This window comes from Pseudomonas persica, assembly GCF_900291015.1.
Lineage (GTDB): Bacteria > Pseudomonadota > Gammaproteobacteria > Pseudomonadales > Pseudomonadaceae > Aquipseudomonas.
This window is the reverse complement of record NZ_OLKL01000018.1, coordinates 1-115343: the sequence shown is the minus strand read 5'-3', so window position 1 is coordinate 115343 and position 115343 is coordinate 1. Positions and strand designations below refer to the sequence as shown.

Sequence of the window (115343 nt, the reverse complement as noted above, 5' to 3'; positions counted from 1 at the left end):
CGCCAAGGGCTGCAGAGGCTGTCCAGCATGATCCTGGACGTGATCGGCCTGCGTATTCAGCATCGACAAGTCAACGCATTGTTCTATCAATCCCAGCCTCTTATCGAGCTTCGACCACAAAGTAACGGCCTGGAATACATTCTGGATGCCGAGAACAGGGAAAGGTGGGTCAAGGCACTGCTTGATAAACTAGGCCTGGAAGCAGCCGACGGCTACAAGATGCATTGGCACCAGGTCGGCTTTGCCGATATTTACGCGTTCACCCTGCAACTGGAACAGCAGGACGACACCGGTACACTGCTGGTCAAGGTGTTTGGCAGCAACATTTCGTCTTCCGCCTTGCAGGAACGCACGCTGCTGACTACGCAACCTGGCCTGCCAGACCTGCCATTTGTTGGTCACTACCGAGTGAGCGACATTGATTGCCATGTCTACAAGTTTGACGGCGCTGAAAAGCTGATCGGCGGCCGGAAGATTGGCGAAGGCATTCTGGCGATTGCACAAAAACTGCTGCTGCTCGAGCCCTCCGCAGCGCTGATCGCGCAGTTCACGCGCACACGCCTGTACCTTGAGCAGCGTCTGGATGAAACGACAATCAACGCGTTGCGCCTGGCTTGCATCAACGAGGATGATACAACTAACGTAGATAATATCATCGACAACTTGCCTGCCATTAACGGCTATCTCGCCACGCTTCCCCGCCAGATCGTGCCGCTGGACATCACCAACAACACGCTTCTGGCTTCGCCTGCTTCCGGCTTTGTGCTCAGCCACTGGAGCAATTGGCGAATCGAAGCCATTGGCTGCAGCTGGCCTGTTGCCCAGAAGGACGCACTGTTTGAAACACTGCGTAGTGCAGATCAACGCCAGGCACTGGCGTCGATCGACCCTCATAAAGTGTGGTTGGCCGCACTGATGTACATGTTGGAAAGACATATCGTGCGAAAAGACTATTCGGCGGCCCTTGCATTGACACCCGACATCGTTAATTGCATTGAAATTTTTGATACACCTGCAACTGCAGAGGTGGCGACGCAATGACAAAAGTTTCGATGATCGTCTGGAATGAGTTCCTGAATGACGCGCGCGTAATGAAGGAAGCGCAAACGCTGCAACGTGCAGGCTACAAGGTGAGGGTGTTTGCGCTGCATACGCCAGGCGTTACCCAGGAGCACACTGTACTGCAGGATGGCATTGAAGTCGTGCGGGTAGCCCGGTCTCCCCTGTGGAAACTGCGAAAGAAAAATGTACCGGCTACCACCAAGGCAGCTGTCGAAGCGGCCAAACCCACCTCAATCAAACCCAGCCTTAAGACGCTGGTATTCAGAGCCATCGCGCGCGGCTGGACCCACTTTGCCCTGCTGGTCAAGATGCTTGAGTACCGGGCTCCGGTGGTTCATTCACATGATGTAAATACCCTGCCAACTGCCTGGTTGGCTGCAAAACTGTCGCGAGCCAAGCTGGTATATGACGCACATGAAATAAGTACCAGCCGCGAAGGTTACAAGAGCTTGAGAAAAGTGGTGGGGTTCGTCGAGAAGCGGCTGATGCCGGCTGCCAATGGCACCATCACCACCACCGACGCACGCGCCAAATACTTCGCCAGAGCCTATGGCGTGGAGCGCCCACTGGTACTGCAAAACCGTCCAAGACTTGTCGAGAGCCCGCGCTCCAACAAGATCAGGGATGAACTGGGACTGCTTGAGCCATGGCCGATCGTGGTGTACCAGGGCGGCTTGCAACAAGGACGCGGCCTGGAAAAGCTGATCCGCTGCGCACAGCATGTGCCTGATTGCTTCTTCGTGTTGATAGGCGGGGGCAGGCTGGCTCAGCCGCTCATGGCATTGGCACATGAATTGAATATTCAACATAAAGTCCACTTCATCCCGACAGTGGCATTGGCAGAATTGCCGGCCTATACAGCATCCGCCGACATTGGTGTACAGCCAATCGAGAACACATGCCTCAATCATTACACGACGGATTCAAACAAACTCTTCGAGTATGTGATCGCCGGGTTGCCGGTGGTGGCCACTGATTTTCCAGAGATCCGCAAAATTGTCAGAGCCAACGAAATCGGCTTGCTGGTGCCAGGAAATGACGAGCAGGCGTTAAGCAACACCATTGTGAAGTTGCTTGGCGATCGCGAGCTTCGCGAACGCTTTGCCCACAATGCGAGAAATACCGCACGGAATCTGAACTGGGAAGCACAGGAAAAGAGCCTAGTCGATCTATATGAACGGGTGTTGTTTGCCCCGGCTCAAGCCAGGTAACCGACCGTGAAAACTCGCATTCTCTTTTTGAGCTTTTACTACCCACCGGACTTGTCGGCAGGGTCTTTCCGTGCGGAAGCTCTGGTAAACGCGCTTCTGGATAATGTCAGCGACCACGTGGAAATCGATGTCATCACCACCCAGCCCAATCGGTATCATACCTTCAAGGCCACCGCGCCCAGCTATGAGCGGTTTTCCAATCTCACTGTACGGCGTCTTGCCGTGCCTTCACACAAAAGTGGTTTTGTTGACCAGGCTTTTTCTTTCGGTAGTTTTGCCATGCAAGTGTGCAAGGCAGCCAGAAACAAGCAATACGATTTGATCTTCGCCACCTCGTCACGCCTGATGACCGCTTCCCTAGGGGCCTATATCTCCAAAAGAACTGGGACCAAGCTATACTTGGACATCAGGGACATTTTTGTCGATACCTTGCAAGGGGTGCTGCCTCCGGCACTTGGAAGAATAACGTCTGCAATCTTTTCATCGGTAGAGGCTACCACCATCCGGCAAGCCGCCAAAGTGAATCTTATTTCACCAGGATTCACCTCATATTTTAAAAAGCGCTATCCGGAAAAAGCCTTTACCTTCTATACGAACGGAATCGATGAGCTGTTCCTGACGCCACTCCCGGCAACAGTTGCAGTGCAAAGCCTCCCTGCACTACCACGCAAACTAAAAATTGTATATGCAGGGAACATAGGTGCAGGCCAAGGTTTACATCTGATTGTGCCGCAACTGGCCAAACGCTTGGAAAAGGAAGTGGAATTCCACATCATTGGATCTGGTGGTGCTGCTGACCGGCTTAAAAAAGCGCTTGAAAGTGAAAAGGTGAGCAACGTTTACCTGACTCCGCCAATGAAGCGTGATGCCCTACTTAAACTCTATCGTGAAGCTGATGTTCTGTTTTTGCACCTGAATGACATGAAGGCTTTCCGTCGCGTGCTGCCATCAAAGCTGTTCGAGTACGCAGCCACTGAGAAACCGATACTAGCCGGCCTATCGGGCTACCCAGGCCGTTTTGCCAGCAACCGAATTCAGAATGCAGCCGTTTTCAATCCATGCGATATTGAGGGCGCAATAAGATCCTTCAGAAGCCTGGAATTTCGCCAGACTGCTCGAAATGAGTTTATACAAAAATATTCACGAAAAGCTATCAAAAGGAGGATGGCCTTCGACTTGCTCAAAACCTCACCCAAGCATGCGGAGTTCAAGCAAACGGAATAGCAACCCGCTGCCAAGCTTGGTAAAATCCGAAATTACGTCTCAACACTAACAACCCTAGGTTTACAGTTCAAAATGAAAAAAATCACCTGCGTTGCCGTTTTGTCCTGCCTGCTCGCTTTGGGCGGCTGCAATGAGGAAAAAGGCGTTGATATTCAACTCCCCTCGGGCGAGAAACTGACCCTTGAGGGCAGCATCACCAAGAACACCAGCAAACCTATTGAAAACGGTACATTCAAGAGCTATGAGGTTCAGTACACGCTCGCACAAGATGCTACAAAAGCAAAATTTGACGAGCACTTCCGCACCTTGGGTTATGCTGTTTCCGAACAGACAAACGTAGCGTCGACAACGCTGAAGGTTCATTACGTCAAGAAAAACTCGCCAACCATTGGCGTTCTGATTAATGACAAGAATCCAGCCGTAGTCAGCATTTACTGGCAAGAAAAACAGCAATAACCAGCATCCTCTGAGCGATTCTGGACCACCTTGCAATCTTGATACTCCCACCACGAACAGTTTCGTTGTGGGGGTATATTTTTCCAGCCACCTGACGTTTCCGCAGACCGGATAACACTACGACCCGAACCTACATCGCGGATATGTAAGGACACCAGAATTTCACTGGCCGTTACACATTGGGTGAAGGATAGAGACCCATGAAGATTCATTACGAAGCATTGACAAACGACTGGTTCGACAGGGCGATGAGCACCGGCCCAAACAGAACCGACTGGCAGCCCAAGCATCATCTTGATCTATTCAGGTCATGGCCGGAAAAATACGTCACCGACTACCACCAGCCATTCAATCCATTCGCTTTCGCCATCAATGCATGCGCGCTAGATGCTTCATCTAGGAAACACGGCTTATCAAAGGCCATGCGCGATCAAATCGATTATCTTGATCTGGCGGCTAGCATCTATACCGAAACAATAGAGGATCATGCCTACATAAGAAATGATTTTGCATTCCCCATGTACTGGGCAACAATGAAGAAACCTTTCTATGGCGCCTTCATGAACGCCTATACAGCGTATGGATACATGCGACTTTACGAGACAACCAAAGATGAAAAGTACCTAAGCAAGGCCTTCAGACTAATCCGTACAATCACATCCAAAGATATAACAATTAAACTATCGGAAGAGGACTCACAAGGCGATCTTTGGCTTTATGAATATGTTTTCACGCCTCAAGAAAACGAAATTGAGTACCTGAAAAGACTTGGCACCGAAATGCAGGAAAATGGAAACATGCGTTTTCGTGTCTACAATGGCCACATAGGCGCAATCATTGCACTCATGAAATACCGTAAGCTTACAAGCCTGAGCTTTGTCGACAAAACCATCGAGCAATCTTTACTTACGATGTCGAAGAACTTGAGGAAGCAGATATTTGAAAACAAGTATTTCTCCTATTCCATTGAAGCCGTAGCACTTCCAGATTATGGCCAAACGAGAGCAGTGCACTTGGCAAAACAGATTGCCGAAGCGACCGACGACGAAGCACTGAAGGCAACCGCCAAAATCTTTGAGGAGTTCTATATAACATCCATCAAAGACTGCGAGGGGGATACCTACCTGACGGGAAGAAAGGCTGCCCTCGAATTCTATAGCCCGTTAAAGAAAGCGTAGCATTGACTGTAGCGCATTAGCGCCTGCCATGAGTCTCTCGATAGCTGCAATACTGAAACTTCCGCTTAAGCCCTTTCATTCCGCCTAAGCAAGGTGTGCAGGCGCGGAGCTTGCCCAAGCTCCATTTATGTGACGAAGATCACAAAACGCCTCTCATTTTGAGCACACCCTGTCTTGCAATGGTCCTGCGCACATGATCGCTCAGCGACACCTTCAAGCCAAAAAAGTTCATATATCTAGCGATTCTTATTGGATCCATTTCGGCGCATATTCATGGTAATCCCTGAACGAAGGGGCCAAGAAATCCGCACGTTGCATTCCTGAATCCGTCTATGGATAATGGTTCTTCAGTTACACCTAGCACCCAAGGCTTCCTTTGCAGCCGGGACGCTTGGTGACTGGATCCAAGGAGCGGCCTGGCGGAGCGGGATGCATACCCACTTATATAAATCAAAAGTATAGAAGGCTGAAGTAAACTGTGCTCAAGAACTTAATGATTTACGGTAGCTGTGTATCTAGAGATATATTCAACCTAGAGGAAAACCGGAACTTTAAGTTAACGGCTTACTTCGCACGCTCCTCAATGGCCTCGCTGTGTAGCGGCCCTTACGAAAATGAAGAAGCGCTCAATCGCATACCTTCAGCGTTTCGGCGACGCATGGTTGCGTACGATTTTTCCAAGCAAATACTCACTGAGACGGAAAACCTAAGCAGTGCCGATGTGATATTGATAGATCTGATCGATGAAAGATTCGATTTGGTCGCCCTACCAACGGGGCATATTATCACTAACTCAAGCGAACTTGCCGAGAGTGGTTTGCTGGCGGACAGTTCCGTCAGTGGATACCGACTGATCAAGCACGCTTCGAAAGAGCGTCGTGAACTATGGCTTCAAGGAATGCAAAAATTCCTGGACCTGTTGGAATCGCATGGCAAGCTAAACTCCGTAGTCATCAATAAAGTCTACTGGGCTAGCCAGTTTGAACACTCGAGTGATACAGAGTTCCCGGTAACCCTTGCAGCCACCGAGAAAGCCAACCAAGAACTAGATTGGATGTACAATGAGCTCGAGAAAAAGCTCGGAAAACACCAGTTCCTGCAGTTCTCACCCGATATTTTGACTGCGGACGAAACGCACCGCTGGGGTATATCCCCCTTCCATTATAGCGAGCGCTATTATAAAGAAGCTTTGGCTTTACTGAGCACAGAAACAGCCCCCGACAACCACACAAAACCGACAAGCAAAGAGTCATTGGCAAACGCTTCGCCACTCGTTTCCGACGGTGCTAAGGTCATTGTTGCCGCTTACAAAACCAAGAGCGATGTCTTCGCGCACTGCTCACTTGTCGTTGATGGAAAAATACACGAAAGTGGCAAATTTGCATTTTACCTACTCATTGACGGCAATCGACATGCTGCACGCTGGTATGAAACTTCACAGTCCGCACGCTTCCCGATTCCCGAGACTTCAGGGGAAGTAACCGTTGTGGCTTTCTATCAAGATCCAAAAGAAGAAAAAGTCTCCGCTCAATGCATCGCAAAAGATCTAGAACGCCCTGAATAATAGCCAAGAGTCAGGCCGATCATATCACGGTATTTGGTCGGCTTAAGCCTTGACATAGGCAACCGCCCCCGATCAATTCGCCAAAAATTCTGCCTAACAGGATTTCAGGCGAGCAGCACCGCAACCGCGATCTCCCAAGGGACGCGGAGGTACAAGCCTCGGTATGGTGTTCAAAACACCAAATCCCCACCTAGGTGTGAGCGCGTCTTAGCGGTCCCCAGATCCTGTAGGCGTGCCGTTTCGACTACGCGTTGATCAATGCGTAGCAACAAGCATTACATCGGCTGGCCACCTGACACAGCTACGTGGCAACTGGCTGTGCTGACCACTACGCCTCGCGTTGCAACCGAGGTTGTAATGGCTGGCGGGCATAGCCCGTGCACTGTGCTATGTGTGCATAGGTCAAGAAGCACAGCCAAACCATCGAAGAAGGCAAGCAGATTCAGCCTAATATTTAGATTTACGGCGACTCCGCCTTAGCTAGCATTTTAAAAATGCCCCGCATCCGGCTTGGTAATGGCATGGGTTATGGATATAATTTGCACCTTTCGCAAAAATCCAAATCGGGAATGAGATGTCTACAATCAGGGTTGATATTCAGGTCTTACGCGGGCTTGCTGTCTTATTCGTCGTTCTTGAACACTTGGCTATTCCTGGCTTCCAATATGGATATCTAGGGGTCGACATATTCTTTGTAATTTCTGGATTCTTGATTACATCGATCGTTTCAAAGGGACTTGAACGCGACAGCTTTTCCTTCAAGCAGTTCTATCTTCGGCGAGCAAAGCGTTTGCTGCCCGCTTCTTTCGTAACAATTTTTGCGACCATCATCGCTGCGAAGTTCTTCCTGCCACCCATGCAGATAGAATCTCTAAAACAGCAGATTATCGGCGCACTCACCTTTTCCACTAACTTTGTACTGATGAGCCAAGCCGGCTACTTCGACCTTGAGTCGGCGACCAAACCATTACTGCATATGTGGTCGCTCGCGGTTGAAGAGCAGTTCTACTTCTTCGTCCCTGCGCTCTTGGCCTTCACCCCAGCCAAGCACTGGCGCAAGCTTCTGATAGCGCTTGCCATTGTCAGCTTCGTTGGCTGCTTGTACCTGTCAGCGAGCAATCAGTCGGCTGCATTTTATCTTCTCCCCACCCGCGCCTGGGAACTTCTGATTGGTAGCATCGCGTCGATGCTCGTGCACAGCACCGTCGTCAAGAGCGTCACATCAAAGCTGGCTATTCCTGCCTTCGCCGTACTGCTGGTTTCACCGTTCGTTAACTCTGGCCTGTCGCATCCTGGCCTGGACGCCGTGGTGGTGTGCTTTGCAACGGCCATCGTCCTGCTGGCGAACCACCGACAACTCAACGGCCAAACGTGGACACTTCCCATCAAGAAGGCCGGCGATATTTCCTACTCGCTGTACCTGGTCCACTGGCCAATTATCGCGATCGCAAACGCCACCATCAGTACTGAAAGCATGACGGTGAAAGCGACCCTGCTGGCCGCATCGTTGGCGTCGGCCCTCGCGCTGTACCACCTGGTGGAAGAGCCGTTCCGGAAGATGCAGTACGGCTTCAAGCCTTCGTTGGTCGTGTTCCCTGCCCTGACCCTGGCACTGTTCGGCCTCTCGCACGCGTTCCTGAAGGTCCAATCGGCTGAAAAGATCGAGAAGTTGTTCGCTCCAAACTACGGCCTTGACCGTTCCTGTGGCGCCAACATCTATAAAGACACCGAGAAGTGCCGGACCTCGCAAGACCCGAAGATCATCGTGTGGGGGGACTCCTACGCGATGCACAACATCCCAGGGATGGCTCAATCACAGAAAATCGACATCCGCCAGGCCACCCGCAGTTCATGCGCACCCTTCCTGAACACAGCGCCGAACACCAAACGGAGCAACTTCGAAGAGCAGGCACGCCAATGTGTCGGTTTTAACGACAGCGCCTTCAAATTCATCAGCGAAACCCCGACGATCAAGACCGTTATCCTGGCGGGCTCGTATGGACAGTACATGCAGGACTCCTATGAGTCGATTTCCTTCGACGCCAAAGGAGCAATGCAAATTGCGAAGTCGACCCCAGAGCGCGCCATGAAAGATATGCAAGTGGTCGTTGAGAAGCTGAAGGCACTGGGCAAGCAGGTGGTAATCATTGCTCCGCCACCGCCACTCAACAACACCATTGTGAGCTGCATTCAGGGCGAGATGGCCAACCCATCGCTCAATCAGTCCAACAAATGTCTGCTCGACAGAAAGCTGTTCGAGCGATCCCACAAGAACGTGCTCAACCTCATGAAGTACGCAGAGACCACTTTGGGTGCCAGAGTGATCTACCTGTCCGACGTGCTCTGCGATGCCAATTCGTGCAAGACGATCATCGATGGCGTACCGATCTATCGAGACCCTGGGCACCTGAGCACAACGGGATCGCTTAAGTTGTACGAGAAAATGCCAAATATTATGAGCACTGTAGCTGGCACACACCAGTCATAAAGCTTAGCGCCCCCTCGCAAGAGGGGGTTTTGTTCTGACAGACGCCTGCCAGTTCACAACTTTAAAAACCGACCTAGACGGTCCCCATTGCATTCTTAAGCGCTCTGTCCATCACTAACTTGAAGCGATAAACGGAGCGCTTCTATACTCAGGCATCTACATATAACTCAATAAACCCTATCCCCCACCAACCGCTTCAAATACTGCCCATACCCATTCTTGGCCAACGGCTCAGCCAGCTTCAGCAACTGCTCCGCCCCAATCCACCCCTGCCTGTACGCCACCTCTTCCGGGCAAGCCACCTTCAACCCCTGCCGCCGTTCGATGGTTGCGATATACCCACTAGCCTCCAGCAACGAATCATGCGTCCCGGTATCCAGCCAGGCATACCCGCGCCCCATGATCTCCACCGACAAGCGGTTCTGCTCCAGGTAGACCCGGTTCAAATCGGTAATCTCCAACTCGCCCCGCGCAGACGGCTTGATGCCTTTGGCAATCTCGACCACGTCCCTGTCGTAGAAGTACAACCCGGTCACGGCATAGCTGGATTTCGGCTTGGCAGGCTTTTCTTCCAGGCTGATCGCCTTGCCCTGCGCGTCGAACTCCACCACGCCGTAACGCTCGGGGTCGTGCACATGGTAGGCGAACACGCTGGCGCCTTCGCCGCGCTCCATGGCATTACGCAGCAATTGCTGGAAGTCGTGGCCGTAATAGATGTTGTCGCCCAGCACCAGCGCCGACAGGTCGTTGCCGATGAACGCTTCACCAATCAGGAAGGCCTGTGCCAGGCCGTCTGGCGAGGCCTGCACGGCGTAGTTGATATTGATGCCCCACTGGTGGCCGTCGCCCAGCAGTTGCTCGAACCGCGGGGTGTCTTGCGGGGTGGAGATGATCAGGATGTCCTGGATACCCGCCAGCATCAGGGTGGTCAGCGGGTAATAGATCATCGGTTTGTCGTACACCGGCAGCAGTTGCTTGGAAATTGCCAGGGTCGCGGGGTGCAGGCGGGTACCCGACCCGCCTGCCAGAATGATGCCTTTACGCTTCATAGTGGTCATTTCTCGTGTATTTCCGTAAGCATGCGAGCCACACCCAGGCGCCAGTCTGGCAAGGTCAGGGCAAAGGCTTTCTGCAGTTTATGGGTGTCCAGGCGCGAGTTGGCCGGCCGCTTGGCCGGGGTCGGGTAGGCATCGGTGGTCAACGGGTTGACCTGTTCGGCATGGGCTTTCAATGGCACGCCCAGGGCCACTGCCTGCTCCAGCACGTAACGGGCGTAGCCGCACCAGGTGGTTTCGCCGGCCGCCGCCAGGTGGTACAGGCCGGCCAGGGCCGGCTCGCGACGGGTGGCGGTGATGGCGTGGGCGGTGATGTCGGCGATCAGTTCGGCACCGGTCGGGGCACCGTGCTGGTCGTCGATGACACCCAGGCTGTCGCGTTCCGCAGCCAGGCGCAGCATGGTCCTGGCGAAGTTGTTGCCGCGTGCGGCATACACCCAGCAGGTGCGGAAGATCAGGTGCTGGCAACCGGCAGCCTGGATGGCCTGTTCGCCGGCCAGCTTGCTTTCGCCATAGGCATTCAGCGGGCCGACGGCATCGTCTTCGCGCCAGGCCTGGGTGCCCTGCCCCGGGAACACGTAGTCGGTGGAGTAATGCACCAGCAGTGCGCCGCAGTCGGCGGCAGCACGGGCCAGCACGCCGACGGCTTCGGCGTTTACCTTGAAGGCTTGCTCGCGGTCGCTTTCCGCCTTGTCCACGGCGGTGTAGGCGGCGGCGTTGACGATGACATCGGGAGCGTAGGCGCGTACGGTTTCGGCCAGGCCCGACAGGTTGGCCAGGTCGCCGCAGTGTGCCTGGCTGCGGGAATTGAGCGCCAGCACCTGGCCCAGCGGGGCCAGACTGCGTTGCAGTTCCCAGCCTACCTGGCCGTCCTTGCCCAGTAGCAGAATCTTCATGCCGAGCGCCCTGCGTAATTTTTCTCGACCCAGTCACGGTAGCTGCCGGACTGTACGTTCTGCACCCACTCCTGGTTGTCGAGGTACCAGGCCACGGTTTTGCGAATGCCGGTTTCGAAGGTTTCGGCAGGCTTCCAGCCCAGTTCGCGCTCGAGCTTGCGGGCGTCGATGGCGTAACGGCGGTCATGGCCGGGGCGGTCGGTCACGTAGGTGATCTGTTCGGCGTAGGGCTTGCCGTCGGCGCGGGGGCGCAGTTCGTCCAGCAGGGCGCACACGCGGTTGACGATTTCCAGGTTGGGCTTTTCGTTCCAGCCGCCGACGTTGTACACCTCGCCAGTGGTGCCGGCTTCCAGTACGCGGCGGATAGCGCTGCAGTGGTCCTTGACGTATAGCCAGTCGCGAATCTGCTGGCCGTCGCCGTACACCGGCAGCGGCTTGCCGGCCAAGGCGTTGACGATCATCAGCGGAATGAGCTTTTCCGGGAAGTGGTACGGGCCGTAGTTGTTCGAGCAGTTGGTGGTCAGCACCGGCAGGCCGTAGGTATGGTGATACGAGCGCACCAGGTGGTCGCTGGCGGCCTTGCTGGCCGAGTACGGGCTGTTGGGTTGGTACTGGTGGGTCTCGGTAAAGGCCGGGTCGCCGGCGCCCAGAGAACCGTACACTTCGTCGGTGGACACATGCAGGAAGCGGAACGCTTGGCGCGCCTGTTCATCCAGGCCGCCCCAGTAGGCGCGTACGGCTTCCAGCAGGCGGAAGGTGCCGACGATGTTGGTTTCGATGAAGTCTTCCGGGCCGTGGATCGAGCGGTCGACGTGCGACTCGGCGGCAAAGTTGACGATGGCGCGCGGCTGATGGGTTTTCAGCAACTGTTCAACCAGCGCGGAATCACCAATGTCGCCATGCACGAAAATGTGCCGCGCGTCACCCTGTAGGCTGCTCAGGGTCTGCAGGTTGCCTGCGTAGGTGAGTTTGTCGAGGTTGACCACGGGCTCGTCATTGCCGGCCAGCCAGTCCAACACGAAGTTCGCGCCAATGAAGCCCGCACCGCCAGTTACCAGAATAGTCATCGTTCAGTTCTTCCCAATTCCCGCGTTCAAACTTCACAACGTTTGAAGTTCATGTGGGCGTTGCACCGCCGGCAACGCCCGTTCTTATAGGTGCAGCGTCAGGGCTCCATGCGCCGGCGCTGGTACAGCCAATCGACAATTTCCCCACCTGGCACGTAACCGCTGACGGTGTCGCGCAGCAGCTGGCGCACGGTGGCAAAGTCATCCTCCGCAGTCGCCGCGCGCAGGGCGTCAAGGCGCTGTTTCAGCACATCCCAGGGCAGGTAGTCCTCGTGCGCGCTCATGATCATGGGGTGGCGCGTGGCAATCACGTTGTCGCCGATCAGCAGCTCTTCGTACAACTTCTCGCCCGGGCGCAGGCCGGTGAAGTTGATGGCAATGTCGCCCAGCGGGTTGCGCTCGGAGCGGATGCTGAAGCCGGACAGGTGAATCATCTTTTCCGCCAACTCCACTATCTTCACCGGCTCGCCCATGTCCAGCACGAACACATCACCGCCCTGCCCCATGGAGCCGGCCTGGATCACCAGCTGCGCGGCCTCGGGGATGGTCATGAAGTAGCGGGTGATTTTCGGATGGGTCACGGTCAGCGGCCCACCGGCCTTGATCTGCTTGTGGAACAGCGGAATGACCGAGCCCGATGAGCCCAGCACATTGCCGAAACGCACCATGGTGAAGCGGGTCTTGTTCACCTGCGAAACGTTGCCGGTTTCCCCCATCAGTACCGGCGCCACCTCGCGGCTAAGGGCCTGCAGCACCATTTCGGCCAGGCGCTTGGTACTGCCCATCACGTTGGTCGGGCGCACGGCCTTGTCGGTGGAAATCAGCACGAAGTTGGCAACGCCGGCCTGCAGCGCCGCCTGGGCGGTGTACAGGGTGCCGAACACATTGTTCGACAGGCCTTCGGCAATATTGTGCTCGACAATCGGCACGTGCTTGTAGGCTGCGGCGTGGTACACGGTATCCACCTGCCAGGCGCGCATCACATCGAGCATCTTGGCCTGGTCGCGTACCGAACCGAGGATGGGGATCAACTGCACGGCCAGGCCTTCGCGGATAATGCGCTGCTCCAGTTCGCCGGCAATGGTGTACAGGTTGAATTCGCTGTGCTCGAACAACAGCAGGGTGCGCGGCGTCTGCCCGAGGATCTGGCGGCACAGTTCGGAGCCGATCGAGCCGCCGGCACCGGTCACCATCACCGTCTGGTCGATGATGCAGTGCTGCAGCAGGTCGCCTTGCGCCGGCACCGCGTCGCGGCCCAGCAGGTCGGCAATGTCCACTTCCTGGATGTCGTCCACCTTGACCCGGCCGCTGGCCAGGTCCATGAAGCCGGGCACACTGCGCACGTGCAGCGGGTAGCCTTCCAGCAGGTTGAGGATTTCACGGCGGCGGCTGCGGCTGACCGAGGGCAACGCCAGCAGAATTTCTTCAGCGCCGGTATCGTCAATCATGCGTTGCAGCTGTTCCGGCTGGTACACCTGCAGGCCGGCGATCACCCGGTCGGTAATGCTGGCATCGTCGTCGATGAAGGAGACCGGGCGCATGGCCTTGCCCATGCGCAGCGCCGCCACCAGCTGGTTACCGGCCGAACCGGCGCCGTAGATGGCCACCCGTGGCAGGCCGTCGTCGCGGTTGGTAAAGGGCACGTGCTGCACGGCGGTGGCAAACCAGTCACCGAGGAAGTACTGGCGCATGGCCAGGCGCAGGCCGCCGACCATGATCAGGCTCAACCACCAGTAGTTGAAGGTGATCGAGCGCGGCACCACGTTCTGGTGGTTGCTGGCCCAGTAGATGATGAAACCGAGGATCAGCGCCGACAGGGTCACCGCCTTGATGATGGCGATCAGTGCGTCATTGCCGAAATAGCGCATCACCGCCCGGTACAGGCCGAAGCGGATGAACAGCGGGATCGAGATGATCGGTGCTGTGATGAACAGCCAGGTGTGGTCACGGACTGGGTTGGCCAGGTCATCGATGCCCAGGCGCACGACAAACGCCAGCCACAGCGCGAACCAGACCAGAATGACATCAGTCGCTACCTGGATCAGCCGTTTATGGCGTCGAGGTAGTCCCAACAGTCTTGACCGCAGCTTATCCATAGAACCTCTGAGAGCTTGCCAAAGTGACATGTCTACTGCCTTCTTCCTATCACTTTAGCTAGTGTTCGAGTTCACCGGCGCGCCAGCGCACGGCCAGAAACGCCAATGGCAGGTAGGCGATGATCACGCCCCACACGCCGTCCAGGCCCAACAACAGTACACACAGGGCTATCGGCAGCAGCCAGAACAGGTTGAGCGCGGCCACCGCCAGGGTCACCGGCAGGTGCTTGCCGTAGTGGCGCGCGGCGAACTGGTAGGCGTGACTGCGGTGCGCTTCGTACACCTTGTCACCGCGCAACAGGCGGCGGATCAGGGTGAAGGTGGCGTCGACCACGAACACGCCGAGCAGAATCAGCCAGCACCAGAACAGCTGCGGCGCGGCCCAGGCCGCCTGCAGCGACAGGCCAGCCAGCACGATGCCGAGAAAGCCGCTGCCGGCGTCCCCCATGAAGATCCTGGCCGGCGGAAAGTTCCAGCACAGGAAGCCGAACGTGGCCGCGGCCAGCAACAGCGGCAGCGCCATCAGCTGCGGTGCACCGGCCAGGACCGAGAGCAGCACCATGCCCAGACAGGCGGTCACCGCTTCGACGCTGGCGATGCCGTCGATGCCGTCCATGAAGTTATACAGGTTGAGCATCCACACACAGTAGAGCGCGGCCAGGATGTAGCCGAACCACTGCAGGTCCAGGGTAAAACCGAACACCTGCAGCGGCGCCAGGCCGCCCAGCCAGTACAGCATCCAGGCGGCTGCGGCGAAGTGGCCGAGCAGGCGCCAGCGGGCGGCGATGTGGCCATGGTCGTCCATGAAGCCGATTACCGCGATCAGTGCCCCTGCCCCGCCGATGGCGACCAGCGCCGACAGCGGCACTGCACCGGCCAGGCCCAGCAGCGGCAGGCAGCCCAGAAAGCTCAGCACAATGGCCACACCGCCGCCCCGTGGAGTGGGCACGGTGTGCGAACTGCGCGCATTGGGCACGTCGATGATCTGCTTGTTCAGGGCGTAGCGCCGCAGCGCTGCGGTCAAAAGCAGGGATACCCCCGCGACCAAGGGAATAAGCCACCATGCCGTCATTTGTCTTGCTCTTTCAAAAAGTTGAGGGCCGTGGCCCGCAGTGCCTGGTCGACATCCAGCGGCGGCTGCCAGCCCAGCAGTTCACGGGTTTTGCCAATGTCTACCTGCAGCGAACCACACAGGCGCTGAGCCAGCCCGCCCTTGCCGGCCAAGGTGGCCGCGCCCTTCAACCAGGCAGCGGGCACAGGCAGCAACCTGGCTGGCTTGCCCAGCGCGTTGCCCAGCCGTTGCAGCAGTTCGGTGGTGGACAGGTCGTGACCATCGCTGGCCAAAAAGGTCTGGTTGGCAGCGGCCGGGTGGTCGATGCAGGTCACCAGCAGGTCCACCAGGTTGTCCAGCGCCACCAGGCTGCGTTTGTTGTGGATGGCGCCAAACGGCAGCGGCACGCCTTTGCTCAGCCAGTTCATCATGCTGCGGAAGTTGGCTTTCACGCCCGGGCCATACACCAGCACCGGCCGTACGATCACCACTTCCAGCCCGGTTTCAGCCGCCAGTTGGCGCAGACCGTCTTCGGCTTCGCGCTTGGAGATGCCGTACGGGTCCGAAGGCGCGGGGGCCTCGTCGGCGGTGAAGGGCCGGCGGCCATCGGTGGTTTCGCCATTCACCTTCACCGAACTTACAAAAATGAAGCGCCGCACGCCGGCCTGGGCAGCGGCCCGGGCCAGGCTCAGGGTGCCTTCCACGTTTACCCGACGGAACTCGGCCAGCGGGTCGGCGGCGGTTTCCTGCATGACGTGCACGCGGGAGGCCAGGTGGATTACGGTGTCGACCTGCTCGAAATGCCCGGACGCCACATCTACCGCCGCCAGCTCGCTGAATGGCCGGTAATCGACGCCAGCCAGCCGCTGGCCGGGCAGTTGCCGCACCAGTGCACGCGGCGCCCAGCGTGTGTCGGCAGCAAGCCGCTGCAGCAACGCCTTGCCGACAAAACCGCTTCCACCAGTGGCCAGGATACCCGGCGTTGGCGCGTTGCCTTGCCCGGCCATCAACCTCTCCCCGCCCGGCCCAGCAGGCGGGTGAACACGCTGCGGTACTGCTCTGCCACCACTGGCCAGCGGTAACGGCGGTTGGCAATTTCGTGCAGCCGCACGGACAGTTGCGCACGCGCGCCTTCATCGGCAAACAGTGCCTGGGCGTGGTTGCGCAGCGAGGTGCTGTCGGCAAAGTACAGCGCCTGGTCTTCGGTGGTAGCGCGGTTGAACGACACATCGAAGGCTACCACCGGCAGGCCCAGCCACATGGCTTCGACCAGCGACGGGTTGGTGCCGCCGGCGCTGTGGCCATGCAGGTACACCGTGGCATTGCTGCGCAGCGGGCTCAGTTGCTCCACGTCGTAGATCGGGTCCAGCAGGTGAATGTTGCTTGCCCCTGCGTATTGCTTGCGCAGTTGCACGCCGTATTCGCTGTGGTTCCAGTTGCCGATGATCGCCAGCGGCATGCCAGAGCCGGCGAAGGCTTCGAGAATGACATGGATGTTGTTCTCCGGCTCGATGCGGCACACGGTAAAGGCATAGGGCGCAGCAAGGAACGGGTAAGCCAGGCGGGCCTGCTCGGTCGGCTCACCGGACCGGGCCTGGTCGCCACCGTAGGCAATCAGTTCGCTGGGCTTGTTGTATTCGGCGGTTACGTATTCCTGCAGCACCTTGTTGTCGGTAATGACCGCATGGGCAAAACGCACGGCCACCGCTTCGGACAACTTCAGGAACCAGCGGGCGAAGTTGGACCACTTGGCGCGCTTCCATTCATAGCCGTCAATGTTCACCACGATCGGCTTGCGGGTCAGCAGGCGCATGAATGGCAGGGCAATGCAGCCGGAAACACCCAGAATCAGCATCAGGTCATGCTTGCGGTAGGCGTGCAGCATGCTCAGCACGTCGTAGGGGATGCTTTGCACGCCATTGGCCTTGAGGTTCAGGTAGACCAGCCGGGCACGCTCGAAAAACTTCGGTCGCTGAGGGTAATGGGGCGCACTGCAATAAACGGTGAGTTCGCAGTCACCCGGCAGGTTGCGCACCAATTGTTCGGTCAGTGTTTCCCAACCTCCGTATTGAGCGGGTAAACCTACCGTGCCAATTACTGCAATCTTATAGGTCATCAAACACCATCACGATATTTTTCTGAAAGTTGGCAGTGGAAAACTCACTCGCTTTCCTGCGTGCGCGCTCGGACAGTGCCTGGCACGCCTGTGAGTCCTGCGACAGGCGCGCAACGGTGCGCACCAGTTGTTCATGGTTCTTCGAATCGATCTGGTAACCCTCTACCCCGTCGCTGACCAGTTCGACCGGGCCGCCTACCGGGGGCACGATGGTCGGGATGCCGAAGGCCATCGCCTCGAGAATGGTCAGGCCAAAGGTTTCGACCCAGCCATCCACATGGGACAGGTTCAGCACCAGGCTGGCATTGCGGTAGAACCTCGCAACCTCGGCACTGCCCGGGCTGAGCATGAGGTTTTGCGGTAGAGCCTTGCCGGCGAAGTAGGCATCCACTTCCTGCGGGCTGGCATTGAGCACCAGGGTGAACTTCAGCACAGGGTCCGCGGCCAGTGCCGTGGCCAGGGCGACGAATTCGTCCACGCCCTTGTAGCCCTTCAACGACGCCAGCATCAGCACATTGAAGCGGCCGTCGTGCAAATGCTGGTACGGCGTGGCCATCGCCTGCTGCTGGAAGCCCTCGGCCAGGCCGTTGTACACGGTCACCGCCGGCACGCCGGCCACACCCTCTTGTACCTGCAGGTACTTCGAAACGTAGACTACCTTGCTGGCACAGCCGGCAATCACCCGGCGCAGGAACGCCTTGAGCAGCGCAGGCCGGATGGAGGTTTCGTGCACGTGGTAAACCACCTTGGCACCGCGCAAACGGGCGGCCAGGGCGGCAGCAAAGGGCAGCATGGTGTTCACCAGCACGACCGACCCCGGCCGCACCTGACGCAACAGGCTGAAGAACAGCGCCACCTGCGAGCCGGCATACGCCAGCAAGGTCAGCCAGCGGTTGTCGAAGCGTTTGTAGGCAAACTTGCAGGTGCGTACCTGCAGTTCGTCGAGCACACCGTGGCCGCTGCTGCCCACATGCAGCGTGCAGTCGGCGCCATGTTGCTGCAGCGCGGTGATGGTCTGGTTCAACACCCGGGGGCTGCCGCTGTAGTCATTCAGCAGGTGGACAAAGTGCAACGTTTTCATGCCACCCCTTCTTCCGCTACGCGCGCCTTGATGAACTTGGCCGGCACGCCGCCATAAATCGAATTCTTGCGGTACACCCCCGCAGCCACCACCGCCCCTGCAGCGAACACGCAGCCGTCTTCGATCACCGCGCCATCGAGCACGGTCACCTTGGCGCCAATCCAGCAGTTGCGGCCCACCTTGATGCCTTGGCGGCTCACCCCCTGCAGGCGGATAGGTTGCAGCGGGTCTTCGAAATTGTGGTTTTCCGAATGGAAGCTGACGAAGTTGCCGATGATGGTGTCGCTGCCAATCTCGATGCCGCCGGCGCAACCCAGGAAGCAACCGGCGCCCAGGCCGACGTTGTCGCCAATCACCAGGCCTTTGCCAATATTGGCCAGGCTGCCGGTGCATTCAATGATGATGTGCTTGTTCAGCGACACGGCGGTGCCGAAGCGGATGCCGTCATTGGACAAGGCATCGACGAAACAGCCCTGGTCGATAACCAGCCCCGGGCCGTATTCGATCTTGCCGACTTCCTTCAGGGTTACCCCCGAGCCGATGAACGCCAGGCGCCGCCGGCGCAGGCGAATCACGCCGCGGCAGGCCATCAGCAGCTTGGTCACGAACAACCCCAGCAGGTAGCCCGACGAAATACGCCGGTCGACCACCAATGGGCGCTTTTTAACCAGCAGCACCAGCTTTTCGAGCAAGGCATGCATCATTTCACCGCCCTCACCTGGGTAAACAAGGCCTTGACGAAGGCCGGACGGCGGTAAGCCACCGCCTTGCGAATGGCCGCATAGACCAGGTACAGGTCAAGCAGGCCGCGCTCCAGCAGGCCGTGGGAATGGAAGCTGATACGCAGCCCGTGGATCATTTCCTCGAAACGGAACAAGGCACGCTCGGGGGTATCGGCGCTGTGCTCGGACAGGTCATGGGCAATCTCCACATCCAGCACGCAAGCCTTGGGGAAATACCCCTCGTAGCGGATGAAAAAGTCGGTATCGGTGGCATAGAAGCGCAGCCGCTCGTCATAGAACGGTGTCATGCGCTGGAAGCACTCACGGGTGAAGATCAGGCCGCTGTTGATGCCCAGCAGGTTTTTCGAGTCCACCAGCCCGGCGGCCACGTTGGGTGTGAGACGGCCCATGAACAGCCAGCGCCTGCCGGGGCTGACCAGTTGCCCATGGCTGACCAGCCGGGGCATGAACACGCCCACCTGGTCGCCACCCGGCGCACGACGCACCTGGCCGATCTGCGCCAGGCAGCTGGACAGGCGGATGTTCGAGTAGTTGGTGTCGTCGTCCGAAATCATGAACAGGTCGACCCCGGCGGCAAACGCCTGTTCGGCAACCTGGTTGTAGACCACAGAAAGCCGCTGGTTGTCCGCCTCGTACCAGCGCACGCCCGGGCACGGCTGCGCCACGCCGGGGGAGTTGTTCCAGACGTACAGCTGCAGGTCTATACCCTCACCATGCAGCAGCGCCTGCTGGGCGAGCAGCGACTGCAGGGCAATCGAGTCCTGGCTAGTTTTCCGATACAGAACGATCAGGACTGCCAGACTCAACTTTTGTTCTTCTGTTTTCACCAATGATCACCATCACCACGATCGCGAAAATGTAGAGGACAACACTGTTCGTATAGGACTGGAAAAAGAACGAGCTCAGGAAGAACGGGTAGCTGGCAATCACGAAGTTGCCCAAGCCGTTTTTCCAGGCGCTGGCATGGGCCCTGTCCCGGACGATGATCGTCACCAGCTTGTGATACCAAAGGATCAACCCGGCCATGATCAGCAGGCCGACCCAACCGCAGGTGGCCAGCAGGTTGAGCCAGAACGAATCGAACCAGTGCTGCTGGCCCGGTCCCACCGCGCCAAAGCCATAGCCCATGGGGTGCGCGCTCAGCACCTCATACATGTGCAGCCACTGGCGCTCGCGGTCCAGCGCCGACAAATCCTGGGTGTAGCCCATCGACAGGTAGACGAAAATCGCCACGGTCAGGCCAATGAACTGCACATAGCCCAACAGCGAGATCAGCCAGGCCGTGCGCAGTATCCGGGCCGCCACCAGCATCGAGCAGATGCACACCAGGCCGATCAAGGCCGTGCGCACCGAACCGATCACTACCAGCCCGCACAGCAGCAGGAAGGCAGTACTCAGCAGCAGGCGCCGGATCAACGACCAGTTGCGCCCGCTGAGCAATACGGCCAGGGTCATGGCGGCGGTATTGAGGATGGCTGCAGAAAACTCCAGCGTGCCGGTAAAGAAACCGGAAACCCGCGGCAGCCCGTCACGCATCGAGTTGTAGGGTTGCAGCTCATAGCCTTTGGCGGCAAGCAGCGGCCAGTACCAGAACTGCTCGGCCGAGGCGATGGTCAGGTACTGATACAACGCATACAGGCCGGTGATTACGCTCATTGCCAGCACTGACCAGTACACATGCCGCAGCTTCCGCTCGGTCGACACCGCCTGGGCCCAGATGGCCACCGCCATGCCAATGAACACCGGCACAGCCAGTGCGCGGAACATGCGCACCGACGATGCGCTCAGGTCGCCGAACAGCAGGTACAGGAAGGCAAAGAACAGCACGACCAGCAACCACCGCCCGACTTCGAGGTTGACCCTGCCACGCACCGTGACGCTGGCCAGCGCCCGCAGCAGCAGCCACGTGATCATCAGCAGGCTGATCATTTCTCGCCAACCGGCAAACACACTGCCCAGCCCCAGCGTCAACACGACGAAGTCGCTGAAGAACAGCAGGCAGAACAGCACGCCGATAAAGATCCTGATCACACTCACCCTCGCGCTCTGGCCAGCCTGGCCAGCCGGAACAGCGTGACCTTGATCAAGAGCTTGATTCTCGGCACCCAGGCGTAGGAAAGCAGAGTTCGCCGCGCCAGGCTCGTGTCTATGCGGCACAGGGTGTCGAAGACATCCGCAGGGATCATGCTAGTGACCTTACCTGTCGGTTTCATGAAATCGAGGTTGCCCGTCCACGGCAACATGGCTGCCAGTTCATTGTCGCTGAACTCGCCCCGCTCGATGCAGGCCAGGTAACGTGCTTTCACCGCCTCCACCGAGTTGACTCGCTGCACCGCCTCCACCACCGGGGCACTGGGCCGGGGCTGTGCGATGCTGGCCAGCAGTTGGTCGACGCTGGCCACCTTCAGGCTGTCTGCGGGGGAGTAGCCCTGGATCGGCGCCACCAGCCCCACGCAACGTCGGCCCTTGAGCAACTGCTCGGCGAACGCCGTGCCACCGGGTATAGGGTAGCTGTCCAGGTAGAAGTCGGCTTTTTCCGCAAAGGCCAGGTAGTCCTTGTACGGCAGGTGGCGGCGGATGAAGAAGCGCCTGGGGTAACGCAGCTTCACTGTCCACCACCAGGTGTTGGTCAGCGGGTTGGCGCCGATGATCCAGCACTCGGCATGGGGGAAGCGCTCGAGAATCGCCGTGATCGACGGGCGCATGTCCAGGCCGCCGTGGGGCTTGTACTTGGCCGCCGAAGCAGCGCTGAACACCTTGATCCGCTCGTGAGTGGGCACGGCGTCCGGCGCTTTGGCGCCGCTGGTCTCGATCGGGATCGCCAGGAAGCTCTTCTGACAGGTGAGGTGCTTCTTCTTGTCCAGGTGGTGCCCGTAGGCGCTGATCTCGAAATACACATCGGCCACCGACGCGCCAAAGCTGAACACATGGTCGGCGTGGTTGACGAAGTACACCGTCAGCGCGGCACCACGCTGCTGCTTCAGCAGGCCGCAGGCGACGGTGGTGATGATGTCGTCCGGATGAATGTGCAGCACCACCTTGTCGTACTGCGCCAGGGTGTCGACGATGGACTGCAGCCGGGCGCACGGGTCATCGCCGCGCGCCACCTCGATATGGGCGAAATAGCCGGCCAGGCGTTCGAGCACCTGCGGCTTGGCGCTGCGTGCCACCAGCAAGTCCACAGGCCCCTCGTGCATGTGCGCCAGGCGCTCCATCAGCCGGGTGTGGCCGCCTTGCATATAGGGTTCGCTGACCACATGCAGGCAGCCGCGCGATACGCTGCTGGCAGCCAGCAACGTGACCTGGCTGGCGCACTGGGCCACCAGGTGACGCTCCAGTGCGGTGGCGTCGTAAATCCCCAGGTCCACCGCCCAGAGCAATGCCCCATAGACCTGCGCCTGCACCAATGCCTGGGCAGGTTCAGCGCCAAGGATGCGTCCATGTAACTGTTCGATGACGTCCTTCATCTCTACTCAGCTCCGCGCCGTATCGCCAACAATAATGTGCAAACGACGGAATACCGAGAAATACATGACAATTCCGTACAACAAGTAGTTTGCCGCGTAAGCAAGAGTAACTTTTTCATACCCCCACAGCTGGGTGAAATAGACAGTCAGTGCATACAGCGAAAGGGTCGAGAGGATCTCGGTGACCAGATACAACCGGGTAAGTGCCTTGCCGAGCATCAGGTAGGCCATCAGCCAACTGACTACCTTCAAGCTGTCCCCGACCATCTGCCACGCGAACAGTTCACGCATGGGCAAGAATGACTCCGAGAACAGCACATGGATGATGAAGTCCCTGAGCAGGTAGATAACCAGGCCGGCAGCAACAGTCAGGGGCAGGATGAGCTTGTACCCCTGGATGATTTCCCGACGCAGTTCACCTGCATCGGAGAGCTCCGAGAGCCTTGGCAGGTAATAGACCGCAAGCGTCGTGGTGATCAGCATGAGATAGGCCGTGCTCAACCGCCACATGGCCTCCCAGTAACCTGCGTGATCCCAGCCGAACTCCGCCCCCAGGTAGTCCCGGATGAACACATGGCAAACGGGCAGCGAGCACGCTGTCACCACAGCCATGAGAGCAAACTTTGCAAGGCGGGACAGCGCCTGCTTGTCCAGCGCCCCGATGAAATCGGTGGGGCGGAACCAAGGCGTGCGCATGCAGATGACCAAGGTGGCCACGAAGCTCAGCGACTGATAAACAGCCAGCGAAACCAGCGCACCGTACAACCCCAGTTTGATGGTCAGGGCACAAGTCACCACCAGCGAGATCAGGCTGCCGAGAATATTGGCAAGCACGTAGCGCTGAACGTCTTTCTTGCCGTTCAGAATGCCCAGCAGCAACGAGTTGAAGGCAAAAAATACCAAGGTAGCGGCAAACCACACCAGCACAGGTGCAAGTGTTTCGTCATTGAAAAACCAGCCTGCCAATGGTGCTCGCAGGACCAAGATCAGCACTGCCAGCACACACGAAACCAGCAGGGACAGCGTCCCGGCGGTTCGCCAGATCCTGTGCTGTTCGTCCGGCCGATCGGCAAACTCCGCCGTGTACTTGGTTACCCCTGTACTGACTGCACCGCTGGCCAGTGTCGTGAACATGGTCACGGCATTCTGCAATTGCCCGATCGCCGCGTAACCCGCTGGCCCCACATAAAGGGCCAGCACCTTGTTGAGCCCCAGCAATGTCGCCATCTTTACAAAAACAGCAATTGCATTCAGCAGACTGGTCTTGATCAACGTCATGAATTATTGCCCGGAAACAGTAAAACTGTTGCAGGCATCGATGACCGTCTGGATAGACGCGTCGCTCATGGTGGGGTCCACAGGCAGGCTGAGCACTTCATCATGAATTTTTTCAGTCAGCGGCAGACTCAAACCATTGTACTCGCGGTAAGCCTGCTGCTTGTGAGGCGGGATCGGGTAGTGAACCAGCGTCTGTACACCCTGCTCGCGAAGGTGTTGTTGCAGCTCGTTTCTGTGGGCCGTCCGTACTACATACAGATGCCACACATGCTCCTCGGCAGCGCTATTTTGCGGCTGGCCGATATGAGCATTGTGAATGCCTGCGCGATAGCACGTGGTGATATGCCGGCGCCTGCTGATTTCTTCATCAAGATACTTGAGCTTCACATCCAGCATTGCCGCCTGGATCTCGTCCAGACGGCTGTTCACACCGACGAACAAGTTCTTGTACTTCTCATGGGAGCCATAGTTTCTGAGGGCTCGCAGCACTTCCGCCAACTCGCCATCCGAGGTAGTGATCGCCCCTGCATCACCCAGCGCGCCCAGGTTCTTGCCCGGATAGAAACTGAAGCCCGAGGCATTCCCCCAGTTACCCGCCCGCTTGCCATCGATAGAGGCACCGTGAGCTTGAGCCGAGTCTTCGAGCACCAGCAAACCGTACTCGGCGGCAATCTCGTTGATCGCCTTCATGTCAGCAATCTGCCCATACAGGTGCACCGGCAAGATGACACGGGTCTTGTCGGTGATCGCCTGGCGAATGAGGGATGTATCGATATTGAACGTTGCAGGGTCCGGTTCGACGAGCACGGGCTCCAGCCCACTGGCGGTGATTGCCAGGATGCTCGCAATGTAGGTATTGGCCGGGACGATGACTTCATCCCCCTGCTTCACCCGCCCCAGTCGCTTCCAGGCGGTCAAGGTCAATGTCAGCGCATCGAGGCCGTTTGCCACGCCAATGCAATGAGCGGTACCGCAATAAGCGGCAAAGTTGCTTTCAAAGCGGGCCAGGGCGCTACCACCGATGTACCAGCCGGAGTCGATGACATCGGCGCAAGCCTGCAACAGCTCCTCGCGGTACTGTTTATTGACGGCCTTCAGATTCAGGAAATCAACCATGCTCTAGCTCCCTTATTATTTTTGCTGGATTACCCACTACCACGCAGTAATCAGGTACATCCTTGGTCACGACGGCACCGGCACCTACCATGGCATGTCGACCAATCGTGACCCCTGGGAGCAATGTCGCATTCGCACCGATGCTGCAGCCTTCCTTCAGCACAGTGACTTCGTAAGCTTCGGGGTAGCACTTGGAGCGCGGCACCCGGTCGTTGGTGAAGGTAGCATTGGGGCCGATGAAGACATTGTTCTCGATCACGAGCCCCTCCCAGAGAAACACACCACTTTTTACGGTGACGTTATCCCCCAACACCACGCCACCCTCAATCAGGGTGTGAGCGCAAATGTTGCAATTGCTGCCAATTCGCGCGCCTTTGAGGATGACCGCGTATTGCCAGACTCTGGTTTTTTCTCCGATGGCATCGGTTTGCACATCGGCCAGCGCATGAATACTAGGCATGGGCGATCAGCCTCTTGAAGTCCTCATAACTGCGAATGTAATCGCGCTCATCGTAGGTTTCACTGGCGATGACCATGAGTACACAGTCCTCGCTGAAGTCATGCATTTCACGCCAGACCATATTCTTGATCAGCAGAGCTTTCTGTGGCGCGTCAAGCACATGATCAACCCGGCCGGTACCGTCATCCAGGGTCATGCGGCAACTACCGGCCAGGCAGACGATCAGCTGCTGGAGATCCCGATGAGCGTGGAACCCACGACTGACGCCGGCCTTGGTACCGAAGATGTAATAGACGCGGCGAATGGCGAACGGGATATTCAGCGCCTTTTCAATGCTGATCAGGCTCCCGCGGTCGTCACCGATAACCGGAAGTAGCAGATCCTCCGCCTGCCCCTTCAGGATCAAAGGTGGCAAGTCAGCCTCGCCAAGGGTTGGCGCCACTGCATCCTTGTCACTGATCAGCAGCCCCTCCACCTGCGGCCATTCGATAGCCAGATCCGGGTCATTCCAGGCAATGCTGCGTTCATGCTCTTTGGAATAGACATTGGTCGTGCGGTACTGGAACACCGTATCTTCTTCCAGCGCGATGAAACCATGGGCGAAACCTTCAGGCACCCACATCATCTTGCGGTTAGCCGCCGATAGTTCCATGCCTACCCACTGCCCGAAGGTAGGAGAGCCTTTGCGAATATCCACCGCCACATCGAACACCGCGCCCTGAACCACACTTACCAACTTCCCCTGGGCAAATGGATAAAGTTGATAATGCAAGCCGCGCATGACACCCTTTTTAGATAACGAGCAGTTTTCCTGAACAAAAGAAGGCGGCAGGGTAATACCTTGCGCACTGAGCAGCGCATGGAATTTAGGCTCGCTATAAGACTCATAGAACCAGCCCCTGTCGTCCTCGAAAACGGTTGGTTCAAAAACGACCACGTCCGAGATGTTAGTTTCTATGAGCTTCACGCAACCCGCCTCTTGTTAAAATTCATCACTATCGGTTCTTTCCGCAGCATTCAGGCTCGGAGATTGGCAACTCAAGCGCGCCCCATGCGGCGCTCCCTTTCAGCAGAAACCAGGTGGGTAAATGCGGCCAAAAACACACCGAGAACCAACCCTGCGAACACGCCCCCTACCACAATGAGCAACTTGCGAAGCCGGACCGGGCTATCAGGCACCTCAATGGTACCATCCTGCCGAAATACCTCGATCACGGCCGGGTTCAGGTGCAGGTTGCGGTAGAAGTCGAGCTTCTCCTGGATCTCCCGCAAATCGGCGACGAAGGGGTCGTCGGATTCCCGCGCGCGAAGGTTTGCAAGCTCTGCCTCAAGGGCCTGGCTGCCCCGCATGTAGGTTAGTGCACCCTGCATATCGCCAGATACTTCAGCGCTCATGCCACTGGCAATGATGGGGGGCTTGCTCAGGTTCACTGCCTTTGCAACTTTCAGCGCCTCTTCCAGGCGGGCGATTTGATCTTCACGCTGCTTGTGCGCCGCTTCCCGTGCGCTGCGGACCTGTTGCTCCAGATTCTTGACCAGCACCTTGACTTCAGTATCAGCGTCTTCAACCAGCGTCTTTTTAGCAGTGTCGCTGGCCATCTCCGAAAAGCGCGTTACCCACTTCACACTCATCTTGGGGTCGTCACTCAGCGCTCTTATCAAAAAGCGCTCGGCACTATCTCCCGCCACAGGGCCAATAGTCAATACCTTGCCAAACTGGTCATAAAGTGCATCTTGAGAGTCTTGGCGGGTAGCCTCTGGCAAATTGGGCAAATAGACCGTGCGAAAGAACTGACGCCGCAGAGACTCAGACTGCAGGGATCGCAGGTAGATCTCATAAACACCCTTGGGCGTGAACACTTCGAGACCGCTGTTTTCGGTGCGACCATAGTTCAATTGGGCAATATCATTCTTGGTCGGCGGCAGGATAAAAGACTTGGCCTCGTACATCGGCGTCTTGAGTGAGATATAAACAGACGCTGCTGCTGTAACTAAAACAATGCATGAAAGGATGAGCAGCTTTCGCCCCCACAAGACATGCCAGAGCTCGAGAACATCAACTTCGTCAGTTTCGACTCCAGGGCTACGTTGATTTCGCATTTGTTCTCGTTTTCCTTAGATCCGACCATTTGCATGATTCCTATGCCAGCGAGGCTGCAGCTGATCCGACGCACAAGCCTGCTGAACTCAGCGTAGCGGCATTTTGCTCATCCAGCGCAGAGCGCACGAAACGACCTACAGCCCCAGCACTTATCCGATCTAAGAGGAAGATACCGTCAACAAAGTTCCACCACCGCCCCCACGAGCCGACGACCTGCGGCTCGCTACACGGCAACCGTGACGTCGACCGCCCTACCGCCGCGCCTGCGTAGCGCTTGGGCCAACGCTGCTTTCGCCCGGGTTTCTCCGTGGACCAGCACAACCTTCCCGGCGGCGTTCGCACCATCCAGTGCGAAGCTCACCAACCCCTTCTGATCCGCATGGCCAGAGTACCCCGGCAAAGTTACGACCTTTGCCCGCACCTCATACATCTGCCCATCCAGGTCGATCTGCACAAACCCTTCAGCCCCCTCGCAGGCCTGTATCACCGCGCCGGGCGTACCCTTGGCCTGGTAACCGACAAACATCACCTCATGCCGCGAGTCCCCCAGCATGGCCTTGAGGTAATTGACGATGCGTCCACCCGAGCACATACCATTGCCGGCAATGACGATCGCCGGCCGCCCGGTGCTTTTGAGGTAATTGACCACTTGCTGGTGACGGGCATGGGTGTCCACGCTGATCAACTGACTGAAACCCAGCGGGTCGCGCCCTTCGGCAAGGCGCGCCCTGGCTTCGGCATTCCAGTAGTCGTGCAGTTCCCGGTACACACCGGTAATGCGCTGGGCCAGTGGTGAGTCGAGGATGATGGGCAACTGCGACCAGTCGAGCGGGTCGCCATCGGGGGCCGGACCGGCTTTGTTCAACAAGGCCTTGCGGTGAAGAATGCCTTCGAGCTCGTATAGCAGTTCCTGGGTGCGGCCGAGGCTGAATGCAGGAATGAGCAGCGTGCCCTGGTCGGCCAGGGCGCGGTCGATGGCCGTTTCCAGCCGCTGCTGACGGTCGCCGGCAGGCGGGTGCAGGCGGTCGCCGTAGGTGCTTTCCAGCACCAGCACATCGGCCCGTTCCGGGGGCTGCACGGGGCGCAGCAAGGGGTTGCCACACGCGCCGAGGTCACCGGAGAACACATAGCGGGTGTTGGCTTGTTCGTGCTGCATGTCGCACTCGACATACGCCGACCCCAGCAGATGGCCGGCGCGTTGCAGGCGAATGCGGCAGGTGAGACCGGGGTGCTCGACCAGGGTGTGCCACTGCTCGAAAGGCAGGGGCACGATCAGGTCGCGGATGAAATCGAGGTACTTCGCCACATGGGCGGGCTCGCTGCTGATGCTCAGCTTGTAGGCGTCTTCCAGCACCAGTGGTAGCAGCCGGGCGGACGGCTCGCTGCACAGGATGGGGCCACGGTAGCCGGCAGCCAGCAGTGCCGGGATGCGGCCAACGTGATCAAGATGCACATGGGTGACAACCAGGGCCTCGATACCCTGCACATCGAAACCGAGCGGTGCCGATGCTACGCCTGGTGCCGCCTCGGCACCCTGCTCCAGGCCGCAGTCGATCAGCAGGCTGATGGACGGGGCGAGGTGCAGCTGATGGCAGGAGCCAGTGACGCCACGGGCACCACCGTGATGGGAAAGGACGGGATATTCCATGCTGCGCACACTCGCCTTGGCCGAAAATGAAGTGCGTCATTACTCCATGACGGCCGGCGCAGGCATAGGTGAGGCTTTCCCAAACAGGTGTAGGAAATATCCTTAGTTACCGCTCAGCGCTGCCTGGCGGGCAGAAGCCCTGATCTTGCGCTTGCTGCGCTGCACGCCGTAGGCACCCAGCAACGGCCCGACTGCCAGGCCAATGACCAAGGCGGCCAGGACCAGCACGGCGACTGGCATGGCCGGGGCTGCCCAACCGAACAGGACCAACGAGACGGTTTGCTGGTTCTCCAGCACGAAGAACAGCACCACAGCCGCCAACAGCAGCACGAACACCGCCACCAGGGCGCGCTTGAGGTTACGCATCAGATTGCTCCTTGTGGAATCAGGTGTGGGCCTCATCTTCTTCTTCATTGACCCGGTCGCGCAACTCCTTGCCTGGCTTGAAGTGCGGCACGAACTTGCCTTCGAGGCTGACCGACTGGCCGGTCTTCGGGTTACGGCCTACGCGAGGGGCGCGATAGTGCAGCGAGAAGCTGCCAAAACCGCGAATCTCAATGCGATCGCCGGTGGCAAGGCATTGTGACATCTGCTCAAGCATGGTCTTGATGGCCAGCTCCACGTCCTTGGACGAGAGCAGCCCCTGATGGGTGACAATACGTTCGATCAGCTCCGACTTCGTCATATTTTTCCCTTCGTTATCAAGCAGCTAGATCATTGCTTAACCAGTTTGTAGCACGCTGGGAGGAATTTGAACAGGGTGGTTCTTGACTTAATAAAAAAATTCAAGATTGAAGTTTTACAGGAATGGTCTAGCCGGTAGGGATGAGCAGGCCCGGCCTCATTGCCGTTAGCCAGCACCACTCAGTGGTGGGAGCAGCCCTTTCGCGACACAAGGCCGCTCCCACAAAGGCCCGCACAGGCCAGAAGACAGGTGCAAGCCCCACGCTCAGGCCAACTGCTCGCGCGCACCTGACCGGGAAAAGCGTTTTCGCATCGCCAGGGCAGGCTTCTCTACCAGCTCCCACGACACATACCCCGCCAGCCAGGACGCTGGCACGGCAGCCAACATCAACCAGTAAGGCCCGGCCCATGGCATAGCCCCCGCCAACACCTGCTGGATCGGAAATGCATACAGGTAGATACCGTACGAGTAGTCCTGCACCCATGAAGGCAGCTTCACCTGCGGGCAGTAAGCAAAGTACAACGTGCCGTAAAGCGTCAGGATGGCACAGGCGAACACCTCGAAGCGCCCACCCTTGCTCAGCAGGAACAGCCCGACACAGGCCAGCAGCAGCCACCATGCATGAGGGATCAGCGCCCGGCACGAATAGAACGCCGAACCCGCCAGGAAACACACCACCAGCTTGAACGGGTACTCCCCATAAGCCGGATGCAGAGTATGCAGCCCTAACGCAATCACCAGCGCCGCCAGCGTCAGCCCTGCCATTGGCCAGCGACAAACCCTGGCCACCAGCACCAACACCCCCAGCACCAGGTACATGCGCATTTCCAGCGGAATGGTCCACAAACTGCCATTGACCGAAACCCCATGGAAACGCGGGGTAAAGTTCACCCCGGGCAGCACGAACTGGGCATCCTTGAATATCAACATCGGGCTATAGACGTACTTGTAAACCTGGCCTTTCGCAAAATACTCGGCAAGCGGCAACGAGGTAACCACAGGCCCCAGCACAAAGGCCATGAGCAACAGGCACACCAGCAAACCAGGCAAGATCCTCAGCGCACGCGCCAGGTAGAAATTCCGGGTACCATTCCTCTCACCGCTGGCAGCGATCAAAAACCCGCTAACCATGAAGAACACTTCGACACCCAGGCTGTGCACCGGCACCGGCATACCCAGCAGCAGCGCCGGGTCGGTACAACTCAGGCACTCCAGGTAGGACAACGCAAAGGAATGCCCAACCACCACAGCGGTTGCCGCCAGCAACCTGATAATCAGGAAATTGTTATCCCGCCCGCGACCTTCCATGACGTCGCCAAACATCAACATCACCCACCCCCGATATGGTCCATTTCCGACAAAAAAAAGGGCGACCCGAGGGTCGCCCTTTTTTACCGATCAAACAGAACTCAGTTCTGCTTGGCCATTGCTTCGCGCAGCAGCGCAGCCATGGTGGTGTCGGCAGCCGCTTCCGGAGCGTTTTTCAGGCTCTGGATGGCTTCGCGCTCTTCAGCATCGTCCTTCGACTTGATGGACAGGCTGATAACGCGGGACTTGCGGTCAACGCTGATGATCTTGGCTTCGATCTCTTCGCCTTCCTTCAGGACGTTACGCGCGTCTTCAACGCGGTCACGGCTGATTTCGGAAGCTTTCAGAGTAGCTTCGATGTCGTCGGCCAGAGTGACGATGGCGCCTTTGGCGTCAACTTCTTTCACGATGCCCTTGACGATAGCGCCCTTGTCATTGACAGCAACGAAGTTGGAGAACGGATCGTCTTCCAGCTGCTTGATGCCCAGGGAGATGCGCTCGCGCTCTGGGTCGACCGACAGGATGACGGTTTCCAGCTCGTCGCCCTTCTTGAAACGACGTACGGCTTCTTCGCCGGTTTCGTTCCAGGAGATGTCGGACAGGTGAACCAGGCCGTCGATGCCGCCGTCCAGGCCGATGAAGATACCGAAGTCGGTGATCGACTTGATGGTACCGGTGATCTTGTCACCCTTGTTGAACTGGCCGGAGAAGTCTTCCCATGGGTTGGACTTGCACTGCTTGATGCCCAGGGAGATACGACGACGCTCTTCGTCGATGTCCAGAACCATGACTTCCACTTCGTCGCCAACCTGAACGACTTTCGACGGGTGGATGTTCTTGTTGGTCCAGTCCATTTCGGAAACGTGTACCAGACCTTCAACGCCTTCTTCCAGCTCAGCGAAGCAGCCGTAGTCGGTCAGGTTGGTAACGCGAGCCTGTACGCGAGTACCTTCTGGGTAGCGGGCAGTGATAGCTACCCACGGATCTTCGCCCATCTGCTTCAGACCCAGCGAAACGCGGTTGCGCTCGCGGTCGAACTTCAGAACGCGAACGTCGACTTCGTCGCCAACGTTAACGATTTCCGATGGGTGCTTGATGCGCTTCCAGGCCATGTCGGTGATGTGCAGCAGGCCGTCGATACCGCCCAGGTCCACGAAGGCGCCGTAGTCGGTGAGGTTCTTGACGATACCTTTGACTTGCTGGCCTTCCTGCAGGGTTTCCAGCAGGGCTTCGCGCTCGGCGCTGTTCTCGGCTTCCAGCACGCTGCGACGGGAAACGACAACGTTGTTGCGCTTCTGGTCCAGCTTGATGACCTTGAATTCCAGCTCTTTGCCTTCCAGGTGGGTGGTGTCGCGCACAGGGCGGACATCAACCAGGGAGCCCGGCAGGAACGCACGGATGCCGTTAACGTCGACAGTGAAGCCGCCCTTAACCTTACCGTTGATAACGCCCTTGACCACTTCTTCGGCGGCGAAAGCTGCTTCCAGAACAATCCAGCACTCGGCGCGCTTGGCTTTTTCACGGGACAGTTTGGTTTCGCCAAAGCCGTCTTCGACCGCGTCCAGCGCAACGTGAACTTCGTCACCGACCTTGATGGTCAGCTCGCCAGCTTCGTTGTAGAACTGTTCGAGCGGGATGACGCCCTCGGACTTCAGGCCAGCGTGTACGGTAACCCAGTCGCCGTCGATGTCGACAACGATACCGGTGATGATCGCACCCGGCTGAAGATTGAGGGTTTTCAGGCTTTCTTCAAAGAGTTCTGCAAAGCTTTCGCTCATTTTAATTCCTGTAGATTCGGGCGAAACAGACGCCCATCGCCACATTCCAGACAATGTGGGTTTGTTTTAAGTAAAGGAAAGCCGGCAGGACGTTGACTGGTGCACCTGCCTGCTCTCCTGGCTATCAGAGAAGGTCGCGCAGCGCGATCTCGCTCCTGATACGTTGCAACACCTGCTCGATGGACAACTCGGTAGAGTCCAACTGAATGGCATCGGCCGCTGGCTTCAGCGGGGCCACTGCACGTTGGGTGTCGCGCTCATCACGCGCACGAATCTCATCCAGCAGACTCGACAGACTAACATCTTCACCCTTGTCCTTCAACTGCAGGTAGCGGCGACGTGCCCGCTCCTCCGCGCTGGCGGTGAGAAAGACTTTCAACGGCGCGTCCGGAAACACCACGGTGCCCATGTCGCGACCGTCGGCGATCAGGCCCGGAGCCTCGCGGAATTCACGCTGACGCACCAGCAGTGCATCCCGCACGGCCGGCAGCGAGGCCACCATCGACGCACCGGCACCGACGGTTTCGGTGCGGATGACGTTGCTGACGTCCTCACCCTCGAGGATGATTTGTTGCAGCTTACCGGGCTCGGCAGCGATGAACTGCACATCCAGATGGGCGGCAAGCTTGGTCAGCAGCTCTTCGTTGGTCAGGTCGACACCGTGGTTGCTGGCGTTGAACGCCAGCAACCGGTACAGCGCGCCAGAGTCCAGCAGCTTCCAGCCCAGCTCGCGAGCCAGCAGCCCGGCGACCGTACCCTTGCCCGAACCGCTTGGCCCGTCGATGGTGATGACCGGCGCCAGGGCACTCACGACTTGCCCTCTTCCGCCACGCGGATACCCACTTCGGCGCACAGCGCCAGGAAGTTGGGGAACGAGGTGGCGACGTTGGCGCAGTCGTGGATGCGGATCGGCGCGCTGGCGCGCAGCGAGGCAACACTGAAGGCCATGGCGATACGGTGGTCACCGTGGCCATGCACTTCGCCGCCGCCAAGCTGGCCGCCGTCGATGATGATGCCGTCCGGGGTCGGCTCGCACTTGATACCCAGGGTAATCAGGCCGTCGGCCATGACCTGGATGCGGTCGGATTCCTTCACCCGCAGCTCTTCGGCACCACGCAGCACGGTACGCCCTTCGGCACAGGCAGCGGCAACGAACAGTACCGGGAATTCGTCGATGGCCAGTGGCACCAGCTCTTCAGGGATGTCGATACCCTTCAGTCTGGCACCGCGCACACGCAGGTCGGCCACTGGCTCGCCGCCGACTTCACGCTGGTTTTCCAGGGTGATGTCGCCGCCCATCAGGCGCAGGATGTCGATCACGCCGGTGCGGGTCGGGTTGATGCCAACGTGTTCCAGCACCAGCTCCGAGCCCTCGGCGATGGATGCCGCCACCAGGAAGAACGCTGCCGAGGAAATGTCGGCCGGCACTTCGATACGGGTAGCAGTGAGCTTGCCACCGGACTGCAGCGAGGCTACCGGCCCGTTGCTCTCGACGCTGTAGCCAAAACCGCGCAGCATGCGCTCGGTGTGGTCACGGGTTGGCGCAGGCTCGGTGACAGTGGTCTTGCCTTCGGCGTACAGGCCGGCCAGCAGCAGGCAGGATTTGACCTGGGCACTGGCCATCGGCAGCGTATAGGTCAGCGCCTTGAGCTTGTGGCCACCGCGGATGGTCAGCGGCGGGCGGCCGTCCGGGCCGGTCTCGACCACGGCACCCATTTCGCGCAGCGGGTTGGCCACACGGTTCATCGGGCGCTTGGACAGCGAAGCGTCGCCGGTCATGGTCACGTCGAACGGCTGGCCGGCCAGCAGGCCCGACAGCAGACGCATCGAGGTACCCGAGTTACCCACGTACAGCGGCCCGGGTGGCGGCTTGAGGCCGTGCAGGCCAACGCCGTGAATGGTCACGCGACCATGGTTGGGGCCTTCGATGACCACACCCATGTCACGGAATGCCTGCAGGGTCGCCAGCGCGTCCTCACCCTCGAGGAAGCCTTCGACCTCGGTAGTGCCTTCGGCCAGCGAGCCGAGCATGATCGAGCGGTGGGAAATCGACTTGTCGCCCGGTACGCGGATTCGCCCGGACAGGCGGCCACCCGGTTGGGCCAGGAAAATCAGATCGTTGGCGTTCATAGCGTCCACATAGGCCCGGCGGGCCAGGATTTTACTGAAATGCTCGCGGGCAACGCGTGCGCGGGTGAATACACCCAGCAACTGGTGCCCGTCCCCTTCAGCGATCGCGTCGCGCAAGGCGTCGAGATCACTGCGATATGTATCAAGCGTGCGCAGGACAGCGTCGCGGTTGGCGAGAAAGATGTCGTGCCACATGGTCGGGTCGCTGCCGGCGATTCTCGTGAAATCGCGGAAGCCTCCCGCAGCGTACCGGAAGATCTCGAGGTTTTCATTGCGCTTGGCCAGTGAATCGACCAGGCCGAAGGCCAGCAGGTGCGGCAGGTGGCTGGTGGCCGCCAGCACTTCGTCGTGGCGCTCGACCGACATATGCTCAACATCGGCGTCCAGCGCGCGCCACAGGCGGTCGACCAGGGCCAGGGCGGCAGGGTCGGTTTCGGCCAGCGGCGTCAGAATGACCTTGTGCCGGCGGAACAGGGCGGCATTGGAGGCCTCTACCCCGCTCTGCTCGGAGCCGGCGATGGGGTGGCCGGGGACGAAACGTGGCAGGCGCTCGGCGCTCTCGTTTACAAAAACAGCCCGCGCTTCACGGACCACGTTGCCCTTGGCGCTACCGACGTCGGTGATGATGGCATCGCCAAGGTCAAGCCTGGCCAGGCGGGCCAAGAGTTTTTCCATGGCCAGGATCGGCACGGCCAACTGGATGACATCAGCACCGACACAGGCAGCGGCAAGGTCTTCCTCGCAGCGATCGACCACGCCCAGGGCCACGGCCTGCTTGCGCGAGGGGGCGTCCAGGTCGACACCGACCACTTCGCGGCACAGGCCGCTTTCACGCAGGCCCTTGGCGAACGAGCCACCGATCAGGCCGAGGCCGACCACGACCAGGCGGTTGATGATTGGCGCGGGTTTGGTTGTTACTGCTTTTACCACTGGTGCGAACCCTGTTCAGAAATCCAGACAGCCTGTTAAGGCCATTGGGGCTGCGTTACAGCCCATCGCCGGCAAGCCAGCCCCACAGTGACCGTACAAATCTCATGGCTTGCGCTGTACCTGTGGGAGCTGGCTTACCGGCGATGGGCCGCGAAGCGGCCCCGGCAATCTTCGATCAAAGCACCGCCTTCGGATACGACCCCAGCACCTTCAGCGCCACGGCCTCCTGACTGATCTGCTCGAGCACCGCCTTGATCAGCGGGTCGCGGTGGTGGCCGACGAAGTCGATGAAGAACACGTAGGTCCACTTGCCGCTGCGCGACGGGCGGGTCTCGATGCGGGTCAGGTCGATGCCGTTCTGATGGAACGGTACCAGCAGCTCGTGCAAGGCACCCGGCTTGTTGCTCATCGAAACGATGATCGAGGTCTTGTCGTCGCCGGTCGGCGGCACTTCCTGGCTGCCGATCATCAGGAAGCGCGTGGAGTTGTCCGGGCGGTCTTCGATCTTCTCGGCAAGGCGGGTCAAACCATACAGATTGGCCGCCATATCGCCGGCGATCGCCGCCGAGTTCCACTCGCCCTTGACCCGCTTGGCCGCCTCGGCGTTGCTCGACACAGCCACGCGCTCCACGTTCGGGTAGTGCGCGTCCAGCCACTTGCGGCACTGGGCCAGCGACTGGGCGTGGGAGTAGATGCGGGTGATGCTGTCGGTCTTGGTGTTCTCGCCCACCAGCAGGTGGTGGTGGATGCGCAGCTCGACCTCGCCGCAAATCACCATGTCGTGCTCGAGGAAGCTGTCCAGGGTGTGGCTGACAGCGCCTTCGGTGGAGTTTTCCACCGGCACCACGCCGAAGTTGACGGCACCGGCCGCCACTTCGCGGAACACCTCGTCGATGGCCGCCATCGGCCGGCTGATCACCGCGTGGCCGAAATGCTTCATGGCCGCAGCCTGGGTGAAGGTGCCTTCAGGGCCGAGGTAGGCGATTTTCAGCGGCTCTTCCAGGGCCAGGCACGACGACATGATTTCGCGGAACAGCCGCGCCATCTCTTCGTTGTCCAGCGGACCCTTGTTGCGCTCCATCACGCGCTTGAGCACGGCAGCCTCACGCTCGGGGCGGTAGAACACCGGTTTTTCGCCCTCGGCCAGCGAGGCGGTCTTGACCTTGGCCACTTCCTGGGCGCAACGGGCGCGCTCGCTGATCAGCTCGAGGATCTTCTCGTCGAGGCTGTCGATGCGAACGCGCAGCGCCTTCAGTTCCTGCTCGGACATCAGCCGTGCTCCTTCTCGAATTCGGCCATGTAGGCCACCAGGGCTTCGACTGCGTCAAGGCCCAGGGCGTTGTAGATGGAGGCGCGCATGCCGCCTACCGAACGGTGGCCCTTGAGGTTGAGCAGGCCACGGGCATCGGCGCCGGCGAGGAAGGCCTTGTCCAGGCGCTCGTCAGCCAGGCGGAACGGCACGTTCATCCACGAACGGGCGTTGTGGCTGATCGGGTTGGTGTAGAACTCGCTGTTGTCGATGAAGCCGTACAGGCGGTCTTTCTTGGCACGGTTGCGCTGCTCCATGGCCTCGACGCCACCCTGCTCTTTCAGCCACTCGAACACCAGGCCCGAGAGGTACCAGGAGTAGGTGGCCGGGGTGTTGTACATCGAGCCGTTGTCGGCCGAGACCTTGTAGTCGAGCATGGTCGGGCAGCTGCTGCGGGCGTGGCCGAGCAGGTCTTCGCGCACGATCACCACCACCAGGCCGCTTGGGCCGATATTCTTCTGCGCGCCGGCGTAGATCAGGCCGTACTGCGACACGTCGATCGGGCGCGAGAGGATGTCGGACGACATGTCGACCACCAGCGGCACGTCACCGGTTTCCGGCACCCAGTCGAACTGCAGGCCACCGATGGTCTCGTTGGACGCGTAGTGCACGTAGGCGGCCTTCTCGGTCAGCTTCCACTCGTTCTGACCCGGGATGGCCAGGTAGTCGTAGGGCTTGGCGCTGGCGGCGACGTTGACGTTGCCGAAACGGCGCGCTTCCTCGATGGCCTTTTTCGACCAGATGCCGGTCTCGATGTAGTCGGCGGTGCCGTTTTCCGGCAGCAGGTTCAGCGGGATTTCGGCGAACTGCTGGCTGGCACCGCCCTGCAGGAACAGCACCTTGTAGTTGGAGGGGACGGACAGCAGGTCACGCAGGTCCTGCTCGGCCTTCTCGGCGATGGCCACGTAATCGTCGCTGCGATGGCTCATTTCCATCACCGACAAGCCCTTGCCACGCCAATCCAGCATCTCGGCCTGGGCGCGCTGCAGAACAGCGTCAGGAAGCGCGGCAGGGCCTGCGCAGAAGTTAAAGGCTCGTTTGCTCACATCCACTCTCGCTCTGCCAAATAGAACAATTCTTCAATGCTGCCGGGTACCCTGTGGGAGCGGGTTTACCCGCGAACAAGGGCGAAGCCCTTGCCATGCACCGCGGTGTCTTCTTCGCGGGTAAACCCGCTCCCACAGGGTATTGCACCGCCCTTGAGGACGTTGCCAACTGTAATCAGTCAAACGGGGCGACCTTGGTCGCCCCGTTCGGGTTTTACGCTTGCTTACTCCTGCGGGACCTCTTCGGCGCCAGCAGCTTCAGCATCCGGTGCGTCAGCCTCGACGCCCTCCTCGTCGGCCCCGATCACATCATCGGGCTCTTCCTCGGACGGCTCCTGGATACGCTCCAGGCCCACCAGTGTCTCGTCGGTAGCCAGCTTGATCAAGGTCACGCCCTGGGTGTTACGGCCCAGGCTGGACACTTCGCCAACGCGGGTCCGCACCAGCGTGCCCTGGTCGGAGATCAGCATGATCTCTTCGCCTTCCTGCACCTGGATGGCGCCGATCAGCAGGCCGTTGCGCCCCTTGGTGCCCATGGCTATCACGCCTTGGCCACCACGGCCGCGACGCGGGAACTTGGACAGCGGGGTGCGTTTGCCGAAGCCACGCTCGGAGGCGGTGAGGATCTGCGCACCGGATTCCGGGATCAGCATGGAGATGATCTGCTGGCCCTTGCCCAGCTTCATGCCGCGCACGCCACGGGCGTTACGGCCCATCTCGCGCACCACGCTTTCAGCGAAGCGGATCACCTTGCCGGCGTCGGAGAACATCATGACTTCCTTGGCACCGTCGGTGATGGCCGCGGCGATCAGGGTGTCGCCTTCCTTCAGCTTCAGGGCGATCAGGCCGTTGGAGCGCGGACGGGCGAACTGCACCAGCGGGGTCTTCTTCACGGTACCCGAAGCGGTGGCCATGAAGATGTAGGCGCCGGTCGGCTCGGCCACCCACTCAGGGGTGTCGCCGTCTTCCTCATCGACTTCCTCGGCCTCGACCACTTCGCCTTCGAGCACGGTGTCTTCCGTATCCTCCAGCTCTTCGTCGGCGCCAGCATTCTGCTGCAGGGCCTCGAGGTCGATCTGCAGCATGGCGGTGATGCGCTCACCCTCCTCCAGCGGCAGCAGGTTGACCAGTGGGCGGCCGCGGGCGGCACGGGACGCTTCAGGGATGTCGTAGGTCTTCAGCCAGTACACCTTGCCCTTGCTGGAGAACAGCAGCAGGGTGGCGTGGCTGTTGGCAACCAGCAGGTGCTCGACGTAGTCCTCGTCCTTCACCCCGGTGGCCGACTTGCCCTTGCCGCCACGGCGCTGGGCCTGGTAGGCGGACAACGGCTGGGTCTTGGCGTAGCCGCCGTGGGAAATGGTCACCACGCGCTCTTCTTCCGGGATCATGTCGCCGTAGTTGAGGTCGTGACGCGCATCGAGGATTTCGGTGCGGCGGGCATCGCCATATTCGGCGCGGATGGCTTCCAGCTCTTCGCGGATCACCTCCATCAGGCGCTCGGCGCTGCTGAGGATACGGATCAGCTCACCGATCTGCTCGAGGATTTCCTGGTACTCGGCCAGCAGCTTCTCGTGCTCCAGGCCGGTCAGGCGGTGCAGGCGCAGGTCGAGAATGGCCTGGGCCTGTTCCGGCGACAGGTAGTACTTGCCTTCACGCAGGCCGTACTGCTCCGGCAGGTCCTCGGGGCGGCAGGAGTCGGCGCCGGCGCGCTCGACCATGACCTGCACGGCACTGGATTCCCAGGCAGTGGAGATCAGCGCCTCCTTGGCTTCGGACGGGGTCGGCGAGGCCTTGATCAGGGCGATGACCGGGTCGATGTTGGACAGCGCGACCGCCTGGCCTTCGAGGATGTGGCCGCGCTCACGGGCCTTGCGCAGCTCGAACACGGTACGACGGGTCACCACTTCACGGCGGTGACGGACGAACGCCTCGAGCAGATCCTTGAGGTTGAGCAGGCGTGGACGGCCGTCGACCAGGGCTACCACGTTGATGCCGAACACGCTCTGCAGCTGGGTTTGCTGGTAGAGGTTGTTGAGCACCACCTCCGGCACCTCGCCGCGACGCAGCTCGATGACGATGCGCATGCCGTCCTTGTCGGACTCGTCGCGCAGCTCGGTGATGCCTTCGATCTTCTTCTCTTTGACCAGCTCGGCGATCTTCTCGATCAGGCGGGCCTTGTTCAGCTGGTACGGCAGCTCGGTAACCACGATCTGCTGGCGGCCGCCGACCTTGTCGATATCTTCGATTTCGGAGCGGGCGCGCATGTAGATGCGACCACGGCCGGTGCGATAGGCCTCGATGATGCCCTGGCGGCCGTTGATCAGGCCGGCAGTCGGGAAGTCCGGGCCGGGGATGTGCTGCATCAGCTCATCGATGGTGACTTCGGGGTTGTCGATGAGTGCCAGGCAGCCATCGATGACCTCGCCGAGGTTGTGCGGCGGGATGTTGGTTGCCATGCCCACGGCGATACCGCTGGAGCCGTTGACCAGCAGGTTGGGAATACGGGTCGGCATGACAGCCGGGATCTGCTCGGTGCCGTCGTAGTTGGGCACCCAGTCGACGGTCTCTTTGTGCAGGTCGGCCAGCAGCTCGTGGGCCAGCTTGGCCATGCGCACTTCGGTGTATCGCATGGCCGCGGCGTTGTCGCCGTCCACCGAACCGAAGTTGCCCTGGCCGTCGACCAGCAGGTAGCGCAGCGAGAACGGCTGGGCCATACGCACGATGGTGTCGTAGACCGCGGTGTCGCCGTGCGGGTGGTACTTACCGATCACGTCACCGACCACACGGGCGGATTTCTTGTACGGTTTGTTCCAGTCGTTGCCCAGCTCGCTCATCGCATAGAGAACGCGACGATGCACGGGCTTCAAGCCGTCACGCGCATCGGGCAGCGCTCGCCCGACAATCACGCTCATCGCGTAGTCGAGGTAAGACTGTCTCAGTTCGTCTTCGATATTGACCGGGAGGATTTCTTTGGCCAGTTCGCCCATGAGAAGCCTGATTCCTTTTTCTGGTGAAACTTCGCAGCTCCATCAAGGGCCGAACGAAGCTCGCCGCCGCAGCGCATAAGGGTGCGACGACTTACGACAAATCAATGAGTTGTGCCATGGATCTGCGCAATGAAGGCCGCTGTGGTGGGCGGTCTTGGAAACTGCCGGATGTTATCACAAAGGCGGGGGCGGTGGGGAGATGTGGCAGGTGGCCTCACGCGGGTTTGAATCCTGGGATTTTCGCTGCCAGTGCCGGCCTCTTCGCGGGTAAACCCGCTCCCACAGCTACATCACCGCCCTCAGGCCTTGGGTTATCCCTGCGGCACTGGCGCTGCAAATATCAGTGCAGGCGCTTACGGCACATCAGTTGCGCCAGCTTGGCAGTGTCCGGGCGTTCGACGATGCCGCGCTCGGTCACGATCACGTCAATCAGGTCGGCCGGGGTCACATCGAATACCGGGTTGAATACCTCGACATCCGGCGCCACGCGGGTGCCGCCAATGTCCAGCAACTCGTCGGCAGCGCGCTCCTCCAGCAGGATGTCCTCACCCGTGGCCAGGTTCAGGTCGATGCTGGTGCTCGGCGCCACCACCATGAAACGCACACCGTGATGCATGGCGCTGACCGCCAGCTGGTAGGTGCCGATCTTGCCGGCAACGTCGCCGTTGGCGGCGATGCAGTCCGCGCCCACCACCACCCAGGTGATGCCCTTGCTCTTCATCAGGTGAGCCAGCGCCGAGTCGGCGCACAGGGTCACCGGGATGCCTTCGTTGGCCAGTTCCCAGGCGGTCAGGCGCGAGCCATGCAGCCAGGGGCGGGTCTCGCCGGCATACACCCGCTCGACCATGCCCTCCAGGTAGCCGGCGCGGATCACCCCCAGCGCGGTGCCGAAGCCACCACAGGCCAGGGCGCCGGCATTGCCGTAGGTGAGCAGGGTCTGGGCGTTGCCCTGGTGGCGGCGGATCAGCTCGATACCGTGCTGGGCCATGGTCAGGTTGGCTTCGCGGTCGCTTTCGTGGATGGCCACCGCCTCGGCCTCCAGCGCCGCCAGCACGCCCTCATCCGGACGCAGGCGCTGCAGGCGCTCGCGCATGCGGTTCAGCGCCCAGAACAGGTTGGCGGCGGTAGGGCGCGCTTCGGCCAAGGTGAGGAAGTCGTCTTCCAGGTCCATTTCCCAGTCGCCACCCTCGGCCAGCCGCTCTTCCAGGGCCAGCACCAGACCATAGGCCGCGGCAATGCCGATGGCCGAGGCGCCGCGCACGGCCATGTCGCGGATCGCCGCCGCCACCTGCGCGACATTGTCGCAGGCCAGCCAGCGTTCTTCTGACGGCAGAAGGCGCTGGTCGAGCAGGTGCAAGACGCCGCCCTGCCAGCGGATCCCGGTCACCTTCTCCGCCGCCAAAAGTCGCTCGCGCATCGCCTCTCCCCGTCGTTCGGATATCAAAAGCCGGCGATTATAGCGACCCTCGTGGCCGAGCGCTCGGGTATACTCCGGCGCAATTTTGCGAAGTTTCAGAGGACTGTTCAATGAGCAACGTCGACCGCGCCGAAATCGCCAAGTTCGAAGCGCTGGCCCACCGCTGGTGGGACCGCGAAAGCGAGTTCAAGCCGCTGCACGAAATCAACCCGCTGCGCGTCAACTGGATCGACGAGCGCGCCAGCCTGGCCGGCAAGAAAGTGCTGGACGTGGGTTGCGGCGGCGGCATCCTCAGCGAGGCCATGGCCCTGCGCGGCGCCACGGTCACCGGCATCGACATGGGCGAGGCGCCGCTGGCCGTGGCCCAGCTGCACCAGCTGGAGTCGGGCGTACAGGTGGAATACCGGCAGATCACCGCCGAAGCCCTGGCCGAGGAAATGCCCGAACAGTTCGACGTGGTCACCTGCCTGGAAATGCTCGAACACGTGCCCGACCCGTCTTCGGTCATCCGCGCCTGCTACCGCATGGTCAAGCCTGGTGGCCAGGTGTTCTTCTCCACCATCAACCGCAACCCCAAGGCCTACCTGCTGGCCATCGTCGGCGCCGAGTACATCCTGAAGATGCTGCCGCGCGGCACCCACGACTTCAAGAAGTTCATCCGCCCGTCCGAGCTGGGCGCCTGGAGCCGCGTTGCCGGCCTGCAGGTGAAGGACATCATCGGCCTGACCTACAACCCGCTGACCAAGCATTACAAGCTCAGCAGCGACGTTGACGTCAACTACATGATCCAGACCCTGCGCGAGGAATGAGCATGCGCTTGCAAGCAGTACTCTTCGACATGGACGGCACCTTGCTCGACACGGCGCCGGACTTCATCGCCATCTGCCAGGCGATGCTCGCCGAGCGCGGCCTGCCGGCCGTCGATGACAAACTGATCCGCGACGTGATCTCCGGCGGTGCCCGGGCGATGGTCGCCGCCACCTTCGCCATGAGCCCGGAGGCCGAAGGCTTCGAGGCCCTGCGCCTGGAGTTCCTCGAGCGCTACCAGCGCGACTGCGCGGTGCACAGCAAGCTGTTCGACGGCATGGCCGAGCTGCTGGCCGACATCGAGAAAGGCAACCTGCTGTGGGGTGTGGTCACCAACAAGCCGGTGCGCTTCGCCGAGCCGATCATGCAGCAACTGGGCCTGGCCGAACGTTCGGCGCTGCTGATCTGCCCGGACCACGTGAAAAACAGCAAGCCCGACCCCGAGCCGCTGATCCTGGCCTGCAAGACCCTGGGCCTGGACCCGGCCAGCGTGCTGTTCGTCGGCGACGACCTGCGCGACATCGAGTCTGGCCGCGACGCCGGTACCCGCACGGCGGCAGTGCGCTACGGCTATATTCATCCAGAGGACAACCCCAACAACTGGGGCGCCGATGTGGTGGTGGACCACCCGCTGGAACTGCGCAAAGTGATCGACAGCGCGCTGTGCGGCTGCTGATTCCCGTCTAGACCGCAGCACGGCCCCTGTGGGAGCGGGTTTCACCTGCGAATGCGTCAGCCCAGGCGACACCGGCGCCTGATCGTACGCATTCGCGGGTAAACCCGCTCCTACAGGGGACGGTGCCGCGCCAACGAACTCGAAGGACCTACCATGTTCGACTACACCGCCCGCCCCGACCTGCTGCAAGGCCGGGTCATCCTGGTTACCGGTGCCGGCCGCGGCATCGGCGCCGCTGCCGCCAAGGCCTACGCTGCGCTGGGCGCCACCGTGCTGCTGCTGGGCAAGACCGAGGCCAACCTCAACGAGGTCTACGACCAGATCGAAGCCGCCGGGCACCCGCAGCCGGTGGTGATCCCGTTCAACCTGGAAACCGCCCTGCCTCACCAGTACGATGAACTGGCGGTGATGATCGAGGAACAGTTCGGCCGCCTCGACGGCCTGCTGAACAATGCTTCGATCATCGGCCCGCGCACGCCGCTGGAGCAGTTGTCGGGTGACAACTTCATGCGCGTGATGCACATCAACGTCGATGCCACCTTCATGCTCACCAGCACCCTGCTGCCGCTGCTGAAGCTGTCGGAAGACGCTTCGGTGGTGTTCACCAGCAGCAGCGTCGGGCGCAAGGGCCGGGCCTATTGGGGTGCCTATGGCGTGTCGAAGTTCGCCACCGAAGGCCTGATGCAAACCCTGGCCGATGAACTGGAAGGCGTGGCGCCGGTGCGCTCCAACAGCATCAACCCCGGCGCCACGCGCACGGCGATGCGGGCACAGGCCTATCCCAGCGAAAACCCGCAGAACAACCCGCTGCCGGAAGAGATCATGCCGGTGTACCTGTACCTGATGGGGCCGGACAGCAAAGGAGTGAACGGGCAGGCGTTCAACGCCCAGTGAAGGTTTGCCTGTACCGGCCCTTTCGCGGGTAAACCCGCTCCCACAGGTACTGCACTGCCCTCATGGACGGTGACTCTCCCGTGGGAGCGGGTTTACCCGCGAAGAGGCCGATACAGACGAACGATCAGCCCACCGCCAACGCCGGGCGCCTACGTTCCTGCTGGCGCCCTTCCAGCTGCATGCACCGCTCCAGGAACAGGTACATGCAGTCATAGCTCCTGCATATCGCCCTGCGTAGCTCGGTACGCAGCCCCAGCGTCGGGTTCTCACCGGCCAGGGTGCAAATGATCTCCAGCGCCTCCCATGGGTGTGCGTCGTCATACTGGGCATGCATCTTCAGCCACTTCATCGCCCGCTTGCGCTCATCCTCCGGAAAGCCCAGCGCATAGGTGTCGCTGGAACACACCACCGCCGACCATTCTCCGGTCGCGCCTTCGATGGCGTAATTGGTCGCCGCCATGGAGATGGCCAGGTTTTCGGTGAAACACACACGCCAGCACCAGTCGTTCAGGCCGTTCAGCTCGGCCGGGACGTTCTGCGCCTGCAATTCATGCAGGTGCACGCCATGCGCCTGGGCCCAGCTGACCCAATAGTCGCCATGGTTGAGCTCGACCCGGATATTGCGCATCAACCAGCGCCGCGCCATATCCTCGCCCTGGTGCCGACCATAGCGGGTCTTGGTCAGGTTGTGCGCCATGTACAGCGAAAACTGCTCCACCACCGGCCAGCCACCGATCAGGTACTGGCGAATGGTCGATTGCTTCAACTGGCCATCGCGCAGCCGTGCGTAGAACTCGTGCTCCACGACCCGGCGCTTGCTTTCGCGGCAATCTTCAATCAGTTGCTGGGCCCAGTGGGGGTAGCTTGCAGGGTCCATCAGAGGGCCGATACGAACGAATGCATCAATCACTTTGAGCTCCTTGATCCTTGCGATCTCTAGCTAACGAAACGTGCCAGGTGCCCGCTGCAACAGAGGCCGGGTGGCGATCCGTTGGCGCTGCAGACTGTCACTGGTGAACACCTGGGGGCGTTCAATCAGGTAGCCCTGGGCGTAATCAACGCCAATCTCCTGCAAGGCCTGCTCGATCAAGGGTGTTTCGACGAATTCGGCAATGGTGCGCTTGCCCATTACATGACCGATGTGGTTGATGACCTCGACCATGGCCCGGTTGATCGGGTCGTCGAGCATGTCCTTGACGAAACTCCCGTCGATCTTCAGGTAATCCACGGGCAAATGCTTGAGATAGGCGAACGACGACATGCCGGCGCAGAAATCATCGAGCGAGAAGCGACAACCCAGCCCCTTCAGCTCATTGATGAAGCGGATGGCGCTGCCAAGGTTGGCTATGGCGCTGGTTTCGGTGATTTCGAAACAGATCATCCGCGGCGGGACGGCATATTCGCCGAACAGGCGTTGCAGGTATTCGAGGAACTTGTCGTCGCCAATGCTCGACCCCGACAGGTTGATCGCGCAGATCGACAGCGGACCCTCGCGCCCTTCGTCCAGGCACTGGCGAATGACCTTGAACACATTGCGCACCACCCAGCGATCCAGCGCGGTCATCAAGCCGTAACGCTCGGCCGCCGGGATGAAGCTGCTGGGCAGGATGGTACGGCCGCTTTCGTCGTGCAGGCGCAGCAGGATCTCGATATGGCCAGGGCCTTCGAAGGCTTTCAGCGGGGCGATTTCCTGAGCGTACAGGCAGAAGCGGTTTTCCTCCAGGGCCACGTGCAAGCGCTGGATCCAGGCCATTTCGCCAAAACGCATGGACAGCTCGCTGTCGTCGGCATGGTACACCTGCACGCGGTTGCGGCCCTTTTCCTTGGCCATGTAGCAGGCCATGTCGGCAGCACGCAACGAGGTCTCGAGGGTGCCGGGGGCCTGGGCCATGTGCACCAGGCCAACGCTGACGGTGGTGACGAACGGCCGCCCCTTCCACACGAAATGCAGGCTCTGCACCAGCTGGCGCAACTGCTCGGCGATGCGCTCGGCCTGGTCGGGCGGGCAGTTTTCCAACAGCACGCCGAATTCGTCACCACCCAGCCGGGCCAGGGTGTCACCTTCGCGCAGGCCAGACTGCAGCACGGCACAGATGTGCCGCAGCAGCTCGTCGCCGGCGGCATGCCCGCAGGTGTCGTTGACCAGCTTGAACTGGTCGAGGTCAAGGAACATCAGCGAATGCCGCCCGGCCTGGCGCGCCAGGTCATTGAGCGCCTGCTCCAGGCGGTATTCGAACTCGCGACGGTTGGCCAGGCCGGTCAGGGCGTCGTGGGTCGCCTGCCAGGACAGGTTGGCGATGTACTGGCGCTCCTGGGTCATGTCGTGCAGCACCAGCACAATGCCGCTGACCTGACCATCACTGACGATCGGCGAACCGACCAGGTTGACCGACACAGTGCTACCGTCCAGGCGCTGGATCAGCCGGGCATGCTCGGCACCGCCCTTGAGGCTGCCGCTGAGCACCTGCTCGACCAGGCTGCGGCCGTCTTCCTCAGCCTGCTCGTCCACCAGGCGGAACAGCGCCGACAGCGGCAGGCCCTGGGCCTGGCCGGTCTGCCAGTGGGTCAGTTGCTCGGCGGCCGGGTTCATGTAGCCAATACTGCCCTCCACATCAGCGGTAATCACTGCATCGCCAATGGCCTGCAGGGTGATCTGCGCCCGCTCCTTTTCTTCCTGCAGGGCGCTGGCAAAGGCTTGGCGCTGGGCCAGCAGCTTGCTGGAGCGGCGCCAGGCAATGGCGATCAGAAACATCGCGGTCAGCAGGTTGGTAATCATAAGCACCCGCAGCAGCATACGCGAGCCTTCGCCCAAGGCATCGCTGAACGCCCTGGCAGCCGGCGTTACCCCTTCGTTGATGGTGACGATGCGCGCCTTCCAGTCGCTGACCGTGCGGGCGTCGACCGGGCCAGCGGCGAAGCTGCTGCGCATTTCCAAGGCCAGCATATCCAGCTTGCCCAGGTAGTCGTCGCCGATGTCCCAGAAATCGATGGCCGTCTGCATGTAGCTGACGTTGCGAAAGTTGCGGTAGAACCAGATGATCCGCTCGACATCGTCGGGGTGGTTGCCGCCTTGCAGCACGGCCTGGCGCGCGGCGTTCAGGTCAGGGATGGGCTGGTCGAGCACCTCGCGCAGCTGGTGGTCGCCCTGGGGCACGGTGATAGCCTGGCGATAGCGCTGGTAGGTGCTGTCGTCGCGGGTTTCGGCGTACAGGTCGAGGTAGTAGATGGCGTCTTTCTGCGCCTTGGACCACAGGCTTTCGCCCGCGACATAGGCACGCACGGCCGAGAGCGTGTAGAGGCTGAGGCTGCCCAAGGCTACCTGGAAGATCACAACGGCGATGAAGGGCCAGGTGATGCCAAGCAACTTTGGCGCTTCTAGAGTGCGATGTCCCTTCATGGAGTCCCTGTCACAGAGCAGATGAGGCGCAAATCAACCCAGACAAGCACAGCGTAGGCGATTTGCCACCCTTGCGGTTGGGTTTTTTATGACAGAAAGGGGTGGTTTGCACATGGCCTGTACTGGCCCTGTGGGAGCGGCCTTCGAGGGATCAGCTCTGCTGCAGGTGCCCATAAAGTTTGGCATACAACCCACCCTCGGCAATCAGCTGCTGGTGGTCGCCATCCTCGGCCACATGCCCGCCGTCAAATACCAGAACCCGGTCGGCCTGTTTCACCGCCGACAGGCGGTGGGCGATGATCAGTGTGGTACGGCCGCTGAGGAAGCGCGCCAAGGCCTGGTGCAAGTTGTATTCGGTGGCCGCATCCAGGGCCGAGGTGGCTTCGTCGAGGATCACCACCTTGGGCTCGGCCAGCACCATGCGGGCAATGGCCAGGCGCTGGCGCTGGCCACCGGACAAGCGCACGCCGGAACGCCCCACCACACTGTCCAGGCCCTGCGGCAAGGCGGCGATGGTGGCATCCAGCTGGGCGATATGCAGCGCCTGCCAGCAGGCTTCGTCGCTGCAGTCACGGCCCATGGTCAGGTTGGCGCGCACGGTGTCGTTGAACAACGACGGGTGCTGCAACACCACCGCGACGTTTTCGCGCAGGGTTTCCAGGCCGATTTCCTGCAGGCTGGCACCGCCAAAGCGGATGGTGCCGGCCTGGGCGCTATAAAGGCCCAGCAACAGCTGCACCAGGGTGCTCTTGCCACCACCGCTGGCACCAACGATCGCCACCTTCTCGCCCGGGGCGATGGACAGGTCGAGGTGCTCGAGCACCGGCTCGTCAGCATAGGCAAAGCGCAGGTCACGCACTTCGATGCCCACCGTCTCGCGGCCGGCGAACGGATCGCTGGCGGCCGGGTACTGCGGCTCGTCGGCACGCGCCAGCAGTTCGTTGAGGCGGCTCAACGCACCACCGGCGGCGTAATAGGCGTATTGCAGGTTGAGCAACTGCTCCACCGGGCCGATCATGAACCACAGGTAGCTGAACACCGCCAGCATCTGGCCGATCGACAAGTCGGAGAACAGCACGGTGAGCATGGCTGCGGCGCGGAAGATATCGATACCGAACTGGAACAGCAGGCCACTGGCACGGCCGCTGGCATCGCTCTTCCATTGCGAGTCCACGGCGTAGTCTCGCACTTCGCGGGCGCGCAGGCCGAGACGACCGAGGAAGTAGCCCTGGCGGTTGCCGGCGCGAATTTCCTGAATGGCGTCGAGGGTTTCCGCCAGCGCCTGGGTAAACCGCGCGGTGCTGTCGTTCTCGAGCTTTTTCAGGTGTTTGACGCGCTTGCCCAACTGCACGGTGAAATAGATCACCAGCGGGTTGAACAGCAATATCAGCAAGGCCAGCTGCCAGTGCATCCAGATCAGGATGGCCGCCGTGCCGGTCAGGGTCAGCATGGCGACCAGGAAGCGGCTGAGGGTTTCGCCGACGAATTTGTCGAGGGTGTCCAGGTCGGTGACCAGGTGGGTGGTCACCGTGCCGCTGCCCAGGCTTTCGTATTCCTTCAGCGAGATGCGCTTGAGCCGCTCGATCAGGCGAATGCGCAGGCGATAGACGATGTCCTTGGCCAGGCCGGCAAACAGCTTGGCCTGGATCACGTTGAACGCCAGGGCGGCCAGGCGCAGGCACAGGGTCAGCAGCAACATCAGGCCGATGTAGCCGGCCGCCACCTGCCAGCTGGACGGCAGCAGGTGGTTCATCCACTTCAGCGCGGCATTGCCATGGCCCAGCAGCACTTCGTCCACCAGCAGCGGCAGCAGCAGCGGGATGGGCACGCTGCAGCAGGCCGCCAATACGGCGATGAGGTTGGCTGACCAGAGGTTTTTCTTGTGATGCAGGGCCAGGCGGCGGATTTCCGCCCAGCTCAGTCGATCGGCCGCACTGTGAGGCTTGCCCGGCACCGGGTCGGGTGACCCAGGTACATCAAGCACAGGCGGCCTGCTGCAGCCAGCGGCCGAGCAAGGGTTGCAGGCGCTCCAGCGGCTGGTAGCCGTTGGTCAGCAGGGCCAGTTGGCCATTGCGTTCGGCCAGCAGGGTCGGGAAACCGGCGATGCCCAGGTCCTGGGCCCAGCTGAAATCGGCTGCGGTGGCGGCGCGGGTGTCGGCACGGGCAAAGGCCTCGGCGAACACGGCACGGTCGAAGCCTGCCTGTTCGGCCAGCTCGACCAGATGCGGGGCAACGGTCACATCCACGCCCTGCTCGTAGAACGAGCGCTGGATCAGCGCCAGCAGTGGCCAGACACGCTCGGCGTCCAGCTCGCGGGCGGTGACCAGGGCACGGCAGGCCGGCTCGGTGTCGTAGACGAAGCCGTCGGGCATGGCCCCCTCGAAGCGGAACGGCTGGCCGGTGGCATCGGCCACCGCCTGCCAGTGTTCGAGGATGTACTTGCGGGTAGAACTGTCCAGGGCACTGCCGCCGGTACGCAACCCGCCCGGCACCAGGCGGGTCGGCACACCTGCCTCACGCGCCTGGGCGATCAGAGCCGCGGCCACTGGCGCAAAACCCCAGCACCAGGAGCACATCGGGTCCATTACATAGATCAGGCGTGCAGACATGCATCAAGCCTCGGCTTTGTAGTTGTAACCGATCGGGTGCGGCAGGTTGCGGGCCTTGGCCAGCTCGATCTGCTTCTGCCGGTCGATGGCGCTACGCCGGGTCTTCTCGCTCAGGGTGTCCCAGCAATGCGGGCAGCTGACCCCTGGCGAATAGTGTTCGGACGCGCGCTCCTCTGCATTGATCGGGTGGCGGCAGGCGTGGCACTGGTCGTACTCGCCTTCGCTCAGGTCATGGCGCACCGTGACGCGGTTGTCGAAGACGAAGCAGTCGCCGTCCCACAGGCTTTCTTCCTGAGGCACTTCCTCGAAGTATTTCAGGATGCCGCCCTTAAGATGATAGACCGCCTCGAAGCCTTCACCGAGCATGTAGCTGGAGGCTTTTTCGCAACGGATACCGCCGGTGCAGAACATGGCAACCTTCTTGTGCTTGCCGGGGTCGAAGTTGGCCTTGATGTAGTCGGGGAACTCGCGGAATGTTTCGGTCTTCGGGTCGATGGCGCCCTTGAAGGTGCCGATGGCCACTTCGTAGTCGTTACGGGTATCTATAAGCAGCACTTCCGGGTCGCTGATCAGCGCGTTCCAGTCCTTGGGCTCGACGTAGGTGCCGACCGCCTGGTTCGGGTCCACGCCCGGCACGCCGAGGGTGACGATCTCTTTCTTGAGCTTGACCTTGGTGCGGTAGAACGGCTGTTCGTCGCAGTACGACTCCTTGTGGTCGACATCGGCCAGGCGCGGGTCGTTGCGCAGCCAGGCCAGCAGGCCGTCGATGCCTTCGCGGGTGGCCGACACGGTGCCGTTGATGCCCTCGTGGGCCAGCAGCAGGGTGCCTTTGACATTGTTGTCGAGCATGCTCTGGAGCAGTGGCTCACGCAGCTCGACGTAGTCTTCCAGGGTGACGAACTTGTACAGCGCCGCGACGACGATGGTTTGGGACATGAAGCAGAATCTCCAGGTGGTTGCCCTCGTAAAGGGCGGACCGGGTTACACAAGAAACAGGGGGCCGCTGCGCGACCCATCGCCGGCAAGCCGGCTCCCACAGATAGTGGGAGCCGGCTTGCCGGCGATGGGCTGCACAGCAGCCCCCTTTGGGATGGTGCGGATTCTACCAGAACAACTGCAAGGTTTCAGTGCCCGCCGCCCGCGCACACCGGCGAGGCCGGTGCAACGCCGACCTTGGCCCACTCTTCGGCGGTGTAGGTGTGGATGGCCAGGGCATGGATCTCGCCCATCAGCTCGCCCATGGTGGCGTACACCTTCTGGTGGCGCTTGACGCTGTTCAACCCGGCAAACTGCTCGCTGACGATCACTGCCTTGTAGTGGGTCTCCTGACCACGACTGTGCATGTGGCTTTCGTTGAGCACTTGCAGGTGTTGCGGCGCCAGGGCAGCCAGCTGCTGTTCGATACGCTGTTGCATGGTCATCGCGGGGTACTCACTTCTTCGCCGGGGCGGCGGCCTTGCCAGCGTTCGGGTCCAGTTCCTTGGTCATGTCGTCCAGCAGCTTGTTCACTACCGGTACCGCTGGCTCCAGGCTCTGCTGGGTCAGCTGGGCCGACTGCTGGGTGACCTTGGGCATTTCGCGCAGCACTTTCTTGCCCAGCGGCGATTCGTAGAACTTGACCAGGTCCTTGAGCTCCTGCTCGGTGAAGGTCTGGGTGTACAGATCGACCATCTTCGGCTTCAGCTTGTTCCAGCCGATGGCGTTGTCCAGCGCGGCGTTGGCCTTGGCCTGGTAGCTTTCCAGCAGCGGCTGCTTGGTGGCCGGGGCCTTGGTCTGGGCGAAACGCTGGGCGAACATCTGCTGGACCTGCATGTACACCGGGGTGCCCAGCTTGTCGGCGTTGGCCAGGGTCAGGAATTTCTCGGCAGCAGCGTTGTGGCTGGCGGTGGCAGCGAGTACCTGGCCGCTGGCGCAAGCCAGGGCAACGGCGGCACAAAGGACACGGAGACGGGTCATTGCATTTCCTTCAGAAGAGAGGGAGGCGGGTACCTCAGAGTAGAGCATTCTGCGCCGTGGTGGCGATGTGCTCAAGTGGCACGACGAGCGACTGAACCGCCCGGTCGAATCAGGGCCTAAACTGCGATTTCGAACTACACAGGAGTGAGTACAGAATGAGCCGTATCGAGACAGACAGCCTGGGCCCGGTCGAAGTTCCTGAGGACGCCTACTGGGGTGCGCAGACCCAGCGTTCGCTGATCAACTTCGCCATTGGCAAGGAACGCATGCCCATCGCGGTGCTGCACGCCCTGGCGCTGATCAAGAAGGCCGCGGCACGCGTCAACGACCGTAATGGCGACTTGCCGGCCGACATCGCCCGGCTGATCGAACAGGCCGCCGACGAAGTGCTGGGCGGCCAGCATGACGACCAGTTCCCGCTGGTGGTCTGGCAGACCGGCAGCGGCACCCAGAGCAACATGAACGTCAACGAAGTGATCGCCGGGCGGGCCAACGAACTGGCCGGCAAGGGCCGTGGCGGCAAGGCGCCCGTGCACCCCAACGACCACGTCAACCGCTCGCAGAGTTCCAACGACTGCTTCCCCACCGCCATGCACATTGCCGCGGCGCAGGCGGTGTACAACAAGCTGCTGCCGGCCATCGCCGAGCTGTCCTCGGGGCTGGCCGAGCTGTCGGCACGCCACCACAAGCTGGTGAAGACCGGCCGCACGCACATGATGGACGCCACGCCGATCACCTTCGGCCAGGAGGTGTCGGCCTTCGTCGCCCAGCTCGACTACGCCCAGCGCGCCATCCGCGCCACCCTGCCAGCGGTGTGCGAACTGGCCCAGGGCGGCACTGCCGTGGGCACCGGGCTCAACGCCCCGCATGGTTTTGCCGAAGCCGTCGCCGCCGAGCTGGCGGCGCTGTCTGGCCTGCCGTTCGTCACTGCGCCGAACAAGTTCGCTGCCCTCGCCGGCCACGAGCCGCTGACCAGCCTGGCCGGTGCCCTGAAGACCCTGGCCGTGGCCCTGATGAAAATCGCCAACGACCTGCGCCTGCTGGGCTCCGGCCCGCGCGCCGGGCTGGCCGAGGTACGCCTGCCGGCCAATGAGCCAGGCAGCTCGATCATGCCAGGCAAGGTCAACCCGACCCAGTGCGAAGCGCTGTCGATGCTGGCCTGCCAGGTGCTGGGCAACGATGCCGCGATCGGCTTTGCCGCCAGCCAGGGGCATTTGCAACTGAACGTGTTCAAGCCGGTGATCATCCACAACCTGCTGCAGTCGATCGAATTGCTGGCTGACGGCTGCCGCAACTTCCAGCAGCACTGCGTGGCGGGCATCGAGCCGGATGCCGAGCAGATGGCGGCACACCTGGAGCGGGGGCTGATGCTGGTGACGGCGCTGAACCCGCATATTGGCTATGACAAGGCGGCGGAAATTGCCAAGAAGGCCTATGGCGAAGGCAAGACCTTGCGCGAGGCGGCACTGGAGTTGAAGTACCTGACCAATGAGCAGTTCGACCAGTGGGTGAGGCCGGAGAACATGCTGGCCCCGGGGGGCAAAGGCTAAGTCATGTGCTGCCTTTACCGGCCCTTTCGCGGGTAAACCCGCTCCCACAGGATTACCACAAAGCTGAATATTGTGGGGTCCCTGTGGGAGCGGGTTCACCCGCGAAGAGGCCGGTACAGGCCATCACTGAACCTGGGCCAGCCGCGCCCTGCGCGCCCGCCACCCAGCCACCAGCGATGGCCCCAGCGCCACCAGCGCCGAGCCCAGCACCACCGTCACCGCCCCCACATAGCCCAGGCCATTGATGTCCTCGGCATGCACATACTCAGGCCACACCAAGGCCGCCAGCGCCACCGCCACAAAGGTCACCAGCGGAGTCAGCGCCAGCGTGGCGCTCACCCGTGACGCCTCCCAGTGCGCCAGCGCCTCGGCAAACGCGCCATAGGCCACCAGGGTATTCAGGCAACAGGCCAGCAACAGCCAGCCTTGCACGGGGGTCAGCCGCAACGCCTCCAGCGGGTGGACCCAGGGCGTCAGCAGCGCGGCGCAGCCGAGGTAGATCACCATCATTACCTGCTGCGAATGCCACACAGTCAGCAGCTGCTTCTGGCTAAGCGCATAGAACACCCAGATGCTGGTGGCCAGCAGGATGGTCAGCACACCAGTGGTATAGGTGCCGAGCGAGGACAGCAGCTCTTCCAGGCGCTGGTTGAAGAACAGGCCAAACCCTGCCAGCAGGATCAGCAGGCCCATGCCCTGCCCCAGGCTGAAACGCTCGCGGAACACGAACACGCTGGCCACCAGCAACAGCACCGGGCCAATCTGCACCACCAGTTGCGCGGTGCCCGGGCTGAGCAGGTTGAGGCCGATCAGGTACAGCACGTAGTTGCCCATCAGGCCGAACACGGCCACTACCACCAGGCCTTTGCCCTTGGGCGCCAGTTTGCTGAAGGAAGGCAACCTGCGCTTGGCGGCCAGCCAGGCGAACAGCAGGCCACCGGAGACCAGCAGGCGGTACCAGGTGACGGTGACCGGGTCGACCACTTGCAGCACCTGCTTGAGCTTGATCGGCAGGATGCCCCAGAGCAGTGCAGTCAGAAGTGCCAGGAACAGGCCATAGCCCCAGCGGCCAGTAGTGGTGTGCATAACGTCCTCGATCAAGCCCGTGGTGGGGGTGGTTGAATTCTACGGGCTTCGAGGGTGGGGACGGTGGCGAATGCCGGGAAAAGAATTCATCAGGTCATTCTTCTGCGGCATGGCTTGCCCGATGTGTTGCCTGTGCCGGCCTCTTCGCGGGTAAACCCGCGAAGAGGCCGGCACAGGCAAACAGGAACTTCGATTATTTCTTGTCCTTGGCAAACGCCGCCTCAAGCGCCTGGTTGAGGGTGCGCAACACCTTCACCCGCGCCCAGCGCTTGTCGTTGGCCTCCACCAGCGTCCACGGCGCAATCTCGCTGCTGGTGCGGTCGACCATGTCCCCCACCGCCTGGACATAGGCGCCCCACTTGTCGCGGTTGCGCCAGTCATCTTCGGTGATCTTGTAGCGCTTGAACGGGATCTGCTCGCGCTCTTCAAAGCGCTCCAGCTGGGTCTGCTGGTCGATCGCCAGCCAGAACTTGACCACCACCGTGCCAGCATTCACCAGCTGTTCCTCGAAATCGTTGATCTCGCTGTAGGCACGCATCCAGTCGGCCGGGCTGCAGAAGCCTTCCACCCGCTCCACCAGCACCCGGCCATACCAGGAGCGGTCGAAGATGGTGAACTTGCCACGCGCCGGAATGTGCCGCCAGAACCGCCACAGGTAAGGCTGCGCGCGCTCTTCTTCAGTGGGCGCGGCAATCGGCACGATACGGTACTGGCGCGGGTCCAGCGCCGCGGCCACGCGGCGGATGGCACCGCCCTTGCCGGCAGCGTCGTTGCCTTCGAACACCGCCACCAGGGCATGCTGGCGCATGCGCTTGTCGCGCAGCAGGCCGGCCAGGCGGGCCTGCTCGGTGACCAGTTGCTCCTGGTAGTCGGACTTGTCCAGGCGCAGGGTCATGTCCAGCGCACCGAGCAGGCTGCGCTGGTCGATGCTGCGCCCCAGTGGCGCGACGTTGCCCTGGTGCTTGCCTTTGGGGTTGTTGGCCAGTGCCGCCTGCAGGCTTTCCAGCAGGATGCGCCCTACCGCCAGGCTGCGGTAGTTCGGGTCGACGCCCTCGATGATATGCCATGGCGCATAGTCGCGGCTGGTGCGGCGCAGCACGCGCTCACCAAAGCGCACGAAACGGTCGTAGGTTTCCGACTGCTGCCAGTCCAGCGGGCTGATCTTCCAGCTGTGCAAGGGGTCGTCCTTGAGCGATTTCAGCCGCGCCTTCATCTGCTTCTTGGACAGGTGGAACCAGAACTTGATGATCAGCGCGCCTTCATCGCACAGCATCTGCTCCAGGTGTTCGGCACCGGTGATGGCCTGGTCGAGCACGGCATCCTTGAACACCCCGTGTACCCGCCCCTGCAGCATCTGGCTGTACCAGTTGCCGAAGAACACGCCCATCCGCCCCTTCGGTGGCAGGGCCCGCCAGTAGCGCCAGGCCGGCGGGCGGGCCAGCTCTTCGTCGGTCTGCTGGTCGAAGGTGAGCACATCGATCATGCGCGGGTCCATCCACTCATTGAGCAGTTTGACCGTCTCGCCCTTGCCGGCGCCTTCGACGCCGTTGATCAGCACGATCACCGGGAAACGCGCCTGCTGCTTGAGTTCGTACTGGGCTTCAAGCAGGGCCTCGCGCAAAGCGGGCACCTCGGCGTCGTAAGCCTCCTTGTCGATGCTATGGCCGATTTCGGCGGATTCGAACATGCACTGGCTCCTTCAATGGATAAGCAAGACTAGCGGATTTGTAAGCTGCCTCCCACAGGTACTGCGCTACCTTTGAAGGCGGTAAAAATCGTGTGGGAGCGGGTTTACCCGCGAAGAGGCCGGCACAGCCTGCGCAAACCTCCCGGATGGCATAAAATCCGCCCATCCGCTGCAACCGAGCCAACCATGTCCACCCTCCTCCAGCATGCCCAGATCGACTGGGACGACCAGGGCCGCCCCCATTCGCGGCAATACGACGACGTCTATTTCGCGGTCAACGAAGGCATCGAAGAAACCAAGCACGTGTTTCTTGGGCAAACCCGCCTGGCCGAGCGCTTTGCCGACCTTGCCCCGCACACCTGCCTGGTGATCGGCGAAACCGGTTTCGGCACCGGCATGAACTTCTACTGCGCCTGGCAACTGTTCGAGCAACACGCCCACGCCCACGCCCGCCTGCATTTCGTCAGCGTCGAAAAGTACCCCCTCGGTCGCGACGACATGGCCCGCGCCCTGCGCCTCTGGCCGGAACTGGCGGCCTACAGCCAGCCCCTGCTGGAGCAATACGTGGCAGTGCACCCGGGCTTCCAGCAGTTCACCTTCGACAACGGCCGGGTCACCCTCACCCTGCTGATAGGTGACGTACTGGAACAGCTGCCGCAACTCGATGCGCAGATCGATGTGTGGTTCCTCGATGGCTTCGCCCCGGCCAAGAACCCCGACATGTGGACCCCGGAGCTGTTCGCACAGCTGGCGCGGCTGTCACACCCCGGCACGGTGCTAGGCACTTTCACCACCACCGGCTGGGTACGCCGCAGCCTGGTCGACGCCGGCTTCGCCATGAAGAAGGTGCCGGGCATCGGCAAGAAATGGGAAGTGATGAGCGGCGCCTATGTCGGCCCCGTGCCCAGCCCCGGCGCGCCATGGTACGCACGCCCGGCTGCCACGGCGGGGCGGCGTGAAGCGCTGGTGATAGGGGCCGGGCTCGCCGGCAGCACAACCGCCGCCAGCCTGGCCCGGCGTGGCTGGCAGGTTACCGTACTGGAACGCCACGACACCCCGGCACGGGAAGCTTCGGGTAACCCGCAAGGGGTGCTGTACCTCAAACTGTCTGCCCATGGCACGGCGCTGTCGCAGATGATCCTGGCCGGTTTCGGCTACACCCGGCGCCAGCTGCAGCGCCTGCAACGTGGCCGCGACTGGGATGCCTGCGGCGTGCTGCAACTGGCCTTCGACAACAAGGAAGCCGAACGCCAGGGCAAACTGACCGCCGCCTTCGAACATGGCCTGCTGCACTCGCTGCAACGTGCAGAGGCTGAAGCCGTCGCCGGGGTGGCCTTGCCGGCGGGTGGGCTGTTCTATCCCGAAGGTGGCTGGGTGCACCCGCCGGCGCTGTGCCTGCAGCAGTTGCAGCACCCGGGTATTCGCCTGCTGACGCACCTGGAGGTGCTCGAGTTGCGCAAGCTCGACGGGCAGTGGCAAGCCTGGGCGGGCGAACGCCTGCTGGCCAGCGCGCCGGTGGTGGTCCTGGCCGGTGCCGCCGACGTACTGCGCTTCGAGCCGTGCGCGCAGCTGCCGCTCAAGCGCATCCGCGGGCAGATCACCCGCCTGCCGGCCACCGCCAGCAGCCGCGCGCTGCGCACCGTGGTGTGTGCGGAAGGCTATGTGGCGCCGCCGCGCGGGGATGAACATACCTTGGGTGCGAGCTTCGACTTCCACAGCACAGACCTGGCGCCGACGGTGGCCGAGCACCAGGGCAACCTGGCGTTGCTGGAGGAGATTTCGGTCGACCTGGCCCAGCGTCTGGGTGCCGCCGAGCTGGACGCCGGGCAATTGCAGGGGCGCGCGGCGTTCCGTTGCACCAGCCCGGATTACCTGCCGATCGTCGGGCCGGTAGCGGATGCGCAGGCGTTCACCGAAGCCTACGCAGTGCTGGGCCGGGATGCGCGGCAGGTGCCGGATGTGGCCTGCCCTTGGCTGGCTGGGTTGTATGTGAACAGCGGGCATGGCTCGCGCGGGTTGATCACGGCACCGTTGAGCGGCGAACTGGTGGCGGCCTGGGTGTGCGGGGAACCGCTGCCGTTGCCACGGGCGGTCGCGGAGGCTTGTCACCCGAACCGGTTTGCCTTGCGCAAGTTGATTCGCGGGAAATAGGGAACTGGGACCGCCGTGCAGCCCTTCGCAGGCTGCGCAGCAGCCCCATATAACAGATCGGTCTAAAACTCTCATAAAGCACACAGGTCAGTTCCTTGAGGTGCCCTAATCCGGGGCACCCCCTCCCCAACGGAAAAACCGGTAAGGACCTATGTGCGGATTAGCAGGAGAGTTGCGTTTCACCCCCATCGACCAAGCCCCTCGCCCAGCCGACCTGGCTGCGGTAGAGCGCATCACCCACCACCTGGCGCCCCGCGGCCCTGATGCCTGGGGCTTCCATAGCCACGGCCCGATCGCCCTCGGCCACCGGCGCCTGAAAATCATGGACCTGTCCGACGGCTCTGCCCAGCCAATGGTCGACAACACCCTGGGCCTGTCGCTGGCCTTCAACGGCGCCATCTACAACTTCCCCGAACTGCGCCAGGAGCTGCAGGCCCTGGGCTACAGCTTCTGGTCCGACGGCGACACCGAGGTGCTGCTCAAGGGCTACCACGCCTGGGGCGCTGCCTTGCTGCCCAAGCTCAATGGCATGTTCGCCCTGGCCATCTGGGAACGCGACAACCAGCGCTTGTTCCTGGCCCGCGACCGCCTGGGCGTCAAACCCTTGTACCTGTCACGCAACGGCGAGCGCCTGCGTTTCGCCTCGACCCTGCCGGCGCTGCTCAAGGGTGGTGACATCGACCCGATGCTCGACCCGGTGGCGCTCAACCACTACCTGAACTTCCACGCCGTGGTGCCGGCGCCACGCACACTGCTGGCCAACGTGCAAAAGCTGGAACCCGGCACCTGGATGCGCATCGACCACCATGGCGAAGTGGAACGCCAGACCTGGTGGCAGCTGCACTACGGCGCCAACCCCGATGAGCGTGAGCTGGACCTGGAAGGCTGGACCAGCCGCGTACTCGATGCCACTCGCGACGCCGTGGCCATTCGCCAACGGGCAGCGGTGGACGTGGGTGTGCTGCTGTCGGGCGGGGTCGACTCCAGCCTGCTGGTCGGCCTGCTGCGCGAAGTGGGCGTGGACAACCTGTCGACCTTCTCCATCGGTTTCGAGGATGCCGGCGGCGAACGCGGCGACGAGTTCCAGTACTCCGACCTGATTGCCAAGCACTACGGCACCCGTCACCACCAGTTGCGCATCGCCGAGCACGAGATCATCGAGCAGCTGCCAGCCGCCTTCCGCGCCATGAGCGAGCCAATGGTCAGCCACGACTGCATCGCCTTCTACCTGCTGTCGCGCGAAGTGGCCAAGCACTGCAAGGGCGTGCAAAGCGGCCAGGGTGCCGACGAGCTGTTCGCCGGCTACCACTGGTACCCACAGGTGGACGGCGCCGAGGACGCCTTTGCCGCCTACCGCGAGGCCTTCTTCGACCGCAGCCACGCCGAGTACCGCGACACCGTGCAGGCACCCTGGCTGCTTGAAACCGACGCGGCCGGCGACTTCGTCCGTGAACACTTCGCCCGCCCTGGCGCCCCCGATGCGGTAGACAAGGCGCTGCGCCTGGACAGCACGGTGATGCTGGTCGATGACCCGGTCAAGCGGGTCGACAACATGACCATGGCCTGGGGCCTGGAGGCGCGCACGCCGTTCCTCGACTACCGCCTGGTGGAACTGTCGGCGCGCATTCCGGCACGCTTCAAGCTGCCCGACGGCGGCAAGCAGGTGCTCAAGCAGGCGGCGCGGCGGGTGATTCCGCACGAGGTGATCGACCGCAAGAAGGGCTACTTCCCGGTGCCGGGCCTCAAGCACCTGGAAGGCGCCACCCTCGGCTGGGTGCGTGAGTTGCTGACCGACCCCAGCCAGGACCGCGGGCTGTTCAACCCGGCCATGCTCGACCGCCTGCTGGGCAACCCGCACGGCCAGTTGACGCCGCTACGCGGCTCCAAGCTGTGGCAACTGGCGGCGCTGAACCTGTGGCTGAGCGAACAAGGAATCTGACCGATGAAAGCTCACGAGATCGCTTACGGTCAGCGCCTGCTGCGCGGCCAGGCGCCGTCCTACGAGCGCTTGCAGGCGCGCCTGGCCGGCGATGGCAGCCAGCCCCACGACCAGCCGCGCGCCGTGCATTGCGGCTGGGGCCGGCTGCTGATCGGCCACACTTACCCCAACCCGGCCGACCTGGCCGCCGACCTGCTGGACGAACGCCCCGGCGAGCGCGACATCGCCCTGTACGTGGCCGCGCCGCAGCAGCTGCTGGCCCAGGCCCCGCAGCAACTGTTTCTCGACCCATCCGACACCCTGCGCCTGTGGTTCACCGACTACCGCCCGGCGCAGCGGGTGTTCCGCGGCTTCCGCGTGCGCCGGGCGCAGAACCCGGGCGACTGGCAGGCGATCAACACCCTGTACCAGGCGCGCGGCATGCTGCCGGTCGACGCCGAACTGCTCACCCCACTGCCCCTGGGCGGCCCGGTGTACTGGCTGGCCGAGGACGAAGACAGCGGCGCGGTAATCGGCAGCGTCATGGGCCTGAACCACGCCAAGGCGTTCGACGACCCCGAGCACGGCAGCAGCCTGTGGTGCCTGGCAGTAGACCCGCACTGCACCCGCCCCGGCGTGGGTGAAGTGCTGGTGCGCCACCTGATCGAGCACTTCATGAGCCGCGGCCTGGCCTACCTGGACCTGTCGGTGCTGCACGACAACCGCCAGGCCAAGCGCCTGTACCAGAAGCTGGGTTTTCGCAACCTGCCGACCTTCGCGGTCAAGCGCAAGAACGGCATCAACCAGCAGCTGTTCCTGGGCCCGGGCCCCGAGGCCGGGCTCAACCCCTACGCGCGCATCATTGTCGACGAAGCGCTGCGCCGGGGCATCGAGGTACAAGTGGACGATGCCGCCGGCGGGCTGTTTACCCTGAGCCTGGGCGGGCGCCGCATTCGCTGCCGTGAGTCGCTCAGCGACCTGACCAGCGCCGTGACCATGACCCTGTGCCAGGACAAGCGCCTGACCCGGCATGCCCTGCACAACGCCGGGTTGCAGGTGCCGGCACAGCAGCTGGCCGGCAATGCCGACGACAACCTGGCGTTTCTCGACGAGCATGGCGCGGTGGTGGTCAAGCCGGTCGATGGCGAGCAAGGCCAAGGGGTGGCGGTGAACCTCACCTGCATTGACGACATCACCCGCGCCGTGGCACATGCTCGCCAGTTCGACAGCCGCGTGTTGCTGGAGAGCTTCCATGCCGGGCAGGACCTGCGCATCGTGGTGATCGGCTATGAAGTGGTGGCCGCCGCCATCCGTCACCCGGCGCAGGTGCTGGGGGATGGCACGCACAGCATCCGCCAGCTGATCGAGGCCCAGAGCCGCCGGCGCCAGGCGGCAACCGCTGGCGAAAGCCGCATTCCACTGGATGACGAAACCGAGCGCACCCTGCGCGCGGCGGGCTTTGGCTATGACGACGTGTTGCCCGCCGGCCGGCGCCTGGCCGTGCGGCGCACCGCCAACCTGCACACCGGTGGCACCCTGGAGGATGTGACCGAACGCCTGCACCCGGTGCTGGCCGATGCCGCCGTGCGCGCTGCGCGGGCGCTGGAGATTCCGGTGGTGGGGCTGGACTTCATGGTGCCTGATGCCGGGCAACCGGAGTACGTGATCATCGAGGCCAACGAGCGTGCCGGGTTGGCCAACCATGAACCGCAGCCGACCGCCGAGCGATTTATGGACCTACTGTTTCCGCATAGCCGGCCTTTGGCATAAACCAGTGCCGGCCTCTTCGCGGGTAACCCCGCTCCCACAGCGACCCCACAGTTCCTGCGGGCAGCGCTGTACCTGTAGGAGCGGGTTTACCCGCGAAGAGGCCGGCACAGGAGTAAAGGAGTCCCCAACCATGTCCGACCGACATCCCGAACCCGATCTCGACTACCTCAAGCGCGTGTTGCTGGAGATGCTCGCCATTCCCAGCCCCACCGGCTTCACCGACACCATCGTGCGCTACGTGGCCGAACGCCTGGACGAGCTGGGCATCCCTTTCGAGCTGACCCGCCGGGGCACCATCCGCGCCACCTTCAAGGGCCGGCAGACCTCGCCCGACCGTGCCGTATCCGCCCACCTGGACACCATCGGCGCCAGTGTGCGCCAGGTGCAGGACAACGGCCGCCTGGCCCTGGCGCCGGTCGGCTGCTGGTCCAGCCGCTTTGCCGAAGGCAGCCGGGTCAGCGTGTTCACCGACACTGGCGTATACCGGGGTAGCGTGCTGCCGCTGATGGCCAGCGGGCATGCCTTCAATACCGCCATCGACCAGATGCCGATCAGCTGGGAACACGTGGAGGTACGCCTGGACGCCTACTGCGCCACCCGTGCCGACTGCGAGGCACTGGGCGTGAGCATCGGTGATTTCGTAGCCTTCGACCCACTGCCCGAATTCACCGAAAGCGGCCATATCAGCGCCCGCCACCTGGACGACAAGGCCGGTGTGGCAGCGCTGCTGGCGGCGCTGAAAGCCGTGGTGGAAAGCGGCCGCCAGCCGCTGATCGACTGCCACCCGCTGTTCACCATCACCGAGGAGACCGGCTCGGGCGCCGCTGGCGCGCTGCCTTGGGATGTCAGCGAGTTCGTCGGCATCGACATCGCCCCGGTGGCGCCCGGGCAAGCCTCCAGCGAGCATGCAGTGAGCGTGGCCATGCAGGACTCGTCAGGGCCTTACGACTACCATTTGTCCCGCCACCTGCTGAAACTGGCCGGCGACTACGACCTGCCGGTGCGGCGCGATGTGTTCCGTTACTACTTCAGCGATGCCCATTCAGCGGTGACGGCGGGGCACGACATTCGTACCGCGCTGGTGGCGTTTGGCTGCGACGCCACCCATGGGTATGAGCGAACCCATATCGACAGCCTGGCGGCGCTGAGCCGGTTGCTGTCGGCGTACCTGCTGAGCCCGCCGGTGTTTGCCAGCGATTCGCAACCGGCCAATGCGTCGCTGGAACGCTTCAGCCACCAGCTGGAGCATGATGCGCAGATGGAGAGCGAGACACGGGTGCCGGCGGTGGATAGCCTGCTCGGGAACAAGGGCTGAGGGGGATGCAAAGCGGCCCCAAAATGCCAGTTTTTTCGCGTAGCATGCCCCCACCAACCCCTAGGCAACGCCCACCATGCTGATCCCCTACGACCAACTGCAAGCCGAAACCCTGACTCGCCTGATCGAGGACTTCGTCACCCGCGACGGTACCGACAACGGCGACGACACCCCGCTGGAAACCCGTGTGCTGCGGGTGCGCCAGGCATTGGCCAAGGGCCAGGCGTTCATCCTGTTCGACCCGGAAAGCCAGCAGTGCCAGTTGCTGGCCAGGCATGATGTGCCCCGGGAGTTGCTCGACTAGCAGGCCTGGCCTCTTCGCGGGTAAACCCGCTCCCACAGGTACGGCACAATCCTCGCGAGCGATGCGATCCCTGTGGGAGAGGCCAGTGCAGGCGGCATCAGGCTTTGCTTTGCTTGGCAGCCTTGATGCGCTTGTACACCTCGGCCCGATGCACCGGTACCTGGCGCGGGGCATCCACGCCAAAGCGCACCACCCCGTCCCGCGTCTCCACCACCATGACCCGAATGTCATCACCAATCACGATGACCTCCCCTACTTCGCGCCCTATTACCAACATGCTCCGATCCTCCAGCGAAAGGGAAAACCGGAGCCTGCCTTGATGGCATTCGGCTACTCAATAGCGCTACAGTGATTCAGAAACGCCCTACATTTTTGGGTAAATTTCCCTACAGACCAATCAGCGCGAATGGGCCTTGGCGCGCATTTTCACCGCCATTTCAGCCATCTCGTCATACAGCCGCTCGGGGGCCTGGCGCTTCAGTTGCCAGGCCTGGCGCCCGGCCTCGTGGGGCAGGATCAGGAATTCACCCGCGCCAACCTGCTGGTGGATGTAGTCGGCGATTTGCGCCGCGTTGATCGGCGAGCCTTCCAGCAGCTTGCCAACCTGCGTTTTCATTGCCGGGTTCGGCCCGCGGAACGAGTCCAGCAGGTTGGTCTGGAAGAACGATGGGCACACCACGTGCACCGCCACCTCCAGCTGGCGCAGTTCCACCAGCAGGCTTTCCGACAGGGCCAGCACGCCGGCCTTGGCCACGTTGTAGTTGCTCATGCCCGGGCCCTGCATCAGCGCGGCCATCGAGGCGATGTTGATGATCCGCCCCTTGCTGCGCTCCAGCAGCGGCAGGAAGGCCTTGCAGCCCTTGACCACGCCCATCAGGTTGACTGCGATCTGCCAGTCCCAGTCCTCCAGCGACAGTTCGGCGAAGAACCCGCCCGAGGCGACGCCGGCGTTGTTGACGATCACGTCGATGCCGCCGAACTGCTCGGTGCAGGCCTGGGCCAGGGCGGTGAGCTGGCTGTAGTCGCGCACGTCGCAGCGCTGGACGAAGCCCTCGCCGCCAGCCGCGCAGGCTAGCGCCAGGGTTTCGCGCAGGCCGGCTTCGTTGACATCGGCCAGCGCCAGGCGCCAGCCCTCACGCGCCCAGCGCAGGGCGATCTCGCGGCCGAGGCCGGACCCGGCGCCGGTGATCATGATGCGGTTTTGCATGGTGGCTGGCCTTGTTCCGATGGGTGGTGCAACGAGTCTAATCAAGGCCTGGGGGGCTGGCAGGGTTCATCAGGATAGTGAATGGGCGGGCATGACTGTATGTAGTCAGCTCCGGCCTCTTCGCGGGTAAACCTGCCCCCACAGGATCACCACAGGCCTGAGGGCTGCACTGTCCCCGTGGGAGCGGGTTTACCCGCGAAGAGGCCGGCACAGGCAACCATTCAAATGGAATCTTTGACATACCCCACCAGTCCTTATTTACAAGAGGCCAGCAGTCCGAGGCCCTTGACCTTCAACCACGCAAGGACTCCGTCATGACCACGATCCTCATCATCATCCTGATCCTTCTGCTGATTGGTGGCTTACCGGTCTTCCCGCACTCGCGCAGCTGGGGCTACGGCCCGTCCGGCATCGTCGGCGTGGTGCTGGTGGTCCTGTTGGTATTGTTGTTGCTCGGCATGATATGACCCCGCCACGCCCTGCCCGGCCTGGCGCGCCAGCTGCAGTTCGAGGCACCGCATGGCGTCGCCCATGGCACGCACTGCCAAGCCGAGCGCAGCGCGTTCCAGAGGCTGGGCGTGGCAACACCGTTCGACCTGCTCGCACGCGGCCATCAGGGCATCGGCGCGGGCAATCCGAGCGCCGCCCTTGACCCGATGAGCCAGTTCCGCCAACGCAGGCACATCATCGTTGAGCGCCTCCAGACACTGCAGGTCGTCCCGGTTGCTGCTGCGCAGGTCACGCAGCAAAGCCTTGAACGCAGCGTTATCGCTACCCACCAGGTGCTCCAGGTGGCTCAGGTCGAACATCGGCGCCTGCTGGTCCTGGGCCCGCCGCTGGCAATTGGCCAAGGCACGCGCAAGGCTGTTCAGCCCCAATGGCTTGAACAGGCATTCGTCCATGCCGGCCGCACGACAACGCCGGCGCTCGCGCTCCACGGCGCTGGCGGTCAGACCGATCACACGACAGGGCAGCCTGCCCGTGCGCCGCTCATGTTCGCGGATCGCGCGTGACAAGGCATAACCGTTGAGGCGTGGCATACAGCAATCGCTGATCACCATATCGAAGTCCTCCTTGAGCCACAGGCGCAGCGCCTGGGCGCCATCTTCGACGACTCTGGCCTGGTGCCCGAGGTAATCGAGCTGCTGCGCGAGCAACAGACGGTTGGACGAATAGTCATCGGCCACCAGCACTCGAAGACGCGCTTGCCGGACGGGCTCCGGCAATACCGGCTGCGGCTCGACGCGAGCTTCGCTCTCGGCCAGGGCCAGGTCCAGAAAGACATTCACCTGAGTCCCCTTGCCCAGCACGCTGTGTATCTGCAGGCTACCCCCCATCATCTCGCACAGGCTGCGGCTGATGCCCAGGCCCAGGCCCGCACTGCTACGGGCGGATTGCCGCTGGTTGCTGGCCTGGCGGAACAACTGGCCCAGGGCATGCAGCTCCGAGGCGGCGATGCCGATCCCGGTATCCTCGACCGACAGTTCGACCTGCAGGCACTGCGCCTGCCGTCGCCCCCGCAGACTCACTCGTACATACCCCTGCTGGGTGAACTTGATAGCGTTACTCACCAGGTTGGCCAGCACTTGCTTGAAACGCAGCGGGTCCAGCATGACCCATGCAGGGATGTCGCCCTGGACCTCCAGGTGCAAGGCCACGCCTTTGGCGTTCGCCTGTTGCTCGAACAATTGCACCACCCGGGCGACCTGTTCGTGCAGGCCAACCCGTTCCGGCACCAGTTGCAAACGGCCCGCCTCGATGCGGGTGATATCGAGGATATCGCCGATCAACTCCAGCAAGCCATGGGCGGCATCACTGGCCACATCGATGGCCAGGCGGTCGAGCACACCCTGGGCAGCCTTGCGCTGAGCCAGCTCCAGCATGCCCTGCACCGCGTGCAGCGGCGTGCGGATCTCATGGCTCATGGTCGCCAGGAAATCGGTCTTGGCCTGGTTCGCCTGCTCGGCCTTACGGGTGGCACGTCGCAACTTCAGGTGCAGCCGCCGCAGGTAGCGCACCCACAACAAGGTCATGGCCAACAGGACAAGCACCGCCGAGAAACCGAGCAGGATCCGACTCTTGTAACGCGGCCACACGCCGTCGGCGACGATCATCGGGTTACGCCAGCGCCGTACCAGGTTGTCGATTTCCTGCGGGGCCAGCGTGAGCAGCGCCTTGTTGAGGATCCCTTGCAGCTCCTTCGCACCACGGACACTGGCGAAGGCAAAGTGCACCGGTGACAAGGGCAGGCTGGCACTTATCTTCAGGCTCCCGGGGTACCAGCGGGCAATCATGGAGCGGGCGTCATCGTAGGTCAGTATCGCCCCCATGGCCTGGCCGCGCGCCACCGCACGCAGGGCCTCCAGCGGCCCAGCCGTCAGGTGCGTGCGAATTCCGGGATACCGTTGGCGCAAGGTTTCCTGCGACACGCTCCCGGCCACCACCGCCACCTGCTGGCCTTCGAGCTGGGCAAGGTCGGACGGCGCCCAGGCTTCGTCACGGGTCACCAGCACCCGGGGCGCACTGAGGTAGGCACGGCTGAAGTCCAGTTGCCGCCGACGCGACGGGCTGTCGGGCAGGCCACCGATCAATTGCGCCTGGCCACTGCGCAACTGATCGATCATCTGCTCGATAGTGCCGCCGCGCCTGACATCGAAGTGCAGGCCGGTGCGCCGGCTGATCATCTGCAGGATGTCCAGGCTCAGGCCACGCCACTCGCCGTTGGCGTCACGGTAGCTCAGCGGCAGCAGGTGTTCGTCCAGCAGCACGGTGATCCTCGGGTTGTCATGCAACCAGCGCTCTTCGGCATCGGTCAGTTGCAAGGGACTGGAGAGGTCGTTTTCCGTGATGCTCGAACGCCAGCGCGTGTGGACCCTGGCATGCTGCTCCTCGGTCAGGCTATCGAGCGCCATGTCGACCAGTTCCGCCAAGGGGCTGCGATTGTCCGCCATGGCAAAGCCCACGTCCTGCCCCGGCATCCCGGCACGGCCGACCTCCCGCCACTCGCCCGATTGATTGCGCCCCAGCACATAACGGATGCCCTGGGCATTGCCCAGGAACACGTCGGCCTGGTTCAGCATCAAAGCTGCCAGGGCGCTGGCAGGCGCCGGGTAGGGCTGTACCTGGGCGTTCGGATAGTACGTGCGGATCTGCTCCGGTGAGCGATAACCCTCCAGAACCGACAGGCGAAAGGGCCGTTGCGGCTCAAGCGATACAAACGCATCATCGGCCTGCTCGAGCAACCAAGGTTCATCATGGGCGTAGGGCCGCGACAACCGCAGGCCAGCCTCCATCGCCTGCCGGGACGTGACCGAGCCGAGCAGGTCGATGCGGCCATCACGCAAGGCTGCGGCGGCCTCTTCGAAAGTAACGAACAGCGTGATGTCCAGATGCAAGCGCAGTTGCCTGGCCAGCATCCCGGCGTAGTCGGCGGTGATGCCTTCGTAGGTCAGCCCCGTGCCAAGGATATCGAACGGCGGGTTCTCCCGGTTGATCACCCCCAGGCGAAGCTGGCGGTGCTCCCACAACCAGCGCAACTGCTGGCCATCGAGGTCCAGGCGAACGCCTTCGGGCCACGCGCGCGAATACAACTGCGGGGCGTCCTGGGCGAATGTCATGGCACAACTGCACAACACGATCGCAAGCAGAAAACGCATCAACACGCAGACACAGGGCTAGATCATCTGGTTGCGGCGTGCGAGGTCGGCCAGTTCGATCAGCGTGCTCACCCTGAGTTTCTCCAACAACCGGCCTTTATAGGTGCTGATGGTCTTGTTGCTGAGTAGCATCTTTTCACCAATGACCTTGTTGGACAAACCACGGGCCAGGTGCTGGAGGATGATGATCTCGCGATTGCTGAGCATGGCCAGGCGCTGGGACTCGCTGACCGCCATGTCCTCGCACCTCACCGAACTGTGCGAGACATCCGGGAAGTAGCTGTAGCCCGAACGCAATGCCTGAACCGCCTTGCTCAACTCCGTCAAGTCATCGCTCTTGCACAAGAACCCTGAAGCACCGGCCTTCATGCAGCGCAGGGAAAAGTAATCGGCTGTCTGCGAGGTCAGCACCAGCACCTTGGGCGGCGGTTCTATCTCTCGGGTCCGGGCCAGCACTTGCAGCCCATCCAGGCCGGGCAGGATGATGTCGAGCAACACCAGGTCCGGTATGCATTCACGGGCCAGGCGCACGGCATCGATACCGTTGCCCGCCTGTCCAACCACCTCGTGGCCATCATGGCTCAGTTGCATGCAAACGCTGGAGCGAATGAAGGGGTGGTCGTCCACGACAAGAATTCTCATGGTATTTCGTCCTTTACAGGTAGAGCCGCTGGCTCAACTGTTGAAAACCATTTCCTGGTGCCTGTCACCTTCCTGCAGCTCGAAGCGATAGTGCTTCCCCGGTTGCTGATCGAGCGTGCGGGTCCGCCCTGGCAACAAGTGCTGCTTGGTCGCGTTGGAGCAATCACGGCCATCAGCCGCGCAGAGGCGCAGGTGGTCGAGTACCACCGTGGCGTTACCGTTGTTGGTCACCCGCACGCGCCCATTCTCCTCGCGTACCGGGGTGTCGAACTGAGTGTCGTTGGGCCGCACGAACAGCAAGGTGCCGTAGCCGGCGAGCAGGTTGACGCCTGCCGTGAGGCTTTCGCGATAGTCCTTGGCTTCCTGTGCACTGACCGCAAAGCCATCGTTCTGCTCAGGCAGCACCGGGATGAAGCGCAATCGGAAGTAGCGCTCCTGGTCACGCTTGCCGCGATACAGCAAGCGCACCGTTTGCATGCCCCGGGCCGGCACGATCAAGCGGGCCGGGCTGGCCACCACGCCACGCTGCTCCAACGGCAGGCCCTCCAGGTCGACTTCCTGGGCGACGCCGTTCTTGTCATAGACCAGCTCGACCACCGCGACCTTGACGAAGGCCGTGCTATCACCGCCATTGCGCACACGCTTGAGCAAGGTGCTCTTGCCGTCGGGCAGGTAGTCGTAAAGCTCACCGACATTCAACTCAGGCGCTGCGTGTACGCTCAGCGGCGCCAGCAACAGAGCCAGACACAGGAGTTTCCATGGATTCATTGCACAACCTCGCGATCATCCGCACTAGCCAACCACCATCATCCAACGCGCCATTATTCGCCAGATAACACCTCTGGAAAGTCAGACGCTTCCCAAGAAAAATGCGAAATTTCCTAAAGACAGCCGACGCCTCAGTGCTCATCAGCCAGATTTTTTGGCGACCACGGCTCGGCCAGGCATGGCACGAGCACCGCCGCATACCTCATCTGCCAACCTGCGCCTTGGCCAGCCCCTCGGCCTGGCAGGACACGTCCCCCGCCAGCAGGACATCGCCCTCGCGCTCCAGCCGGTTGACATCCAGCGTCAGCAAGCACACCGTTTGGCCATCCTGGCGAATCTCCAGGATTGGCGTGGATTCACTCATCTCCACCGCGAAATACCCACCAGGTTCGCTGACACTGCGGCTGGCGTGATTGAGCACCAGCGCCCCAGACATCGCCTGCCCCTGCCGGTCGAGCAGGCGCCCGAGCACGGTCACCGTGCGCATTACATGCAGCTGGCGATACTCAACGCCACCGCGATTGAGGTGATAGTCGAGGCTGGAGGGCTGGATGACTGCCGCCGGATCACGATCGCCTTCGAAATCGAACTGCACATAACCGGCCTTGTAGGCACCGACCGGGATGATGTTGCGCCCAGGGCGCAAGGTGGCGCCGAGGCCCGACTGGTCGTCGGCGCGCAGCTTGAGGTCCTTCATGTCACTGTCGACATCGATGATCAGCCCCGCGTCATAGGGCAGGTACTGCCCGCTCATGACCACCTTGCCGCTGCCAAGGCCAACGATGCTTTGCAGGTTGAGCCCACCTGTGAATTCGCCGTTGTAAGACGAGCGCTGGGCATAGGCATCGCCATACAAGGCCTTGCTCTGGAACTGGGTATTGCCACCCAGGCCCATGCCATAGCGGTCGACCGTCAGGTTGCCACCCAGGCTGTGGATCGGGCCGAGTTCGACGTCCTGCTGGTAAGCCAGCGACGCGTTCTGGTCACGCCCGCCGTCGCGCGAGGTACGGCTGCCAAGGCTTGCAGAGATGCGCTGGCCAGGTTGGCCGAGGCTCATGCTCATGGTGACAATGACACCCCGGTTGCGCGCCTCGCCGCTGCTGCTGGAGCCCGGACGGTCGAATAACGACAGGCGCCAGCTGGCGTCGGACCCCAAGAGCTTGCCGTAATACGACCAACCCAGGTCGATGCCAAGCCCTTCGGTCGAGCCTGTGGCATGAGAGACCCGCAGCGTCGCCGAGCTACGGGTATCGAGCCGATGATTGAACAGCACAGAGGTCTGGCTCTGCTCCCGGGCCTGTCGCGAACGGACCATGCCGTGCGATGCAAAACGGCGCTCATCGAGCCAGCTACGGCTATGGCTGAACACCAGGGAGCCCAGGTCGTGGTTCTGGACAAGCTGCAGGTCGAAGCCATCGCCCTGCCCCTCTGCCCGGAATACATTGCCAAATACCTTCAGGCGATCGGTCGGGTCCAAATCCAGCGAGGTGCCGTACTGCATGACCCCGTCCACCTGCTGCACGGAGGCGCCCAGCACCGCGCGCGGGTGCACCAGGTAGTTGGCCAGCATACCGGCACTGAGACTGGCGTCCCGGTCGTCATCCCAATTGCCCAGCAGTGTGTCCTGCTGGCCGAGGTAGACGTTATAGCGCCAGCGGTTTTCCGGGTTGCTCCAGTTGCTCGGTTTGTAGATGAACGCCTGGCTGCGCGAGGTTTCCTGCCCGTCTTCGAGCAAGCGCACCTCGACTTCATAGATGCCACCGGGCAGCACCCGGGTATCAAGGGTTTGTAGACCTGGCTGCACGGCCTGGCTGTTGATCAGCACACCGTTGCGATAGATCTCCACCACACCGGGGCGATTGGGCGTCACATAGACCGGCGTGGAACTGGCTTGACCGTTATCCACCAGCAGGCTGTCGCTGCTGCCAAACATCAGGCCCACAGTACTGTCGGGCCTGCTGCCCATCAAACGCGGCTGGCGAGTCAGGCCCTGGGCGCTCGGGGTAAAATACCCCAAGCGGAAGAAGTGTTCATCGTGCAAGCGCTCCGCATAGAGCTGCTCCATGCGATAGCGTGTGCCGTCCCGGCTGTCGCCGGCACGGTCGAAGCGGGCATCGGCGAGGGTCGTCCAGTTGCCCAGGCTGCCCTGGCCCTGGAGAAAATACCCACCACTGGTTGCACTGCCGCTGTTGACCAGGTTGAGCTGGTTGCGCACCAGCAGGCCATAGCTGCCTTGCTCGGGCAGGGCATGAAAGCGCTGGACCTCACCTTCCTGTTCAGCATGCTCGGTCAGCAGGGAGAGTTGGGAATTGACCAGGCTGTAGTGAATCGCCCGCAAGCCATCGACGCAATCGCGGGTGCAGCCCCCTAGCGGTCGCCCCTTCTCCAGGCGTTCTTGCCAACGCCGCCTTGCAGCCGCCGGTTCGCGACTGTCCTGGGTGTCGGTGAACTCGAGCAGTTGCACCTGCCCGTCACGGCTCAAGACCACCATGGCATCACCGAGATAACGGCCATCCAGGTCGATACGTACCGCCAAGGGCACATCGAAGAAATGCGCCTCGAATTCCCGTGGCAGACCTTCTGCCTGGATCAACGAGGCCATCGCCCCGGTAGACGTCGATGAAGCCCAGGCCGCAGGCAGCCCGGAAAGCAGCGCCAGCACCAGGCAGATGCGCGCATAAGCAAGAGGGGGAAAAGCAACCATGACTCTATCTGCAGGCAATGCCCTCCCCACCCCCGGGACAAGCCCGGGAGCGAGGTGGAGCGATGGATTAGGGAAGAGGCAGTGCGCAGTTACATCAAGGCGCGGCGGTTTCGAACATCATGCTGACCAGCCCTTGGTAGCTACCTGGCTTGTAACCACCCGCCGGCTGTTTCGGGGCCACTTCGAAGTCGACCAGCGCACCAGCACCTGCCTGGGCTGCATCGATGACCTCAGCGGACTTGGTCGTGAGCACGGTGGTGCCGACCTTCACATCCAGGTCAATGGCATCGAGGCCACTGGTGACTGCGGCCGGGTACAGCAGGTGGGCAGTGATCGGCCCGACAGTGCTCTTGGCCTGAAGTTGCTTACGTACCGGCTCGAGGGTGCCTTGAAAAGAGTTCCAGGCCATTTCCTGCGGTTCGTTCATCCAGTTGCCACCGACCGGCTCGACATAGAAGTTCGCGGTTGGGACGGTGGCAGTGATTTGAACCTGCTTCTCGATGGCATCGTCCGCAACGGCAGAACCGGCGACGAATGCCAGGAAGGGAATGGCTAAGTAAGCTGCTTTCACGAATAGATCTCCTTGGAAATTGCCGACAGCGTCAGCTAAAAATGTCAAACAGGCTTTTCGCCGCTGACAGGAGAATTATTCGATAGTCGCGGTTCGGGAAATACACGATCGCTCCTGACGATTTGTGGAAATTTCCCAAGCTTTCCCTCCAACCAACAGCCACACCCGCTCTCAGATCCAGGCATCGAACACCACGGTGACCTGCCCCTGATAGGTACTGCCAGGGTGCTTGACCATCTGCTCGACCCCTTCGCTCTCCACGCTGAAATGCAACGTGCCTGGCTGGTAGAGCAACGGCTGCGCAGGTTCGAGGACGCGCTTGTCATGCTCGAGGGTCGGCAATAGCACCTTGACCGCGCTGCTGCCTCCCGAGGTGGCGCTGCGTAGCGTCAATCGCGTGGAAACGGGCACTTCGTCTGCGTATTGGTTACGCAAGCCACAGCTATCGGCGGAAACGGTGTACTGGCATTTCACATAGACCGCAAATGGGCCATCGATCGTGATGCGGAACGGTATGTCCCGCGCCAACTGCTTCGGTGGCTTGCCACCCGACCAGCGAGACCAGCCGCCGGGCGGCTCCAGGACGGCACGGTCGGCCCCCTGCGGAAACTCGACATGAATGTCACGCTTGACGGTGAGCTCGAGCAGCACGTCCAGCACCGTGTCATTGATCACCTTCAGATTGTTCCCGAGGTCTATATCCCCACCATTGTCGACCCTGTAGGACAGCGTGGCGCTATAACGGCCTGGCTTCATGCTGCCGAGGGAGGGCAGTACCAGTTGGTAGGCCGCCCCCATTTCCTTCACGTAGACGTTGTAGTAACCGGGGAAGGGACCGCGGTCCGAATAACATGCTGCCCCACTGTCGCGCATCTGCAGCGCGACGGTAGCCCAGTCGCCCTCAAAGGGAGGGGGCTGCACACGAAGCGGGGAACAGCCATAGAAAGAGAACATCGCCGGGTTGTATAGCGAATACGCCGCGCGCACCATCATGCCAAAGACCAGGAACTTGAACTCGAAGGGGTAGGCATCCCCCCCGGTCTCGCTAGCCAGCATTCCTGTTCGTACTGGCGGTGGCTTGAGGTAGAGACGCTCCCGCTGGCCAGCGCGGGGATCGAAGGATTTCGTATAGTTGATCGGTATCGGCAGGGTCTGGGCAGTGGTGCACAAGTCAGGCCATATCTTGCAGTAAGGCGCAGCTGGCGAGTCGATCTGCAACTTGCCATTGCGATAAGTTGCCTTGATATGCACCTGCGCAGCCTGAGACAAGCCGGCGTACAGGAGTAGCATCAGGACCAACAGCCACTGCCAGCGCGGCAAGCCCAACCCTGAAACGCAGATGGCCACATGAACTTCTGTTTTCTTCATTCTTTTCCCCTCGGCACCTCTCACCCATGCCAGGCGCGGGAAGCGCCTGATTCAGCAGGGCAATGAAGCAGCATGAGGAGACAGCGCCACCCCTTACAAGGCGACGCCTCTTACGACTTTGTTGACATTTCCCAAACCCTGAGATGGGCCGCAAGGCGGCCCATCTCGATCAACAAGCAGGCATTACGCCGGCATCAGTGAGAAACCGCCCCACTCGCCCCCAGGCCAGTCTGCGACCGCACGAACTGCGGGAAGAACAGTGCACGTTCGTCTTCAGCTGCCTTGGACTTGTCGGTGACCGAGAAGAACCAGATGCTGACGAAGGCAATGGCCATCGAGAACAGCGCCGGGTACTCGTACGGGTAGATCGGCTTCTCGTGGCCGAGGATCTGTACCCAGATGGTCGGGCCGAGGACCATCAGCGTCACCGCGCTCACCAGGCCCAGCCAGCCGCCGATCATGGCGCCGCGGGTGGTCAGCTTCTTCCAGTACATCGAGAGCAGCAGTACCGGGAAGTTGCAGCTGGCGGCGATGGAGAACGCCAGACCGACCATGAAGGCGATGTTCTGCTTCTCGAACAGGATGCCCAGGCCGATCGCCAGCACCCCCAGGGCGACGGTGGTGATCTTCGACACGCGGATCTCGTCCTTGTCGTTGGCCTTGCCCTTGCGCCATACACTGGCGTACAGGTCGTGGGACACCGCCGAGGCACCGGCCAGGGTCAGGCCCGCAACCACCGCCAGAATGGTGGCGAAGGCCACTGCCGAGATGAAACCGAGGAACACACTGCCACCCACGGCGTTGGCCAGGTGCACCGCTGCCATGTTGTTGCCGCCCAGCAGGGCGCCAGCAGCGTCCTTGAAGTTCGGGTTGGTGCTGACCAGCAGGATGGCGCCAAAGCCGATGATGAAGGTAAGGATGTAGAAGTAGCCGATGAAGCCGGTGGCGTACAGCACGCTCTTGCGCGCTTCCTTGGCATCACTGACGGTGAAGAAGCGCATCAGGATGTGCGGCAGGCCAGCGGTACCGAACATCAGCGCCAGGCCCAGCGAGAACGCCGAGATCGGGTCCTTGACCAGGCCACCCGGGCTCATGATCGCCTCGCCTTTGGTGTGCACCTTGATCGCTTCGGAGAACAGGGTGTTGAAGTCGAAGCCCACGTGCTTCATCACCATCAGCGCCATGAAGCTGGCACCGGACAGCAGCAGCACAGCCTTGATGATCTGTACCCAGGTGGTGGCCAGCATGCCGCCGAACAGCACGTACAGGCACATCAGGATACCCACCAGGATTACCGCCACGTGGTAGTCCAGGCCGAACAGCAGCTCGATCAGCTTGCCGGCACCGACCATCTGGGCGATCAGGTAGAACGCCACCACCACCAGCGAGCCGGAGGCCGACAGGGTGCGGATTTCCTTCTGCCCGAGGCGGTACGAGGCCACGTCGGCAAACGTGTACTTGCCCAGGTTGCGCAGGCGCTCGGCGATCAGGAAGAGGATGATCGGCCAGCCGACCAGGAAGCCGATCGAGTAGATCAGGCCATCGTAGCCAGAGGTGAACACGAGTGCGGAAATACCCAGGAACGAGGCAGCCGACATGTAGTCGCCGGCAATTGCCAGGCCGTTCTGGAAGCCGGTGATCTTGCCGCCGGCAGCGTAGTAGTCGGATGCCGACTTGTTGCGCTTGGAGGCCCAGTAGGTGATGCAGAGGGTGAAGGCGACGAAGGCCACGAACATGGCGATCGCGGAGACGTTCAGTGGTTGCTTCTGCACCTCGCCGGTCAGGGCATCGGCAGCCCACACGGCGGGTGCGAAGGCTCCGCAGGCCAGTACGGCCAAGGCTTTGGCATGGCGAATCATTGTTGCGCCTCCTTCAGGATGGCCTTGTTCAGCTCATCGAATTCGCCGTTGGCGCGGCGTACGTAGATGGCGGTCAGGACGAATGCCGAGACGATCAGGCCGACGCCCAGGGGAATGCCCCAGGTAATCGATGACTCAGGGCTGAGCTTGGTACCCAGGATCTGAGGACCGTAGGCGATCAGGAGGATGAAGGCACAGTACAGGCCGAGCATGATCGCCGAGAGAATCCAGGCGAACCGTTCGCGTTTGGTGACCAGCTCCTTGAAGCGGGGGCTGTTTTGTATCGAGAGGTAAATGCTGTCGTTCATTGTTTTTGTCCTAGCAGCACAGATAGGGGTGGAACCCACGACCCTTACTTTATGCGGCTATCGGACGCCAACCAGACGACCTTAGTCTTAGATGCAACGGTGTTTTACAGATTGAGTAACAAAGCCATGGCCCATTCGCGGGTAAACCCGCTCCCACAGGGATCGCCACAAGCTTCAGCCTTGTGATATCCCTGTGGGAGCGGGTTTACCCGCGAAGCAGCAACACCGGCCCTGCAGGTTTGCTTACTTGCCAGTCCACTCCTTCACGCGATCAGGGTGCTTGGCCACCCAGTCCTTGGCCGCCGCTTCAGGCTTGGCGCCTTCCTGAATAGCCAGCATCACCTCGCCAATCTCGTCCTTCGACTGCCAGTTGAACTTCTTCAGGAACTCCGCCACTTCCGGGGCCTTGGTCGCCAGTTCCTTGCTGCCGATGCTGTTCACGGTTTCCGCGGCGCCATACACGCCTTTCGGGTCTTCGAGGAACTTCAGCTTCCACTTGGCGAACATCCAGTGCGGTACCCAGCCGGTCACCGCAATCGACTGCTGCTTGGCATAGGCACGGCCCAGCTCCGCAGTCATCGCAGCCCCCGAACTGGCCTGCAGCTTGTAGCCGGTCAGGTCATAGTCCTTGATGGCCTGGTCGGTCTTGAGCATCACGCCGGAGCCGGCGTCGATGCCGACGATCTTCTGCTTGAAGGTGTCGTCGGTCTTGAGGTCGGCAATGCTCACCGCCTTGACGTACTCGGGGACGATCAGGCCGATCTTGGCGTCCTTGAAGTTCGGGCCGTAGTCGACCACGTTGTCCTTGTTCTTGGCCCAATACTCGCCATGAGTCACCGGCAACCAGGCCGACAACATGGCATCGAGCTTGCCGGTTGCCACGCCCTGCCACATGATCCCGGTAGCCACGGCCTGCAACTTCACGTCGTAGCCGAGTTTCTGCTTGATCACTTCGGCGGCCACGTTGGTGGTCGCCACACTGTCGGCCCAACCATCCACGTAACCAATGCTGACTTCTTTGGCCATTGCCTGTGCCGCACTCATGGCCAGTACCATGGCGGTGCCCACACCCAGGAAACGTCGCACTTTTGTAATAGCAGCCATCAAAGCATCCCCTCGTCAGGTCTCGGAATTTGCATCATCGTCCTGCAACAATAGTCGACCTGCTCCAGCTACGACCTGTACCCGTCCCATATGCGACAGCACTATGCCATTAGCGCCATCGGCCTGCGCCGACCTGCGTGATCCTTGCATGCCAAAGGTTTGGCGCCGGGCTACTATCTACCCTTTTGCGCCTGACGATGGACCGCCCGATGCCCAGTTCTACCCGCCTGCTGCTGCCGTTCTACCTGCTTGCCTGCCTGCTCGCCCTGCTCGGGCTCGGAGGGCTCTGGTACGGGCTTGGCAAGCCGGTGCAACTGCCCGACGCGGCCAGCACGACGCACAAGCTGCAATGCGCCTCGTACACCCCGTTCGACAAGGACCAGTCGCCCTACGACCAGCCGTTGCGCTTGCGCCCGGCACGCATGGATGCCGACCTGGCGTTGCTGGCCGAGCGTTTCCAGTGCATCCGTACCTATTCCCAGACCGGTCTTGAGGCGATCCCGGCGCTGGCGCGCAAGCATGGCCTGAAGGTGATGCTGGGTGCCTGGGTCAACGCCCACCCGGCCGACACCGAGAAGGAAATCGACCTGCTGATCGCCGCCGCCAACGCCAACCCCGACGTGGTCAGCGCGGTGATCGTCGGCAACGAGACGCTGCTACGCAAGGAAGTGACCGGCGCGCACCTGGCCACGCTGATCGCCCGGGTGAAAAGCCAGGTCAAGGTGCCGGTGACCTACGCCGATGTGTGGGAATTCTGGTTGCAGCACCCGCAAGTGGCGCCTGCAGTGGACTTCCTGACTATCCACCTGCTGCCTTACTGGGAAGACGACCCGCGTGGCATCGACGAAGCCCTGGCCCATGTCGCCGATGTGCGTCGGGTGTTCGCCACGCGCTTCGCGCCCAAGGACATCCTGATCGGCGAAACCGGCTGGCCCAGCGAAGGCCGTCAGCGCGAGACCGCGGAGCCCAGCCGGGTCAACGAGGCGCGCTTCATTCGTGGGTTCGTGGCCATGGCCGAAAGCAACGGCTGGCACTACAACCTGATCGAGGCGTTCGACCAGCCATGGAAGCGCGCCAATGAGGGCGCGGTCGGCGGTTACTGGGGGCTTTACAATGCCGACCGGCAGGACAAGGGCGTACTTGAAGGGCCAGTGAGCAACCTGCCTTCCTGGCCGCAGTGGTTGCTGGCCAGTGCCGTGCTGACGGTGCTGATGCTGATGCTTGCCGGGCGCCCCGCCACGCCGACGGCGGCCGTGCTGCTGCCGTTGCTGGCGGCGTTCGGCGCGGGCTGCCTGGGGCTTTGGGGTGAGCTGATGCGTACCCATGCGCGCTTTGCCGGGGAATGGCTGTGGGCGCTGCTGCTGGCGGGGCTTAACCTGCTGGTGCTGGCTCATGCCGTGCTGGCCCTGGCGCGGCGTGCGGGCTGGCGCGAGCGCCTGTACGCCTGGTTGCAGGCGCGGGCCGGCTGGCTGTTGCTGGCGGCGGGCTTTGCTGCGGCGGTGAGCATGCTGGCGATGGTGTTCGACCCGCGCTATCGCAGCTTCCCCAGCGCAGCGCTGGCGTTGCCGGCACTGGTGTTTGCACTGTGGCCGGTGCGAGCGCCGCGGGCCGAGGTGGCGTTGCTGGCGTTCATCGTCGGTGCCGGGGTGGCGCCGCAGTTGTTTGTGGAGGGGCTGGAGAACCAGCAGGCCTGGGGGTGGGCGGCGGTGAGTTTGTTGATGACGGTGGCGTTGTGGCGGAGCTTGCGGTTGCGACCGGTTTGATTGTTGTGGTGGGGCGGAAATCGAGCGCCGCCACCACACCCAAGCCAGCCCCCTGTCAGCCGCGCCGCCGTGACCTGACCAGCCGCAACCCCGCCAGCACCAGCGCAAACACCGCAATGCTGGCGGTATACAGCACCAGTGCCGGCACCGCGAACACCAACGCCAGCACTGCCAGCCACCAGCCGACCCGCGCGGCAACCAACTGTGCCAGCAGCGCCAGCCCCAACCCACCCCAGGCCAGCACCTGGTGGTGAATGCCCAACCCCAGCAGCGAGCGTACCTCGCACTGCCAGTACGCTGTCGGCACCGTGCACAGCCCTACCCACTGACCGTCTTCCATCAGCCCATAACGCACGCCGTAACTGGCTGCGAGCAACAGCCCGATAAAAATTGCCACTAGCGCAACCGGCAGCGAGCGAGACATCCTGTTTTCCTATATCGGTAATCGAAAGCATCCATGATCGCTTATGCCCTGTAGCAAGGCAAAATCACAACCCTGCAACTATGTTGCAGATAACAAGCACACCAAAGGCCACCGCAACAGGCAACTTTGCCCGGTTAAATGTGGTCCTAGCCTGCACACTGCTCGACCTTGCGTTCTTTTGGGGGATTACATGCTTCGATCTTTGCGCCTCGCTGCCTTGCTCGGCGGCCTGCTCATGGCTGTGGCCGCTTCGGCGCGGGATATCGACGCCGCAAGCTATGGCTACCCCTTGACCAACCCGTTCGAGGCGACCATCGCCACCACGCCGCCGGAGCAGCGCCCCACCCTGCCCGGCGACGACGAAATCAGCCAGTCCGACTACAGCCTCAACCTGCGCCCGGACCGTGAGTTCACCCTGCCCGACAACTTCTGGGCAGTGAAAAAGCTCAAGTACCGCCTGGCCCGCCAGGACCGCGAGGCGCCGCTGATCTTCATCATCGCCGGCACCGGTGCGCCCTATACCAGCAGCATCAACGAGTACCTGAAAAAGCTGTTCTACCAGGCCGGCTTCCACGTGGTGCAGCTGTCGTCGCCCACCAGCTACGACTTCATGAGCGCCGCCTCGCGCTTCGCCACCCCCGGCGTCAGCCAGGATGATGCCGAAGACATGTACCGGGTGATGCAGGCCGTGCGCGCCCAGCACCCGCGCCTGCCGGTCAGCGAGTTCTACCTCACCGGCTACAGCCTGGGCGCACTCGACGCTGCCTTCGTCAGCCACCTGGACGAAACCCGCCGCAGCTTCAACTTCAAACGCGTGCTGCTGCTGAACCCACCGGTCAACCTGTACACCTCGATCAACAACCTCGACAAGCTGGTGCAGACCCAGGTCAAGGGTATCGACCGCAGCACCACCTTCTACGAGCTGATGCTGGCCAAGCTGACCCGCTACTTCCAGGAAAAGGGCTACATCGACCTCAATGAGGCCCTGCTGTACGACTTCCAGCAGTCGCGCCAGCACCTGTCCAACGAGCAGATGGCCATGCTGATCGGCACCTCGTTCCGCTTCTCGGCGGCCGACATCGCCTTCACCTCCGACCTGATCAACCGCCGCGGCCTGATCATTCCGCCGAAGTTCCCGATCACCGAGGGCAGCAGCCTCACACCGTTCTTCAAGCGTGCCCTGCAGTGCGACTTCGACTGCTACATGACCGAGCAGGTCATCCCCATGTGGCGCGCCCGCACCGACGGCAACAGCATCCTGCAACTGGTCAACCAGGTCAGCCTGTATGCGTTGGAAGACTACCTGCGCAGCAGCGACAAGATCGCCGTGATGCACAACGCCGACGACGTCATCCTCGGCCCGGGCGACATCGGTTTCCTGCGCAAGGTGTTCGGTGAGCGCCTGACCCTTTACCCCCATGGCGGCCATTGCGGCAACCTCAACTACCGCGTCAACAGTGACGCCATGCTGGAGTTCTTCCGTGGTTAACAAACTCCTCTTCGCCACTGCCCTGTTCGCCGCCGGCCACGCCCTGGCCACCGAACCCGCCCCGCGGGCCAGCGTGATCGAGGCCGACCCGCAAGTCACCGCAGCACCGCTGGCACCCGAGGCCGATGGTTTCGTCGACCCGCTGCGCGAGCTGAAATTCAACCCGGGGCTGGACCAGCGCGAGTTCGAGCGCTCTACCCTGCAAGCACTGAACGTGTACGATCCGCTGGAGTCGATCAACCGGCGCGTCTACCACTTCAACTACCGCCTGGACCAATGGGTGCTGCTGCCGATGGTCAGCGGCTACCAGTACGTTACCCCGCGCTTCGTGCGCACCGGGGTGAGCAACTTCTTCAACAACCTGGGCGACGTGCCGAACCTGTTCAACAGCGTGTTGCAGCTAAAGGCCAAGCGCTCGGCGGAGATCACCGCGCGGCTGATGTTCAACACCATCATCGGCGTGGGTGGGCTGTGGGACCCGGCGACCGCGATGGGCCTGCCACGGCAGAGCGAGGACTTTGGCCAGACCCTGGGCTTCTATGGCGTACCGGACGGGCCATACCTGATGCTGCCGGTGCTGGGGCCGTCGAACCTGCGCGACACCACCGGGCTGCTGGTGGACTATGCGGGCGAACAGGCGATCAACTACCTGAACGTGGCCGAAGCCAGCAGCGACCACCCGGAAATCTCCGTGTTGCGTGTGGTGGACAAGCGCTACAGCACCAAATTCCGCTATGGCCAGCTCAACTCGCCGTTCGAATACGAGAAGGTGCGGTATGTGTATACCCAGGCGCGCAAACTGCAGATAGCCGAGTAGGCAGGCCCGGCCCTTTCGCGGGTAAACCCGCTCCCACAGGGACCGCGCCGCTCTCAAGGGCTGTGCCGTACCTGTGGGAGCGGGTTCACCCGCGAAGAGGCCGGCACAGGCAACATCAAATCCCCAGGAACTGGCACAGCTCCCGCTTCTTGGCCAACGCATCCTTTCGCCCCAGCTCAATCAGCTCGCTGCAGTAACTGGCCTCGAACAGCAGATAGCTCAACACCCCCGCCCCGCTGGTACGCGTCGCCCCCGGTCCGCGCAGGAACACACGCAACGCCGCCGGCAACTCGCGCCGGTGCCGCGCGGCAATCTCGTCCAGCGGCTGGCTGGGCGCTACCACCAACACGTCGATTGGCGCCAGGCCCAGGCGCCGGGCATCCAGGTGCGCCGGCAACAGCTGGCTCAAGTGGTTCAGGCGCTGCAGCAGCTCGATGTCGTCTTCCAGGCTGTCAATGAACGTGCTGTTGAGCATGTGCCCACCGATCTGCGCCAGGCTCGGCTGCTGCCCGCTGAACACGCGCTGGGTCGGCAACGGTGGCGCCGGCCGCTGCGGGTTGCCGCTGACCCCGACTACCAGGACCCGGCTGGCGCCCAGGTGCAGGGCCGGGCTGATCGGTGCCGACTGGCGTACCGCGCCATCACCGAAATATTCGTCGCCCAGCCGCACCGGAGCGAACAGCAGCGGGATGGCCGCACTGGCCAGCAGGTGGTCGATGGTCAACGGCGTGGGCATGCCGATGCGGCGGTGGCGCAACCAGGCTTCGATGGTGCCGCGGCCCTGATAGAAAGTCACCGCCTGGCCGGATTCGTAGCCGAAGGCGGTCACCGCGACGGCGCGCAGTTGCTCGGCGGCCAGGGAGTGGGCGATGCCGTCCAGGTTCAACTGCGCCTGCAGCAAGCCGCGCAATGGGCTGCTGTCCAGTAGCGCCACTGGCGCCGGGCCACCCACGCCCAACAGGTTATGGGCAACGAAGCGGCTAGCCTGGCGGACCACCCCGGGCCAGTCGCTGCGGATGACCAGGTGGCTGCGCAAGTTCTGCCAGAAGGCGGTGAGCCGTTGTACGGCATCGTTGAAATGGGTGGCGCCGCTGGCCAGGGTGACGGCGTTGATGGCGCCGGCGGAGGTGCCGACGATGACCGGGAACGGGTTGCGCGCGCCAGCGGGCAGCAGCTCGGCGATGCCGGCCAGCACGCCGACCTGATAGGCGGCGCGGGCGCCGCCGCCAGAAAGGATAAGACCGGTTACCGGGGGTGACGCCATGGAGTCCTTCCTGGGATTGATGTGCGTTCAGGCTCGGCCTCTTCGCGGGTGAACCCGCTCCCACTAGGGCTGCACAACCTTCAAGCCTTGTGAAATACCTGTGGGAGCGGGTTCACCCGCGAAGAGGCCGGCACAGGCCAAACGAAATTCAGCGCTTTTTCTTGTCATACAGCCGCGGCGCCCCTTCGGGCCGCGACTTGAACCGGCGGTGCGCCCACAGGTACTGCTCGGGGCACTCGCGCAACACGCTCTCGACCCACTGGTTGATGCGCAGGCAGTCGGCCTCTTCGCTTTCCCCGGGGAAGTCCGCCAGCGGCGGGTGGATCACCAGACGATAGCCGCTGCCATCTTCCAGGCGCTTCTGGGTGAACGGAATCACCTGCGCCTTGCCCAACCGGGCAAACTTGGTGGTGGCGGTCACCGTCGCCGCCGGGATGCCGAACAGCGGCACGAACAGGCTCTGCTTCGCGCCATAGTCCTGGTCGGGTGCGTACCAGATCGCCCGGCCCGAACGCAGCAGCTTGAGCATGCCGCGCACATCCTCGCGCTCCACCGCCAGGGAGTCGAGGTTATGCCGCTCGCGGCCGCTGCGCTGGATGAAGTCGAACAGCGGGTTGCCGTGCTCGCGGTACATGCCGTCGATGGTGTGCTGCTGGCCCAGCAGCGCGGCGCCGATTTCCAGGGTGGTGAAGTGCACCGCCATCAGGATGGCACCCTGCCCCGCCTGCTGGGCGGCCTGCAGGTGCTCCAGCCCCTCGACATGGGCCAGGCGCGCCAGCCGGGCCTTGGGCCACCACCAGCTCATGGCCATTTCGAAGAAGGCGATACCGGTAGAGGCGAAGTTGGCCTTGAGCAGACGCTGCCGTTCGTCGACCGACAACTCGGGGAAGCACAGTTCCAGGTTGCGCGCGGCAATCCGCCGCCGTTCACCGGCAAAGCGGTACATTACCGCACCCAGCGCGGCACCGACTTTCAACAGGACCCGGTACGGCAACTGGACCACCAGCCACAGCAGGCCCAGGCCCAGCCACAGGCCCCAGAAACGTGGGTGAAGGAAATAGGGACGAAAACGCGGGCGTTCCATTGAAGCTTCCGGAAAGACAAAGGCCGCGCATTCTACAACGGATCAGCGCATGTTGCGGGCAACCGGTGTTATCGTTATAAGTCAGGGCACTTTTTTCGCAACAAGCCGTCTATGCAGACCATGAGCCCAAACCACACACCCGACACCGCCTCCGTGTTCCAGCTCAAGGGCAGCATGCTCGCCATTACCGTGCTGGAACTGGCGCGCAATGACCTTGAAGCCCTCGACCGCCAGCTGGCGGCCAAAGTCGCCCAGGCACCGAACTTCTTCAGCAACACGCCGCTGGTGCTGGCGCTGGACAAGCTGCCGGCCGACGCGGGGGCAATCGACCTGCCTGGCTTGATGCGGATCTGCCGCCACCACGGCCTGCGTACCCTGGCCATCCGCGCCAACCGCATCGAGGACATCGCCGCCGCCATCGCCATCGACCTGCCGGTGCTGCCGCCATCCGGCGCCCGCGAGCGGCCGCTGGAGCCCGAGCCCGAGGTGAAGAAACCCGAACCGGCCCCCGTCCCGCCGCCGATCCTGGAACCCGAAGTGCGCCCGACCCGCATCATCACTGCGCCAGTACGTGGCGGCCAGCAGATCTATGCTCAGGGCGGCGACCTGGTGGTGACCGGTTCGGTCAGCCCGGGGGCGGAACTTCTGGCCGATGGCAACATCCATGTGTACGGCGCCATGCGCGGCCGCGCCCTGGCCGGCATCAAAGGCAATACCAAGGCACGTATCTTCTGCCAGCAGATGACCGCCGAAATGGTCTCCATCGCCGGCCAGTACAAGGTCTGCGAAGACCTGCGCCGCGACCCGCTGTGGGGCACCGGCGTGCAAGTCAGCCTGTCTGGCGACGTGTTGAACATCACCCGTCTTTAACGGATACTTGCCAGCATTTTTAGTGCAACTTTTCTTACCGTTGCCATTTATTTGTATTTTTGCAGGGACTTGTGTCCCGATTATTTTAGGGGTGAAACACCTTGGCCAAGATTATCGTGGTTACTTCCGGCAAGGGGGGGGTGGGCAAGACCACCACCAGCGCCGCCATTGGTACCGGCCTCGCACTGCGTGGCCACAAGACCGTCATCGTCGACTTCGACGTGGGCCTGCGTAACCTCGATCTGATCATGGGCTGCGAACGCCGCGTGGTGTACGACTTCGTCAACGTGGTCAACGGTGAAGCCAACCTGCAACAGGCCCTGATCAAGGACAAGCGCCTCGAGAACCTGTACGTGCTGGCCGCCAGCCAGACCCGTGACAAGGACGCGCTGACCCAGGAAGGCGTGGAAAAGGTCCTGATGGAGCTGAAGAAAGACTTCGAATTCGTCATCTGCGACTCGCCGGCCGGTATCGAGAAAGGTGCACACCTGGCCATGTACTTTGCCGACGAGGCCGTCGTGGTCACCAACCCCGAGGTGTCCTCGGTACGTGACTCCGACCGCATGCTGGGCATCCTGTCGAGCAAGTCGCGCCGCTCCGAGAACGGCGAAGAGCCAATCAAGGAACACCTGCTGATCACCCGCTACCACCCGGAGCGCGTGGAAAAGGGCGAAATGCTGAGCATCGCCGACGTCGAAGAGATCCTGGCGATCAAGCTCAAGGGTGTGATCCCCGAGAGCCAGGCAGTGCTCAAGGCTTCCAACCAGGGTATCCCGGTCATCCTCGACGACCAGAGCGATGCCGGCCAGGCCTATAGCGATACCGTCGACCGTCTGCTGGGCAAAGAAAAGCCCCTGCGGTTCATCGAAGTGCCGAAGCAAGGATTCTTCGCGCGCCTGTTTGGAGGCAAGTAAACCATGAACCTTTTTGACTTCTTTCGTGGCAGACAGAAACAGACCAGCGCGTCGGTAGCGAAAGAGCGTCTACAGATCATCGTGGCGCACGAGCGCGGCCAACGCAGCGAACCGGACTACCTGCCAGCGCTGCAGAAAGAGCTGCTGGAAGTGATCCGCAAGTATGTGAACATCGGCAACGATGATGTGCATATCGAGCTGGAAAACCAGGGTAGCTGCTCGATTCTGGAGCTGAACATCACCTTGCCGGATCGCTGATTTCGCGACCAGGCCTGGATCATTGGGGCTGCTTTGCAGCCCATCGCCGCCAAGCCAGCTCCCACAGGTACAGCGCCAACCCTGTGGGAGCTGGCTTGCCGGCGATGGGCCGCAAAGCGGCCCCGCTGTTTTCCCCCGAGTTAACCGAGACCAAGCAATGCCGCTGTCCAACATCCAGATCCTGCACGAAGACGCCGCCATCCTGGTGATCAACAAACCGACCCTGCTGCTGTCGGTACCCGGCCGCGCCGAGGACAACAAGGACTGCCTGATCACTCGCCTGCAGGAAAACGGCTACCCCGACGCGTTGATCGTGCACCGCCTGGACTGGGAAACCTCCGGCATCATCCTGCTGGCCCGGGATGCCGACAGCCACCGTGAGCTGTCGCGCCAGTTCCATGACCGCGAAACCGAAAAGGCCTACACCGCGCTGTGCTGGGGCCAACCGACGCTGGACAGCGGCAGCATCGACCTGCCTCTGCGCTACGACCCGCCGACCAAGCCACGGCATGTGGTGGACCATGAGCAGGGCAAGCATGCGCTGACCTTCTGGCGTATCGTCGAGCGCTGCGGTGATTACTGCCGGGTAGAACTGACACCGATTACCGGGCGTTCGCACCAGTTGCGCGTGCACATGCTGTCGATCGGGCACCCGCTGCTGGGCGACCGGCTGTATGCCAACCCCGAGGCACTGGCGGCCCATGAGCGGCTGTGCCTGCATGCCTCGATGCTGAGCTTTACCCACCCGGTGTCCGGGGAGCGGTTGAAGTTCGAGTGCCCTGCGCCCTTCTGAATTTGTACAGTCTGTACTGGCCTCTTCGCGGCTAAAGCCGCTCCCACAGGGACCGCACCGCTTTCGAGGGTTGTGCAGTACCTGTAGGAGCGGCTTTAGCCGCGAAGAGGCAGACACAAATTGTCGACCTAATACGCTAAACTCGCGCCACTGCTGTCTGGAGTGAGCTATGCGCGACGCACTGAATTCTGGCCTTATCGACTTCCTCAAGGCCTCCCCCACGCCCTTCCATGCCACCGCCAGCCTGGCCCAGCGCCTGGAAGCTGCCGGCTACCAGCGCCTGGACGAGCGCGACAGCTGGGCCACAGTGCCTGGCGGTCGCTATTACGTCACCCGGAACGACTCATCGATCATCGCCATCAAGCTGGGCAAGCAAGCCCCACTGCTGAACGGTATCCGCATGGTCGGTGCCCACACCGACAGCCCGTGCCTGCGGGTCAAGCCGCAGCCCGAACTGCAACGCCAGGGCTTCCTGCAGCTGGGTGTAGAAGTGTATGGCGGCGCCTTGCTCGCGCCATGGTTCGACCGCGACCTGTCGCTGGCCGGCCGGGTCACCTATCGCCGTGACGGCAAGGTTGAAAGCCAGCTGATCGACTTCAAGCTGCCAATCGCGATCATCCCCAACCTGGCCATCCATCTCAACCGCACCGCCAACGAAGGCTGGGCGATCAACCCGCAGAACGAGCTGCCGCCAATCCTGGCCCAGGTGGCGGGTGACGAGCGCATCGACTTCCGCGCCCTGCTCACCGAGCAACTGGCCCGCGAGCACGAGCTGATCGCCGACGTGGTACTGGATTACGAGCTGAGCTTCTACGACACCCAGGACGCCGCGCTGGTCGGCCTGAACGGCGACTTCATCGCCGGTGCGCGCCTGGACAACCTGTTGTCGTGCTACGCCGGCCTGCAGGCCTTGCTGGCAGCCGACAGCGACGAAACCTGCGTGCTGGTGTGCAACGACCACGAAGAAGTCGGCAGCTGCTCGGCCTGCGGTGCCGACGGCCCGATGCTGGAGCAGACCCTGCAGCGCTTGCTACCGGATGGCGACGCCTACGTGCGCACCCTCCAGCGCTCGCTGATGGTGTCGGCCGACAACGCCCACGGCGTACACCCCAACTACGCCGACAAGCATGACGGCAACCACGGGCCCAAGCTCAATGCCGGGCCGGTGATCAAGGTGAACAACAACCAGCGCTACGCCACCAACAGCGAAACCGCCGGGTTCTTCCGCCACCTGTGCATGGCCGAGGAAGTGCCGGTGCAAAGCTTTGTGGTGCGCAGCGACATGGGCTGCGGCTCGACCATCGGGCCAATCGCGGCCAGCCACCTGGGCGTGCGTACGGTGGATATCGGCTTGCCGACCTTTGCCATGCACTCGATTCGCGAGCTGTGCGGTAGCCATGACCTGGCGCACCTGGTGAAAGTGCTGAGCGCCTTCTACCGTAGCCGCGAGCTGCCTTGATGCCTTGATGCAAGCAGGCCCGGCCTCTTCGCGGGTAAACCCGCTCCCACAGGAACTGTGCGGTACCTGTGGGAGCGGGTTTACCCGCGAAGAGGCCGGGCCTGCTTGCACCTGCTCAAGGTCAATCCCGCTCTGCCCGCTACCCGCTATGCTTGTTGCATGGCCCCATTGCAAAAGGATTGCTGTCCATGTCCCCGTTCCTCTCCCTGTTCGTGCCAGTGTTTCTGTTCCTGTTGCTGCTGACCGTCGGCTTCAGCCTGCGCGAGCGCAACATCGGCGTCGTGATGATGTGGGTCGGCACGCTGGGTATCTTCGGCCTCACCTGCTGGAAAATCCTGGAGCAACTGCCGTCGTGAACCTCTACACTCGGTCAATCGTTTGACCTGAGGTAGTTTTGCCAGTGCCTGCCCTTCTACGTTGCCTGTTCCTGCTGCTGTTCCTCTTTCTCACCCCGGTACAGGCGGCGGGCCTGCCCGGCCTGCTTGGTGGCAGTGCGCCGGCACAGCCGGAAGCGACCGAACCGCTGGGCAAGTCGCTGGACGAGGTGATCAAGAACCTGGAAAACGACCAGCAGCGCGCCAAGCTGCTGGCCGACCTGAAAAAGCTGCGCGACGCCACCAGGCAATCGCAACCCAGCGTCGAACAGGGCGTGCTCGGCCTGATCGGCGGTGCCCTGAATGACTTCGAAAAACAGTTCAGCGGCGATGCCAGCCCGTTCCATCGCTGGGCCGCGGAAATCGAGCAGGCCCAGGCCGAACTGACCGAATTGATAGTGCCGGTGCACCAGTGGCCGGCCATCCTGTTCGGCTTTGCCGCCGTCATCGCCGTGTGGAGCGTGCTGGCCTACGCCCTCAACTGGGTCGGCCACCGGGTACGCCTGCGCTTTGGCCTGAGCGAGGAACTGCCACAGCACCCGCGCACCTGGGACCTGGTGCGTTTTGCCCTGCGCAAGCTGGGCCCGTGGCTGGTGGCGCTGGTGTTCACCGTATACCTGAGCTTCGTGCTACCGCCGTCACTGGGCAAATCGCTGGCCATGGTGCTGGCCTATGCCTTGGTCGTCGGCACCTGCTTCTCGGCCATCTGCGTGATCGCCTTCTCGCTGCTCGACGGCCCGCACCGCCACCGCGCCCTGCACATCCTGCGCCATCAGGCATTCCGCCCGCTGTGGCTGATCGGCAGCTTCGCCGCGTTTGGCGAAGCGATGAGCGACCCGCGCCTGATGGTCGCGCTCGGCACCCACCTGGCCCACACCCTGGCCACCCTGGCCAACGTGATTGCGGCGCTGTGCACCGGGCTGTTCATCCTGCGCTTCCGCCGCCCGATCGCCCACCTGATCCGCAACCAGCCGCTGTCACGGCGCCTGACCCGGCGCACCCTCAGCGACACCATCGAGATCCTCGGCAGCTTCTGGTTCGTGCCGGCACTGATCCTGGTGGCGATTTCGCTGTTCGCTACCTTCATCTCGGCCGGCGACACCAGCACCGCCCTGCGCCAGTCGCTGATGTGCACGGTGCTGGTGGTGGTGTGCATGGTGCTCAACGGCCTGGTGCGCCGCCACGCCGCCAACCCCAAGCGCGCCAGCAAGCGCCAGGCGGTGTACGCCGAGCGCTTGCGCAACTTCGGCTACCTGCTGGTGCACCTGTTCATCTGGCTGGTGTTCATCGAGCTGGGGCTGCGCGTATGGGGCCTGTCGATGATCGGCTTCGCCGAGGGCGACGGCCACGACATAAGCGTGCGCCTGCTGGGCCTGGCCGGCACGCTGATCGTCGCCTGGCTGGTGTGGATCCTTGCCGACACCGCCGTGCACCACGCCTTGGTGCGTTCGCGCCGGGGCCTGGCCAACGCCCGCGCGCAAACCATGATGCCGTTGATCCGCAACGTGATGTTCGTGGTCATCTTCATCATCGCGGTGATCGTTGCCCTGGCCAACATGGGCATGAACGTCACCCCGCTGCTGGCTGGTGCCGGGGTGATCGGCCTGGCCATCGGCTTTGGTGCGCAGTCGCTGGTGGCCGACCTGATCACCGGGTTGTTCATCATCATCGAGGATTCGCTGGCCATCGACGACTACGTGGATGTGGGCGGACACCTGGGCACGGTCGAGGGGCTGACCATCCGTACCGTGCGCCTGCGTGATATCGACGGCATCGTGCACACCATCCCGTTCAGCGAAATCAAGAGCATCAAGAACTACTCGCGCGAGTTCGGCTACGCGATCTTCCGCGTGGCGATCCCGCACAGCATGCACATCGACCAGGCGATCACGCTGATTCGCGAGGTCGGGCAGAAGCTGCGCAACGACCCGCTGATGCGCCGCAACATCTGGTCGCCGCTGGAACTACAGGGGGTGGAGAGCTTCGAGTCGGGTTCGGCGATCTTGCGGGCGCGGTTCAAGACCGCGCCGATCAAGCAGTGGGAGGTGTCGCGGGCGTTCAACCTGGCGTTGAAGCGGCAGCTGGATGAGGCCGGGCTGGACCTGGCGACGCCGCGGTTGTCGGTGCAGGTGGTTACCGCCGGGGGTGGCGGGATGGCGGAAACCGGTTCCTCCAGTTAGGGCCTCTTCGCCGGTGAACCCGCTCCCACAGTTACTGCGCAGACCCTGTGGGAGCGGGTTTACCCGCGAAGAAGGCCACACCTTAGCCCGCCTGGGCGCGAATGCGGATGGCATCATGCCGCCAATACTCCAGGTCACAGTCGATCAGGTGCCCATGCTGGTCACTGTTGACCCGGGTGATATGCAACCCGGGGCTCCCCACCGACACTTTCAAGGCACTGGCAGCCTCCACCGGCAACGCCGTCGGCAAGATCTCGAAGCACACCTGCCCGTACTGGATGCCATACACCCGCCCATAAATCTCGGTCAGCGACTGCGCCAGGTCCTGCTCGAGAATTTCCGGGAAGTACCGGGGGTTGAGGTAGTGCTCGGCATACAGCACCGCCCGCCCATCGATCCGCCGTAGCCGGCAGATACGCACCACGCTGGACAACGCCGGCAGCTGCAAACGCGCACAGATGGCCGCCGAGGCCGGCTGCAGCCGCGCCGACAACAGTTCGGTACTGGGCACCCGCCCCTGGTCACGGACCATGGCATGGAAGTGACTGCGCTCGATCAGATCGTAGGTCAACCGCTCGGGGGCGACGAACCAGCCGCGGCGCTCTTCGCGGTAGATCAGCCCCTGGGCTTCCAGCTGCGCCAGCGCCTCACGCAGGGTAATACGCGTGGTGTCGAACACCTCGCTGAGCCTGCGCTCGGCCGGCAGCTTGCCGCCCGGCGCCAGCAGGCCGTGTTCGATCTGCTCCTGCAGGGCGTGGCAGATGGCTGTTACCGCACGCGGTGGCATCGACTGCATCAAAGGTTACCTATTTGGACTAGTCCAGCCCCAGAACAGGGCACCTGGAGAATAGTGCAAGCCTAGGCAGGGTGGATGAACATCCTGTGACAAAGGCTTTGGCCAGACACTACCAGAAACGCGCCAAGCCAGCAGAGCCGGGGCGATTCCGTGGTCTACGCTGTAGCTTCAGGGCCTTCACCGGCCCTTACCTACATCAAACTGTCACGCAAGCAGCCTACCTTGGCTCAAGGTTTGCTGACCTAGACCAACGGTCACCAGACAACGGCTTCACTCATAACAACCATCGCTAAAGGCACCCACCCAAGGAGCTTCGGATGAAAAAGTTGTTCATGGCGTCACTGCTCGGCTCGGCCATTACCCTGTGCACCTCGGCCATGGCCGCCGGCCCCGACCTCAAGGCCCTGGAAGACGCCGCCCGCAAGGAAGGTAACGTCAACAGCGTGGGCATGCCCGATGCCTGGGCCAACTGGAAAGGCACCTGGGAAGACCTGGCCAGCAAGTACGGCCTCAAGCACAGCGACACCGACATGAGCTCGGCCCAGGAAATCGCCAAGTTCGAAGCCGAGAAGGACAACGCCAGTGCCGACATCGGCGACGTGGGCGCCGCCTTCGGCCCGATCGCCGTGAGCAAGGGCGTAAGCCAACCGTACAAGCCGAGCACCTGGGACCAGGTGCCGGAGTGGGCCAAGGACAAGGATGGCCACTGGGCGCTGGCCTATACCGGCACCATCGCCTTCATCATCAACAAGGACCTGGTCAAGGAAGGCGAGCGGCCAACCTCCTGGCATGACCTGGAAAAAGGCAAGTACAAGGTCGCCATCGGCGATGTCGGCACCGCCGCCCAGGCGGCCAACGGCGTGCTGGCTGCGGCCATCGCCTACAAGGGTGACGAGACCAACCTGGCACCGGGCCTGCAACTGTTCACCAAGCTGGCCCAGCAGAAGCGCCTGTCACTGGCCAACCCGACCATCCAGACCCTGGAGAAGGGCGAGGTGGAAGTGGGCGTGGTGTGGGACTTCAACGGCCTGAGCTACCGTGAGCAGATCGACCCCAAGCGTTTCGACGTGCTGATCCCGTCGGATGGCTCGGTGATCTCCGGCTATACCACTGTCATCAACAAGTATGCCAAGCACCCGAATGCGGCCAAGCTGACGCGTGAATACATCTTCAGCGACGCCGGGCAGATCAACCTGGCCAAGGGGCATGCGCGGCCGATCCGTGCCGAGCACCTGAAGCTTCCCGAAGACGTGCAGGCCAAGCTGCTGCCCAACGAACAGTACAAAGCGGCGCAGCCGATCAAGAATGCCGAAGCCTGGGAAGCGACCTCGAAGAAACTGCCGCAGATGTGGCAGGAGCAAGTGATCATCGAGATGGAGTAAGGGGCTATCTTCTGTAGCGCCTGGACTGGCCTCATCGCCGGCAAGCCAGCTCCCACAGGTACCCCACAGGGTTTGAATCCTGTGGGGTACCTGTGGGAGCTGGCTCGCCGGCGATGAAGCCAACGCGATTCATGACTGGAGCCACCATGCAACACAACGTCATCCTGGTCCTGCTCGACGGCCTCAACTACCAGGTCGCCCACCATGCCATGGGCCACCTGCACGCCTACGTCGAGGCCGATCGTGCCGCGCTGTACCGTGTGGAATGTGAACTGCCGTCGCTGTCGCGGCCGCTGTACGAGTGCATCCTCACCGGTGTGCCGCCGATCGACAGCGGCATCGTGCACAACAACGTCAACCGCCTGTCCAACCAGCGCAGCGTGTTCCATTACGCCCGCGAGGCCAACCTGGGCACCGCGGCGGCGGCCTATCACTGGATGAGCGAGCTGTACAACCGCTCGCCCTTCGACCCGCAGCGCGATCGCCATACCCACGCGCCGAAGCTGCCGATCCAGCACGGGCTGTTCTACTGGGACGACCGTTACCCCGATTCGCACCTGCTGGCCGATGGCGAATACCTGCGCCGCCGCCATGCCCCCAACTTCCTGCTGGTGCACCCGATGAGCATCGACGACGTCGGCCACCACCACGGCCTGGACAGCAGCCAGTACCGCAATGCCGCACGCAGCGCCGACATCCTGCTGGCCGACTACCTGCCGGGCTGGCTCGAAGAGGGCTACCAGGTGCTGGTCACCGCCGACCACGGCATGAACAATGACCGCTCGCACAACGGCCTGCTCGCCGAGGAGCGCGAAGTGCCGCTGTTCGTCTTCGGCGATGCCTTCAGCCTCGACCCTGCGGCCAAACCGCTGCAGACCGAGCTGTGCGGGACCATCTGCGAGCTGCTGGGCGCCGCGCACGACAAGACGGTGTGCCGGGAGTTGCTCAAGTGAACCGTGGCCGCTACCTGGCCCTGCTCTGCCTGCTGCCGTTCGCCGCGTTCTTCGTCATTTTCCAGATCGCCCCGCTGGCCTGGGTGGCGATCAACAGCCTGCAATCGGAAGCGGGCTGGGGCATGGACAACTTCAGCAAGGTGTTCGCCTCGAAGTTCTACCTGCAGGCCCTGCAACGCAGCCTGGAGATCAGCTTCTGGTCGAGCCTGTTCGGCATCGTCATCGCCACCCTCGGCGCCTACTCGCTGCGCCAGGTGGACTCGAAGCTGCGTGACTTCGTCAGCGCCTTCGCCAACATGACCAGCAACTTTGCCGGGGTGCCACTGGCCTTCGCCTTCATCATCCTGCTCGGTTTCAACGGCGCGCTGACCCTGCTGCTGAAGCAGGTCGGCCTGCTGGAAGACTTCAGCATCTATTCCAAGAGCGGGCTGATCCTGGTGTATACCTACTTCCAGATCCCGCTTGCCGTGTTGCTGCTGTACCCCGCGTTCGACGCCCTGCGTGAAGACTGGCGCGAGTCGGCCGCGCTGCTGGGCGCCAGCCACTGGCAATTCTGGCGGCACATCGGCCTGCCGGTGCTGTCCCCGGCACTGCTGGGCACCTTCGTCATCCTGCTGGCCAACGCCCTCGGTGCCTACGCCACCGTGTACGCGCTGACCACCGGCAACTTCAACGTACTGCCGATCCGCATCGCCGGCCTGGTGGCCGGTGACATCAGCCTCGACCCCAACCTGGCCAGCGCCCTGGCGATGGTCCTGGTGGGGCTGATGACGCTGGTCACGGTGGTGCATCAATGGCTGCTGAAAAGGAGCTACCATGCGCGCTGACCCCCGTTCCGGCGGCTGGTACCACCGCACCGTGGTCTACCTGCTGTTCCTCATCCTGCTGCTGCCGCTGGCTGGCACCCTGCTCTACTCGCTGGCCACCAGCTGGTCGGCCAGCTTGCTGCCCAGCGGTCTGACCTTCAAGTGGTACATCGCGCTGTGGAGCGAGCCGCGCTTCCTGGCCGCCTTCGGCCAGTCGCTGCTGGTGTGCGTGGGCGCGCTGCTGCTGTCGGTGGTGCTGATCCTGCCGCTGCTGTTCGTGGTGCACTACCACTTCCCCAGGCTCGACGCGCTGATGAACATCCTCATCCTGCTGCCGTTCGCGGTGCCGCCGGTGGTGTCGTCGGTCGGGCTGCTGCAGCTGTATGGCAGCGGGCCCATGGCCATGGTCGGCACACCGTGGATCCTGATCGGCTGCTACTTCACCATCGCCCTGCCGTTCATGTACCGGGCCATCACCAACAACCTGCAGGCGATCAACCTGCGCGACCTGATGGACGCCGCCCAACTGCTGGGCGCCAGCACCTGGCAGGCGGCGCTGCTGGTGGTGCTGCCGAACCTGCGCAAGGGCCTGATGGTGGCACTGCTGCTGTCGTTCTCGTTCCTGTTCGGCGAGTTCGTGTTCGCCAACCTGCTGGTCGGCACCCGCTACGAGACCCTGCAGGTGTACCTGAACAACATGCGCAACAGCAGCGGCCACTTCAACAGCGCGCTGGTGATCTCGTACTTCGCCTTCGTGCTGGTACTGACCTGGGTCGCCAACCGCCTGAACAAGGACAAGACCTGACATGAGCTTCGTCAGCGTACAGAAACTGCAAAAAAGCTACGCCGGCAGCCCGGTGTTCGAGAACATCGACTGCCGTATCGAACGCGGCGAGTTCGTCACCCTGCTTGGCCCGTCCGGTTGCGGCAAGTCCACGCTGCTGCGCTGCATCGCCGGGCTGACCCCGGTGGACCGCGGGCAGATCCTGCTCGACGGCCACGACATCGTGCCACTGAGCCCGCAAAAGCGTGGCATTGGCATGGTGTTCCAGAGCTACGCACTGTTCCCCAACATGACCGTGGAGCAGAACGTCGCCTTTGGCCTGCGCATGCAGAAGGTCAAGGCCGATGAAAGCCAGGCCCGGGTGCGCGAGGCGCTGGAGTTGGTGGAGCTGGGCAACTTCGCCGGGCGTTACCCGCACCAGTTGTCTGGCGGCCAGTGCCAGCGCGTGGCCCTGGCCCGCTCGCTGGTCACCCGCCCGCGCCTGCTGCTGCTCGACGAGCCGCTGTCGGCGCTGGATGCGCGCATCCGCAAACACCTGCGCGAGCAGATCCGCACCATCCAGCGCGAACTGGGGCTGACCACCATCTTCGTCACCCACGACCAGGAAGAAGCGCTGACCATGTCCGACCGCATCTTCCTGATGAACCAGGGGCGCATCGTCCAGAGCGGCGATGCCGAAACCCTCTACACCGCGCCGGTGGACCTGTTTGCCGCCGGCTTTATCGGCAACTACAACCTGCTCGACGCCGACAGCGCCAGCCGCCTGCTGCAGCGCCCGGTGACCAGCCGCCTGGCGATCCGCCCCGAGTCGATCACCCTGGGCATCAACGGCGAACTGGACGCCGAAGTGCGCAGCCACAGCCTGCTGGGCAACGTGATCCGCTACCGGGTGCAGGTGCGCGAGGTGGAACTGGTGGTCGACGTGCTCAACCGCTCACCGGCCGACCTGCACGCGGACGGGAAACGGGTAAGCTTGTCGATCGACCCTACGGCGCTACGGGAAGTGGCCTAAGGAGAATCAACACCATGGCACTGGCAATTTTCGATCTGGACGAAACCCTGATCCACGGCGACTGTGCGTCACTCTGGAGCGAGCAGATGGCCCGACTGGGCTGGGTCGACGGCAAGGACTTCCTGCGCCGCGACCATGAACTGATGGAAGCCTATGGCAGGGGCCACCTGCAGATGGAGGACTACATGGCCTTCAGCCTGGAGCCGATTGCCGGGCGCACCCTGGAGGAGGTCCAGCACCTGGTGGAGCCGTGGGTCGAAGAGGTGATCGAGCCGATCATCTACGGCGACGCCTGCCGCTGCATTGCCGAGCACCGCAAGCGTGGGGACCGCATACTGATCATTTCGGCTTCGGGTACGCACCTGGTCGGGCCGATTGCGGCGCGGCTGGGGGTGGACGAGTACCTGGCAATCGAGCTGGAGGCGGAGAACGGCGTTTATAGCGGCAAGACCCATGGGGTGCTGACCTATCGCGAAGGGAAGATCACACGATTGCTGGAATGGCTGGACCAGGAGCAGGAGAACCTGGAGGGGGCGAGTTTCTATTCCGATTCACGGAACGACCTGCCGTTGTTGCTGAGAGTGGACTTCCCGCATGTGGTGAACCCGGATGCGGTGTTGCGTGAGCATGCCGAGATCAATGGCTGGCCGATTCTGAGCTGGTCCTGAAGCTATTGCATTGTCTGTACCGGCCCTTTCGCGGGCAAACCCGCCCCCACAGGGGATACCACAAGCTTCGACCTGTGGTGATCCCTGTGGGAGCGGGTTCACCCGCGAAGAGGCCGGGCCTGTTTACACCAGGTCTGGGTCGATCACCATCACCAGCTTGCCCGAAACCTGGTTGGTCTCAAGCTCCGCATACGCTGCCTGGGCAAACTCCACCGGGTAGGTATCGACCAGCTGCGGCGACAAACGCCCTTCGGCAAACAGCGGCCACACCTGCTGCTGCAACTCGCGCAACAGCTCGGCCTTGAAGCCGTCATCGCGGTTGCGCAGCGTGGAACCGGTAATCTCCAGGCGCTTACCCAGGACCTGTGCCAGATCCAGCTCGAACTTGCGCCCGCCCATCAGGCCGATGATCACCCAGCGCCCGTCACGGGCCAGCAGCTTGAGGTTGAGCTCGCCGTAGCTGGCGCCCACCGGGTCGAGAATCACGTCGAACGGGCCGAAACCCTCCAGCGCCTCCAGGTTCTCGTTACGTACCACACCACCGGCGGCGCCCAGCGCCTCGCAGTAGGCCAGGCGGTCCTGCGAACCGACGCTGACCCACACCGGGCTGCCGAACGCCTTGCACAACTGGATGGCGGCCGAGCCAACGCCGCTGGCGCCAGCGTGCACCAGGACCTTCTCGCCAGCCTTCACGCCACCCAGCTGGAAGATGTTCAGCCAGGCAGTGGCATACACCTCCGGCAGCGCCGCCGCTTCATGCAGGCTCAGGCCCTCGGGCACTGGCAGCACGTGGCGGGCATCGACTACCACTTCCTCGGCCATGGCGCCGCTGGCCAGCAGCGCGCAAACGCGGTCACCTACGCGCCAATCGGCACCGGCCCCCACCTCCTCGACCACCCCGGAACACTCCAGTCCCATGTACGGGCTGGCACCGGGTGGCGGCGGGTACAAACCTTTCATCTGCAGCAGATCGGCGCGGTTCAGCCCCGCTGCGGCCACGCGAATACGTACCTGGCCAGCGTCACAGATCGGGCGTTCGGCCTCGACCCAAGCCACATGTCCGTCAACGCCTTGCAATGCCTTCACAGTGCCTCCATAGTTGAATCATATGACCGAGCCTGGGATCGCTATGTCCCAGGCTTTTTGCAGTATGCGCCCGGCTCCGATGGAACCGGCGAACGGAAAAGACGGCCTACTATGCGTGATCAATTGCCTCCACGTCGAATCAGCATGATGCATTTCCTCCCTAGCACCGCCCTGGCCCTGATGATCGGCCTGGGTAGCCTCGCGCTCGGCGGCAATGCGGCGGCCGCCAACAAATGGGACAGCCTGCAGCCGGACCGCGACGAAATCGTCGCCAGCCTCAACGTGGTGGAATTGCTCAAGCGCCACCACTACAGCAAGCCGCCGCTGGACGACGCCCGTTCGGTCATCATCTATGACAGCTACATCAAGCTGCTGGACCCGGCGCGCAGCTACTTCACCGCTGCCGACATTGCCGAATTCGACAAATGGAAAACGCAATTCGACGATTTCCTCAAGAGCGGGAACCTCGACCCGGGCTTCACCATCTACAAACGCTACCTGGACCGCGTCAAGCAACGCCTGGACTTCGCCCTGGCCGAGCTGAACAAAGGCGTGGACAAGATCGACTTCAACGCCAAGGAAACCTTGCTGATCGACCGCAAGGACGCCCCGTGGATGAAGAACCAGGCCGAGCTCGACGACTTGTGGCGCAAACGCGTCAAGGACGAAGTGCTGCGCCAGAAGATCGCCGGCAAGGAACCCAAGCAGATCCAGGAAACCCTGACCAAGCGCTACAAGAACCAGCTGGCGCGCCTGGACCAGACCCGTGCCGAAGATATCTTCCAGGCCTACATCAACACCTTCGCCCAGTCCTACGACCCGCACACCAACTACCTGTCACCGGACAACGCCGAGAACTTCGACATCAACATGAGCCTGTCGCTCGAAGGCATTGGTGCAGTCCTGCAAAGCGACAACGATCAGGTCAAGATCGTGCGCCTGGTGCCGGCAGGTCCGGCGGCCAAGACCAAGCAGGTGGCCCCGGCCGACAAGATCATCGGTGTGGCCCAGGGCAACAAGGAAATGGTCGATGTGGTCGGCTGGCGCCTGGACGAAGTGGTCAAGCTGATCCGCGGCCCAAAAGGCTCGGTGGTGCGCCTGGAGATCATCCCGGCGAGCAACGCGCCTAGCGACCAGACCAGCAAGATCGTATCGATCACCCGTGAAGCAGTGAAGCTTGAAGAGCAGGCGGCGAAGAAGTCGGTGCTCAAGCTCAAGCAGGACGGGCGTGACTACAAGCTGGGCATCATCGAGATCCCGGCCTTCTACCTCGATTTCAAGGCCTACCGCGCCGGTGACCCGGAGTACAAGAGCACCACGCGTGACGTGAAGAAGCTGCTCACCGAGCTGCAGAAAGAGAAGGTCGACGGCGTGGTCATCGACTTGCGCAACAACGGCGGCGGATCGCTGCAGGAGGCCACCGAGCTGACCAGCCTGTTCATCGAAAAAGGCCCGACCGTGCTGGTACGCAACAGCGACGGCCGCGTCGACGTGCTGGAAGACGAAAATCCCGGTGCCTTCTACAAGGGCCCGCTGGCACTGTTGGTCAACCGCCTGTCGGCCTCGGCTTCGGAGATCTTCGCCGGTGCCATGCAGGACTACCACCGTGCGCTGATCATCGGTGGCCAGACCTTCGGCAAAGGCACCGTGCAGACCATCCAGCCACTCAACCATGGCGAGCTGAAGCTGACCCTGGCCAAGTTCTACCGGGTTTCCGGGCAGAGCACCCAGCACCAGGGCGTGCTGCCGGATATCGACTACCCGTCGATCATCGACACCAAGGAAATCGGCGAGAGCGCCCTGCCCGAGGCCATGCCGTGGGACACCATCCGCCCGGTAGTCAAGCCGGCGGCCGACCCGTTCAAGCCTTTCCTGGCCCAGCTGAAAGCGCAGCATGAAGCCCGCAGCGACAAGGACGCGGAGTTCACCTACATCCGCGACCGCCTGGCCCTTACCCAGAAGCTGCTGAACGAAAAGACCGTCAGCCTCAACGAGCAGGACCGCCGTGCACGCCACGATGAGATCGAGGCCAAACAGCTGGCGCTGGAGAACATCCGCCGCAAGGCCAAGGGTGAAGAGCCGCTGAAAGAACTGAAGAAAGAGGATGAGGACGCGCTGCCGACCGAGGATGAAAACACCAAGCCGGAAGATGATGCCTACCTGGCGGAAACCGGTCGCATCCTGATCGACTACCTGAGTGCGAGCACCAAGGTGGCCAAGAAGTAAGGCGCTACGGCAATGATGGCAGAATAATGCGACCTGTCATCAAACAGTCATCGCGCTGTCGTGAAATAGAGGGGCCGGGCGTGGAAACGCCCGGCCCTTTCATTTTCAGGAAAACGTCATGACCGTTGCCGAACAGCTCAGTGCCTTGAGTGCCATCCTGGCTCAACGCAGCATTCACAGTCTGTTCCAGCCGATCATGTGCCTGAGCGAACAACGGGTTTTCGGCCATGAGGCGCTGAGCCGCGGGCCGTCCAACAGCCCGCTGCACGCACCGCTGAACCTGTTTACCATCGCCCGCCAGGCCGGCCGCCTGACCGAGCTGGAGGCCGCCTGCCGGGAGAGCGCCTGCCGGCGTTTCAGCGAACAGCAGTTGCAGGGCAAGCTGTTTCTCAACGTCTCGCCGGAGTCACTGCTGGAGCCGCATTACCCATCCGGCCAGACCCTGAAACTGCTCGAACAGGTCGGCCTGCCGCCCAACCGGGTGGTGATCGAGCTGACTGAACACACCCCGACCGACGACTTCCAGCTGCTGTCCAATGCCCTGCACCACTACCGTGACATGGGCTTCTCGATTGCCATCGACGATCTGGGGGCGGGTTATTCGAGCCTGCGTCTGTGGTCGGAGCTGCGCCCCGAGTACGTGAAGATCGACCGGCATTTCATCGACGGCATCCACCGCGACCCGCTCAAGCGAGAGTTCGTCGGTTCGATCTTGCAGATAGCCCGGGCGTCGAAGGCGCAGGTGATTGCCGAAGGCATCGAGCTGGCGGAGGAACTGGCGGTGCTGGTGGAGATGGGCGTGAACCTGGTGCAGGGCTACCTGCTGGGGCGGCCGCAGGAGCTGGGGGTGCGTGAAAGCCGGCCGCTACCGGCGCTGATGAACGTGCCGTTGGCCGAACAGCCGACAGTGCGGCTCAATGCCACGATTGGGCAGTTGCTGGAGTTGTTTGGCCGACACCAGCAGCTGGATGCACTGGAAGTGGTGGATGCCGATGGCAGGCCTTGTGGCTTGATTCACCGGCATGCATTGGCCACGGCCTCTTCGCGGGTAAACCCGCACACAGGTACAGCACCAGGTTCAAGATCTGTGATGAACCTGTGGGAGCGGGTTTACCCGCGAAGAGGCCGGAACAGGCAGTAAATCAGGCCGATTCGGGGTAGCTGTACTCGAACACCCGTACAACCTCGGACGCATGCCAGGACGCCGCTTCCATACCATCGACCGGCCCGGAGAAACGCCCCAGGCGCTCCACGCATTCAAAGAAGCCGGTACGCGGCAAACGGCTGGCGCCCTGACTGATCACCAACGAGCTGCGCAAGGGCTGCTCGGCGCGGGCATCCAGTACGGCCAGGTATTCCAGCGCGGCGGTCAGCGTCTGCATGGCCGGGCTGGGCAGTTGCAAGCGCTCGATCAGCGCTCGGTACGTCAGCAAGTGACGTTGACGACGGGCCAGGTCAAGCTCGCCCAGCAGGTTGTCCCAGTGCTGACGGCTGATCCTGACCTGGCTCATGATGGCTCGCTCCAGCCAGCCACTCCCAGATGCCAGGCCAACGCGCGTCGGATGGCAGCGTCTGGCTGACGCTCGCCCGACTCGATCATGGCCAGGTACGCCGGGCTCACACCGACATTGCGCGCCAGCTGCTCAGGGGCAATGCCCTTGGCCTGGCGAATCTGCGCAACTTGGTTGAACGCCGGCAATGGTGCACTGGCAGGGGCGCTGCCCGCCTCACCGGCAACCGCTTCGGCAGGCGCCTGCCCCGCAGCCTTGAGCAGTGCCTGGTACTGCTCCCAGGGAACGACGGCGTACTCGGGTTGACCGTCCCGGCTGATGACCTGAATACCCATTACAAACCCCTTTAAAAAGGATTACAGCATGTAATCCATAGGCATAACCCTTATGCCAATTATATTACCAACTCCGGGGTCTGTGCAGTTGAGGAGTGCCTCAGGCCGGTTTCACTGCGTTTTACGCTCCAACTGCAGGGCTTCGGGACTGGCCGGCAAGCGCTCGACCACGCGCAGCCGCTCGGGCGCCTGGCTGTCGCGCCAGGCCTTGAAGCGCGCCAGTTCGTCGGCCACGGTCTTCAGCACCCAGCCCAGCACCGCGATGTCGTCGAGAAAGCCGACGCCCAGCAGCCAGTCGGGGACGGCGTCGATGGGGCTGACGAAATACAGCAGGCCGGCGACGATGGTGACCAGGGCCTTGGCGCTGATGGCGCGGTACTCGCCACGCCACCAAGCCAGGCACAACGACTGCAGCAGCTTCACGTCTTCACGCAGCTGGCCGATGCGCGGGCCTTTGCGGGCTACCGCGAACAGCAAGGCCGGCAACCGGCCACGGCTGAGCAGGCGCTCGGCCAAGGGCAGGAAACGGGCGAAATTCCAGGGTGCGCTCATGGAGCCTCCAACAGGAAAAGGTTATCCACATTTATTGTGGATAACCTTGTGAACAGGGCGACGTTTCTGACCCCGGGTGCCTGCCAGGCAAGGGCCCCGGTCAGATCGGGCGTTTTTTACACAGTCGTTTCACACCGTGAGTGCCTACGTCGCAAACGATTTGCGCCAGAAGCATCCCGCTTCTTCACGCTGCATTTCCTCGGACAGTATCAGCAGTTGCAGGTTCGTCCAACCACCCGGCACAAACGAAAACGCCCCGTCAGGACGGGGCGTTTTGCGAGAGCCAGCCAGTGTTACTTGGCAGGCGCTTCAGCTGGGGCTTCGGCGGGTGCCTCGGCTTCCGGCTCGGCGCCTTGCAGTTGGGCCGGATCCTTGATGGCGATCAGTTCCAGGTCGAACACCAGTACCGAGTTGGCCGGGATCAACGGGCTTGGGCTCTGCGCGCCGTAGGCCAGTTCAGCCGGGATGAACAGCTTGTACTTCTCGCCGACGTGCATCAGTTGCAGGCCTTCGACCCAACCCGGGATCACACCACTGACCGGCAGGTCGATCGGGCTGCCGCGCTCGACGGAGCTGTCGAACACCTTGCCATCGATCAGCTTGCCTTCATAGTGGACGGTGACCACGTCGGTCGGCTTCGGCTGCGGGCCGTCGGCCTTCTTGACCACTTCGTACTGCAAGCCCGAGGCAGTGGTGACCACGCCTGGCTTCTTGGCGTTTTCCTCGAGGAATTTCTTGCCGGCGGAGGCGGCTTCTTCGCTGGCCTTGGCCAGGCGCTCTTCGGCACGCTTCTGCAGCGCGGTGAAGGCTTCTACCAGCTCTTCGTCCTTGATGCGCTGTTCTTTCTTGGCAACGGCGTCTTCGATACCGAGGGCGACTGCTTTCGAATCAAGGTCTTCCATGCCTTCCTGAGCCAGGCTCTTGCCCATGTTCAGGCCGATACCGTAGGAGGCTTTCTGTGCCGGAGTCTTCAGCTCGGGGCTGCTGGTCTGTTGATCACAGCCAGCCAGTACCAGGCCTACCAGGGCAACCGCAGCCGCCAAACGATGCTGTTTCATGCTATTTCCTTGTTCATGCGCCATAAGGGCAATCAGGGTAAAGCCGCGAGCTTAGCAGGCGGCCATGACCAATGGCTACCGGCATAGGAGCGGGTTTTGGCAAGGAAGTTCAGTAGTTAAAGGGTTATTCATCAAAGCATGTGCAGCCACTGGCCAGTATTGACCGGTTGGGCCACCTTTGCCCGGTTTTGCGGGGGATCTATTTCGCTGAATGCCGACGATAGGGCCGAACCTGCGCTCAGGGGTAGTTGCCTTCACGGTACTGCCCCGCCACCTCACGCAACATCTCGCACACCCACTGCCCCGGCAGGCTCTGCGGCAAGGCGGCATTGCGACAGATGCCGACCGAACCGCCCGGCTCGCGTACACCCAGATCGAGCTCGACCAACTCGCCCCGGCGCAGGTCGAGCAGCACCGCGTCGCGCGGCGCTACCCACACTGCATCGCTGCCCAGCAGGTAACGCCGGCTCAAGGCCAGTGACAGGGTTTCCAGGCGCTGCGCCGGCATCTGGATGCCGCATTGCACAAACAGGCTGTCGGCATGTTGGCGGATGGTGGTGCCTGCGGGCGGCAATACCAGCGGGTAACGCCCCACCTGCGCCCGCTCCACCGGCGTGCCGGCCAGCAACGGGTGGCCAGGCCGCACCACCAGGCTCATCGCCTCGCTGTACAGGTGCTCGAACGACAGGCCCTGGATCTGCGGGCTGTCGGTCATGCGCCCGACCACCAGCTCCAGCTCGCCCAGGCGCAACTGGCCGAGCAGCTGCGCACTGACCCCGGTGACCACACTGATCACCAGCGCCTCATGCCGCTGGTGCAGGCGGCACAGCACCTCGGGCATGAGCAGGCCTTCGACCGTGGACAGCACACCGATGCGCACTTGCGACGGCGCCCGCGCCTCGCCACGCAGGCTGCTGACGCCATCGCGCAGGGCCTGCACGCTGGGCCCGGCATAGCGCATGAAACGCGTGCCGGCCGGGGTCAACTCGACGCCCTGGCGGCTGCGCGCGAACAGCCGCGTTTCCAGCAGGCCTTCGAGTTCCTTGAGGGTCTTGGAGATTGCCGGCTGGCTGATTGCCAGGATGTCGGCAGCCCTGGCCAGGCTGCCCTGCCGGGCAATCTCCAGGAAGCACAGCAGGTGGCGGTACTTGATGCGGGTGTCGAGGTTCATGGGCTCAAGCTTAACGCATGCAGATAACCTGTACCGGCCCTTTCGCGGGTGAACCCGCTCCCACAGGGATCTCCACAGTTCTCCAGATCTGTGCAGTACCTGTGGGAGCGGGTTCACCCGCGAAAGGGCCGGTGCAGGCAACAGATCAGCATCAGGCCACAGCCAACTCCACCGCCTCGCCATTCAAGCGCACCGGCCACACCCGCAGTCGCTGCCGGCTATCTTCCAGGCACTTCCCGCTCTCCAGGCTGAAGCGCTGCTTGTACAACGGCGCCGCCACCACCAGCTCGCCCTGCACATTGCCCACCAGCCCGCGACCGATGATATTGGCGCCGGACCGCGGGTCGCGGTTGTCCACCGCGTACAGCGGCTGTGCCTGCCCCGGCAGGTAGAACAGCGCCACCTGGGCCCCGTCGAGCCACACTACCACCCCGGAATCGGCCACCAGGTCATCCGCCTGGCATACCATCTGCCAGTTCTCTTGGGTTTTCACAGCAGCATTGGACAGGTTCATCAGACAGCCTCCTCGACGGTTGGGATCAGGTGCAGCGGTGCAGCAGGCCGGCGCTGTTCGCGTTCGCGCACGAAGTGCACGTCCGGGTCGGCGCGGCGGTCGTTGACGAAGGTGCGGAAGCGCTTGAGCTTCTCGGGGTCGTTCAGGGCGTTGGCCCACTCGCATTCATACTGGTCGACCACATGCTGCATCTGCGCTTCCAGCTCGCTGGCCAGGCCCAGGCTGTCGTCGAGGATCACCTGCTTCAGGTAGTCCAGCCCGCCCTCCAGGTTCTCGCGCCACACCGAGGTGCGCTGCAGTTTGTCGGCGGTGCGGATGTAGAACATCAGCACGCGGTCGATCAGGCGCACCAGGGTTTCGTCGTCGAGGTCGGTGGCGAACAGTTCGGCGTGCCGCGGGCGCATGCCGCCGTTGCCGCACACGTAAAGGTTCCAGCCCTTGTCGGTGGCGATCACACCGATGTCCTTGCTCTGTGCCTCGGCGCATTCACGGGTGCAGCCAGACACGGCGAACTTGAGCTTGTGCGGGCTGCGCAGGCCTTTGTAGCGATCTTCCAGGCGCAGGGCCATGCCGACGCTGTCCTGCACGCCGTAGCGGCACCAGGTGCTGCCCACGCACGACTTCACCGTGCGGGTCGACTTGCCATAGGCATGGCCGGTTTCGAAGCCGGCTTCGATCAGCTCGGCCCAGATCAGCGGCAGCTCGTGCAACTGGGCGCCGAACAGGTCGATGCGCTGGCCACCGGTGATCTTGGTGTACAGGTCGTACTTTTTCGCCACCTGGCCGATCACGATAAGCTTGTCGGGGGTGATTTCACCGCCGGGTATGCGCGGCACCACCGAGTAGGTGCCGTTCTTCTGCATGTTGGCCATGAAGGTGTCGTTGGTGTCCTGCAACGGTACCAGCGCCGGGTCCATGATCGGCTGGTTCCAGCACGAGGCGAGGATACTGCCCACCGCCGGCTTGCAGATGTCGCAGCCAACGTGGCCCTGACCATGGCGCTCGAGCAGTTCGGTGAAGGTGCGGATGCCCTCCACCCGCACCAGCCCGTACAGCTCCTGGCGGGTGTAGGCGAAGTGCTCGCACAGGCTCTTGTCCACCGTCACGCCACGGGCGGTCAGCTCGTGCTCGAACACTTGCTTGAGCAGGGCCGCGCAACCACCGCAGCCGGTGGCAGCCTTGGTGCAGCCCTTGACCGCGGCGAGGTCGCCGCAGCCGCTGTCGATGGCGGCGCAGACCGCGCCCTTGCTGACGTTGTGGCAAGAGCAGATGGTCGCACTGTCGGGCAGCGCATCGGCGCCCAGGGCTGGTGCGCCGCCGCCTTGCGGCAGGATCAACGCCGCCGGGTCGGCCGGCAGGGCAATGCCGTTCTGGGCGTACTGCAGCAGGGTGTCGTAGTAGCTGTTGTCGCCGACCAGCACCGCACCGAGCACGTGCTTGCCGCTGGCATCCACCACCAGTCGGCGGTAGGCGCTGTTGGCTTCGTCGATGAAGCGGTAGCTGCGTGCGCCCGGGGTAGCGCCATGGGCATCGCCGATGGAGCCGACATCCACGCCCAGCAGCTTGAGCTTTGTCGACATGTCGGCACCGGTGAATTCGCCAGCGGTTTCCCCCATCAGCAATGCCGCCAGGTTGCGCGCCATGCTGTAGCCCGGAGCGACCAGGCCGAACACGCTGCCGTGCCACGAGGCGCACTCACCGATGGCAAAAATGCGTGGGTCGCTACTGCGGCAGTGGTTGTCGATCACTACCCCGCCACGCGCGGCGATGTCCAGGCCACAGGCACGGCCCAGGGCATCCTGCGGGCGGATACCCGCGGAGAACACGATCAGGTCGGTTTCCAGGTACTCGCCGCCATCGAAGTTCATGCGGTAGCGGTAGTCTTCACCCGTACTGATCGACTGGGTGGCACGCGACAGATGCACACCAACGCCCAGCGCTTCGATCTGTGCCTTGAGCGCGGCACCGCCCTCGCCGTCCAGTTGCACCGGCATCAGTCGTGGGGCGAATTCCACCACGTGGGCTTCCAGGCCCAGCGACTTGAGGGCATTGGCTGCTTCCAGGCCGAGCAGGCCACCACCGACTACCACGCCACGACGGGCTTCACCTGCAGCTGCGCGGATGGCATCGAGGTCGTCGAGGGTACGATAGACCAGGCGGGCATTGCCGCTGGAACCTTCGACCGGCGGTACGAAGGGGTAGGAGCCAGTGGCCAGCACCAGCTGGTCGTAGCCGTAGCGGCCCTCGGCGGTGACCACTTCGCCGTGCTCACGGTCGATTTCCAGCACCGCTTCGCCGAGGTGCAGGTGCACACCGTTGGCGTCGTAGAAGTCTTGCCCGCACAGGGCCAGGGTTTCGGCACAGCTGCCGCCGAAGTACTCGGACAGGTGCACGCGGTCGTAGGCGCGTTGGCGCTCTTCGCCGAACACATGCATCTCGAAGCGCTGCAGGGCGCCGCGGCTGACCAGTTGTTCGACGCAATGGTGGCCGACCATGCCGTTGCCGACGATGACCAGTCGCTCTCGTTGCCCGCTGCTCGCTGTTGCCTTCATAAGCCGATCCTCGATCAAAAAAAAAACGCCTGGAGCCGAAGCTCCAGGCGCCTTTGCCTGTATTCATCACGGTAGGGGGCCCGGGTTGATCGCCGTTGATCAGTGGGCTTGTCGTATCAGGGGTATAGCAGGGAGTGTGCCAACTGGGTTACCTGTGCCGCCCCCTTCGCGGGTAAACCCGCTCCCACAGGGACCGGCGCAATTTTCAGACCTCGGCAGTCCCTGTGGGAGCGGGTTTACCCGCGAAGAGGCCGGCACAGCCACGCACATTACCGGTGCATTCATCACCATCTTGGAGCACTTCAGTACACATCCCGCCGATAACGCCTGGCGCTGCCCAACGCTTCGACATAAGCCGCAGCCGCTGCTGCATCCATGCCGCCATGCTCGGCCACGATGGCCCGCAACGTCGCATCCACATCCCTGGCCATGCGCTGCGCATCGCCACACACATAGAAGTACGCCCCCGCCTCCAGCCACTGCCACAACTGCGCGCCCTGTTCGAGCATGCGCTGCTGCACATAGACCTTCTCGGCCTGGTCGCGCGAAAACGCTGTGTCCAGGCGCAAGTGCCCTGTAGCCTGCCAAGCCTGCAGCTGCTCCTGGTAATAGAAATCGGTGGCCGCGTACTGCTCACCAAAGAACAGCCAGTTATCCCCTTTCGCCCCACGTGCCTCTCGTTCTTCAAGGAAGGCCCTGAAAGGCGCAATGCCGGTGCCGGGGCCGACCATGATCACCGGCACGCTGTCGTCCTCGGGGAGGCGGAAGTGCCTCGACACCTGCGGGAAGATGGCCACCTTCAGCGCCTGTGCGCGGTCGGCCAGGAAGCTTGAACAGACACCTTTGCGCGCGCCATAGCGCACCGTGGAAACGGTCAGGTGCACCTGCTCCGGGTGCGCCAGCGGGCTGGAGCTGATCGAATAGAGGCGTGGCTGCAACGGCTTGAGCAGGTCCAGCCAGCTGGCCAGCGGCAGCTGCTGGGGGAAGGCGTGCAACACATCGACCAGTTGCCGGCCCCACAACCAGTCCTGCAGCTCGGCCTTGCACTCGGGCTGCAGCAGGTGCAGCAGGTCCGGGGCATTGCTGGCGAAGGCCTGCAACTGCTGCGCGGTGACCTTGACGATCTCCAGGTGCGCCTGCAGGGCTTCAGTCAGCGACATGGCGGGCTGGCTTTTCAGCTCGACCATGGTTTGACCATCGAGCTGCATCAGCGCCAGCAGTTCGTCGACCAACTCCGGGCAGTTGCGCGGCCACACGCCCAGGGCATCGCCAGCGGCATAGGTGAAACCGCTACCGCTCAGGTCGAACACCAGTTGACGGGTTTCCTTGCTGGCACCCGGGCCGTTGAGCAGGCGGTTTTCCAGCAAGGTGGCAGCCCAGGGTTGCTGTTTGCTGTAGGCCGCCACGGGCGCAGGCTCGGTGACCGGTTGCGGTGCGGCGGCACTGCCCAGCGTGGGCAGCAGCGCATCGAGCCAGGCGGCGAAGGCGTCGTCGAAGTCCGGCTCGCAGTCCACCCGCTGCAGCAGGCGCCGCCCACCCAGCTCGGCCAGGCGTTGATCGAGCTTGCGGCCAAAGCCGCAGAACTGGTCGTAACTGGAGTCGCCCAAGGCCAGTACGGCATAGGGCAGTTCGGCACAGTGGGCGCCCTCCTCGCCCTGCAAGGCGTGCCAGAACGCCACCGCGCTGTCGGGCGCGTCGCCATCGCCAAAGGTGCTGGCGATCAGCACCACGCTGGCGGCGTCCCGCAGCTGACGCGGGCTCACCGCATCCATGCAACTGAGCTGCACGTCGAGGCCGGCAGCGCGCAGGCGCTCGGCACAGCGTTCGGCCAACAGCTCGCCGTTGCCGGTCTGCGAGGCCCACACCACCTGGTGCCGTGGTGCCGCCAACGCTGCAGCGGGCAGCACCGCCGGCTGGGCGAACAGCCCGGCCAGCAAGCCATCGACGAACAGCCGGCGGTTGGCGGCCAGCGGCGCACTGGCTGGCAGGCAGGGCGCGCCCGTGGCGCGGGCCTGGTCCAGGCCCAGCAGGAAGCCTTGCAGGTAATGGCGCTCTTCCTCGGCCAGCACCGGAGCTGGCAGGGTGTCCAGGCCTAGCAAACGGGACAGGGTGGCGGTCGGCATGCGGGCAGGCTCCGAAATGGCAGTGTTCAGATCAAGGGCTTCGATGCGCTCGCCTGCAACCCGCTCCAGGGTCACGGCACAGTGCTTGAACGCCGGCTGCAGCGACAGCGGGTCGACCGCATCGCAAGTCACGGCGTTGATCGCCAGCTGCTCGCCGATCAGGTCGTTCCAGTGGAACGGGGCGAAGCAGTTGCCCGGCAAGACCCGGTCGCTGATTCGCGCGGGCAGCACGGCCTGCCCCCGGCGCGAGCGAATGGCCACCTGGTCCTTTTCGGCGATGCCCAGCCGGGCAGCATCATCGCGGTGGATTTCCACGAAGGGGCCTGGCTCCAGCTTGTTCAGCGCCGGCACCTTGCCGGTCTTGGTCAGGGTGTGCCACTGGTGCTGTACGCGGCCAGTATTCAGCACCATGGGGTAATCGGCATCCGGCAGCTCCGCTGCCGGCAACCAGGGCCGGGCGAAGAAACGGGCCTTGCCGCTGGCGGTCGGGAAGGCCAACGCAGGGCACTCGCCCCGGGCATCGTGCAACAACGCCTGGCTGCTGCCATCGTTGCGGTAGCGCAGCGGGCTGCGCGGGTTGTCGCGGCCCGGGGCGCAGGGCCACTGGCGCGGCTGCTCGCGCAGTTCGGCATAGCCGATGCCACGCAGGTCGTAACCGGTGACCGGGTTATGGAAGCGACGGATTTCCTCGAACACCGCTTCGGCATCGGGGTAGTCGAAGGCGTCGGCGTAGCCCATGGCGCAGGCGACCCGGGCGATGATCTGCCAGTCTGGCAGGCTCTGCCCGGGCGGTTCGACGGCACGTGGCATCAAGGTGAGGTTACGCTCGCTGTTGATCATCACGCCTTCCCCTTCGGCCCACAGCGCAGCCGGCAGAAGGATGTCGGCGTAACGGTTGGTCTCGGTGTCGAGGAAGGCATCCTGGGTAATCACCAACTCGGCCTGGCGCAAGCCGTCGATCACTTGCTGACGGTTGGCGACGCTGGCCACCGGGTTGCTGCAGATAACCCAGCAGGCCTTCACCGCGCCGCTTTTCATCTGCTCAAACAGCGCCACCGTACCCTCGCTGCCTTCGCTGCGCAGGCTGCCCGGTGCCAGTTGCCACTGCTGCTCGACGAAGGCGCGGTCTTGCGCTACCAGCGCCGAGCGCTGGCCTGGCAGGCCGGGGCCCATGTAGCCCATCTCGCGGCCGCCCATGGCATTGGGCTGGCCGGTCAGCGAGAACGGCCCGCTGCCGGGGCGGCAGATGGCGCCCGTGGCCAGGTGCAGGTTGCAGATCGCATTGGTGTGCCAGGTGCCATGGATGCTCTGGTTCAGGCCCATGGTCCAGCAGCTCATCCAGTTGCTGGCGCTGCCGATCCATTCGGCGGCCCTGATGATGTCGGCCTCGGCCAGCCCGGTAATGGCGGCCACGCGTTCGGGGGTGTAGTCGTCAAGAAAGGCCGGCAGTTCGTCCCAGCCTTCGGTGTGGCGGGCGATGAACTCGGGGTTGGTGTGGCCGTTGCGCTGCAGCAGGTACAGCAGGCCGTTGAGCAAGGCCAGGTCGCTGCCGGGGCGCACCTGCAGGAACAGGTCGGCCTTGTCGGCGGTGGCGCTGCGCCGCGGGTCGACGACGATCAGCTTGGCGCCCGCCCTGACCCGGTCGAGCAAGCGCAGGAACAGGATCGGGTGGCAGTCGGCCATGTTGGCGCCGATCACCAGGAATACGTCGGCGTGCTCGAAGTCCTGATAGCTGCCGGGCGGGCCATCGGCGCCTAGCGACAGCTTGTAGCCGCTGCCGGCGCTGGCCATGCACAGGCGCGAGTTGGATTCGATGTGGCGGGTGCGGATAAAGCCCTTGGCCAGCTTGTTGGCCAGGTACTGGGCCTCCAGCGACATCTGCCCGGACACGTATAGCGCCACGGCGTCGGGGCCGTGCTGGTCGATGATGCCGCGCAGGCGCGCGGCGGCGCCGGCGATGGCCTGGTCGATGCCGGTACGCGCTGGCTGCTGATTGCGCTGCTGGCGCACATAGGCATCTTCCATGCGCCCGGCGGCGGTCAGCGGCAGATGTGCGGTGAGGCCTTTGGTGCACAGGCGGCCGAAGTTGCCGGGGTGCTGCTTGTCGCCGCTGATCTTGCCGACCTTGCCATCGGCAACGCTCATGACGATACCGCAACCGACGCCGCAGTAGGGGCAGACGCTGCGCACTTCGCTGTTGGCCATGGGCGGGCTCCTGTAGGGAACGCAAAAAGGCGCCGGCTGCCCGGCTTGCTTTGCAAGCGGGGCAACACGGCGCCTTTGTCGTGAAGTTTTGTGGGCTGTCGACGTTGATGGCCCTGGATAGGGGTAGATCAGCAATTAATGGGCCAGTTGTGCCGGCCTCTTCGCGGGTAAACCCGCTCCACAGGGATATCACTAGGCCCGAGGGCAATGCTGTACCTGTGGGAGCGGGTTTACCCGCGAAGAGGCCGGCACAGGAGTGCACCATGCGATGGCAACCCCACACCCCGTGGCGCTATGCTGGGGCACATTCCAGCATGAGCCACCGCCCTCCCTCCATGTCCCAGGTGATTATCAAGACCCCGCCCAACTCGACCTGGCAAGCACTTATGAACTTTTTGCAAATTTCGGTAAAACACCAAATCGCAGGCACAAAAAAAAGCGACCCTAAGGTCGCTTTCTCTGTTACTTCCGGGTGTTCAGTAGGCCCTGGAAGTGAAATATGGCGCAGCGGACGGGACTCGAACCCGCGACCCCCGGCGTGACAGGCCGGTATTCTAACCGACTGAACTACCGCTGCGCTAAACATCGAGTGGTGGGTGATGACGGGATCGAACCGCCGACCCTCTGCTTGTAAGGCAGATGCTCTCCCGGCTGAGCTAATCACC

95 protein-coding genes, 1 tRNA gene and 2 pseudogenes (1 of these 98 running past the window's edge) are annotated in these 115343 nt (G+C 62.4%); 35 read left to right on the top strand and 63 right to left on the bottom strand.

Going from position 1 to position 115343, the window contains the following annotated elements; all coding sequences use genetic code 11:
* The 7 genes from FQ664_RS09350 to FQ664_RS09320 all read left to right on the top strand — a co-directional run.
* Positions 1–1041 carry the 3' portion of a hypothetical protein gene (locus tag FQ664_RS09350; protein ID WP_144171680.1) on the top strand. It extends 699 nt beyond the left edge of the window, so the window shows 1041 of its 1740 coding nt (coding positions 700–1740); its start codon lies off the left edge, out of view; the stop codon is at positions 1039–1041.
* Entirely contained in the window at positions 1038–2273 is a 1236-nt protein-coding gene (locus tag FQ664_RS09345; protein ID WP_144171679.1) for a glycosyltransferase family 4 protein, read from the top strand. Before FQ664_RS09350 ends, FQ664_RS09345 begins: the two co-directional genes overlap by 4 nt.
* A gap of 6 nt (positions 2274–2279) precedes the next feature.
* Entirely contained in the window at positions 2280–3497 is a 1218-nt protein-coding gene (locus FQ664_RS09340; protein ID WP_144171678.1) for a glycosyltransferase family 4 protein, read from the top strand.
* Positions 3498–3569: 72 nt separating this feature from the next.
* Entirely contained in the window at positions 3570–3953 is a 384-nt protein-coding gene (locus tag FQ664_RS09335; RefSeq protein ID WP_144171677.1) for a hypothetical protein, read from the top strand.
* A 200-nt stretch (positions 3954–4153) separates the two neighbouring features.
* Positions 4154–5131 carry a D-glucuronyl C5-epimerase family protein gene (locus tag FQ664_RS09330; protein ID WP_144171676.1) on the top strand — a complete coding sequence of 326 codons (978 nt, stop codon included), beginning with the start codon at positions 4154–4156 and terminating at the stop codon, positions 5129–5131.
* Positions 5132–5609: 478 nt separating this feature from the next.
* On the top strand, positions 5610–6695 hold the full coding sequence (locus FQ664_RS09325; protein WP_144171675.1) for a DUF6270 domain-containing protein: 1086 nt from the start codon (positions 5610–5612) through the stop codon (positions 6693–6695).
* 574 nt (positions 6696–7269) lie between these two features.
* Positions 7270–9183, top strand: coding sequence for an acyltransferase family protein (locus FQ664_RS09320; protein ID WP_144171674.1), 1914 nt, complete (start codon positions 7270–7272; stop codon positions 9181–9183).
* 167 nt (positions 9184–9350) lie between these two features.
* On the opposite strand, the gene rfbA is transcribed toward FQ664_RS09320, so the two are convergent.
* From rfbA to mtnA, 29 genes and pseudogenes are all read right to left on the bottom strand, one after another.
* Positions 9351–10232 carry a glucose-1-phosphate thymidylyltransferase RfbA gene (rfbA, locus tag FQ664_RS09315; protein WP_144171785.1) on the bottom strand — a complete coding sequence of 294 codons (882 nt, stop codon included), beginning with the start codon at positions 10230–10232 and terminating at the stop codon, positions 9351–9353.
* Between the two features lie 5 nt (positions 10233–10237).
* Positions 10238–11134: a dTDP-4-dehydrorhamnose reductase gene (gene rfbD / locus FQ664_RS09310; RefSeq protein WP_144171673.1), complete on the bottom strand. Its 897-nt coding sequence runs from the start codon at positions 11132–11134 to the stop codon at positions 10238–10240.
* The gene (rfbB, locus tag FQ664_RS09305; RefSeq protein WP_144171672.1) at positions 11131–12201 is read right to left on the bottom strand and encodes a dTDP-glucose 4,6-dehydratase; all 1071 of its coding nucleotides are present in this window, start codon (positions 12199–12201) and stop codon (positions 11131–11133) included. Before rfbB ends, rfbD begins: the two co-directional genes overlap by 4 nt.
* A gap of 98 nt (positions 12202–12299) precedes the next feature.
* Complete coding sequence (locus FQ664_RS09300; RefSeq protein WP_144171671.1) at positions 12300–14297, bottom strand: polysaccharide biosynthesis protein; 1998 nt, start codon at positions 14295–14297, stop codon at positions 12300–12302.
* A gap of 58 nt (positions 14298–14355) precedes the next feature.
* Positions 14356–15369, bottom strand: coding sequence for an MraY family glycosyltransferase (locus tag FQ664_RS09295; RefSeq protein ID WP_144171670.1), 1014 nt, complete (start codon positions 15367–15369; stop codon positions 14356–14358).
* Positions 15366–16355, bottom strand: coding sequence for a UDP-glucose 4-epimerase family protein (locus FQ664_RS09290; RefSeq protein ID WP_144171669.1), 990 nt, complete (start codon positions 16353–16355; stop codon positions 15366–15368). The genes FQ664_RS09295 and FQ664_RS09290 overlap by 4 nt, the downstream gene beginning before the upstream one ends.
* Entirely contained in the window at positions 16355–17464 is a 1110-nt protein-coding gene (locus FQ664_RS09285; protein WP_144171668.1) for a DUF1972 domain-containing protein, read from the bottom strand. Before FQ664_RS09285 ends, FQ664_RS09290 begins: the two co-directional genes overlap by 1 nt.
* Positions 17454–18545 (bottom strand): glycosyltransferase family 4 protein, encoded by a 1092-nt coding sequence (locus tag FQ664_RS09280; RefSeq protein ID WP_144171667.1) that lies wholly within the window; start codon positions 18543–18545, stop codon positions 17454–17456. The genes FQ664_RS09285 and FQ664_RS09280 overlap by 11 nt, the downstream gene beginning before the upstream one ends.
* Positions 18542–19249, bottom strand: coding sequence for an acyltransferase (locus FQ664_RS09275; RefSeq protein WP_063911631.1), 708 nt, complete (start codon positions 19247–19249; stop codon positions 18542–18544). Before FQ664_RS09275 ends, FQ664_RS09280 begins: the two co-directional genes overlap by 4 nt.
* Entirely contained in the window at positions 19246–20094 is an 849-nt protein-coding gene (locus FQ664_RS09270) for a glycosyltransferase family protein (RefSeq protein ID WP_144171666.1), read from the bottom strand. The genes FQ664_RS09275 and FQ664_RS09270 overlap by 4 nt, the downstream gene beginning before the upstream one ends.
* Positions 20054–21319 carry a hypothetical protein gene (locus tag FQ664_RS09265; protein ID WP_178090972.1) on the bottom strand — a complete coding sequence of 422 codons (1266 nt, stop codon included), beginning with the start codon at positions 21317–21319 and terminating at the stop codon, positions 20054–20056. Before FQ664_RS09265 ends, FQ664_RS09270 begins: the two co-directional genes overlap by 41 nt.
* Before the next feature lie 2 nt (positions 21320–21321).
* A complete protein-coding gene (locus FQ664_RS09260; protein WP_144171664.1) occupies positions 21322–22755 on the bottom strand; it encodes a hypothetical protein in 1434 nt (477 codons plus the stop codon).
* A 6-nt stretch (positions 22756–22761) separates the two neighbouring features.
* Positions 22762–24033: an O-antigen translocase gene (locus FQ664_RS09255; RefSeq protein WP_144171663.1), complete on the bottom strand. Its 1272-nt coding sequence runs from the start codon at positions 24031–24033 to the stop codon at positions 22762–22764.
* Positions 24034–24036: 3 nt separating this feature from the next.
* Positions 24037–25149 (bottom strand): DegT/DnrJ/EryC1/StrS family aminotransferase, encoded by a 1113-nt coding sequence (locus tag FQ664_RS09250; protein ID WP_144171662.1) that lies wholly within the window; start codon positions 25147–25149, stop codon positions 24037–24039.
* Positions 25142–25609, bottom strand: coding sequence for an acyltransferase (locus FQ664_RS09245; RefSeq protein WP_144171661.1), 468 nt, complete (start codon positions 25607–25609; stop codon positions 25142–25144). Before FQ664_RS09245 ends, FQ664_RS09250 begins: the two co-directional genes overlap by 8 nt.
* The gene (locus FQ664_RS28215; protein ID WP_474707140.1) at positions 25602–26015 is read right to left on the bottom strand and encodes a sugar 3,4-ketoisomerase; all 414 of its coding nucleotides are present in this window, start codon (positions 26013–26015) and stop codon (positions 25602–25604) included. Before FQ664_RS28215 ends, FQ664_RS09245 begins: the two co-directional genes overlap by 8 nt.
* Positions 26016–26576 (bottom strand): annotated as a pseudogene (rfbC, locus tag FQ664_RS28210) (dTDP-4-dehydrorhamnose 3,5-epimerase); the annotation flags it as partial. It abuts the gene before it with no gap.
* A gap of 71 nt (positions 26577–26647) precedes the next feature.
* Positions 26648–27709 (bottom strand): LPS O-antigen chain length determinant protein WzzB, encoded by a 1062-nt coding sequence (locus tag FQ664_RS09235; protein WP_144171659.1) that lies wholly within the window; start codon positions 27707–27709, stop codon positions 26648–26650.
* Positions 27710–27933: 224 nt separating this feature from the next.
* Positions 27934–29358, bottom strand: a complete 1425-nt coding sequence (locus FQ664_RS09230; protein ID WP_144171658.1) for an MBL fold metallo-hydrolase RNA specificity domain-containing protein — start codon at positions 29356–29358, stop codon at positions 27934–27936.
* 102 nt (positions 29359–29460) lie between these two features.
* Positions 29461–29724, bottom strand: a complete 264-nt coding sequence (locus tag FQ664_RS09225; protein WP_144171657.1) for a lipopolysaccharide assembly protein LapA domain-containing protein — start codon at positions 29722–29724, stop codon at positions 29461–29463.
* 19 nt (positions 29725–29743) lie between these two features.
* Positions 29744–30043, bottom strand: a complete 300-nt coding sequence (gene ihfB / locus FQ664_RS09220) for an integration host factor subunit beta (protein WP_023536263.1) — start codon at positions 30041–30043, stop codon at positions 29744–29746.
* A 264-nt stretch (positions 30044–30307) separates the two neighbouring features.
* On the bottom strand, positions 30308–31366 hold the full coding sequence (locus tag FQ664_RS09215) for an acyltransferase family protein (RefSeq protein WP_178090971.1): 1059 nt from the start codon (positions 31364–31366) through the stop codon (positions 30308–30310).
* 86 nt (positions 31367–31452) lie between these two features.
* Complete coding sequence (rpsA, locus tag FQ664_RS09210) at positions 31453–33129, bottom strand: 30S ribosomal protein S1 (RefSeq protein ID WP_003252673.1); 1677 nt, start codon at positions 33127–33129, stop codon at positions 31453–31455.
* Positions 33130–33253: 124 nt separating this feature from the next.
* On the bottom strand, positions 33254–33940 hold the full coding sequence (cmk, locus tag FQ664_RS09205) for a (d)CMP kinase (protein WP_063911621.1): 687 nt from the start codon (positions 33938–33940) through the stop codon (positions 33254–33256).
* A complete protein-coding gene (locus FQ664_RS09200; RefSeq protein WP_256675911.1) occupies positions 33937–36156 on the bottom strand; it encodes a bifunctional prephenate dehydrogenase/3-phosphoshikimate 1-carboxyvinyltransferase in 2220 nt (739 codons plus the stop codon). The genes cmk and FQ664_RS09200 overlap by 4 nt, the downstream gene beginning before the upstream one ends.
* A gap of 208 nt (positions 36157–36364) precedes the next feature.
* The gene (gene pheA / locus FQ664_RS09195; protein WP_144171654.1) at positions 36365–37459 is read right to left on the bottom strand and encodes a prephenate dehydratase; all 1095 of its coding nucleotides are present in this window, start codon (positions 37457–37459) and stop codon (positions 36365–36367) included.
* Positions 37459–38544, bottom strand: coding sequence for a 3-phosphoserine/phosphohydroxythreonine transaminase (serC, locus tag FQ664_RS09190; RefSeq protein ID WP_144171653.1), 1086 nt, complete (start codon positions 38542–38544; stop codon positions 37459–37461). The genes pheA and serC overlap by 1 nt, the downstream gene beginning before the upstream one ends.
* 224 nt (positions 38545–38768) lie before the next feature.
* The gene (gyrA, locus tag FQ664_RS09180) at positions 38769–41531 is read right to left on the bottom strand and encodes a DNA gyrase subunit A (RefSeq protein WP_144171652.1); all 2763 of its coding nucleotides are present in this window, start codon (positions 41529–41531) and stop codon (positions 38769–38771) included.
* Positions 41532–41871: 340 nt separating this feature from the next.
* Complete coding sequence (gene mtnA / locus FQ664_RS09175; protein WP_144171651.1) at positions 41872–42948, bottom strand: S-methyl-5-thioribose-1-phosphate isomerase; 1077 nt, start codon at positions 42946–42948, stop codon at positions 41872–41874.
* Between the two features lie 110 nt (positions 42949–43058).
* Here mtnA and ubiG point away from each other — a divergent pair, with 110 nt between their 5' ends.
* From ubiG to FQ664_RS09160, 3 genes are all read left to right on the top strand, one after another.
* Positions 43059–43757, top strand: coding sequence for a bifunctional 2-polyprenyl-6-hydroxyphenol methylase/3-demethylubiquinol 3-O-methyltransferase UbiG (gene ubiG, locus FQ664_RS09170; RefSeq protein WP_025338098.1), 699 nt, complete (start codon positions 43059–43061; stop codon positions 43755–43757).
* 2 nt (positions 43758–43759) lie between these two features.
* Positions 43760–44431 carry an N-acetylmuramic acid 6-phosphate phosphatase MupP gene (mupP, locus tag FQ664_RS09165; RefSeq protein WP_046615545.1) on the top strand — a complete coding sequence of 224 codons (672 nt, stop codon included), beginning with the start codon at positions 43760–43762 and terminating at the stop codon, positions 44429–44431.
* Between the two features lie 153 nt (positions 44432–44584).
* Positions 44585–45325 carry a YciK family oxidoreductase gene (locus FQ664_RS09160; RefSeq protein WP_144171650.1) on the top strand — a complete coding sequence of 247 codons (741 nt, stop codon included), beginning with the start codon at positions 44585–44587 and terminating at the stop codon, positions 45323–45325.
* 124 nt (positions 45326–45449) lie between these two features.
* Here FQ664_RS09160 and FQ664_RS09155 read toward each other — a convergent pair whose 3' ends face one another.
* The 7 genes from FQ664_RS09155 to FQ664_RS09125 form a co-directional block, all read right to left on the bottom strand.
* Positions 45450–46235, bottom strand: coding sequence for an iron-containing redox enzyme family protein (locus tag FQ664_RS09155; protein WP_144171649.1), 786 nt, complete (start codon positions 46233–46235; stop codon positions 45450–45452).
* Between the two features lie 30 nt (positions 46236–46265).
* Positions 46266–48722: an EAL domain-containing protein gene (locus FQ664_RS09150; RefSeq protein WP_144171648.1), complete on the bottom strand. Its 2457-nt coding sequence runs from the start codon at positions 48720–48722 to the stop codon at positions 46266–46268.
* Between the two features lie 151 nt (positions 48723–48873).
* On the bottom strand, positions 48874–50706 hold the full coding sequence (locus tag FQ664_RS09145; RefSeq protein ID WP_144171647.1) for an ABC transporter ATP-binding protein: 1833 nt from the start codon (positions 50704–50706) through the stop codon (positions 48874–48876).
* Positions 50699–51331, bottom strand: a complete 633-nt coding sequence (locus FQ664_RS09140; protein ID WP_063911613.1) for a DsbA family protein — start codon at positions 51329–51331, stop codon at positions 50699–50701. Before FQ664_RS09140 ends, FQ664_RS09145 begins: the two co-directional genes overlap by 8 nt.
* 3 nt (positions 51332–51334) lie before the next feature.
* Entirely contained in the window at positions 51335–52267 is a 933-nt protein-coding gene (gene trhO, locus FQ664_RS09135) for an oxygen-dependent tRNA uridine(34) hydroxylase TrhO (protein ID WP_144171646.1), read from the bottom strand.
* Between the two features lie 188 nt (positions 52268–52455).
* Positions 52456–52752: a BolA family protein gene (locus tag FQ664_RS09130; protein WP_003252644.1), complete on the bottom strand. Its 297-nt coding sequence runs from the start codon at positions 52750–52752 to the stop codon at positions 52456–52458.
* Between the two features lie 10 nt (positions 52753–52762).
* Complete coding sequence (locus FQ664_RS09125) at positions 52763–53287, bottom strand: DUF2059 domain-containing protein (RefSeq protein WP_144171645.1); 525 nt, start codon at positions 53285–53287, stop codon at positions 52763–52765.
* Positions 53288–53442: 155 nt separating this feature from the next.
* Here FQ664_RS09125 and FQ664_RS09120 point away from each other — a divergent pair, with 155 nt between their 5' ends.
* Positions 53443–54837, top strand: a complete 1395-nt coding sequence (locus tag FQ664_RS09120; protein WP_144171644.1) for a class II fumarate hydratase — start codon at positions 53443–53445, stop codon at positions 54835–54837.
* 123 nt (positions 54838–54960) lie between these two features.
* Here the strand turns inward: FQ664_RS09120 and FQ664_RS09115 are convergent, their stop codons facing one another.
* Both FQ664_RS09115 and pap read right to left on the bottom strand, forming a co-directional pair.
* The gene (locus tag FQ664_RS09115) at positions 54961–55923 is read right to left on the bottom strand and encodes a DMT family transporter (protein WP_144171643.1); all 963 of its coding nucleotides are present in this window, start codon (positions 55921–55923) and stop codon (positions 54961–54963) included.
* Positions 55924–56116: 193 nt separating this feature from the next.
* Positions 56117–57610, bottom strand: coding sequence for a polyphosphate:AMP phosphotransferase (gene pap / locus FQ664_RS09110; protein ID WP_144171642.1), 1494 nt, complete (start codon positions 57608–57610; stop codon positions 56117–56119).
* Between the two features lie 186 nt (positions 57611–57796).
* Between pap and mnmC the strand changes: the two genes are divergently transcribed.
* The 5 genes from mnmC (at position 57797) to FQ664_RS09085 (ending at position 65068) form a co-directional block, all read left to right on the top strand.
* A complete protein-coding gene (mnmC, locus tag FQ664_RS09105) occupies positions 57797–59761 on the top strand; it encodes a bifunctional tRNA (5-methylaminomethyl-2-thiouridine)(34)-methyltransferase MnmC2/FAD-dependent 5-carboxymethylaminomethyl-2-thiouridine(34) oxidoreductase MnmC1 (RefSeq protein ID WP_144171641.1) in 1965 nt (654 codons plus the stop codon).
* A gap of 151 nt (positions 59762–59912) precedes the next feature.
* On the top strand, positions 59913–61700 hold the full coding sequence (locus FQ664_RS09100) for an N-acetylglutaminylglutamine amidotransferase (RefSeq protein ID WP_144171640.1): 1788 nt from the start codon (positions 59913–59915) through the stop codon (positions 61698–61700).
* A 3-nt stretch (positions 61701–61703) separates the two neighbouring features.
* On the top strand, positions 61704–63449 hold the full coding sequence (ngg, locus tag FQ664_RS09095; RefSeq protein WP_144171639.1) for an N-acetylglutaminylglutamine synthetase: 1746 nt from the start codon (positions 61704–61706) through the stop codon (positions 63447–63449).
* A gap of 130 nt (positions 63450–63579) precedes the next feature.
* A complete protein-coding gene (locus FQ664_RS09090) occupies positions 63580–64764 on the top strand; it encodes an osmoprotectant NAGGN system M42 family peptidase (RefSeq protein ID WP_144171638.1) in 1185 nt (394 codons plus the stop codon).
* A gap of 76 nt (positions 64765–64840) precedes the next feature.
* Positions 64841–65068 (top strand): YheU family protein, encoded by a 228-nt coding sequence (locus FQ664_RS09085; RefSeq protein WP_051099660.1) that lies wholly within the window; start codon positions 64841–64843, stop codon positions 65066–65068.
* Positions 65069–65165: 97 nt separating this feature from the next.
* Here FQ664_RS09085 and csrA read toward each other — a convergent pair whose 3' ends face one another.
* Complete coding sequence (csrA, locus tag FQ664_RS09080; RefSeq protein WP_144171637.1) at positions 65166–65345, bottom strand: carbon storage regulator CsrA; 180 nt, start codon at positions 65343–65345, stop codon at positions 65166–65168.
* Between the two features lie 120 nt (positions 65346–65465).
* Positions 65466–66275 carry an SDR family oxidoreductase gene (locus FQ664_RS09075; RefSeq protein ID WP_144171636.1) on the bottom strand — a complete coding sequence of 270 codons (810 nt, stop codon included), beginning with the start codon at positions 66273–66275 and terminating at the stop codon, positions 65466–65468.
* Between the two features lie 314 nt (positions 66276–66589).
* Here FQ664_RS09075 and FQ664_RS27750 point away from each other — a divergent pair, with 314 nt between their 5' ends.
* The gene (locus tag FQ664_RS27750; protein ID WP_254481028.1) at positions 66590–66742 is read left to right on the top strand and encodes a DUF3309 family protein; all 153 of its coding nucleotides are present in this window, start codon (positions 66590–66592) and stop codon (positions 66740–66742) included.
* A gap of 144 nt (positions 66743–66886) precedes the next feature.
* Here FQ664_RS27750 and FQ664_RS09070 read toward each other — a convergent pair.
* The 9 genes and pseudogenes from FQ664_RS09070 to FQ664_RS09030 all read right to left on the bottom strand — a co-directional run.
* A pseudogene (locus FQ664_RS09070) lies at positions 66887–69892 on the bottom strand (transporter substrate-binding domain-containing protein); the annotation flags it as partial.
* A 57-nt stretch (positions 69893–69949) separates the two neighbouring features.
* Positions 69950–70573 (bottom strand): response regulator transcription factor, encoded by a 624-nt coding sequence (locus FQ664_RS09065; RefSeq protein WP_144171634.1) that lies wholly within the window; start codon positions 70571–70573, stop codon positions 69950–69952.
* Between the two features lie 33 nt (positions 70574–70606).
* Complete coding sequence (locus tag FQ664_RS09060) at positions 70607–71341, bottom strand: fimbrial biogenesis chaperone (RefSeq protein ID WP_144171633.1); 735 nt, start codon at positions 71339–71341, stop codon at positions 70607–70609.
* A 202-nt stretch (positions 71342–71543) separates the two neighbouring features.
* Positions 71544–74045 (bottom strand): TcfC E-set like domain-containing protein, encoded by a 2502-nt coding sequence (locus FQ664_RS09055; RefSeq protein ID WP_474707139.1) that lies wholly within the window; start codon positions 74043–74045, stop codon positions 71544–71546.
* 94 nt (positions 74046–74139) lie between these two features.
* Entirely contained in the window at positions 74140–74616 is a 477-nt protein-coding gene (locus tag FQ664_RS09050) for a CS1 type fimbrial major subunit (RefSeq protein WP_144171632.1), read from the bottom strand.
* A 171-nt stretch (positions 74617–74787) separates the two neighbouring features.
* Positions 74788–75984, bottom strand: a complete 1197-nt coding sequence (locus tag FQ664_RS09045; protein ID WP_144171631.1) for a hypothetical protein — start codon at positions 75982–75984, stop codon at positions 74788–74790.
* Positions 75985–76178: 194 nt separating this feature from the next.
* On the bottom strand, positions 76179–77843 hold the full coding sequence (locus FQ664_RS09040; RefSeq protein WP_144171630.1) for a cation acetate symporter: 1665 nt from the start codon (positions 77841–77843) through the stop codon (positions 76179–76181).
* Entirely contained in the window at positions 77840–78151 is a 312-nt protein-coding gene (locus FQ664_RS09035) for a DUF485 domain-containing protein (protein ID WP_003260090.1), read from the bottom strand. The genes FQ664_RS09040 and FQ664_RS09035 overlap by 4 nt, the downstream gene beginning before the upstream one ends.
* A gap of 243 nt (positions 78152–78394) precedes the next feature.
* A complete protein-coding gene (locus FQ664_RS09030) occupies positions 78395–79255 on the bottom strand; it encodes a glycine betaine ABC transporter substrate-binding protein (RefSeq protein WP_144171629.1) in 861 nt (286 codons plus the stop codon).
* A gap of 197 nt (positions 79256–79452) precedes the next feature.
* Between FQ664_RS09030 and FQ664_RS09025 the strand changes: the two genes are divergently transcribed.
* Positions 79453–81018, top strand: coding sequence for a glycoside hydrolase family 17 protein (locus tag FQ664_RS09025; protein ID WP_144171628.1), 1566 nt, complete (start codon positions 79453–79455; stop codon positions 81016–81018).
* A gap of 55 nt (positions 81019–81073) precedes the next feature.
* Here the strand turns inward: FQ664_RS09025 and FQ664_RS09020 are convergent, their stop codons facing one another.
* The gene (locus tag FQ664_RS09020; RefSeq protein ID WP_144171627.1) at positions 81074–81442 is read right to left on the bottom strand and encodes a hypothetical protein; all 369 of its coding nucleotides are present in this window, start codon (positions 81440–81442) and stop codon (positions 81074–81076) included.
* A gap of 190 nt (positions 81443–81632) precedes the next feature.
* Here FQ664_RS09020 and FQ664_RS09015 point away from each other — a divergent pair, with 190 nt between their 5' ends.
* Both FQ664_RS09015 and FQ664_RS09010 read left to right on the top strand, forming a co-directional pair.
* Positions 81633–82931 (top strand): serine/threonine protein kinase, encoded by a 1299-nt coding sequence (locus FQ664_RS09015; RefSeq protein WP_144171626.1) that lies wholly within the window; start codon positions 81633–81635, stop codon positions 82929–82931.
* The gene (locus FQ664_RS09010) at positions 82924–83748 is read left to right on the top strand and encodes an MlaA family lipoprotein (RefSeq protein WP_144171625.1); all 825 of its coding nucleotides are present in this window, start codon (positions 82924–82926) and stop codon (positions 83746–83748) included. The genes FQ664_RS09015 and FQ664_RS09010 overlap by 8 nt, the downstream gene beginning before the upstream one ends.
* 115 nt (positions 83749–83863) lie before the next feature.
* Here FQ664_RS09010 and FQ664_RS09005 read toward each other — a convergent pair whose 3' ends face one another.
* Complete coding sequence (locus FQ664_RS09005; RefSeq protein WP_144171624.1) at positions 83864–85012, bottom strand: patatin-like phospholipase family protein; 1149 nt, start codon at positions 85010–85012, stop codon at positions 83864–83866.
* 148 nt (positions 85013–85160) lie between these two features.
* Positions 85161–86096, bottom strand: coding sequence for a lipid A biosynthesis lauroyl acyltransferase (locus FQ664_RS08995; protein ID WP_063911595.1), 936 nt, complete (start codon positions 86094–86096; stop codon positions 85161–85163).
* A 111-nt stretch (positions 86097–86207) separates the two neighbouring features.
* On the opposite strand from FQ664_RS08995, the gene minC reads away from it, so the two are divergent.
* The 7 genes from minC (at position 86208) to FQ664_RS08965 (ending at position 92944) form a co-directional block, all read left to right on the top strand.
* Positions 86208–86966, top strand: coding sequence for a septum site-determining protein MinC (gene minC / locus FQ664_RS08990; RefSeq protein WP_144171623.1), 759 nt, complete (start codon positions 86208–86210; stop codon positions 86964–86966).
* 101 nt (positions 86967–87067) lie between these two features.
* Complete coding sequence (minD, locus tag FQ664_RS08985; RefSeq protein ID WP_114167976.1) at positions 87068–87880, top strand: septum site-determining protein MinD; 813 nt, start codon at positions 87068–87070, stop codon at positions 87878–87880.
* Between the two features lie 3 nt (positions 87881–87883).
* Positions 87884–88138: a cell division topological specificity factor MinE gene (gene minE, locus FQ664_RS08980; protein WP_003252572.1), complete on the top strand. Its 255-nt coding sequence runs from the start codon at positions 87884–87886 to the stop codon at positions 88136–88138.
* A gap of 157 nt (positions 88139–88295) precedes the next feature.
* Positions 88296–88931, top strand: a complete 636-nt coding sequence (locus tag FQ664_RS08975; RefSeq protein ID WP_144171622.1) for an RluA family pseudouridine synthase — start codon at positions 88296–88298, stop codon at positions 88929–88931.
* Between the two features lie 169 nt (positions 88932–89100).
* The gene (locus FQ664_RS08970; protein ID WP_144171621.1) at positions 89101–90390 is read left to right on the top strand and encodes a M18 family aminopeptidase; all 1290 of its coding nucleotides are present in this window, start codon (positions 89101–89103) and stop codon (positions 90388–90390) included.
* 188 nt (positions 90391–90578) lie between these two features.
* Positions 90579–90746 carry a hypothetical protein gene (locus FQ664_RS27210; protein WP_178076400.1) on the top strand — a complete coding sequence of 56 codons (168 nt, stop codon included), beginning with the start codon at positions 90579–90581 and terminating at the stop codon, positions 90744–90746.
* Positions 90747–90790: 44 nt separating this feature from the next.
* The gene (locus tag FQ664_RS08965) at positions 90791–92944 is read left to right on the top strand and encodes a mechanosensitive ion channel family protein (protein ID WP_144171620.1); all 2154 of its coding nucleotides are present in this window, start codon (positions 90791–90793) and stop codon (positions 92942–92944) included.
* An 82-nt stretch (positions 92945–93026) separates the two neighbouring features.
* On the opposite strand, the gene FQ664_RS08960 is transcribed toward FQ664_RS08965, so the two are convergent.
* Complete coding sequence (locus tag FQ664_RS08960; protein ID WP_144171619.1) at positions 93027–93740, bottom strand: UTRA domain-containing protein; 714 nt, start codon at positions 93738–93740, stop codon at positions 93027–93029.
* A 317-nt stretch (positions 93741–94057) separates the two neighbouring features.
* On the opposite strand from FQ664_RS08960, the gene FQ664_RS08955 reads away from it, so the two are divergent.
* From FQ664_RS08955 to FQ664_RS08930, 6 genes are all read left to right on the top strand, one after another.
* Positions 94058–95122 (top strand): ABC transporter substrate-binding protein, encoded by a 1065-nt coding sequence (locus FQ664_RS08955; protein ID WP_144171618.1) that lies wholly within the window; start codon positions 94058–94060, stop codon positions 95120–95122.
* Between the two features lie 146 nt (positions 95123–95268).
* Positions 95269–96075 carry an alkaline phosphatase family protein gene (locus tag FQ664_RS08950; RefSeq protein WP_144171617.1) on the top strand — a complete coding sequence of 269 codons (807 nt, stop codon included), beginning with the start codon at positions 95269–95271 and terminating at the stop codon, positions 96073–96075.
* Positions 96072–96902 carry an ABC transporter permease gene (locus tag FQ664_RS08945; protein WP_144171616.1) on the top strand — a complete coding sequence of 277 codons (831 nt, stop codon included), beginning with the start codon at positions 96072–96074 and terminating at the stop codon, positions 96900–96902. Before FQ664_RS08950 ends, FQ664_RS08945 begins: the two co-directional genes overlap by 4 nt.
* Entirely contained in the window at positions 96892–97686 is a 795-nt protein-coding gene (locus FQ664_RS08940; protein ID WP_144171615.1) for an ABC transporter permease, read from the top strand. Before FQ664_RS08945 ends, FQ664_RS08940 begins: the two co-directional genes overlap by 11 nt.
* Position 97687: 1 nt before the next feature.
* A complete protein-coding gene (locus FQ664_RS08935) occupies positions 97688–98677 on the top strand; it encodes an ABC transporter ATP-binding protein (protein ID WP_144171614.1) in 990 nt (329 codons plus the stop codon).
* A gap of 14 nt (positions 98678–98691) precedes the next feature.
* On the top strand, positions 98692–99345 hold the full coding sequence (locus FQ664_RS08930) for an HAD family hydrolase (RefSeq protein ID WP_144171613.1): 654 nt from the start codon (positions 98692–98694) through the stop codon (positions 99343–99345).
* Between the two features lie 123 nt (positions 99346–99468).
* Here FQ664_RS08930 and FQ664_RS08925 read toward each other — a convergent pair whose 3' ends face one another.
* Positions 99469–100431 carry an NAD(P)H-quinone oxidoreductase gene (locus tag FQ664_RS08925; RefSeq protein ID WP_144171612.1) on the bottom strand — a complete coding sequence of 321 codons (963 nt, stop codon included), beginning with the start codon at positions 100429–100431 and terminating at the stop codon, positions 99469–99471.
* A 144-nt stretch (positions 100432–100575) separates the two neighbouring features.
* Between FQ664_RS08925 and FQ664_RS08920 the strand changes: the two genes are divergently transcribed.
* Both FQ664_RS08920 and FQ664_RS08915 read left to right on the top strand, forming a co-directional pair.
* The gene (locus FQ664_RS08920; RefSeq protein WP_178090969.1) at positions 100576–102657 is read left to right on the top strand and encodes a carboxy terminal-processing peptidase; all 2082 of its coding nucleotides are present in this window, start codon (positions 100576–100578) and stop codon (positions 102655–102657) included.
* A 118-nt stretch (positions 102658–102775) separates the two neighbouring features.
* A complete protein-coding gene (locus tag FQ664_RS08915) occupies positions 102776–103798 on the top strand; it encodes an EAL domain-containing protein (protein ID WP_256675909.1) in 1023 nt (340 codons plus the stop codon).
* Position 103799: 1 nt separating this feature from the next.
* On the opposite strand, the gene FQ664_RS08910 is transcribed toward FQ664_RS08915, so the two are convergent.
* From FQ664_RS08910 to FQ664_RS08865, 9 genes are all read right to left on the bottom strand, one after another.
* Positions 103800–104168 (bottom strand): hypothetical protein, encoded by a 369-nt coding sequence (locus tag FQ664_RS08910; RefSeq protein ID WP_063911582.1) that lies wholly within the window; start codon positions 104166–104168, stop codon positions 103800–103802.
* Positions 104165–104503, bottom strand: a complete 339-nt coding sequence (locus FQ664_RS08905; RefSeq protein WP_144171610.1) for a helix-turn-helix domain-containing protein — start codon at positions 104501–104503, stop codon at positions 104165–104167. The genes FQ664_RS08910 and FQ664_RS08905 overlap by 4 nt, the downstream gene beginning before the upstream one ends.
* Positions 104504–104614: 111 nt before the next feature.
* Positions 104615–105055, bottom strand: coding sequence for a YkvA family protein (locus tag FQ664_RS08900; RefSeq protein ID WP_144171609.1), 441 nt, complete (start codon positions 105053–105055; stop codon positions 104615–104617).
* A gap of 293 nt (positions 105056–105348) precedes the next feature.
* On the bottom strand, positions 105349–106113 hold the full coding sequence (locus tag FQ664_RS08895; RefSeq protein WP_144171608.1) for a BamJ family beta-barrel-assembly machinery protein: 765 nt from the start codon (positions 106111–106113) through the stop codon (positions 105349–105351).
* A gap of 238 nt (positions 106114–106351) precedes the next feature.
* Entirely contained in the window at positions 106352–107284 is a 933-nt protein-coding gene (gene pcaQ, locus FQ664_RS08890) for a pca operon transcription factor PcaQ (protein ID WP_144171607.1), read from the bottom strand.
* A gap of 151 nt (positions 107285–107435) precedes the next feature.
* Positions 107436–107798: a nitrite reductase small subunit NirD gene (gene nirD / locus FQ664_RS08885; protein ID WP_144171606.1), complete on the bottom strand. Its 363-nt coding sequence runs from the start codon at positions 107796–107798 to the stop codon at positions 107436–107438.
* The gene (nirB, locus tag FQ664_RS08880; RefSeq protein WP_144171605.1) at positions 107798–110350 is read right to left on the bottom strand and encodes a nitrite reductase large subunit NirB; all 2553 of its coding nucleotides are present in this window, start codon (positions 110348–110350) and stop codon (positions 107798–107800) included. The genes nirD and nirB overlap by 1 nt, the downstream gene beginning before the upstream one ends.
* 302 nt (positions 110351–110652) lie before the next feature.
* Entirely contained in the window at positions 110653–114678 is a 4026-nt protein-coding gene (locus FQ664_RS08875) for a bifunctional nitrate reductase/sulfite reductase flavoprotein subunit alpha (protein ID WP_144171604.1), read from the bottom strand.
* 500 nt (positions 114679–115178) lie between these two features.
* A tRNA-Asp gene (locus FQ664_RS08865) sits at positions 115179–115255 on the bottom strand.
* Positions 115256–115343: the final 88 nt, after the last annotated feature.

Coding starts and splice junctions, on each gene's coding strand:
- FQ664_RS09040 (WP_144171630.1), bottom strand. CDS start 77,843: ATGATTCGCCATGCCAAAGCCTTGGCCGTACTGGCCTGCGGAGCCTTC.
- FQ664_RS08920 (WP_178090969.1), top strand. CDS start 100,576: ATGATGCATTTCCTCCCTAGCACCGCCCTGGCCCTGATGATCGGCCTG.
- rfbB (WP_144171672.1), bottom strand. CDS start 12,201: ATGACTATTCTGGTAACTGGCGGTGCGGGCTTCATTGGCGCGAACTTC.
- FQ664_RS08900 (WP_144171609.1), bottom strand. CDS start 105,055: ATGAGCGCACCCTGGAATTTCGCCCGTTTCCTGCCCTTGGCCGAGCGC.
- pap (WP_144171642.1), bottom strand. CDS start 57,610: ATGTTCGAATCCGCCGAAATCGGCCATAGCATCGACAAGGAGGCTTAC.
- FQ664_RS08975 (WP_144171622.1), top strand. CDS start 88,296: ATGCCGCTGTCCAACATCCAGATCCTGCACGAAGACGCCGCCATCCTG.
- FQ664_RS08910 (WP_063911582.1), bottom strand. CDS start 104,168: ATGAGCCAGGTCAGGATCAGCCGTCAGCACTGGGACAACCTGCTGGGC.
- FQ664_RS08895 (WP_144171608.1), bottom strand. CDS start 106,113: ATGAAACAGCATCGTTTGGCGGCTGCGGTTGCCCTGGTAGGCCTGGTA.
- nirB (WP_144171605.1), bottom strand. CDS start 110,350: ATGAAGGCAACAGCGAGCAGCGGGCAACGAGAGCGACTGGTCATCGTC.
- FQ664_RS09245 (WP_144171661.1), bottom strand. CDS start 25,609: ATGCCTAGTATTCATGCGCTGGCCGATGTGCAAACCGATGCCATCGGA.
- FQ664_RS08915 (WP_256675909.1), top strand. CDS start 102,776: ATGACCGTTGCCGAACAGCTCAGTGCCTTGAGTGCCATCCTGGCTCAA.
- minC (WP_144171623.1), top strand. CDS start 86,208: ATGCAGACCATGAGCCCAAACCACACACCCGACACCGCCTCCGTGTTC.
- FQ664_RS09140 (WP_063911613.1), bottom strand. CDS start 51,331: ATGTCTGCACGCCTGATCTATGTAATGGACCCGATGTGCTCCTGGTGC.
- FQ664_RS08955 (WP_144171618.1), top strand. CDS start 94,058: ATGAAAAAGTTGTTCATGGCGTCACTGCTCGGCTCGGCCATTACCCTG.
- FQ664_RS09215 (WP_178090971.1), bottom strand. CDS start 31,366: ATGTTTGGCGACGTCATGGAAGGTCGCGGGCGGGATAACAATTTCCTG.
- FQ664_RS09100 (WP_144171640.1), top strand. CDS start 59,913: ATGTGCGGATTAGCAGGAGAGTTGCGTTTCACCCCCATCGACCAAGCC.
- FQ664_RS09260 (WP_144171664.1), bottom strand. CDS start 22,755: ATGAAGGACGTCATCGAACAGTTACATGGACGCATCCTTGGCGCTGAA.
- FQ664_RS08970 (WP_144171621.1), top strand. CDS start 89,101: ATGCGCGACGCACTGAATTCTGGCCTTATCGACTTCCTCAAGGCCTCC.
- gyrA (WP_144171652.1), bottom strand. CDS start 41,531: ATGGGCGAACTGGCCAAAGAAATCCTCCCGGTCAATATCGAAGACGAA.
- FQ664_RS08930 (WP_144171613.1), top strand. CDS start 98,692: ATGGCACTGGCAATTTTCGATCTGGACGAAACCCTGATCCACGGCGAC.
- FQ664_RS08875 (WP_144171604.1), bottom strand. CDS start 114,678: ATGGCCAACAGCGAAGTGCGCAGCGTCTGCCCCTACTGCGGCGTCGGT.
- FQ664_RS09230 (WP_144171658.1), bottom strand. CDS start 29,358: ATGGAATATCCCGTCCTTTCCCATCACGGTGGTGCCCGTGGCGTCACT.
- FQ664_RS09290 (WP_144171669.1), bottom strand. CDS start 16,355: ATGGCCGGGCAAGGCAACGCGCCAACGCCGGGTATCCTGGCCACTGGT.
- FQ664_RS09025 (WP_144171628.1), top strand. CDS start 79,453: ATGGACCGCCCGATGCCCAGTTCTACCCGCCTGCTGCTGCCGTTCTAC.
- FQ664_RS09075 (WP_144171636.1), bottom strand. CDS start 66,275: ATGCAAAACCGCATCATGATCACCGGCGCCGGGTCCGGCCTCGGCCGC.
- FQ664_RS09015 (WP_144171626.1), top strand. CDS start 81,633: ATGCTTCGATCTTTGCGCCTCGCTGCCTTGCTCGGCGGCCTGCTCATG.
- FQ664_RS09055 (WP_474707139.1), bottom strand. CDS start 74,045: ATGGTTGCTTTTCCCCCTCTTGCTTATGCGCGCATCTGCCTGGTGCTG.
- FQ664_RS09085 (WP_051099660.1), top strand. CDS start 64,841: ATGCTGATCCCCTACGACCAACTGCAAGCCGAAACCCTGACTCGCCTG.
- FQ664_RS09125 (WP_144171645.1), bottom strand. CDS start 53,287: ATGACCCGTCTCCGTGTCCTTTGTGCCGCCGTTGCCCTGGCTTGCGCC.
- FQ664_RS09295 (WP_144171670.1), bottom strand. CDS start 15,369: ATGACGGCATGGTGGCTTATTCCCTTGGTCGCGGGGGTATCCCTGCTT.
- FQ664_RS09065 (WP_144171634.1), bottom strand. CDS start 70,573: ATGAGAATTCTTGTCGTGGACGACCACCCCTTCATTCGCTCCAGCGTT.
- FQ664_RS09020 (WP_144171627.1), bottom strand. CDS start 81,442: ATGTCTCGCTCGCTGCCGGTTGCGCTAGTGGCAATTTTTATCGGGCTG.
- FQ664_RS09130 (WP_003252644.1), bottom strand. CDS start 52,752: ATGACCATGCAACAGCGTATCGAACAGCAGCTGGCTGCCCTGGCGCCG.
- trhO (WP_144171646.1), bottom strand. CDS start 52,267: ATGTCCCAAACCATCGTCGTCGCGGCGCTGTACAAGTTCGTCACCCTG.
- FQ664_RS09160 (WP_144171650.1), top strand. CDS start 44,585: ATGTTCGACTACACCGCCCGCCCCGACCTGCTGCAAGGCCGGGTCATC.
- ubiG (WP_025338098.1), top strand. CDS start 43,059: ATGAGCAACGTCGACCGCGCCGAAATCGCCAAGTTCGAAGCGCTGGCC.
- FQ664_RS08905 (WP_144171610.1), bottom strand. CDS start 104,503: ATGGGTATTCAGGTCATCAGCCGGGACGGTCAACCCGAGTACGCCGTC.
- FQ664_RS09300 (WP_144171671.1), bottom strand. CDS start 14,297: ATGGATAAGCTGCGGTCAAGACTGTTGGGACTACCTCGACGCCATAAA.
- FQ664_RS09225 (WP_144171657.1), bottom strand. CDS start 29,724: ATGCGTAACCTCAAGCGCGCCCTGGTGGCGGTGTTCGTGCTGCTGTTG.
- FQ664_RS27750 (WP_254481028.1), top strand. CDS start 66,590: ATGACCACGATCCTCATCATCATCCTGATCCTTCTGCTGATTGGTGGC.
- rfbD (WP_144171673.1), bottom strand. CDS start 11,134: ATGAAGATTCTGCTACTGGGCAAGGACGGCCAGGTAGGCTGGGAACTG.
- FQ664_RS08935 (WP_144171614.1), top strand. CDS start 97,688: ATGAGCTTCGTCAGCGTACAGAAACTGCAAAAAAGCTACGCCGGCAGC.
- FQ664_RS09120 (WP_144171644.1), top strand. CDS start 53,443: ATGAGCCGTATCGAGACAGACAGCCTGGGCCCGGTCGAAGTTCCTGAG.
- FQ664_RS09090 (WP_144171638.1), top strand. CDS start 63,580: ATGTCCGACCGACATCCCGAACCCGATCTCGACTACCTCAAGCGCGTG.
- pcaQ (WP_144171607.1), bottom strand. CDS start 107,284: ATGAACCTCGACACCCGCATCAAGTACCGCCACCTGCTGTGCTTCCTG.
- FQ664_RS09150 (WP_144171648.1), bottom strand. CDS start 48,722: ATGAAGGGACATCGCACTCTAGAAGCGCCAAAGTTGCTTGGCATCACC.
- FQ664_RS08960 (WP_144171619.1), bottom strand. CDS start 93,740: ATGCAGTCGATGCCACCGCGTGCGGTAACAGCCATCTGCCACGCCCTG.
- FQ664_RS27210 (WP_178076400.1), top strand. CDS start 90,579: ATGTCCCCGTTCCTCTCCCTGTTCGTGCCAGTGTTTCTGTTCCTGTTG.
- mnmC (WP_144171641.1), top strand. CDS start 57,797: ATGTCCACCCTCCTCCAGCATGCCCAGATCGACTGGGACGACCAGGGC.
- FQ664_RS09280 (WP_144171667.1), bottom strand. CDS start 18,545: ATGAAAACGTTGCACTTTGTCCACCTGCTGAATGACTACAGCGGCAGC.
- FQ664_RS09030 (WP_144171629.1), bottom strand. CDS start 79,255: ATGGCTGCTATTACAAAAGTGCGACGTTTCCTGGGTGTGGGCACCGCC.
- FQ664_RS09115 (WP_144171643.1), bottom strand. CDS start 55,923: ATGCACACCACTACTGGCCGCTGGGGCTATGGCCTGTTCCTGGCACTT.
- minE (WP_003252572.1), top strand. CDS start 87,884: ATGAACCTTTTTGACTTCTTTCGTGGCAGACAGAAACAGACCAGCGCG.
- FQ664_RS09060 (WP_144171633.1), bottom strand. CDS start 71,341: ATGAATCCATGGAAACTCCTGTGTCTGGCTCTGTTGCTGGCGCCGCTG.
- FQ664_RS09235 (WP_144171659.1), bottom strand. CDS start 27,709: ATGCGAAATCAACGTAGCCCTGGAGTCGAAACTGACGAAGTTGATGTT.
- ngg (WP_144171639.1), top strand. CDS start 61,704: ATGAAAGCTCACGAGATCGCTTACGGTCAGCGCCTGCTGCGCGGCCAG.
- FQ664_RS09255 (WP_144171663.1), bottom strand. CDS start 24,033: ATGACGTTGATCAAGACCAGTCTGCTGAATGCAATTGCTGTTTTTGTA.
- FQ664_RS09045 (WP_144171631.1), bottom strand. CDS start 75,984: ATGAAGAAAACAGAAGTTCATGTGGCCATCTGCGTTTCAGGGTTGGGC.
- FQ664_RS09320 (WP_144171674.1), top strand. CDS start 7,270: ATGTCTACAATCAGGGTTGATATTCAGGTCTTACGCGGGCTTGCTGTC.
- FQ664_RS09005 (WP_144171624.1), bottom strand. CDS start 85,012: ATGGCGTCACCCCCGGTAACCGGTCTTATCCTTTCTGGCGGCGGCGCC.
- FQ664_RS08995 (WP_063911595.1), bottom strand. CDS start 86,096: ATGGAACGCCCGCGTTTTCGTCCCTATTTCCTTCACCCACGTTTCTGG.
- csrA (WP_144171637.1), bottom strand. CDS start 65,345: ATGTTGGTAATAGGGCGCGAAGTAGGGGAGGTCATCGTGATTGGTGAT.
- nirD (WP_144171606.1), bottom strand. CDS start 107,798: ATGAACCTGTCCAATGCTGCTGTGAAAACCCAAGAGAACTGGCAGATG.
- rpsA (WP_003252673.1), bottom strand. CDS start 33,129: ATGAGCGAAAGCTTTGCAGAACTCTTTGAAGAAAGCCTGAAAACCCTC.
- ihfB (WP_023536263.1), bottom strand. CDS start 30,043: ATGACGAAGTCGGAGCTGATCGAACGTATTGTCACCCATCAGGGGCTG.
- FQ664_RS09345 (WP_144171679.1), top strand. CDS start 1,038: ATGACAAAAGTTTCGATGATCGTCTGGAATGAGTTCCTGAATGACGCG.
- rfbA (WP_144171785.1), bottom strand. CDS start 10,232: ATGAAGCGTAAAGGCATCATTCTGGCAGGCGGGTCGGGTACCCGCCTG.
- mtnA (WP_144171651.1), bottom strand. CDS start 42,948: ATGCGCGAGCGACTTTTGGCGGCGGAGAAGGTGACCGGGATCCGCTGG.
- FQ664_RS09250 (WP_144171662.1), bottom strand. CDS start 25,149: ATGGTTGATTTCCTGAATCTGAAGGCCGTCAATAAACAGTACCGCGAG.
- FQ664_RS09035 (WP_003260090.1), bottom strand. CDS start 78,151: ATGAACGACAGCATTTACCTCTCGATACAAAACAGCCCCCGCTTCAAG.
- FQ664_RS08940 (WP_144171615.1), top strand. CDS start 96,892: ATGCGCGCTGACCCCCGTTCCGGCGGCTGGTACCACCGCACCGTGGTC.
- FQ664_RS08950 (WP_144171617.1), top strand. CDS start 95,269: ATGCAACACAACGTCATCCTGGTCCTGCTCGACGGCCTCAACTACCAG.
- pheA (WP_144171654.1), bottom strand. CDS start 37,459: ATGTCCGAGCAGGAACTGAAGGCGCTGCGCGTTCGCATCGACAGCCTC.
- FQ664_RS09330 (WP_144171676.1), top strand. CDS start 4,154: ATGAAGATTCATTACGAAGCATTGACAAACGACTGGTTCGACAGGGCG.
- mupP (WP_046615545.1), top strand. CDS start 43,760: ATGCGCTTGCAAGCAGTACTCTTCGACATGGACGGCACCTTGCTCGAC.
- FQ664_RS09285 (WP_144171668.1), bottom strand. CDS start 17,464: ATGACCTATAAGATTGCAGTAATTGGCACGGTAGGTTTACCCGCTCAA.
- FQ664_RS09275 (WP_063911631.1), bottom strand. CDS start 19,249: ATGATGCATGCCTTGCTCGAAAAGCTGGTGCTGCTGGTTAAAAAGCGC.
- FQ664_RS09335 (WP_144171677.1), top strand. CDS start 3,570: ATGAAAAAAATCACCTGCGTTGCCGTTTTGTCCTGCCTGCTCGCTTTG.